Source organism: Hymenobacter psoromatis (assembly GCF_020012125.1).
Lineage (GTDB): Bacteria > Bacteroidota > Bacteroidia > Cytophagales > Hymenobacteraceae > Hymenobacter > Hymenobacter psoromatis.
In genome coordinates this window covers 3,840,194-3,955,536 of the sequence record NZ_JAIFAG010000001.1, presented here as the reverse complement: position 1 = coordinate 3,955,536, position 115,343 = coordinate 3,840,194, and the positions used below count along the sequence as shown (strand labels likewise).

The following is a 115,343-nucleotide window of genomic DNA, read 5'->3' as shown; positions in this document are numbered from 1 at the left end:
AAACAAGATGGACACGAAAAACACCGCGCCCTTCGAGTTGGCCCGCTCGTGGGGGTAGAGGCCGGGCTTCACGAAGCGCCAAATCTCCCAAAACAGGTAGGGAAAGGCCAGGCAGATGCCCACTACGAACGAGGTGCTGATGTGCATCGTCAACTGCCCGCTCATCTCGCGGTTCTGGATAATAAAATTGACCTGGTTCTCGCACGGGTCGGTGGAGCCGAAGAAATGCCCGATTTTGCAGAACGTCTGATAGGTCCAGAAATCGGAGCGCGACGGCCCCAAAATCAGGTCGTGAAACAGAAATCTTTTGGCAAAAAACGCGCACAGCGAAAAGACCACCACGGCAATTGCCGCCCGGATAATGTGCCAGCGCAACGCTTCCAGGTGGTCAATAAAAGACATCTCCGCCTCGCCCTCAGCGGCGGCGCGGTTCTGTTGAAATTTCTGAGTGGGGGAAGCCAAGGGGGAAATGAGTAATGGAAGTAATGAGCGTAACAGGAGTAAGAAGTAATGAAAGCAATTTCGTTCAAGTGGTCAGAACGTCATGGCTCTCCTTGCTCAAGCTATTCCCATTACGCCTGAAATAGGGGGTAGGCTTGCATCCACTCGTTAACTTGGTGGCGCACGCCCGCAATGCGGCTGGTGTCGGCGTGGTGGGTAAGGGCCTCGTCAATCAGCTCCACGATGCGCACCATGTCGGCTTCGACCAAGCCGCGGGTAGTTACGGCGGCCGAGCCAATGCGGATGCCGCTGGTCACGAAAGGCGACTTATCATCGAAGGGCACCATGTTCTTGTTGATGGTAATGTCGGCCTGCACCAGGGTGTTCTCGGCCAGTTTGCCGGTCAGGCCCTTCGAGCGCAGGTCAATGAGCATCAAGTGGTTGTTAGTACCACCCGAGATAATGTCGTAGCCGCGGTTGCTGAACTCGCTGGCCAGCGCCTGCGCGTTTTCCTTTACCTGATGAATGTAGCGCGTATAGCCCTCGCCCAGCGCCTCGCCGAAGGCCACGGCCTTGGCCGCAATGACGTGCTCGAGCGGCCCGCCCTGCGTGCCCGGAAATACGCCTGAGTCGAGCAGGGCCGACATGGGGCGGATTTCGCCCTTCGGCGTCTTCAGGCCAAACGGGTTGTCGAAGTCCTGCCCTAGCAGGATGAGGCCACCGCGCGGGCCGCGCAGCGTCTTGTGGGTCGTGGTGGTCACGATATGGCAATGCTCAAACGGCGAATTGAGCAAGCCTTTGGCAATGAGGCCACTGGGGTGCGAAATATCGGCCAGCAGCAGCGCGCCTACCTCATCGGCGGCGCGGCGCAGGGCAGCGTAGTTCCAGTCGCGCGAGTAGGCCGAGGCCCCGCAGATAATCATTTTGGGGCGTTCGCGGCGGGCTGTGTCAATCACCTTATTCCAATCGATGAGGCCGGTTTCCTTCTCTACCCCGTAAAAAGACGGCTGGTAAAGCTTACCCGAAAAATTGACCGGTGAGCCGTGCGTGAGGTGCCCACCGTGGCTGAGGTCGAAACCCAGAATTTTGTCGCCGGGGTTGAGGCAGGCCAGCATCACGGCCGCGTTGGCCTGCGCGCCGGAGTGGGGCTGTACGTTCACCCAGGCCGCGCCGAATAGCTCTTTGGCCCGGTCAATGGCCAGCTGCTCTACCTGGTCCACCACCTCGCAGCCGCCATAGTAGCGCTTGCCGGGCAGGCCCTCGGCGTATTTATTGGTGAGTACTGAGCCCTGCGCCGCCATTACCTGGTCCGAAACGTAGTTCTCGGAAGCAATCAGCTCCAGGCCGTGGGTCTGGCGCTGGCGCTCCTGCGCAATGAGGTCGAAAACGGCCGTATCATAGTCGGCGGTCGGGGCGAGGGTAGGGGCAGTGGCTTGCATACCCCAAAAGTACGACGGAGTGTAGGGTAAGCTTTAGCTTGCCGGGTAGCAGAATGTGCAGTAATCTTCAGCTTGCCGTTTTAGCACGAACAATTCACGTCCGGTAAGCTAAAGCTTACTCTAACCCGCTACTCCGGCAAGCCAAAGTTTACCGCACGGCGATGGGGTAGGGCTCTTCGCGGTTCTCCACCAAGTGCAGTTTCCAGCTGTCCAAGTTGAGCGCGGCCAAGTGGCGCAACTCGGGGTTGAGCCGGAACGCGCAGCCGGTGTCTAGGTCGATAGCCCCGGCTTTGGCGGCTACGGTGGCTTGCACCTCGGCCACGGGGGTAGGCACGTGGCCATGTAGCAGGCGCTTGCCCGCCAGCCGCGCGGGGTCATAGGTAAACTCTTTGCTGTAAAGCATGCTCTGCATGTCTTCGCGCATCTCGGCGGGGGGTAGGGCGAAGTTGAAGCCGGCGTGTACGAGCACAAAGTCGGGTAGTTCCAGCTGGAGGGGTAGGGCATTGAGCCAGGCCACGTACCGGCCCGGAATAGCAGCAGCCCGCGCCACCCCAAAGCTGGTCAGCGTCAATTGCCGCTCGGCTGCCAGCTTCCACATGCCGTTGGCATTGGGCTCGCCGTGGATGGTGGCCAGTAGCTCGTGCTCGTGGTTGCCACGCAGGCAGTGCACCTGGTAGCCAGCAGCTTGCAGCTGCATTAGGTAATCGAGCACGCCGGCGCTATCGGGACCCTTGTTCACGTAGTCGCCCAGCAGGTAGAGGTGGTCGGCGGGGCGCAGATGCAACTCTTCTTCTACCAGGTGGCGGAAGGTGCGCAGGCAGCCGTGCAGGTCGGTGGCGGCGAAGCGACGCATATCGAGGCGATTAATGGAGATAATATGTTTTTTGTCAACAGCTTGTAAAAACGCAAAGCCCCGACCAGTGGCCGAGGCTTTGCGTTTTGTAAGTAAGCCGGCTGGTGCTCAGGCGTAGCTGCCTTTGCCGTTGTCGGGCTTGTTGTGGCCACGATTGGGGTGCTGCACGCCAGCATCCTGGGCTTCGTCTTCGAGGCGAGTTTCGGTGGCCTCATCAAGGTCGTCGACGGGTAGGACGTCGGCCTTGGTGTGCTCGGGCATGCCAGCTTCATTCTTGCTGGTCTGCGACTGCTTATTCTGCTCCGTGTGGTGGGTTGACATAAGTAGAAGGCTATTACACTAGGTGGGAAAATGCCTGCAGCCAGGACTAATGGCGGTTGGGGTGCGTTACGGGAGCGTCTTGCGCATCTTGCTGCAATTGCTTTTCCGTTTTTTCATCGCGCTCCGCGTCATGGTCTTCGCCAGTGCCAGCGGCTTGCTTGGCTACGTTAGGGCCGCCCTGGTGCGATTCGCCCTGCTTGCTTGATTTGTGGTCTGCCATTGGAAAAGGAAATAGGAGGTGGAAAGTATAAATCGGAAAGTAGAAGACACGAGTTGCCGTGCCTCCTGCTTTCTGTTGCAATTAAAACCCTTGGTCGATAGCTGAATCTTTAGCATCGGGGTCGGTTAGTTCAGCGTTGGTATCGGTGCCAGTGATGGGGGGTAGGGGCTTGGGGGCCATTTGGCCCATGCCCACGTGCGATTCGGCATCCTCCATCTCGTCGGAGCCTTTGCGCAGGTCGTCGGCTTCGAGTTCATCTACGGGACCGCGCTGGGGGCGATGGCCATTTTCGTCGCGCTCATCGTCGGGGCTGGGTAGGTCTTGGTCAGGACGCTGATTGGCTCCCTGCTCGGCAGTACGCATATTGTCGCCGGGCTGGTAGGTACTGGCCGCGTCCGAGTTCATTGCCAGCGAGGTTTCACCATCGCCGCTGGTAGTGCCAAAGCCCTGCTTGCCATCGCGGTTGCCAAAGCCACCGCGCGCTTCCTCATTTTTGGGTGGGTCAGCATTCGGAATACGCAGGCCGGCGGCAAATTCTTCCTCGGTCGTATCGTCGTTGATAACGCGGATGGGGCGGTTGTTTGGGTCAACTGGCATGGTCAGATTAGCTAAGCAAATGGTAAAGGGGTGTACTCAGGTTTGGGCGTTTGGGTTTTTGGAAGGAGCGCAGGGTAAGCTTTAGCTTGCCGTTTTATCCTGCCACACTACGCCAATTTTCCTGTTCTGGCAAGCTAAAGCTTACCCTGCGCTCCTTCCTACCTTTGCGCCCATGCCCGAAGCCGCTGCTCTTACCCTCGTGCCTACCCCCATCGGCAACCTCGAAGACATTACGCTGCGGGCCATTCGCACACTGCGCGAGGTGGATGTAGTGCTGTGCGAGGACACCCGCACCAGCGGCCGGCTCATGCAGCATTTAGAAATAAAAAAGCCCCTGCAAGCCTACCACTTACACAATGAGCACCAGGTAGTGCCCCGCCTGCTGGAGCGCCTGGCCAAAGGCGAGCGCATGGCCCTGGTGAGCGACGCCGGCACGCCCGGTATCTCCGACCCCGGCTTTTTGCTGGTGCGCGAGTGCCTGGCCCAGGGCCTGCGCGTGGAGTGCCTACCCGGCCCCACGGCCCTGGTGCCGGCCTTACTAAAGTCAGGTTTCGGGGCCGAGCGGTTCGCCTTCGAAGGCTTTTTGCCGGTGAAAAAAGGCCGCCAGACCCGCCTGCAAGAGTTGGCCCGCGAAATGCGGACGCTCATTTTCTACGAGTCGCCGCACCGCATTGTGAAGACGCTCACGCAGCTGGCCGAGGTGTTTGGGGCCGACCGGCCAGCTAGCGTCAGCCGCGAATTGACCAAGCTGTTTGAAGAAACCCTTACTGCCTCGCTCGGCGAGCTAGCCGCCACGCTAGCCGCCCGCCCGGCCATTAAAGGCGAAATTGTACTGGTAGTAAAAGGTGCTGAATATGAGCGAATTGAGCGCAGCAAATACGCCGCCCACGACGAAGATGCCGATGACCCCGCCGATGCCGACGACGATGGTGATGCCGACAATGACCCCACCGCCTAGCTTCTGGCAGCGCCCGCTGGTACTGGGTAGCCTCAGCGCCCTGCTGCTGTGCGGTGGCTGGCCGCCCTACCCGTCGGCCGCGCCGGCGCTGCTGCTCTTCATTGGCTGGGTGCCCTACCTGCTGATGGAGCGGCAGCTCACGCTGACCGAGGCGCGCAAGGGCCGCGTATTTGCCTGCACCTACTGGCTGCTGCTGGTCTGGAACGCGCTCACTACTTGGTGGGTAAGCTTCAGTACGCTGGGCGGCGGCATCGCGGCCGTGGTGCTCAATGCCCTACTCATGTGCCTGCCGCTCATGGCCTTCCGGCAGACCAAGAAGCGGTTTGGCAATCGCCTGGGCTACCTCTCGCTGCCCATCTACTGGATTGCCTTCGAGCAGCTGCACCTGCACTGGGACCTCACCTGGCCCTGGCTCACGCTGGGCAACGGCTTTGCGGCCGCCCCGCAGTGGGTGCAGTGGTACGAATACACCGGCTTTTTGGGCGGCTCGGTGTGGGTGTGGGTAGTGAATTTACTCGTATTCTGGGCTGGGTGGGGGCCGCAGGGCGTGCCTTTTTGGGCGCTAAATGGTCCCCGCCGCTGGCGCTGGGGCGTACCGATGGCGGCTATTTGGCTGCCTATTATCGTTTCCACTACTATTGGGCGCAACTACCAGGAAAAAGGCTCTACCGCCGAGGTAGTGGTAGTGCAGCCTAACTTCGACCCCTACGTGGAGAAGTTTGAGGGCGGCACTAAGTTCATCTCCCCTAACGAGCAGCTCACCCGTTTTCTGCAATTGTCGGAGCAACACCTGACGCCCGCCACCCGGCTGATAATCTGGCCCGAAACCGCCCTAGAAGAGGCCATCTGGGAAAACACGGTGGAACGGGACCCCAAAATCCAGCGTATCCGCGTGTGGCTGGGGCAGCACCCCGGCGTGGCGCTGCTCACGGGCATCACAACCGTCGGCTCATACCCGAATAAAGAGGCGGCCAGCGCTACGGCCCGCTACCGCGACGACCTGGGCTACTACGACACCTTCAACGCGGGTGCCTACTTCGCCTCCGCCACGGCCCCCATTGCCTTCTACCACAAGTCGCGGCTGGTGCCGGGGGTCGAGAATGTGCCCCCCGTACTCACCGCCCTCGTTTCGCACATCGACTTGGGCGGCTACGTAGGTTCCTATGGTAGTCAGACCGAGCGCACCGTATTTGCCGCGCCGGCCAACGCGCCGGCCCTGCGCATCGCCCCCATCATTTGCTACGAGTCTATTTACGGGGATTTTGTGAGCGAATACATCCCCAACGGGGCCACGCTGCTGGCTCTCTTTACCAACGATGCCTGGTGGCACGACTCGCCGGGCTACCGGCAGCTGTTGCGCTACGGCAGCCTGCGCTGCATCGAAACCCGCCGCGACTTGGCCCGCGCGGCCAATACCGGCTTCACCGGCTTCATCAACCAGAAGGGTGAAATCTATCAGCAGGTGCCCGCCTGGATTGCCACCGCCAGCCGCGGCACCGTGCACCTGAACAACGAGGTGACGTTTTACGCCCGCTTCGGCGAGCTTATCGGGCGCGCCGCGCAGCTGCTGGCGGTGCTGGGGATAGTGGCCGTAGTAGGCTGGATGCTGCGCGCTCGCGTACTGAATCATTAATGTCTCAATCTAAGCGTGGATTACAGAGTCTGCGCTACTTTCTTATGACCCCCGACCTCCTACCCCTCTCGCACGCTGTGGCCGCGCTCTGCCGCCAGGCGGGTCAGTTTATCCGCCAGCAAGTGACGGATTTTGATGCCTCTAAAATTGAAAGCAAGGGCCTGCACGATATGGTTTCTTATGTGGATAAGGAGTCGGAGAAAATGCTGGTGGCGGGCCTGCAACAGCTGCTACCCACGGCCGGCTTCGTAACGGAGGAAGGCACCGTGGCCAACACCGAAGCCAGCCAGACCGAGTACCGCTGGATAATTGACCCGCTCGACGGCACCACTAATTTCATCCACGGCCTACCCTGCTTCGCAGTGAGCGTGGCCCTGGCGCGCGGCAACGAGCCAGTGCTAGGCGTGGTATATGAGGTGAGCCGCGACGAGTGCTTCCGCGCCGCGCAGGGCCACGGCGCGTTTTTGAATGAGCAGCCCATCCGCGTGAGCACCGCCGACAAGATGGATAATACGCTCATCGCCACCGGCTTGCCCTTCTACAAGTTCACCCATCTTGATGCCTACCTGCGCATCCTCACCGAGTTTATGCAGAACTCCAGGGGCCTGCGCCGCTGGGGCTCGGCGGCCACCGACCTGGCCTACGTGGCCTGCGGACGCTTCGACAGCTACTTTGAGTTCAACATCAATTCCTACGATGTGGCCGCCGGTGTCTTGCTCGTGCGCGAGGCGGGGGGTAGGGTCACGCAGTGGCTGGCCGATGGCGACCCGGTATTCAACCGCGAAGCGCTGGCTACCAATGGCTTAGTGCACGACGAGATGCAGGCCGTGCTGAAGCAGCACTGGGGTGAGGGCTTTCAGTGGTAGCCGCCTGAGCGCCGGTTGCCTCGCCTAAACTTTTCTGACGGCCGCTCAGTTTTCTTGATATCATGGAGACGCAACTGCTCATAGTCATTGCCTTGTTCGCCGCCGCGCTTTATTATTTGGGCCGGCGCGTGTACCAAACATTCGCCGCCAAGGGGCAGGCCGGCTGCGCCAAAGGCTGCGGCGGCGCGTGCGGTGCAGCCTTTGACGTAGAGGCCATGCAACGCACTATTGAGGCGCGCACAGTCAGCCGCTAATGGCGGCGCTTAAAAACTGTAGTTTTGATTAACCCCTGACTGCCCCGGCTCCGTATAGCCGGGGCGGCCTGCGTTAGGCCCCTACCCCTCACTCAGCCCCCAACACCATGCAGGACAAAGAAGAAATGACCTCGCTCGTTACCGTCGAGAAAAAGCTCAACAGCCAGGGCTACACCAACGATTTCACGGTGAAGGATGGCCGCCTGACTACAATGGACGACAACGACAATGTTCCCGCCTACACCCCCGAGGAGACGACCATTGTAGACTATTTCCGTTTCGAGGGTGAAAGTAACCCTGATGATTCCGCCATTCTTTACGCCATCGAAACCAGCGACGGGGCTAAAGGCACTATTTCTTCCGCCTATGGGGTGTATGCTAACGAGGACGTGGACCAGTTTATTCTGAAAGTAGAGTCGCTGGGTAAGAACCTGGTGAAAGGCACTAAATAGACCACAGACTCAAAAGGATTTAACGGATTACGCAAATACGTCGCTGCGCTCCTTTCCTACGTAAACGCAAGTAGGTAGTACCCTACTTGTGCGTTCTAAACCACGTAGGAAAGGAGCGTAGCGACATATCTGCGTAATCCGTTAAATCCTTTTGAGTCTGTGATTTAGCCCCACACTTTAGTGCCTTCGGTGCAATTGCGGCACATCTCAATCTGGTCGCGGCCTTGGAGCAGAGCCTGGCGGAAGCTGTGGTACTTGGAGCCGTGCCAGAGGGCGCGGAAACTCTCATGTTGCCGGTCGCCGAGGCGGTACTCAGCATCTTTGTCGAAGCAGCAGGGCACCACTTTGCCGTCCCAAGTGATGACGCACGAGTGCCACATTTTCCAGCAGCCGTTCACCAGCTTATTCTTGAGACTGAACGTGCCGTTGCCGTTGTTCGCGTAGCGTGAGTAGTAATCGATGGTTGGAATGAGTGGCGAGCCCTGCTGGTAGTCGTAAATCTGGGCGGTTTTAAACCACACATCGTCTACCCCCATCGCCTGGGCCAGCGCTTTGGCATCCTCGATTTGGTGCTCGTTGGGCCGCACTACCAAGAATTGGAAAATAATGCGCGGGGTGCTGCTTTTCAGCTTTTTGCGCCATTTTACTACGTTGCGGGTGCCGGCCAGTACCTTTTCCAGCTTGCCGCCGATGCGGTACTGCTGGTACACTTCCTGGGTGGTGCCATCGAGGGAGATGATAAGGCGGTCCAGACCGCTTTCTACCGTGCGGCGGGCGTTGTCGTCGGTTAGGAAGTGAGCGTTGGTGCTGGTGGCGGTGTAGAGGCCCTTTTTGCTGGCGTATTCCACCAAGTCCAGAAATTGCGGGTGCAGGTAAGGCTCGCCTTGGAAGTAAAAAATGAGATACCAGAGCCGGCTGGCCAGTTCGTCCATTGTCTGCTTAAACAGCTCGGCGGGGAGCATCCCGGTGGGCCGGGTAAAGGAGCGTAGGCCGCTGGGGCACTCGGGGCAGCGCAGATTGCAGCTGGTAGTGGGTTCAAAAGCCAGCGCCACGGGCAGGCCCCACGCGCGGGCCTGGCCCGTGGCCCGGCTGATAATATAGGAAGTAACTACCTGAAAAGCATTGAGCAGGCGGCCGGGCGTGGCTTTGCGGAGCAGAGAAAAACCATCGCGGAGGGTAGAGCGCATAGCATGAAGGTAGGCAGCGCCCCGCGCACTAGCAGAGTTAAAAGGTAGAAGTGCCGGGTTAAAATACGTTGAATCGGCATTTTAACCCGGCACTTCTACCTAAGTAAATCCGTGCGGAAACCGCGCCGGGCTTGCGCGGGCCTGGCCAGCTAGTCTACTTGGCCGCGCTGGCAGGGGTAGGGAGTTGCGCCACGGCCGCGCTGTAAATGCCGGCCTTGCCAAAAGACTGGTTTATCTCGTCCACAGCGGCGCGGCTGCTCAGGCGCTTGGGCTTGGGGTTGAGAATGGTGCCGTCTTCACCCAGCAGCATATAAGTAGGCACTTCCGATAAGCCGTAGGCTTTGGCCACCTCCGAGCGCAGGCCGCCCACGGCGCGCACCTGCACGCCGGGTAGCTTCTTAATGGTAACGAGTTGCCGCCAAGGCACTTCCAGCTCGTCGAGCGCTACGTTTACAAACACGATATTTTTGCCCTCGAAACGCTTCACCAAGTCTTGGGCGTAGGCTAGGTCACGCAGGCACAGGCCGTTGGTCGATTTCCAGAAGTTCAGGTACACCAGTTTGCCTTGGAAGCTGCTCAGCCGCACCGAATCGCCGGTGGCGGATACCAGCCGGAAGTCGGGGGCCTGCGACCCGATAGCGAGCGCCTGATGCTTACCGAAGTCAGTTTCGAGCGCGGGCAGAAAGTGCTTATGCAAATCAAGGGTGCGGTAGTCGGCCAGCATGGCTGCCGACTGCCGCACGTGCCCAAAGCGAAACGACTCCTGAAGAATGCGGCCCAGCGTCAGCAGCTTCATGGTGCCATTGAGGCGCTTGCTGGCCAGCGCGTAGCAGAAGGGATAGAAGTCGGGGTCGGTGCGCAGGTGCTTCTGTTGCGCAGCCATGTGGTGCACGTAATTAAGCAAAAATTCCTGAAACTGCTCGTTACCGATGGCCGACTGGTCGTTCAGTAAGCTAGGGTCGCGCAGGAAATCGTAATATCCGGTCGTCATTGCCATGCGACCTTCGGTGCTTACTACTTGCTCTCGCAAATCAGGAAATGTCAGGCGGTCATTTGCATTAGAATAGGTAATATCAGCCTTGGCATAGTTATAAAAATCGATAGTGAAAGACTGCTTAGCCGCCCGGTCTTCCAAAAAGTTACGCTCATGCTTAATACGGTAGTCCAGAAATGACACAAACGGCGCTTCGTAAAGCTGAATGTTGTCGGGAAGTACCTGAAAACCATCGTTTGACACAAATTGCTCGTCAAATTCAGTTAAGTACGAGTTGGCGTTGGCCATCTGCAAGCGGTGGCGCTGCTCATCGGTCAGGTTGCTACTGTTGCGCAAGCGCGAAGCGAAGCCAGTCGGCACGTCGTTCGGCTTGAATCTGACGGTGCCCGGCAAGTCGTCGGCCTTAAAGCGCACATCCATGTCGGTGCCGGGGTCCAGAAACAAGTCGGCTACAGCATCGCCGTATACAAGGTCCGCTTTGGTTGAGCCGTTTACGGGCACCTTAAGCCGAAACTCGCCCTTTTCATTAATCCGGGCGTAGCTAATTCGCTCATTGGAGTCGAATGGGCTGTCGTGAATTGATACCGCTACCGTATCGGAGGTTGGGCTGCTGACTCGGCCTGTCAGGACGGCAAACCCTGCTGATTGGCTGGCGGCGGTTTGGGCCTGGGTGGTTAGCGCCCCAGCGCAACTTAACCAGCAAGTTAATATATAAGTAAAATTTAATTTCATATCAGGTAGGACAAGGAACAGCTAAATCCAGTAAGCGTAATTAACCTAAAAACTTAACGTGCTTACTTATCTACTTTATCGGTAAAAGTCAATTATTGTACCGAAGATAGGGTACGCTTGTCACTACTTTGGTGCATTACCAAAGCAAAAAAGAATAGTCTCGAAAAATATGATTTCAGCCAAAGATAAAGCCCGGATAATCCTATTATCTGGGCTTTATCTTTTGTCGTTGCCTTCCTTACCCCTCTCAGCTGAATAAGCCTTGCAGCACTTCGTCGAGCCGGCTCACGGCTTGTATGCGCAGCCCGGCGCGGCCCTGGTCGGCCAGGTTTTTACCGTTGAATTGGGAGACGTACATCTCGCGGAAGCCCAATTTTTCGGCTTCGGCCAGGCGCTGGTCGAGGCGGGGCACGGCGCGCATCTCCCCGCTCAGGCCTACTTCAGCGGCCAGGCACACGTCGCCCGGAATCGGCAAATCGTTCAAACTAGATACTACCGCCGCGCACACGGCCGCATCGAGGGCCGGGTCATCGAGCCGCAGGCCACCGGCGATGTTCAGAAATACGTCGTGCTGGCCCAGGCGCAGGCCAGCGCGCTTTTCAAGCACCGCCAGCAGCATTTGCAGGCGCTTGGCGTCGAAGCCAGTGCTGCTGCGCTGCGGCGTGCCGTAGGTGGCAGGCGTCACCAGGGCCTGCACTTCTACTAATAAGGGCCGGTTGCCTTCCAGCGTGGCCCCAATGGCCATGCCGCTCAGGCTCTCGGCGCGCTGCGAAAGCAATATTTCGGACGGGTTGCTGACCTGGCGTAGTCCGCTGCCCTGCATTTCGTAAATACCTAGTTCGGAAGTGCTACCGAAGCGGTTTTTGGTGGTGCGCAGAATGCGGTAGCTCAGGTGGCGGTCGCCCTCAAACTGCAATACCGTATCTACCATGTGCTCCAATATTTTAGGGCCGGCAATGCTGCCGTCCTTCGTAATGTGGCCGATGAGCAGTACCGGCGTGCCGGTTTCCTTGGCGTATTTTAGAAACTCGGCGGTGCACTCGCGCACTTGGCTCACCGAGCCTGCGCCGCTCTCCACCAGCGTCGAGTGCATGGTCTGGATGGAGTCGATGACGAGCAGGTTGGGCTCTACCTGGTCTATTTGGCGGAAAATATTCTGGGTGTTCGTCTCTGTTAAGATGTAGCAACCGGGGTGCTGGCCGTCGGCCAAACGCTCGGCGCGCATTTTTATCTGCGCCTCACTCTCCTCGCCGCTCACGTAAAGAATACGTAGCTTCTTCATCATCAAGGCAATCTGGAGCATGAGTGTGCTCTTGCCAATGCCTGGCTCGCCGCCGATGAGCACAATGGAGCCCGGCACCAGCCCGCCGCCCAACACCCGGTTCAGCTCGCCGTCGGGTGTAATGATGCGCGGCTCTTCCTCGTGCCTGATGTCGGCCAGTGGGCGCGACTTGGCGGCCTTAGCCAAATTGCCGCCGGGCACGGTACTAGCGGGCTTCCACTGCCCGGTGGTGGTAGCGGCAGTCTCCTTCTGCACCACTTCCTCCACGTAGGTATTCCACTCGCCGCACGAGGGGCAGCGCCCAATCCACTTCGCTGACTGTGCCCCACAGTTCTGACAGAAAAAAACCGTTCTTGCCTTGGCCATTTTTTGCTAAAATAATTCGCAAAAATAAGGCTCCAACGGCTAAAAAAGTTGCATTCGCTTGGCCGCTTCCCGCCGCCCTACCCCGCTACCACCGTGCGCCGGATGCCGAGCTTCTTCATGCGAGCCTCCAGGGTTTTAGGGTTAATATCCAGGATGGTGGCCGCACCCTGCGCGCCGCTTACGCGGCCGCCGGTGTGGCGTAGCGCGGCCAGAATATGGTCGCGCTCCTGCTCGCGCAGCGTTTTGAGGGGCACCCCATCGGCCGGGGTGGGGGGGGTAGAGGCCACCTCGGCCAGCGCTGGGGTGGGGCCGGGGGGTAGGGCCAGCAGCGGCGGGCCCGCCGCAAAGCCGCCGAATTCCAGCCATGCACCCTGGCTCACGATGATGGCCTGCTCCAGCACGTGCTCCAGCTCGCGGATGTTGCCGGGCCAGGGGTAGGCGTGCAGGGCGGCCAGGTCGGCGGGGCGAATGGGGCGCGGCGGCCGCGCCAGCCGCTTGCTAAGAGTAGCCAGGTAGTGCTGCACCAAGGGCGCAATATCCTCGGGCCGCTCGCGCAGCGGGGCCAAATGCATCGGAAACACGTTGAGGCGGTAGTAGAGGTCGGCGCGGAAGCGGCCGGCGCGCACCTCGTCTTCGAGCACGCGGTTGGTGGCGGCCAGCACGCGGGCATCGGTGGTGAGCACGCGGTTGCCGCCCAGGCGCTCAAACTCCTTTTCTTGCAGCACGCGCAGCAGCTTGGCTTGCAGGTCGAGGGGTAGCTCACCCACCTCATCCAGGAAAATAGTGCCGCCATCGGCCAGCTCAAACTTGCCGATGCGCCGTTCCACGGCCCCGGTAAACGCGCCCTTTTCGTGCCCAAATAGTTCGCTCTCAATCAGCTGCGCAGGTAGGGCGGCGCAATTGAGTTTGACCAGCGCCCGGCTGTGGCGGGGCGACGCCTGGTGCAGAGCTCGCGCTACTACCTCTTTGCCAGTACCGGTTTCGCCGGTGATAAGCACCGTGGCATCGGTGCCAGCTACCTGCGCGATACGCTGCCGCAGCAGCTGTAAGGCCGGGCTGTTGCCGATAAGACCGTCGGTGGGCCGGTCGGTGTTGATTTCATCAATTAAATAGGTGCGCTCCTGCTCTACCTGCGCCTTTAGCTCCTCTATCTGCTCGAAGGCAAACAGGTTTTCGAGGGCTAGCGTAATCTGCGGCACTAGCGCCTGCACGGTACCTAGGTCGTTGGGGCCGAAGCCGGCCGGCGTGGGCGAGGCCAGCATGAGTACCGCCGCCCCATCGGGCCGCTGCCAGATGGGCACGATGAGCAGGGCCCGCACCTGGTGCGTTTCGTAGATGTAGCGCATGGCCGGGTAGCGCGTGGCCAGTGCCCGAAAGTCGTCGCCCGCGTACAGACCGGGCGTTTGCAGCAGGTCCGCTACCTGGTTGTAGAGCTGCGCTAGTTCGTTGTTGTTGTTATTGAAGCGGTTAGGGTCGAGGGCCAGCAGCGGGGCGCGCAGGTCTTCGTGAGGCCGGGTAAACTCCGCGAAACTCTCGTAGGTGCCTCGCGCCCCGGCTCGCTGCACCCGAATACCAAAGTAATAGAAGGTTACTACCTGCCCTAGCTCCTCGGCAATGGCCCGGAACAGCGGCTCGCGCTGCTTAATACTGAGAAGGGCATTCGTAATATTAAGCTGAAGCGTGCGCTGCTGTTCGCGCCGGGCAATCTCCTCAAAATCAAGCGAGTTGCGGACGGCAATGGCGACCAGCGAGGCTATTTTTTCCAGCAGTGTTTCATCGGCCGGGGTGAAAGCAGGTGGACGGGCGGCGGCCAGCATCAGGTAGCCCGTGAGGTGCCCGTTGAGCCAGAGCGGGGCCAGCGTCAGGTATTGAATACCCTGCTGGCGCAGTTGATTAAGCGCTTCAAAATCAGGATAATCACGGGCATACTCATCTAGGGTGATATATTGCACTCGCGGATTGACGAGTAGCTGCTCAATGGGTGAGCCAGCAATGGGCGTGAAATCCGCGGTGAAATCAGGAATCGGCTCGGGAATAGTGATTAAGTAATTTTTAAAGAACAAGCGTCTGTTAAGCAGGCCTTTATCAAAAACATTAATGCCGATTAAGTCGAAGGGAAAAATGAGCCGGAGTTTATTGGTGATAACCTGGAACAGCACCTCTTTGTCGCGCAACGTAGCGATGGCCTCATTGAGGTGTAGGAGTAGAGTTTCGTCTTGGCCGGAAGTAGGCATGGAGGGTAGGCTTATGTTGCATGAGACCCGAAAGTAGCCATAATGTTTCAGGTATTCCTGTTATATCAGGAAACCCTGTTTTTTAAACTTTGGTTTTTTGGAAACGAGAAGTGGTATTAATTTATAAAAAACCGTGAATGAAGGAGTTATAAATAGTAAACTCCACTATAACCTACTGGCACAACTTTCGGTAAGCAGGCGGCACACTCCTACGCCACTTGGCTTATGTTCTCTAGATATCAACTGGCTAGCTTCGCGGGGCTGACGCTTGCGGGCAGCTTGCTGGCCCGGCCCGCGCTGGCCCAGGCTCAGCCCGGCTTACCCGCTGCCAACCAGCCCATTGGGTTGCTTAGCGATTCGCTTAGCCTCGGTGGCACAGTGCAAGCGGTGCTCGACGCTAATCCGGGCGTGGCTAACCTTACCGAGCTGGCTAACGCCGCTTCCAGTCGCCTGACCCAGACGCAGGCTGGCTTCCTACCCCTGATTACGGGCTCGGCAGCTTATACGAACCTCACGCCGGTGTCGCACCTAGCCCTTGGAGGCGGGCCGGAACTAAGATTTGCACCCAGCAACCTCTTTGATGCTCACATCACGGCGCAGTATGAGCTGCTGGATTTCGGCAAGCGCGGTGCCAGTACTGACTTGTCGCGCTCGCAGGTGCAGACGGCCCAGGACAACGTTATTGTGGCGCGCCGCGACCTGGCGTTTAATGCAGCGCAGACGTATTATAATATTCTCTTTATGCGGGCCAGCATTCAGGTGCAGGACCAGCAGATAGCTTCGCTGCAAGTGCACCGCAACGAGATGGAGAAGCGGGTAGAGGCGGGCGTCAGCACGAAGTTCGATGTGACGACTACTGACGTGCGTATCACTCAAGCCCAGAGTACCAAGCTCGACCTACAAAACCAGCTCCTCAACCAGCAGGTGCAGCTGGCGCGGCTGCTACACAAGCCGCAACAGACCGACGTACCGGTAAAAGGTCGCCTCACCTATGAGCCGCAACCCGTAGACCTAACCGCCGAGCTGGCTAAAGCCGCCGAAAACAGGCCCGAGGTGAAGCTCAGCAAGGATGCTGAAAATACTGCCGAACTGCAAGCCAAGCTCATTACTCGCAGCAACATGCCTAGCTTGGGCGTGGGCGCGCAGGTGGGGGGTAAGAACGGCTATATTCTGCCTACCGGGACGATAAATGACATTCGGTTCAATACCTTGGCGCAGGCTCAGTTGTCGGTGCCCATCTACGACGGTAACCGCAACCGCAAGCAGCGCGTGGAGGCCGCCGCCAACTACCGCGCCGCCCAGGCCCGCACGGCCGACACGCAGGAACAGATTCGGTCCGATGTTCGCCAAGCCGTTAATAACATGCAGTTCAGCCAGGCCCGCTACGACAATGCCGAGCAGCAGGTAGCCCAGGCCACCGACGCCCTCACCCGCGCCGAGGGCCGCTACCGCTATGGCGTAGGCCAGAACCTGGACGTGCTCGATGCGGAAACCCAACTTTCCCTGGCCCGCCTGGCCCGCGCCCAGGCTATCTACAACTACACTTTGGGCCAGTATCAGTTGCGCCGCGCCACCGGCGAGCAGATTTGGCAATGATAGTAACTGAGTAGGTGAGTAACTGAGTAAGGTGCGCTGATTTAAAAATGCCGCTTTGCTCGTCGTATTCTCGCTTTTAAACTTACTCATTTACGCACCTACTCAGTTACTATAATGACCCTCTCGACCATCTTGTGTCCGCTGGATTTTTCGGCCGCTTCGGGAGCGCTGGTAGCGTATGCCGCGGCGCTGGCCGTGGGCACCGGAGCCGAGCTGCGCCTGCTCTACGTGCAGGAGCCGGCCACCCCGGCCCTGGCCGGCGTGGAGGCTGAGTTGTATGCGCACCGCGCCGCCGCCGAGGCGGCCGGAGCCAGCCGGGTGTTCGTGCACACACTGCACGGTGAGGCCGGGCCGGCCATCATTGCCGAAGCCCGCCGCCAGCACGCCGATATCATCGTGATTGGAGCCCACGGCCAGACTGGCCTCAGCCGCTTCCTAATGGGTAACACGGCCGAAGTGGTCGTGCGGACCGCGCCCTGCCCCACGCTGCTCGTGCGCGAATAGCTTTTTAATAAGCTGATAAGTGTAAGCTTTTCGCTTTGTAGGTATTTCTCCAACAATTCGTCTTTTATTTCTCTTTACCAAAAGCTATCAGCTTTTAAAAAAATGGCTACTGACTCCACTCTCCAAGACGCCCCTCCGACCGCCGTGGCCGAGCCGCTCGAACCCGCTAAGAAGCGCAACCCGCTGGTACTTATCATAATAGCCCTGGTGCTGCTAGCCGCCGCTTTCTATGGCTTCCGCCGCTACGAATTTGCCAAAGTTCACGAAAGCACCGACGATGCCCAGGTAGAGGGCGATGTGTACCCAATAATACCCCGCGTGTCGGGCCCGGTGCTGAAGGTGTTCGTGACGGACAACCAGACGGTGAAAAAGGGCGATACGCTCGTCACCATCGATAAGTCGGACTACCAGCAGCGCGTCAATGCTGCCCATGCCGCCCTGCTAGCTGCCCAGGCCCAGGTAACGGCCGCCCGCGCTCAGGTAGGCACGGCTCAGGCCAACGTGCGCACTGCCCAAACCACCATCGGCGTGAGCGAGGCCAACCGCGTCAAGCTCCGGCAGGACCTGGCCCGCAGCGTGAAGCTGCGCAAGGATGACATCATTCCGCAGAGCGATTACGACGCCGTGCAGGCTAACTTGAGCGCTACTAACGCCCAGCGCAGCACCGCCAACGACATGGTAACGGTGGCTCGCGAGCAGGTAACCGCCGCTCAGCAGCAGATAGTAGTGGCCCAAGCCGTGGTAAAGCAGCGCCAGTCTGACCTCGACAACACCAATCTCCAGCTCAGCTACACGACCCTGCTGGCCCCAGCCAACGGCTACGTGAGCAAGAAAAACGTGCAGCCCGGCCAGGTAGTATCGCCCGGCCAGCAATTAATGGGCCTGGTGAGTAGCGGCAAAACCTGGGTTATCGCCAACTTCAAGGAAACTCAGCTCGAAAACATGAAGGTGGGCCAGACGGCCAAGCTGGAAATAGACGCCTACCCCAACGAGGATTTTGAGGGTCACATCGAGTCGCTGTCGGCGGCAACCGGTGCGCGCTTCGCGCTCCTACCCCCTGACAATTCGACTGGTAATTTTGTGAAGGTGACTCAGCGCGTGCCCGTCAAAATCGTGCTAAATAAGGAAGACCCCGAGCATCCCCTGCGCACCGGCATGAGCGTCAACGCCATCGTTTCGGTGAAATAGCAAAACGGTGATTTAGCACTAACCTGCTAGATCACCGTTTTGCTCAGTTACCAATTTATTGTTTCAATATTACTGCCTACCAGGAATTAGTTTAACTTATTGAAACGTCATGCTGAGCTTGCCGGTGCATCTCGCTCGCATCGTTAAACGATTGATTTAGTGCTGCGAATGAGATGCTTCAGCAAGCTCAGCATGACGTTCTTTTATTAATGCAAGATAATTTTCGCGACCTACTTATTAAACTGGTTTCGCGGCGCGCTTTCATCCTGCAGGCGCACTGTTAAACTACTTCACTAAATCACTATTTCACTAAATCACCGATGGAAACCGGATTTAGAAAATGGATTATCGTTGTCACGGTGGTCCTGTGCTGTTTGCTGGAGCTGATTGATACCAGCATTGTGAACGTAGCCCTGACCCAGATGATGGGCAACCTCTCGGCCACGCAGCAAGAAGTGAGCTGGGTAGTGGCTAGTTATGCCATTGCCAACGTGATTGTGATTCCGATGACCGGCTTTTTGGGCGAGCAGTTCGGGCGCAAGAACTACTTCCTGTTTTCGGTCATCCTCTTCACCCTCTCCTCAATGGCCTGCGGGCAAAGCACCAACCTCTGGGAACTGGTCGCGTTCCGCTTTATTCAGGGCGTTGGGGGCGGAGCCCTGATGGCTACCTCACAGTCTATTCTGATAGATACCTTTCCGCCGCGGCAGCTGGCGCTGGGGCAGGCGCTGTTTGGCATGGGCGTAATTATCGGGCCCACCATCGGCCCTACGCTGGGCGGCTTCATTGTGGATAACTACGACTGGCCCTGGATTTTCTACGTCAACGTGCCGGTAGGTATTATGGCGGCCATCTTCACCATCCTGTTCATTCGCGACCCTGAACGCATCAAAAATGCCGTGAAGCGGCCGTTGGGCCAGATTGACTGGACGGGCATCGGCCTGCTAATAATGGGCGTGGGCTCGCTGCAATACGTGCTGGAGCAGGGCGAAACCAACGACTGGTTTGACGACAAAATCATTGTTCTATTCACCACGCTGTCGGTTGTTGGCATTATCGGGTTCGTTATCCGCGAACTGACGGCGAGCCAGCCTATTGTGGATTTGCGCGTCATTACCAAAAGCCGCAACCTAGCGGTAGGCGCGTTTCTTTCCTTTGTGCTAGGCTTCGGGCTCTTCGCTTCAGTGTTTGTGTTCCCGATTTTCACCCAGCGCATTCTGGGCTTCACGGCCGAGCAAACGGGCCTGATTTTGCTGCCGGGCGCGCTGATGGCCGGCTTCATGATGCCGGTTATCGGGCGGCTGGTAGGCGCGGGCGTGCCCATTAAAATATTGTTGCCGATGGGCTTTATTATCTTCTTCTTCTTCACCTTTTGGATGGGCGCGCGCATTTCGCCCACGGCTGGCGAAGGCGACTTCTTCTGGCCGCTCATCGTGCGTGGTGTTGGGCTGGGTCTCATCTTCCTGCCCATCACGATTATGAGCCTGGCGGGCTTGCAGGGCAAGGATGCCGGCCAGGCCGCCGGCCTCACCGGCATGATTCGCCAGCTCGGCGGCTCGTTTGGAGTAGCCATCGTGGGCACTTATCTGGAACGTAGCATTGACTACAACCGCGTGGCGCTGCTGCCCAACATCTCGCTCTATAACACGCAGACCGTGCAGCGCATCCAAGCCTTCACGCAGAACTTCATGGCCCAGGGCTTCCCCGCCGAGCAGGCCCGGCAGCAAGCCTACGCGGCTCTCGAAGGCACCCTCATGAAGCAGGTATCGCTGATTACCTACTCGCAGATTTTCAACGCGCTAGGTATCTTCTTCCTGATATGCGTACCGCTCATCCTCTTTGTGAAACGCACTAAAATTGCCGGCAAAGTGGACATGAACGCCGCCCACTAGCGGTAAGAAAGTAAATGAGTAGGTGAGTAAAGTAGGGGTAAGGCGCAAATAAAGCCTACCCCCACTTTACTCACCTACTCATTTACTGTCCTACTGATACTGAATGTAGAGCGGCTTGGGGTTTAGCTCAGACAGCACCTCTTTGGGGGTCATTAGGTGCGAGCCTTTGGGCTTGATGTCGTACTCATAGAAGAGCTTGAAGCCGGTGTACTGTACGGGCTGCTTCTCCACGTAGGCTTTATAGGAGTCCTTTTTGAGGGTAGGGTCACCCCAGCCGTCCATGTCCATCACGACCTGCACGCGCGGGTCGAGCTTGATATTTTTGTAGTTGGTGAGCATCCCTTGGGTGAAGCGGTGGACCATCAGAATCTTGGGCGGCAGGTGATTCTCGCTCACGATGCGGGCCAGAAAATTGATGGCGTAGTTCACGTCCTTGGCATCGTAGGTGCCGATTTTCTTGCCGGGGCGCGCCTTTTTGGTTGCCATCGCAAACTCGGGGTCAATGCCAAGGTGAATGGTCGGGTCCTTCATATACTCGGCCAGCTTGGGTAGCTCGTGCTCCAGGTCGCTGAGGCCTACCTGCACGTCCATAAACAGCAGGGCATTATGCTCTCTGGCCCAGCTGCGGGTTTCCTCAATCGTGCTTTTAGAGTTCATGAGGCGGTATTTGCCATCGGAACCCGCCGCGCCCTGCGCCGTGATGGTGACGCTGTGAATAGCCGGCATCACGGGTAGTGAGGGGTCGGCGGCCTGCCACTCAGCGATTACTTTATCAAACTTGCGAAACATCTGAGCCTTGGGCTCGCGGCCCAGAATACCCATGCCCTTCGAGCGAATGTTGCCATAGAACGCTACGATGCGGTGCCCCGGCAGAATGGCTCCCGGCAACTGCCCCGTTTTACGAGCGATGCTGTCGGCCCGCAGCGAGTCGCGCTGCAACGCTAGGCGCTTGAGCTTCACGGTATCAACGGGGGTAGGCTTGTTGGCAGTAAGAGTATCAGCCTGGCTGCCAGTAGATTCTCCTTGGCCCGACCGGTTGCAGGCCGCAAGGCCCAGGCTGGCCAGTAGCCCGAGGCCCAGCGCCCCGCGCCAAGCCGAATAAAAACGTAAACGCACTAGCAGAAGAAAAAAATGAATGCGCAAGTTACGGTGCAGGTAACGGCAGGCAAGGGGTGCCCCACACCCAAGCATCACCTTTAGCAGGTCGGTGCGCCGTGGTTCGGGCAATATCTTGCGTTTCTTTAGCCCTACCCCCTTAGTGCCCCGCAACCGCCTCATTACTGCCCTGCGCGCGCTGGCCGCGCTGGCCCGCACGCCCGCCCTGCTCACCGAAGTGCTGGCCGCCGACGTGCCCGCCTGGCGCGCCCGCGCCCTGGCCCACGCCGCCCGCTGGCCCGGCCTGGGCGGGGCCGGCCTGCCGCTGGTGCCGTTCGCGCACTTCGTGCCGGCTAGCGCGCCGGCCGCCAGCCGCACCGTCGCGCCGTTTGCCTTCGGCGATGGTGGCTCGCTACCCACCGATTTATTACTCTTGCGGGCCTTGGCCCGGCAAACTCCCGGCTGCCGCTACTTCGAAATTGGCACCTGGCGCGGCGAAAGCGCGGCCAACGTGGCCGCCGAAGCCGCCGCCGTGCATACCCTCAACCTGAGCGCCGCCGAGATGCGCGCTCTGCACTTGTCTGAGCGCTACATCAGCTTGCATGGTCACTTTTCGCGCCCGCTGCCCAACGTGACGCATCTGCACGGCAACTCCGCTACCTTCGACCTGGCCGCGCTCCGAGCCGACGCCGGGCCGTTCGACCTCATTTTCATTGACGGCGACCACCGCTACGAGGCCGTGCGCCGTGATACGGCCCGCGTGTTTGCGCACTTGGCAGGCCCCGCCACCACTGTGGTGTGGCACGATGCCAGCCGCCAGCCCGGCCAGCCGCGCTGGGAAGTGCTGGCCGGGCTCCTCGACGGCCTGCCGCCCACTTTGCTCGGCCAGCTAGTGCAGGTCGGCAACACGCTCTGCGCCCTGTATTCACCCTTACCCCTACCTACGCAGCCCGCCGACCCGCTGGCCGACCCTAGGCAGTTTGAGGTCTTGGTATCGAGCTAGAAAAGCTGACGGCTCAAAACCTAAGCTGCCGCTTATATAGCTGCACGGTATTTTCTAGGCCTAAATACAGCGCATCGGCTACCAGCGCGTGGCCGATACTAACTTCCTGCAAGCCGGGTAATTCCTGAGCAAAGTAGGCGAGGTTTTCGAGGTCTAAATCGTGGCCGGCGTTCAGGCCCAGGCCGGCGGCTACGGCGGCGCGGGCGGTGTCGCGGTAGGGCAGCACGGCCGCGGTGCGGTCGGTGGGGTAGTAGCGGGCGTAGGCCTCTGTGTAGAGCTCGATGCGGTCAGTGCCAGTGCGGGCGGCAGCATCAATCAGCGCCGGGTTGGGGTCGAGAAAGATGCTGACGCGGGCGCCGTAGCTCTGCAATTCGGCCACCACGTCGCGCAGAAAGCCTTGGTGGCTCACCACGTCCCATCCGGCATTGGAAGTGATAGCGTCGGGCGCATCGGGCACCAGCGTCACCTGCTCAGGGCGCACTTCGCGGCACAGGGCCACAAAATCGGGGGTAGGGTTGCCCTCCACGTTCAGCTCAGTCGTAACAACGCTCTTCAGATTGCGCACATCATCGTAGCGAATGTGGCGCTCGTCGGGGCGCGGGTGCACCGTGATGCCCTCAGCCCCAAAGCGCTCGATGTAGCGGGCGGCTTGCAGCAAATCGGGCCGGGCGTGCAGGCCGCGGGCATTGCGTAGGGTAGCGATTTTGTTGATGTTGACGCTTAGCTTGACCACAGATTCAAACGGATTTTAGGCGGATTTCACGGATTTTGGGGGCCGCACGGGCGGGCTGGCCGCACGGGGTACCTTTGCCGGGCAGTTGCTGGCCCGTCGCAACAACTTTTCGGGTGTACAACTACCCGGCTGGCGGTCGGGTTTAGCGCAGTTGGTCTAATCCTTTTCTTCTCTCTTTTCCTATGCCTCTCAAAGAAACCATCGACGCCGGCATCAAGCAAGCCATGCTGGCCAAAGACAAAGTGCGCCTAACCGCCCTGCGCAGCATCAAGTCGCAGATTTTGCTGGCCGAAACCGCCGAAGGAGCCAGCGCCACCGGCCTCAGCGCCGACCAAGAGCAGAAGCTGCTCATCAAGGCTGCCAAGCAGCGCCGCGATTCGGCCGCTACCTACAAGGAGCAGTTTCGCTCTGACCTCGAGGAAACTGAGCTGGCCGAACTGGCTGTCATCGAAGAGTTTTTGCCCCAGCAGCTTACCGAAGGCGAATTGGTCGAAAAGCTCGTCGGCATCATTCAGCGCACCGGGGCCAGAGGCCCGTCGGACCTGGGCAAGGTGATGGGGGTAGCCGCCCGCGAGTTGAGCGGTAAGGCCGATGGCAAGCGCATCTCCGATGCCGTAAGCCTGCTGCTCAATAATACTGATTTTTAGCGTGTCGGGTAAGCTTTGGCTTGCCGGATAGTAGGCGGCAGCCACGCGGCAAGCTACAGCTTACCCCATACCTTTTCCTTCAACCACTAATGACCGCGCTCGACCTCTTGCTGCTCCTACCCCTGGCCGTGGGCACGGTGCGGGGTTACCGGCGCGGGCTGGTACTAGAAGTGGTGTCGCTGCTGGCCTTCGTGCTGGGCGTGGTGGGCGGGCTGAGCTTGCTGAGCGCGGCCGTGCCAATAGTGCGCTCGTACTTGGGCGAGCTGTTTGGGCTGCTGCCGCTGGTGGCGTTTTTGCTGGTGCTGGCCGCTATCATGTGGGGCGTGTACCTGCTGGGCAGCTTGGTGAAGAAAGCCGTGCACCTTACCCCCCTCGGCGTGCTCGACAACCTGCTGGGCGCGGCGGCCGGCGGCCTCAAGTGGCTGCTGGGCCTGAGCCTGCTGCTCTACGGCACCGCGCTGGCTGGCGTGCCGCTGCTGGCGCCGCGCCTCACCGCCGGCTCTGTAGTGCTACCCTGGGTGCAGAAGGCTACCCCCCTGGCCCTGCACCTAGTCAGCTACGTGCTGCCTTTCGCCAAAGGATTAATGACCAGGCTGAAAGCGGCCATGTGATGTCAGTTAGCAATTAACATGCAACAGGTCGTTGGGCTGGCTCGCAATAGCGAACAATTTTGCGCAAGCTTAACGAACTGTTACATGAAAATTCTCCTCCTCGATAGCTTCGATTCCTTTACCTATACGCTGGCCGACTACCTGCGTCAGTTGGGGGCTGAGGTGCTGGTGCGCCGCAACGACGTGCCCCTGGCCGAGCTGCGGGCGCTGGAGTTTGCGGGCATCGTGCTGTCGCCGGGGCCCGGCACGCCGGCCGCGGCCGGGCAGCTGCTGGCCGTCATTGCGGAGTATCACCAGCGCCTGCCTATGCTGGGCGTGTGCCTGGGCCAGCAGGCGCTGGGTGAGTTTTTTGGGGCTACGCTGCGGCGGGCGGCCCGGCCTATGCATGGTAAAGTGGCCGATATCGAGCTGCTGGGTACGGACTCCTGGCTGGCCGGCCTACCCCGCCGCCAGGCCGTGACGCGCTACCACTCGCTGGTGCTGGATGCCAGTACGTTGCCCGCCGTGCTATGGCCGCTGGCCGTGTCGGCCGATGCGCACCGCGAGCTAATGGCCCTGCGCCACGCCACGCTGCCGCTCTACGGCGTGCAGTTTCACCCCGAAGCCCTGCTCACCACCCACGGCCTGCGCTGGCTCGCCAATTGGCTACGCTGTTGTAACATTGCCTAGTTACTAGATTAAGCCGTCTGGCATTACGAGCGAAGCGCGGCAATGCCAGACGATTTAAACTGAAAACTAGAGACCCAAAAAGTTATGGAGCTTCGCCGCCAGCAGCAGCACGGATTTGAGTACGTGGACGAGGGCCGGGGCCCGGTGCTGCTGCTGCTGCACGGGCTGTTTGGCGCGCTCAGCAACTGGGAGAAAGTAGTGGCCGAGTTCGCGCCCGACCACCGGGTGATTATTCCGGTGCTGCCCGTGTACGACGCGCCACTGCTGCAAGCCACCGTGCCGGGGCTGGCCGCCTACGTCGAGCGCTTCGTGGAGGCGCTGGCCCTACCGCCCATGCTCACGCTGCTTGGCAACTCGCTGGGCGGCCACATCGCATTGGTTTATACGTTGAACCACCCCGAGCGCGTGAGCCGGCTGGTGCTCACGGGCAGCAGCGGGTTATTTGAGGACGGCATGGGCGGCTCGTTTCCGAAGCGGGGCAATTACGATTTTGTGCGCGAGCGGGTAGGCTACACGTTTTACGACCCCGCCATCGCTACCCAGGAGCTGGTGGATGAGGTGTTTGCCGTCACCAACTCCAATGCCAAGTGCCTGCGCATGATTAGTATTGCCCGCTCGGCGCAGCACCACAACCTGGCCGGCGAGCTGCACCGCATCCGGGTGCCCGTGCTGCTGGTGTGGGGCCTGAACGACACGATTACGCCCCCGCCGGTGGCCCACGACTTTGCCCGATTGCTGCCGCACGCCGAGCTGCGCTTTCTGGACCACTGCGGCCACGCGCCCATGATGGAGCGCCCCGCCGCATTCAACCGCGACCTGAGCCGGTTTCTGCGCGGGCCAGCGGCGAGTGCTATGGCTTAATGGCAGGGGGTAGGGTCCGGCGTGGTTTTTGCGTCACGTTGGCAACCTTTCCGGGGCGTTGGGAGTCCTACCCCTGCCGGGGGAGCGGAAGCTGGGTAAGCCGTAAGTATTCGCCGTATTATTCAGAATAAAAACACCCGTGTTGCGTAAGTTTCGCTGATGCCGGCCCCGTGGCCGGCCGGCAAGTTGTTCGTTGCCTGCCTTTTAGATTGTGCCGTTATGCCCGCTCTCCTCGCCGAAGACCTGCTCAACCAGATGATTCCGCCCCTCAAGAGCACCGACACCACGGCCAAAGCCGCGCGTTGGCTCGAGGAATTTCACGTGGGCCAGCTGCCAGTGCTGGCCGGCCGCCACTACCGCGGCCTCATCACGGAGCACGACCTGGCCGACTACGAAAACCCCGATACCCAGCTGGCCGAGCTGCCCCTGGGCTACGCCGATGCGCACGTGCAGCACGACCAGCATTTTTTTCGGGTGATGGAACTGGCTATTGAGCAAAAAATCCAGCTCGTGCCCGTGCTCGACGAGCGCCACGAGTACGCTGGGGTCGTGACGGTGAGCGACGCGCTGGCGGCCTTCGGGCCGGTGCCGGGCGTGGCCGGGCAGGGTAGTATCCTGGTGCTGACGATGGCGGAGCGCGACTATTCGCTCTCGCAAATCAGCCGCTACGTGGAGGAAAACAACGCCAAGATTCTCTCGGCCCACGTAAGCGCCGATGAGCACGACCCCTACCGCATCCGCCTCACCCTGCGCCTCAATACCGATAATTTGGCCCGCATCACGGCTACGCTGGAGCGGTTTGGCTACGTAGTATCGGCGCAGTTCAGTGGCGAGGCCCCAGCCGAGGAGGGCGAGCAGGAGCGCTTCGATGGGCTGTTGCGCTACCTCAACGTGTAGCTTTACGGGGTGAAGCACCGCGGCCCGGTTTATTTTTTAGGCTTAGTAAACGTATTCTTAGGTTGGCTGCTGCTGGGCCTGCACCCGGCGGTGGCCCAAACGCCCCTACCCTCCCCTCCGCCCGATAGCCTGCGCGAGCTGAGCCAGGAGCGCCATCCGCCGCCGCTTGCTCCCGTGGTGGCTCCCACCGATACGCTGGTGCGGGTGGGCGCGTGCCCCATGCGGCGGGTGCGCATAGTAGCCATTCTGTTCGTGGGCAACAACCGCACCCGCGAGCGCACCCTGCGCGCCGAGCTGAACTTCCATGAAGGTGACTCGTTGACGGTGGCCGACCTGCCGGCCCGTCTCGAAGTTAATCGCCGCCGCCTGTTTAATCTTCAGCTTTTTCACGCGGTGCTGGCGCAGGCCAGCTGCGGCGGCACGGGCCAGCTCACGGTGCTCTTCAGCGTGCAGGAGCGCTGGTACATTCTGCCTACCCCCATCCTGTCGTTGAGCGAAGACTTCAACGTGTGGCGCACCCGCCCCGACCGCTGGCACCGCATCGATTACGGCTTGCACCTGGTAGATACCAACTTCCGGGGCCGGGCCGAGCAGCTCACGGCCAATATTCAGCTGGGCTTCAATCGTAAGTACGAGCTATTTTATGAAGCGCCGGGCTTTGGCCGCCGCCGCCGGGTAGGGCTGGGGCTGGGCATCTCGTACTACCAAAGCCGCAACCTGGACTATAACATCATTGGCGACCGCCGTCTGAGCTTACCCAGCGCGGAAGAAGATGCTTTTCCCATCCAGCGCTTTTACCTCACGGGCGGGCTGCGGCTGCGCCACACCGTGCAGCTGTCGTCGGCGTTCGATGTGTCGTACCACCGCGAGCAGGTGAGCCCGCTCATCCTGGGCCTCAACCCTGATTACTTGCTGGGCTTCCAGCAGCGCCAGTACCTGGAGGCTAGTTTCATTACTACTAATAACCAGCGCAATACCTTCGCCTACCCCCTCACGGGGCAGTTTATGTCGGGGGGGCTTACGTTTCGGCAGTTTGTGGGCAGCCCCGACCGCTCACCCGCCTACGCCACGCTGCGCGGACGCTATTCACGCTACCTCAGCCTGGGGCACCAGTTTTACTACGCCCTGGGCCTGGCCGCCCAAACCCGGCTTTTCGCCGCCCGTCTGGCCGAAGTCGATGCCCGTTCGCTGGGCTACGATGCCTTGGTGCGGGGCTACGACTTCTACATTGTGGAGGGCCGCAGCTACGGCGTGGTGCAGCAGGGCCTGAGCTGGCGCGCCTGGGCCCCGCCCCCGCTGCGCATCCCGTTCGTCAACAACCCCAAAATTAACACCCTACCCCTAGCCATCTACCTCAACGCCTTCGCTGATGCGGGCCTTACCGGCGGTGGCGTGGGCCTGCCCGCGCGCCCCAGTAACCAGCTGCCGGGCCAGCTGCAAGCCTCCGTGGGGGCCGGCGTGCATTTTGTGACGTATTATGACCGGGTATTTTGCCTGGAATTAATTCGTACCCTCACCGTATATCCCAATCTGGGCTTCTTCTTTCGCTCCACCTTTCCCATTTAAGCGCCGGGCAATTATCTTTTTTAGTATGAAAATTGCCATCTTGGGCAAGCCCTTCGACCCCGCGGCTACTCCCTTCATTCAGGGCCTATTTGATGAGCTAGCGGCCCGCCAAACCGAGATTTTGGTGGTCGAGTCGTTTCACGAATTTATTTCCTCTCGCCTGCGCCTACCCCCTGGCACCCACACCTTTCGGCGCGGCGACTCGTTGCGCGGCACACAATTTGTGCTCAGCATCGGCGGCGATGGTACGCTACTCGACACAGTTACCTACGTTGGAGCTTTGCAAATTCCTATTCTTGGCATTAACACCGGGCGGCTGGGCTTCCTAGCACCCATTAACCCCGACTATATTCCGCAGGCCATCGAAGCGTTGTTTCGCGGCCATTTCACCTTGGAAGACCGCAGCCTGCTCCGCCTCGATACCGACCCCGACGTATTTGGGCAGCTGAATTTCGCGCTGAACGAATTTAGTATTCTGAAGCGCGATACTTCCTCCATGATTGTTGTGCATACCTATATCAATGGCGAGTACTTAAATTCTTACTGGGCCGATGGGCTCGTGGTGTCAACGCCCACCGGCTCAACGGGCTACTCGCTGAGCTGCGGCGGCCCGGTGATGCTGCCGCAAACCAACAATTTTATCATTGCTCCCGTATGCCCCCACAATTTGAACGTTCGCCCGCTCATCGTATCTGACCAAAGTATCATTTCATTCGAGATAGAAGGCCGGGCCACCAACTATCTGCTCGCCCTCGACTCGCGCTCCATGCCCGTCGAGGCCAGCGTGCAGATTGCCGTCCGCCGCGAGAACTTCAACGCCCGCCTCGTTAAGCTTAATCACGTCAATTTTTTGAGCACGCTGCGTAACAAGCTTAATTGGGGCCTCGACCGCCGCAATCCGGCTACTACGCTACAATTGAAATAGAGCCGGAAATTGGACAAATGCGTCCCATAAATTTTTTTAGTTCCCTCTGACCCTTACTTTTGTATTCACTGCGAGCCACGTCCCGTTAGGTTTTCAGTCCATCAGCTTGATAATTCTCTACCCAGCGCCTTATGACTAAGATTTTCACCTATTCTACCGCCCTGCTCGCGGGGCTCGCGCTATTAGGTTCGGCGCAACGAGCGGATGCCCAGCAGTTCAGTAAGCGTAAGCAATACACTTCTATCGGAGTGAGCCTGAACGCGATGAACTACTTCGGTGACTTGAACCCAGCGACCAATTTCGCGTCGTTTCACGCCGGTGATACCCGCCCCAATATTGGAGTGAACATCACACATCGCTTCTTTCCGCGCGTTTCGGGCCGTTTCGCCGTTGCCTACGGCCGCATTACGGCCGATGACAATACGAACGCGAACCGGGACGACGCTAACGCCCGCTACCGCTACACGCGGAATATGAACTTCCGCAACGATATCTATGAAGCTTCCGCCGTGATGGTAGTAGACCTCATCGAGAACCGCAACAACTACCTTAAGCGCCCAGACTTTGTTCCTTTCCTATTCGTTGGGGTAGCGGGCTTCCACCACAGCCCACAGGGCAAGGACCAGAACGGAAACTATGTAGATTTGCAGTCCCTCAAAACGGAGGGTAAGGATTACAGCAAATTTCAGTTTTCCATTCCCTTCGGGGCCGGCGTGCGCTACCGCATCAACCGGCAGCTAGATGCGTCGTTTGAAGTTGGTTTCCGCAAAACCTTCACCGGCTACCTGGATGATGTGAGCGGTAATTATGCTAATTTATCTAACGCAACGGCTCCTGCACAATATTTTGGCGGTTATGGCGGTGGTAACGCGCCGGGTGGCATCACCAATACCTCGACTGGGGTAGCGGGGGGCTTCCTCCCCGGTGCCAAGCGTGGGCAGGGCAAGACGGACTGGTACACCGTTACCGGCTTCTCGCTCAACTATATTCTGAATCCGAAAATTAAGAACCCTAAGTTCCGCTAAGCTTTTGCCGGCTGGCTGGACGTTTTACTTACAGTTTGCCGCATGGCCGTTTTCCGGTTTTCTTCCACTCTCCCCGTCGCCCTTGGGCTGGCGGGGAGTGCCTTTTTTTGGGCTACCCCGGCCCTGGCGCAGCATACCAGCGAAATCGGTATTGGGGTAGGGGCTACGAACTACAAGGGCGAGATATCGCCACAGTTGCAGTGGCAAAACAGCCGCCCAGCCCTCACAGTATTTTACCGGCAGGATATTTCCGCGCCCATCACTGCGCGGGTGGGCTTTACGGCCGGATTTTTACGCGCCGCCGATGCCAATGTGGAGGGCGTGAACGGTGGTGTGCCGCCGCTCCAAAGTTACCGGCAACTACGTCTTTCGGGGGGGGTAGTGGAAGTGTCCGGCGTGGCGGAGTACAATTTTCTGGACTATCACCAGCGGGCCGACCAACACCGAATGCACTTCTCGCCTTACTTATTTGGTGGGGTAGCGCTCTACTACGTTAATACGACAGTACGCACCGACAATGCGGCGTTGCAGGCCGACTTCAACCGGCAGGGTGGCAAAGTAGGTATTGCCATTCCGGCCGGCGCGGGCCTCAAAGTAGCGCTTACCGAGCACTTCAACGTAGGCCTGGAGATGGGCGTGCGCAAGACGTTTACGGACCAGCTTGACCATACTGGCGACCAGACGCCACTACTAGTTAACAGCCACGACCAGGATTGGTACTACTATTCGGGCGTCAGCCTGTCGTACACCTTTTACAAAATCCTGTGCCCGCTGCCTTATAAGCACAATAAAAGACTGTTAAAGTAATAGCCTGGCGATGCTCATGGAGGATGGTGAGTGGCTGATTATCAAAGCGATGCTTGGATGAGGTAGAAGGTACGGGCGGGCGACAAAAAATATGGGTGAGGTAGGACTGCAACCCTTTGCGTAACTTGCGGGCTCTTATACGCAAACCGCAACAATGGCCGAACGGTCCGCAATTGACCTCTCTAATATTCCTGCCCACGTGGCCGTTATCATGGATGGTAACGGGCGCTGGGCAAAGCAGCGGGGCGGCCTGCGCGTGTTTGGGCACCAAAGTGCGATTACGGCGGTGCGCGACACGGTGGAGGAAGCCGCTGAACTAGGGGTGCACTACCTCACACTTTACGCTTTCTCGACCGAAAACTGGAACCGCCCGGCCTTGGAGGTAATGGCGCTCATGCAACTACTTGTGCACACTATTCGCCAGGAGACCAGTACGTTGCTGAAAAATAGCGTACGCCTGCAAGCCATTGGCGAAACGACCAGTCTGCCGGCTAACTGCCAACGCGAGCTGGCCGAGGCCACTGAGCTGACTAAGGGCGGCACTCGCATGACGCTGGTGCTGGCCCTAAGCTACAGCGGCCGCTGGGACCTAACGCAGGCTGCCCGTCGCCTAGCGGCCGACGTAGCGGCCGGGCGGCTCCAGCCGGGTGATATCACCGAAGCTACCTTACCTACCTACCTGGCAACCGCCGGTATCCCCGACCCCGAACTGCTGATTCGGACCAGCGGCGAGCAGCGCATCAGCAACTTTCTGCTTTGGCAGCTGGCTTATACCGAACTTTATATTACTCCCGTGCTGTGGCCCGATTTCCGGCGCAGCCACTTTCGTGATGCTCTATTAGCCTACCAGGGCCGGGAGCGTCGCTTTGGCAAAACCAGCGAGCAGCTGACGATATCCTGATGTTATTCCCGTTGATAATGCGTAAATACCTACGCTCTAGCCATCTATTTACCCTGCTACTGCTGCTGGCCGCGCTGGTAGCCCGGCCGGCTCACGCGCAAGAAGCGGCTACCCCTCCCGAAACCGACGAGCCGCATAAGTACGAGTTGGGTGGTATAACGGTGAGTGGAGCCCGCTCCCTGGACCCCAATACGCTAATTGGCTTGTCGGGTTTGCGAATTGGAGACATGATAAATGTGCCGGGCGATGATATTGCCAAGGCCATCCGCAAAATCTGGACGCAAGGTATCCTGGCTGATATTTCGGTGGGGGTCGCGCGCACTGAGGGCAACAAGATTTTTCTGGACTTCAACGTGCGCGAGCGGCCGCGCCTCTCCAAGTTCACCTTTGAGGGCATTCCCAAAGGGCAGGCCGACGATATCGATAAGAAAATCAAGCTCATCCGCGGCAAAGTGGTGACCGACGCGTTGCTGGCCAATACCCGCACGCAGGTGCGTAAGTTCTACACTAACAAGGGTTTTCTGGACACCAAGGTGACTATTCGCCAGGTAGCCGACTCGGCGCTTTCCAACAGCGTAGCGTTGAAGATTGACGTGGACAAGGGCCAGAAAGTACGCGTCCACGACATTGATTTTGAAGGTAATAAAGCCTTCTCGGATGGGAAGCTGGCCAAGCAGTTCAAGAAAACGAAGGCTCGTAAGCCGTATAAATTCCTGACTCCTGGTAAGTTCCAGCGCTCTGATTTTGAGGATGATAAGAGGAAGCTGGTCGAGTTTTATAACAATCAGGGCTACCGCGACGCAACGATAGTATCGGACACGATTGAGCGCGATGATAAAGGGTTGATTGTGAAGTTGAAAGTAGACGAAGGGCTAAAATATTATTTCCGCCATATCACCTGGAATGGTAACTACCTCTACGATAGCAAAACGCTGTCTTCGGTGCTGGGTATTAAGCCGGGTACGCCATACAGTAAGGAGATTTTAGATAAGCGCCTGAGCTATAATCCTACTGGCCAAGATGTTACCTCGCTATACATGAACGATGGTTACCTGTTCTTCAACATCGACCCGGTAGAAACCAAAGTCGAAGGCGACTCGATTGACATCGAGATGCGCATTTCGGAGGGCGTGCAGGCGCGCGTAAAGGACATCAACATCGCGGGCAATACCAAGACCTCGGACCACGTGCTGCGCCGCACGCTACGCACGCTACCCGGCGACAAGTTTAACCGCGAACTGCTCATCCGCTCGCAGCGCGAGATTGCGACGCTGGGCTACTTCGACCCCGAAAAAATTGGAATTAACCCCGTGCCTAACCAAGCCGATGGCACCGTAGATATCAACTACACGGTGGTGGAGAAGCCTTCGGACCAGATTACGCTCTCGGGCGGCTGGGGTGGCTACGCGGGCTTTATCGGCACGGTGGGCCTGGTATTCAATAACTTCTCGCTGCGTAAAGCCAGCGACATTCACAACTGGACGCCCGTGCCGGCCGGCGATGGCCAGCGCCTGGCCCTGAACGTACAGGCCAATGGTTTTCAATACCAAGCGTACTCATTCAGCTTCACGGAGCCTTGGCTGGGCGGGCGCAAGCCGCAGTCGCTGTCGGTGAGCCTGAATCGGAGCATCGTGCGTTACGGCAGCCGGTTTGATGCTAGCAATAACCAGTCGCTCAAAACAAATAGCATCACGGTGGGCCTGGGCCGCCAGCTGCGGGTGCCCGACGATTACTTCTCGCTCAGTAACTCGCTCTCGTACAGCCAGTATAATCTAAAAAATTACAATGTGTTTCCGGGCTTCAGCACTGGTACGGCCAATAACGTCACGTTTAATACCACGCTGGCTCGCAATAGTATCGACAACCCGACCTATACCCGGCGGGGCTCGTCGCTGAGCCTGAGCGTGAGCCTGACGCCGCCCTACTCAGTATTTAAGGGGGCGCATCCTGACGCCAATGAGTGGGTCGAGTTTCACAAGTGGATGTTCGATGCTTCATGGTTTACGCCTCTCGTAGGCAAGTTGGTACTGAACACCCGCGCGCACTTCGGCTACATCGGCACGTATAATAAGAACCGTGACCCAGGACCGTTCGAGCGCTTTAAGATGGGGGGTGCGGGCCTGGGCTACGGTGGTGGCGGCTCGTTTCTGGTGGGCACCGATTACATCGGCCTACGCGGCTATGATGACCCCAACGGGGCTTACGCCATCCCTACGGCGCAAGCCAACCAGAGCGGCGGCATTGCCTACAACAAGTACGTGGCCGAAATTCGCTACCCCGTCAGCCTCAACCCGGCCGCTACGGTCTATATCCTAAGCTTCGCGGAAGCTGGCAACGCGGTGGGTACGTACAGCCAGTATAGCCCTTACAAGCTGTATCGCTCGGCGGGCTTCGGGGCGCGCATTTTTATGTCAGCATTCGGCCTGCTGGGCTTCGACTACGGTCGGGCCTTCGATACGGTGGTGCCACCGCCTGGCACTACTACAGCGCAGGATTTCAACCACTTCCACTTCATTATCGGCCAGCAGATTCGCTAGTGCCTGGCCGACAGCTGAACGTTTTAGCTAGCTTGGGCGGTTTGCAAAAAGCCTGCCCCTGCCTGGCGGCTGATACTAACTAGCTGAGCCGATGCGTTGTGCCCGCTACCGCCGAGGCTGGTTTCGGCGGCCCATCTGCTTCTTTCTATGACCACCCACGTTGCTCGTTATCTGCTGGCACTGCTGTTGCTGGGGGCTTTCGTCCCGGCCAGGGCGCAGAAATTCGGCTACATCGACACCGAGTTCATTATGAGCAAGATGCCGGAATACGCCCAAGCCCAGACGGAGCTAAGCAAGCTGACCGAAACCTGGCAGAAAGAGATTGAAGTCCAGAAAAAAGACCTCGATAAGCTTTATCGTAACTACCAAGCGGAGGAAGTGGTGCTGACCGAGGCCATGAAAAAGAGTCGTCAGGAAGAAATTCTCAAAAAAGAGCAGGAAATAAAAGCTTACGAAAGCAAGCAGTTTGGTTACGAGGGTCAGCTTTTCAAGAAGCGCGTGGAGTTGAACAAGCCCGCGCAGGACAAGATTTTTGATGCCGTGGAGAAAGTTGTGAAACTCCGTAAATTGGACTTCATGTTTGACCGCAACGGCGACCTGACCATGCTCTACGCTAATCCTACGCACGACTACACGGAGTTTGTGCTCGAAGAACTGGGCCTAGGTAGCCCTACCCGCAACCAACCCGGCCCGAAAGGCCCAGTGAAAACGGTGATGCCGCCTAAGACGCCTACCGCCAGCACCGACCCAGCCTTCGAAACGGATTCGGGCGCGGGCGATGATGTTAAAGCGCCAGTGGACAAGGCCACAAAAGCCAAGCCGGGCCGAACGCCTTAGTATAGTTAACTTTGCACTCAGAATTTTTCAAAACCTTGACTCCCTCCGTAAAACGCGTGAAAAAACTTCACCTGACCTTCGCCACCGCATTGCTAATCGCCGGTTCATTTTTCGCTCCGAGCGCCCAGGCCCAGGCTCCCCTTAAAATTGGCTATACTAGCGTGGAATACGTGCTGAGCCAGATGCCCGAAAGTAAGCAGATTGAATCGGACCTGAAAGCTTATGGCACGCAGCTGGAAGCCCAGGTAAAGAGCAAGCAGGGCGAATACCAAACCAAGCTGGAAGCCTACCAGAAGGGCGCTTCGACGATGACTCCCGTCATCAAGGCTGATAAAGAAAAGGAACTGCAAACGCTAGGTCAGAGTATCCAGGAGTTTAGCCAGAGCGCTCAGCAGTCGATGCAGCAAAAGCAGCAAGGATTGCTGCGCCCGGTGCTGGATAAGATTCAAAAGACTATTGATGCCGTAGCCACGGACAACGGCTATACCTACATCCTGAATTCGGACTCGGGTAGCAACCCAGTGCTGCTGCACGGCCCTAAGGACGGCGACGTATCTGATATCATTTTGAAGAAAATGGGTATCACGCCGACCGCCAACGCACCGGCTGCGCCGCTCACCCAAGCGCCAAGAACTACCTCTACGGTGCCCGCTGCCCCGCAGAAGAAGCGCAAGTAAGCGCCTACCCCTCTTAAATTTGAAGAAGCCGGAGCCCCAGGTTCCGGCTTTTTTGCGTTGTTAATCTCTTCCGCTATGCTGCCTCCTTCCCCCTACCCCCCCGCCGACCCTGAGTTGGAGCCGGACGATACCGACGGGGGCGATGAGCTGTATGAGCATCATCGCATCGTGGCCGACCGCGGCCAGGAATTGTTACGCCTCGATAAATTTCTGCTCAACCGGCTGGCTAACGCCTCGCGTACCAAGATTCAGGATGCCATTCGGGCCGAGGCAGTGCAGGTGAACGGCCGCGTGACCAAGCCTAACTACCGGGTGCGGCCCGCCGATGTGATTACCATCACGCTGCCCGAGCCGCCGCGCACGGGTAAGGTTATTCCGCAGGAAATGCCTCTGGATATTTGCTACGAGGATGCCGACCTGCTGCTGGTGAACAAGCCCGCCGGGCTGGTAGTGCATCCCGCCTACGGGCACTGGGAAGGAACGCTGGTCAACGGCCTCGCCTATCACCTCGAAAACCTACCTACTGGTCGTAACGGCGAGATTCGGCCCGGCCTGGTGCACCGCATCGATAAGGATACGTCTGGCCTGCTGGTAGTGGGTAAGACGGACTGGGCTATGACGCACCTCTCGCAGCAGTTTTTTTACCATACCATCGAGCGTAGCTACCTGGCGCTGGTGTGGGGCGCGTTTGAAGAAAACGAAGGTACCGTGCGCGGGCACATCGGCCGCAGCCTGCGCGACCGCAAGGTGCAGGCGGTGTACCCTGACGGCGAACAGGGCAAGGCCGCCGTGACGCACTACCGCGTGTTGCGCCGCTATGGCCCCGTTACCCTACTGGAATGCCGCCTCGAAACCGGACGCACCCACCAGATTAGGGTCCACATGCAGCATATAGGCCACCCGCTGTTTAGCGACGCTACCTATGGGGGTGACCGCATCCGGGCGGGGCAGGCTACGGGGACGTACAAGGCTTTTGTGGAGAACTGCTTCGCGCTGCTGTCCCGCCAAGCGCTGCACGCCCGCTCACTGGGCTTCACCCACCCCTCCACGGGCGCGCACCAGTACTTTGAAGTCGAGCTGCCCGCCGATTTTGCCGCTGCGCTGGCCAAATGGGAAACCTGGGCCGAGAGCCACTAGCATCTCTACCCCCTAAACGCAGAAAGAGGCCCCGCATAAGCTGTGCAGGGCCTCTTTGTAGAAAGTCAATCCATTATTTCTTGCGAATCGGCGTCGCTTTACGAGCTGGTACACCTTTGATGATTTTCATCGCGTTGGTAGCGTCCTTGTTGGTCGGGTCGATAGCTAGCACTTTCTCGTAGTACGTTGAGGCAGTGGGCTTATCACCCTTTTGCAGGTTGTAGTACCCTAGGTAGTTATTTGCCTCAACCAAACCGCTCTTATACTTCTCGGGGTCGGTACTGGCTATCTCGATATATTTTTCGTAATAAGGCTTAGCCAGTCCTTGCTTTGAATCGGTATCCTGGTAGAAATTGGCCTGGGCCCGAGCCTGCCAAGCCGGCGCGTAAGTAGGCTTGGCCGTGGTGATGATGCCGTATACGCTATCGGCCTTCACGTACTGCTTATTGTTATTATAGGCACTAGCTAAGCGAAATTGGTCGGTGAGGTCGCCTTGCGGCGTCTTCAACTTATCGGTGTAGATTTTGATAGCCGCCGGATAATCCTTCTTCGCCATGTAGGCAGTAGCAAGGTCATTTTGCAGGTCGGCCTTCTTATCCGGGTCGGCAGTTAGCGAAATAGCCTTTTGTAGCACCGAAAGGGCTTCGTCGCTCCGGCCCGACTTCAGTAAAATCTTGGCCTGGTATGAATAGTCTTCCGGGATAATCTTATCGGCTGGCGCTATTTTCATGTACTGGTCCATTGCCGTAGTAGCGCCAGCATAATCGCTGGTTTCGTACAGGGTGTAAGCCTTTAGGCGATTCATCGTCAGGTTGTTAGGCTCCACTACCAGTACCTTGTTGATTTCCGCTAACGACTCGGGGTACTTCTTAGTCAGGTACAAGAACGAGGCGTATTCCGCATCGGTGTCAGACGACTTCTCTGCTTTAGTCTGGTACTGCTGAAAAGTCTCTAGGGCCTTCGGATACTGGCCAGCTGAGTAATACATCTCCGCCAGCTCTTTATAAGCCGGCGCATAGTTGGGGTTGAGCGCAATAGCCTTGTCCAGGTTTTCCTTCGCGCCGGCTCCGTTGCGGCTGCGCACGTTCAGCACACCCTTTTTATAGTAGGCTTCGGCGTTATTGGCATCAGCAGCGGTAGCGCGGTCAAAGCTGCTCATGGCTTCGCCGCCGCCCTGGTCCGAGTGCAGGTAGATGTCGCCACGGGCAATCATCAACTCCGGGTTGTCCTTGCCTTTGTTGGCAGCTTCAGCAGCTTTCTCGTAGGTCAGGGCGCGGGTAATGTCCTTCACATCCGACTCACCGTAGGCCTGCGCAATCATGGTCAGCACCTTGGCATCCTTATTCTTGGTGGCTTTGGCGGCGGCGTCAAACTTGGCGTCGGCTTCGGCGTTACTGCCTTTAGCGAGCAGTGCCCGGCCCTCAGCTATCATCCCAAAGGGGGTAGGACCGGCGGCCTTATTGAAGTAGTAGCTGGCCGAATCGGCAATGTCGCGCTTCTGGTAAATGCGGCCCAGCTCAAAATTGGCTTCGGGGCTAGTATTACCGCGCAAGTCGGCACGGGCCTCATTATAGCGACCCAGCTCAATGGCTTTTTGGGCGGAAGCTACGTTTTGGGCGGTGGCGGCCGTAGCGCCGGCCCCTACGGCGAGGGCGGTCAGCAGCAGCGGTTTCCAAGGCTTAAAAGGCATACGGAAGGGGAAAAAGGGTAAGGTTTTGGTGAAAGTAACGTGGGTATACTACGCGGGTCGGGCCCTGGTAGTTCACTGGCGCTTATTAGTGGTCACGATGCGGGCCTGCATATTGGCCGGCATCAGCCCCGATTTCTGAAAGATAAGCTGCCCCTTCTGCCCCGCCACGAACGAAACGAAGCCCGACCCCAGCCCCGCCCGCGCCTCGCGGCTAATAGCGTAGATATCGCGCCGCAGCGGGTATTGCTGCAGCTCGGGGTTGTCGCGCAGCAACTGCGGCGTCATCGGGGCCAGGTATACCTGAAAAGGCTGAATATAATCGCTGGGCTTGGGATTAGGGCGGGCCGTGATACTCGCCACCCGAATGCGCCGCCGGTAGTCGCGCACGGTAGGGTCGTCAAAATCCGAAATCCAGTTCACGCCCACTACCCCAATGGCTGCGGGGTGGGTAGCCACATAGTCGAGCAGCTTTGGGTTTGATTGCGCCGCGAAGGCTTTCGGACTCAGCGCCGCGCCGTGCAGCAGCGTGTCGCGCAGGAAGCGGCTGGTGCTGCTGCGGTTGGCATCAAACACCACATTGATGGCCCCTAGCTTTTTCTGGCCGCTGAGTTGGCTCCAGTTGGTGGTCTGGCCCGAGAAGATGCCGCGTAGCTGTGCCACCGTCAGCAGCGAGTCGGGATTAGAGGGGTGCAGAATAATGGCTAGACCATCGATGCCGACTTTGGTGGCGCGAGGCAGCATATTCTGCTTATCCAGCTCCTTTTTCTCGCCGGCGTTCAGCTCGCGCGACGCGACAACGACCTTCACCTTATCGTTGAGCAAATCCAAAAATACGTTGTCTTCGGGCTGGTACGTAACCTTGAGGTGGGCATCGACATAAAGCTTCTGAAACGTATCGACCTGCGATTCCAGTACCGGGGCGAAGGTTTCGTCTACGCTAATGCCGACATGTCCACTGGTGGGCGTGTCAGTAGATTCTTCGCTGGTGCCGGCCCCGCGGTTGGGATGGCAGCTGGTTAGCACGCCGGTTGCTAAGCTCAGCACAAGCAGCACCGCTTGGCTCGGTCGGAAAATAAGGTTAGTCAACGTCATCGGGGGTAGGCTTACTAAACTGAGTGCGGATAGTACGGAAGAGGCGCAGCGCACCGTAGAGCACGAAAATAATGGCCAGCCCCAGCCGGATGGTCGGGCTGAGCTGGAGCAGCGCGCCCGGCTTAGCGGGAGTCAGCCAAAGCAAAACGCCCAGCCCAATGGGTAGTACCGCCCGCACTAACGCGAAGATTCGCCCAACCGATACGGTGGGTGAACCGAGCCGATTTTTAGTGGTAGCAAGCCGGTCTTTGGTGGTAGGAACAGGCATAAAAAAGAAAAGCTGATAGAATACCGTAACCCGCCCCGGCCCCCAATTTGTTCGGAACCCGGCGCGGGCCGGGATTCAGCCTGCAAAAAAGGGCATAAAATCTGAGTTTTCTACTATCCCTACCCCTTTTACTGATATTGAAAGGTAATTGGCAGGGTGAATCGCACCGCCACTGGGTGCTGGCTTTGATAGCCGGGCGTCCAGGCGGGCATCTGACGTACCACGCGCAGAGCCTCCTCATCAAGTCCGTAGCCCAGACCCTTTAAGATAGTCACCTCCGATATTTTGCCGTCGCTACCCACCACGAAGCTCATAAATACGCGCCCGCCCACACCGGCCGCCAGCGCCGCGCCGGGGTAGCGCAGGTGGTCGCGCAAGTAGCGCAATAGCGCCGCCTGCCCGCCCGCAAATTCCGGCATCTTCTCTACAACGATAAATGGCTCGTTGGTGGCCGCCGGGGTTCCCGTGCCACCTGCCGCACCGCCGGGCGTATTAGTCAGCTCGCCCAAGTCGGTGGGGGTAGCCGGCCCGAGCGTAGCCGGCCCCACGGGGCCATCCACTACTTGGGTTGAGGTGGGGGGGGTAGGGCGCGGCTGCGGCGTATCGTCTTTGGCCACTTCGGTGGGCATGACGGGAGCCGGATGCGTCGCCGTGCGGCGGGCAGCAGGCGGAGCCGTTATGGCTAGCTTAGGTTTTTCAATAACTACTGGCTTGACCTCAACCAGAAAGGGGTCTATTGTACGCGTAGTTGCTACCATCGGTACCACTGCTGGAGCCAAGTGCCGCCAAGCGGCCCAGCTCAGTAGCAAAAGCAGGCAGCAGCCCATAGTAATGCCCCCGGCCGAAGCCAGGTTGTGCTGGTAATCTTGCCGTAGCCGGTAGGCGCCGTAGGCCTGGTTACGGCCCTCGAAGACGATTTCATCGAGGTTGTCAGTCAGAAAAGCGGAGAGCAGCGACATAGAAGGAATGGGGAAAATGAAGGGGGTAGGCGCTGGGGGCAGCCAGCTATCCGATTGATGCTACCGCCCCATTTTTTCCACATGCAGTTTTCGTATTTTCTCTAAAAAATAAAAACCTACCAACGCAAAAAGCCCCAACTGCCAGGGCAGTCGGGGCTTTCATCAACTTCTGTGACTTACTGAATTTTCAGCGTTACTGGTACCGTAAACGATACTTTCACTGCCCGGCCATTCTGCTTGCCCGGAATAAACTTAGGCAGCGCCTTGATAGAGCGGATGGTTTCGGCGTCTACCGTGCCAGTGAGGCCCTTCACGATTTTCACGTCCGATACGTCGCCGTTTTCATCTACCGTAAAGCTCGCGAATACTCGGCCTTCTACCTGGTTGCGCAGGTCTACCGCCGGGTAGCGGAAGTTTTTTTGGATGGCTGCCACAATAGCACCCATGCCGCCACCGCCAGGCAGAGCCGGCATTTGCTCCACATAGGTGTAAACCTTGTTTTCTACCACCTCCTCTACCGCCTTATTTCCCTCACCACTCAGAGCACTCAAGTCGGGGGCATCCGTGTTACCTTTTACGGTCACGGTAGCTACCGTCTTGTCCTTCAGCTCCTCCTGGTCAGGTACTTCCTCCTTCTTTACTTCCTCGTCCTTCTTGATTACCGGCGGCGTGAATTTTACCGTCGTCAGCTTGGGGGGCGGGGGTGGGGGCGCTTCGGGGGGCGGGGGTGGGGGCGGGGGCTTGGTCTCGTCCAAGGGCGGCGCATCCATCAGCACATTCTCCTTCAGATTGAGCACCTCTTTGGGCTTACGGTCTTCGAAGAACTTTGCTACGGCCGGGATAAAAACCAGCACCGTCAGCAGTATCGTGCCGATGATAAGGGCCCGCGACACATTGCGCCCGTAAGTACGGCGCAACTGAAACGCGCCATACTCCTTGTTCCGTCCCTCGAATACGATGTCATTCAGGCTGGCATTAGCCAGCTGCGCATTGTCCATCATAGCAGGTTCTGTTTTTTAATGAGTTCCACGTCTTTCTTCGGGATGTCAATCAGCGCGTACTTCTTCTGATTGGTGATGTTCATCTCATCCAGGATATCTACCATATTCTTGTACTTGGCATCCTTACCGTCCACAGAGTAAGGCTCAATCAGAATGATGGGCTCGGGCTGCTGGCGCTGGCGCTCCAGCAGCACCTTGCGGATACCGTTAGCTGAGAAGTCCGTAACCTTAATTTCGGGCACGGACACGCTCTTGTCGTTGGGCTCGTTCAGGCCGAAAAAGTAGAATACTTTGTTGTCGGGAGCCAGAATAACCGTCATGGCCTGCGAGGCCTTGATTTTAGTTTGTTCATCGTCCTTAAGGTTCTTATCCTTCACCGGCATCGTGAGCTGCATCACATTGGGCTTGGCGAAGGTGGTCGTGAGCATGAAGAACGTCAGGAGCAGGAAGGCCAAGTCAACCATCGGCGTCATGTCGATTTTAGTCGACATTTTTTTCGCCCGTTTCTTGCCTCCCTTCCCGGAGTCGCCGCCTTTTTGTTGGATTTCAGCCATGAGTTCAAACTATTTTTCGATGTAGGAAGGCTTCATTTCCAGGCTCGTAAGCAGGTTGAAGCGGTTAATATCCTTTTCCTGCAAGTCTTTGATAACAGTTTGCACTGTTTTCACGTCCGCATCACCGTCGCCCTTGATAACCAGAAAAGTAGGCTTCTGGAACAGCTTGGCGTTGGCTTTGCGAGCCTCTATCACCCAATCCATCATCTGATTATTGAGCGAGTCGTAGGGAATACCTGCTAGGGTCGGGTTCAGCGCCTTGCGCTGTTCCGTATCCTTGTCGAGGTAGCTGCCAAGTTGCGTAATCGGCACCCCAAAGTTGGGGAGCAGCGAAAACTGCTTGGATTGAGCTGGAGTAAAGGTCACGCCATACTTGGCACCTACGGCTTTCAGGGCCTCTTGCAGTATGGGAGCCTTGTCGTAGCCGAAGAAGACACGCTTTTTGGAGTCAATGGTCAGCGTCAGGATGTCGCTTTCGGGGGCGCGTAAGTCGGAAGTCGAAGACGGTGGGTCTACGACTACCGCTTCGTCGGGGCGAAACTGCGTGGTCAACATAAAGAATGTTACCAGCAGAAACGCCAGGTCCACCATCGGCGTCATATCGAGCGACGGCGAGGTGCGATGCGGTTTTACTTTAGGCATTGCCGGGGGAAGTTAAAATGACTGGGCTGGTCATGGGCGAGGGGGTAGGGAAAGGATGAAAACTCAGCGGGCCACGGGCCCGAAAGCCCGGCGTTGGGAGCCGCTCACTAAGTCTGATGCCGACCGGCTACCAATTGCACACGTACCAGTGAAAAAAAATTGGGGCGGGGACGGCGAAACGCCTCCGCCCCTCTTTTCAAGCCAGTGCTTGCGCTATTATACCTGGCGCGCGTTACCGTGCTGTGCGGCGAAGGTCTGGATGATGCTGAAGCCAGCCTCATCAATGCTATAAGTCAGCTCGTCAATCTTGCTAGTGAAGAAGTTGTAGGCCACAATGGCCAAGGCCGACGTACCGATACCAAGGGCCGTGTTGATAAGAGCTTCCGAGATACCCGTGGCCAAGGCCGTAGCGTCGGGGTTGCCGGCCTGGGCCAGTGCCGAGAACGCCTTAATCATGCCGAATACCGTGCCCAGCAGACCTACCAGCGTGGCAATAGAGGCCAGCGTGGAGATGATAACCAGGTTCTTTTCGAGCATGGGTAGCTCTAGGGCAGTGCTTTCCTCGATTTCCTTCTGGATGGCCAGCACGCGCTGGTCGGTGTTCATGTTGGTTTCGCGGCCCATTTCCTGGTATTTCTTCAGGCCGGCACGCACTACGTTGGCTACCGAGCCCTTCTGCTGGTCGCAGATGGCGATGGCCCCGGTGATGTCGTTAGAATTCAGCTTCTGACGCACGCCGCGCACGAATTCTTCGATGCTTTTATCGCCTTTAGCCTTAGCAATGGTGAGGGCGCGCTCGATAGAGAATACGATTACGCAGAGCAGCATCGTCATCAGTATCGGCACGATAACGCCCCCTTTATACACAATGCCCAGGTAGTCACCAGGCTTCGGGTTGTTTTCGGGGTTGCCGCCTAAGAAGTGGCTCGGGTCACCAAGTACAAACTTGAAAATGATAACGCTAGCGATAAAAGCGAGAACGATGACGATGACCGAAAACAGCGAGGCACCACCGCTGCTCTTGGCGGGTGCGGCCTTTGGGGCCGGCGCAGCGGGCCGAGCGCCTGGGTTTACAGCATTTTTCTGTTCCATGAGTCCAGTAAGTGTAGGAGGTGGGGGGTTGGTTGAGGGGTAAAAAAAGAAGGCTATACCAAAGGGTCGGCAAATTAAGCGATAACCGGCCAGACGAACGCAAACGGTTGTTTCGGGGCCGAATCTACGCCGAAGCCAGTAAAATCCAGACTTAGTAGAATTTTTTTTTGAAGGACTGCGGCTTGGCTGAGACACCGACCTGCCCCGTGGGGGTAGTGAATTCGCCGCCTGGATTATTCGGGAACAGCAAATGCAAGGGCATGCTCAGGTTGAGCGGGGGGGGAGGGCGGCCCCGCTGTGCTAAGCTGCCAGGGCCGACAAATCAGGAGGTTAAGCGCGAGGAATTTCGGTGCGCTTGGCCTCGTTCCAATACGCATCCATCTGGGCGAGCGTAAGGTCAGGCAGGGCTTGGCCAGCTTGACTGGCGGCGGCTTCCAGGTATTGAAAGCGACTAATAAATTTTCGGTTAGTGCGCTCCAAAGCTTCTTCCGGATTGATGCCCGCGAAGCGCGCGAAGTTGACCAGCGAGAATAATAAGTCGCCAAATTCCTGGGTGGCGCGGGCGGCCTGGGCCACGTCGGCGGGTAGCTGGCCGTGGCCGTACTCGGCTCCGAACTCGGCTAATTCTTCCTGTACCTTGAGCCAGACCTGGGCCGGGTCGTCCCAGTCGAAGCCCGCGCCGCGCGCTTTTTCTTGAATGCGCATAGCCTTCACCAGGGCGGGTAGGGAAGTGGGCACGCCGCCCAGCACGCCGCCGGTATTGCCTTTTTCCTTCAGCTTGAGCTGCTCCCAATTACGCTTTACGGCGGCCTCGTCGTCGGCGCGCACATCGCCGTAGATGTGCGGGTGGCGGTATATGAGCTTCTCGCACTGCGCGTTGAGTACATCAGCGATGTCGAACGCACCCTGCTCGGCGGCAATGCGGGCGTAAAAGATGAGGTGCAGCAGCACGTCGCCCAGTTCCTTCTTCAGGTCGGGCAGGTCGTGGCGCAGGATGGCGTCGCTCAGCTCGTAGGTCTCCTCAATAGTGAGGTGGCGCAGGCTGTCGAGGGTTTGCTTTTTATCCCAGGGGCACTCCTGGCGCAGGCGGTCGAGCACGTCGAGCAGCCGCCCGAAGGCTTCGAGCTGGGCCGGGCGGCGGTCAGGGGCAAGCAAGGGGTTTTCCATAAATTAAGTAAGCTGAAGCGTGGAAAAAAGCCGCGGCCGAATAAGGGCACCGGCGGGGGGTAGGGGTAGGGCCAGGAAGGAAAAGGCATGCCGATAGGGCAAAGCCAGCTACCCTACCGCCCGCGCCAACGGCCCAAAAACGGGCCGCCGACCGGGTGAATAGCCTACTTTTGCAAAGCTAAAGAAATATCCTGTGACCCTCATAAAATCTATTTCCGGCATTCGGGGCACCATTGGTGGCCCCGCCGGGCAGGGGCTTACCCCCCTCGACGTGGTGAAGTACGCGGCGGCCTACGGCACGTGGGCTGCCACGCAGCCAGCCGCTGGCAAGCTCATTATTATTGGCCGCGATGCCCGCCTTTCGGGTGAAATGGTGAGCCGCTTAGTGGCCGCGACCCTGCAAGGGCTGGGCTTCGACGTGCTGGACCTGGGCCTGAGCACCACGCCTACTGTGGAGATGGCTGTGCCCGCCCGGCAGGCGGCGGGTGGCATCATCCTCACCGCCTCGCACAACCCCAAGCAGTGGAATGCCCTTAAGCTGCTCGACGCGAAGGGTGAGTTTTTGTCAGCCGCGGCCGGCGAGCAGGTGCTAGCCCTGGCCGAAAGCGACAGCGTGGAATTTGCGCCGGTAACCAAGCTGGGCAAGTACACGACCGACGACACCTTTCTGGCCGAGCACATTGCCGCCATTCTGGCCCTACCCCTAGTAGACGCGGCAGCTATTAAAGCCAAAAAATTTCGCGTGGTGGTGGATGCCGTGAATAGCTGCGGTGGCTTCGCGGTGCCGCAACTGCTGGCCGCGTTAGGCGTTGAAACCATCGAAAAAATTCACTGTGAGCCCACCGGCGACTTCGCCCACAACCCCGAGCCGCTGCCCGAGCACCTGCGCGACATCGCTAAAGTGCTCGAAAAAGGCGGCTTTGACCTCGGCATCGTGGTGGACCCCGACGTGGACCGCCTGGCGCTGGTGAGCGAAAACGGCGAGATGTTTGGCGAAGAATACACCTTGGTGGCCGTGGCCGACTACGTGCTGGGCCAGCTCGGTGGCGGCAACACCGTGAGCAACCTCAGCAGCACCCGCGCCCTGCGCGACGTGACCGAGAAGCACGGCGGCACTTACACCGCCGCGGCCGTAGGCGAGGTGAACGTGGTGACGAAAATGAAGGAAACCCAGGCCGTTATCGGCGGCGAGGGCAACGGCGGCATCATCTACCCCGAGCTACACTACGGCCGCGACGCGCTGGTGGGCATTGCGCTGTTTCTGACGCACTTGGCGAAATCGGGCCTCACCATGAGCCGCCTGCGCAGCTCCTACCCCAGCTATTTCATCTCGAAGAATAAAATCGAGCTGACCCCGGAAATTGATACCGACCTGGTGCTGGTAGAGATGGAAAAGCGCTACGCCAAGCAGCCCGTCAACACGATTGATGGCGTCAAAATCGAGTTCGACAAGGAGTGGGTGCACCTGCGCAAGTCCAACACCGAGCCCATTATCCGCATCTACGCCGAGTCGGATTCCAACGCAACCGCCGACCACCTGGCCCAGAAAATCATTGCCGATATTAAGGAGATTATTTCGACGAAATAGCACGTAGGATAAGCTTTTGCTTGCCAGATGTTAAAGCCGAGCTTACTTCACAAACATTAAATCAGCGGCCCGTTAATTTTTGTGGGAGTAGAAGGGTTATTGCTTTCGCAGCCCCTTTGCTTAATCCAAACGGCAAGCTAAAGCTTACGCTATATTTATGTACGCCTACCTCGATAACGCCGCCACTACCCCCCTCGACCCTGCCGTACTGGATGCCATGCTGCCTTACCTGGCGCAGCACTACGGCAACCCCAGCTCGCTGCACGGGCCGGGCCGGCAGGTGCGAGCGGGCATCGAACAGGCGCGCAAGTCGGTGGCGCAGCTTATTAATGCTGCGCCAAGTGAAATCACGTTTACCTCGGGCGGTACGGAGGCGGACAATTATGCCATCTTCGGTAGCGTGCGCTCACTGAGATTGGCGCACGCCATCACCTCGCCCTTGGAGCACCACGCCGTGCTGCACCCGCTGCAAGTGCTGGCTAAAAGCGGCGAAACCAAGCTGAGCTACCTGCGCCACGACGCTCAGGGCCGCCTCGACCTGGCGCACCTGGAAGACCTGTTGGCCACGCAGCCGCGCACGTTCGTGAGCTTGATGCACGGCAACAACGAACTGGGTAACCTCAACGATATCAAGACTATCGGCGAAATCTGCGCCCGGTACGATGCCGTTTTTCACACCGATACGGTGCAGACGATGGGCCACTACCCCCACGACGTGCAGCAACTGCAAAACCACTTTCTGGTGGGCTCGGCGCATAAGTTTCACGGGCCCAAGGGGGTAGGGTTTTTGTACCGACGCGGCGGCGTAGCAGTGGATTCGCTCCTGCACGGCGGCGCGCAGGAACGCGGTGTGCGCTCGGGCACCGAGAACGTGTACGGCATCGTGGGCCTGGCCAAAGCGCTGGAAATCGCCTACCATGATATGGCCGCTCATCGCCAGCACGTGCAGGGCCTCAAGGACCGCCTCATTGGCCGCCTCATGGCTAGCATCGACGACGTGCGCTTCAATGGCCTCTCGGCTGAGGCCGACCAGAGCCTCTACACCGTGCTCAGCGTGAGTCTACCCCCCTCCAGCATCAGCGAGATGTTGCTTTTTAGCCTGGATATCAATAAGGTAGCGGCTTCGGGTGGCTCAGCCTGCACCAGCGGCGCGCAGCTCGGCTCGCACGTGTTGGAGGCCCTCGGGGCCGACCCCGACCGGCCCACCGTGCGCCTTTCCTTGAGCCGTCTCACCACGGCCGACGAGGTAGACTACGCCGCCGACCAGCTCGCCAAGCTTTACCAGCCGGCCAGCGCGTTGCGGTAAGTAAAAATTAAAACAAGAAAATTAGTAAAGACTGGAGTAGTATTGCGGCTACTTCTTTCTACTTCATTTTCCGCTCACCATTAAACGCTCCCCTTTTTGGCGCTGGCTGCGGCGTTATTTCGGGTTTTCGAGGGCTGAAACGCGGGGCTTTGTACTACTCCTGCTAGTGGCGTTAGCGGCCGCCGTCCTACCCCCCCTGCTGCGCCCCACCGACCCCGCCTACCTGCCCGCCGCCGACCAGCGCCAGCTCGATGCCTGGAGCCTGGACCTGGTGGCCCGCCTCGACTCGGGGCGCGCGGCCAGCGCCCGCGCCTACGCCGCGCGCTACCCCAACCGCCGCGGCGGCCCCAGCGGCGGCAGCCGCTACCCCGCCGTGCCGCAGGTGCACCTAGCCCCGTTCGACCCCAACGCCCTCACGGCCGTAGGCTGGGAGGCGCGCGGCGTGCCGCACTTCGTGGCCGGCCGCATTGTCAACTACGGGCAAAAGGCGGGTGGTTTCCGGGCCAAAAGCCAGGTGCAGCGCATCTACGGCCTGCCCGACTCGGTGTACCAGCGGCTCGCGCCGTTCATGCAGCTGCCCGAGGCGCTGCCGGCGCGCGGCGGCGCGGGCTACGCGGCGGGCGGCCGCTTCGGGGCCGGCGAGGGGGGTAGGGACTTTGAGAAAGTAGCCCGTAAGCCGGCCCACGTGCAGCCCTTCGACCTCAACCTGGCCGATACCACCCAGCTGATGCAGATAAAGGGCATCGGCCGGGGCCGGGCTAAAGGGCTGGTGAAATACCGCGCCCAGCTAGGTGGCTACGTGGGCGAAGGCCAATTGGCCGATTTTTTTATGCTGCGCGACGCGCCCGACCTCGTGGACAGCCTGCGCAAATACACGTTCGTGGCACCCGGTTTTGCGCCCCGGCCGGTGCTCGTCAACTCCGCCACGTTTGATGAGCTGTGGCCGCAGCCCTTGGTAGGCAAGCCGCTGGCGCGGCTCATCGTGGCGTTTCGCCAGCAGCACGGACCCTTCAAAACGCCCGACGACCTGCGGCAAATCAAGATTTTGAAGGAAGCCGACTTCGTTAAATTACGACCCTACATCCGCTGCGAATAGGCGCTGGTCGATTGAAACGGCCTTCGTTATTTAAAATCTTTCTAAATTGCGTGAAATTCATTCTTAGCGCCATGAAGGTTTTTTTCCGTCGCATTCATTTATACCTGGCCTTGGCGGCGGGGCTGGTTTTTTTCGTGCAATGCCTGACGGGCACGGTGCTGGTTTTTGAAGAAGAAATTACCCACGCGCTGTACGCTGAACGCTACCAGGTGGAGGTGCCGGCCGGTTGGAATCGGTTGCCGCTAGCCGAGCTGGCCAGCCAGTTTCAGCAGGCCCATCCCAAAGCCAAGGTACTTGGCTTTCAGGTATATGCTGACCCGGCGCGCACCGTGGAGCTAAGTTATCGCGAGGGTAAGGCCCGCCCCGCTGGTCTGCCTCGCGGCGAGAGAGGGGGTAGGGAGCCGCAGCCGGGCCGGGGCGAGCGCGGCAAAGGCCGCCCCGAGCGTGGCAGCACGGCCTACCTCAACCCCTACACCGGCCAGCTAATGACCTTGCAAACGGAAAAGCAGCTACCCGTCTTCAAGGTGGCTGAAGACCTGCACCGCCGCCTGCTGGCTGGCGAAGTGGGCAAAGCCCTTACGGGCCTCTCGGTCCTGTTTATGCTCGTTATTACGGCGACGGGCCTGGTGCTGTGGTGGCCCAGAACGCGGGCTCTGCTCACGGGCCGCCTGCGCGTGAAGTGGGGGGGTAGCGGTAAGCGCATTACCCACGATTTGCACGTGGTGATGGGTTTTTACTGCTCCCTGTTCTTATTCGGGCTGGCGCTTACGGGCGTCATTATGTCGTACCGCTGGGCGACGGAAAGTCTGTTTTGGCTCACCAATTCGCGGCCGACTATTGGGCTCCCTACCCCCCGCTCGGCGGCCGGCGCGCCGGGCCGCACCGTGGCCTACGACGCGGCCCTGCGCGCCGGTCAAGCTACCTACCGCACGGCTGAATTCTGGCGCGTGAGCGTGCCCAAAGACTCAACTGTGGCAATGGCCGTGAGCGCGCCCAGCTTGCTGCCGCTGCGCCACAATAGCCTCGATACGCTGTTTGTGAACCGCGCTACGGGCGCGGTATTGGGTCAGCATCTATACAGCCGCCAGGCGGCCGGCGCGCAATTGCGCCGGCTGGCTAAGCTGCTGCACACCGGCGAAATTGGGGGTGTCTGGACCAAGGCGCTGGCGCTGATGGTCACGCTGGCCAGCCTCACGTTTCCGGTCACGGGCGTGTTGTTATGGCTGCGCCGCACCCGTAAAAAGCCTCAGCGCAAGCCGGGCCGGGTGGCGGTGGCGTAGGGTGCGGGGCTTGCCTCTGCCCAGCATTGAACGGAATCGTTGTGATGGTGCGAATGCCGGGCGGGGGCAAGCCCCGCACCCTACTTCTCCGCGCCGGCTTCCAGGTTGCGGAGCTGGTCGGCGCGCCAGGCGGTGAAGGCGACCACGACCAGCGTCATGATGCCGCCAAAAACTACGCTCGGCACGGTGCCCATGAGCTTGGCGGTGGCCCCGCTCTCGAAGCTGCCAATTTCGTTGCTGGAGCCGATGAAGATATTATTCACCGCCGACACCCTACCCTTCATGTATTCGGGCGTGTAGGTGTGCACCAGCGTGGAGCGCACGATGACGGACACGGAGTCGAACACGCCCGTTAGGAACAGCAAAAACAGCGAGAGATAGAGGTTTTTGGACAGCGCGAAGGCGATGGTGGCCAGGCCGAAGCCCGCTACGGCCCACAGTAGCTTGCGCCCCGCGCCCTTTTTGAGGGGCGAAAACGTGAGCCACACGGCCATCATAACCGAGCCCACGGCCGGCGCGGCGCGCAGGTAGCCGAAGGCATCGGGGCCGCCGTGCAGGATGTTGCCGGCAAAGAAGGGCAGCAGCGCCACCGCCCCGCCAAAGAGCACGGCGAACATATCCAGCGACAGCGCGGCCAGCACGAGCTGGTTGCTGAAAATGAATTTTACCCCACTTAAAATGCTCTCGCTCAGTTTCAAGCGCTGGCCCACGATGGGGGGTAGCGCGCGCCCCGCGATGCTGATGAAAAAGCCCAGCGCCAGCGCCTCCATCACCATATCGACCCCGTAGGCAAACTCGATGCTGCGGTGCAGCAGCAGGCCGCCGATGGCCGGCCCCACCACCGCCGACGCCTGCCAGGTGGTAGAGCTCCAGGTAATGGCATTGGGCAGCAGGCCGCGCTCGGGCAGCAGCTGCGGCATGAAGGAAAATAGCGCCGGCCCCATAAAGCCCCGCGCGATGCCGCTCACGAAAATAACCAAATAGAGCGGCCACACAATGGTGGCGTTCACGGCCTCCACGTGCAGGCGGCCGCTCAGCAGCAGCGCCTGCTGCAAGGGGTGCGCCAGCCACCACAGCGTGATGGCGCACAGCACCAGCACTACTACAGCCGGCACCACAATGCGCTTGCGGCGCACCGAGTCGGCTACGTGCCCGGCGTAGAGCGAGACGGTGATGCTCGGAATAGCCTCGGCCAGCCCGATGAGGCCCAGGGCCAGCGGGTCGTTGGTGAGCTTGAAAATCTGCCAGCTCACCACTACCCCCTGAATTTGGGTGGCAATGGAAAACAGCGCGCGGGCCGTGACGTAGCGCCGGAAATCGGGCACGCGCAGGGCGGCGTAGGGGTCGTGTTTGGCAGCGGGAGGTACGCTAGCAGGCATGGGCAATAAAATGACGCGGAAAAAACAGGAACCGCCAAGGCGGGCAAAGGTAGGCTTGAGGGGTAAGGAAAAGTGGCTTATCTTGCGTGCAAGCCCGCTTTTGTCGAGCTTATCGCGCTCATGACTTCCTTTGGCCTGGATTTGCTGCACCGCCCCGACCTGCCCGCCCTCATTGCCCGGTGGCAGCGCGAAGTGACCCCCGCCGAACTGCGCGCCGGCTACGAAGCCGTGCTGGCCGCCGCCGATACCGTCGCCTGCGGCCGCTGGCTGCTCGACCTACGCCGCCGCGAGGACCTCACCGAGCCCGTTGTCAACACCTGGTTCAGCAGCGTGTTTGCGCCCGCCTTGCGCGGCCGCTACCCCGAAGCCGTGCGCCTAGCCTTTCTCATCTCGCCGCTACGCGCCCAGCAAACCGTGACGGCCATCGTCTCGGCCACCGATACTGACTGCGAAATCGCCACCTTCACCGACGAAGCCACCGCCCACGCCTGGCTAAGCCGCAGTGTAGGGTAAGCTTACCTGCTCCTTCGTCAGCGCCTCGTTCAGGCAAATGGCGGCCTTATTACCTTCGGCAGCGGCAATCAAAGCCTGTTGCTGGCCGGGCGTGGTGTCGCCGGCCGCGTAGAGACCCGGCACGCTGGTTTGCGAGTTTTTATCAACCCATACCGCGCCCTTGCCATTCAGGCGCGCCCCCAAGCTGGCGGCCAACGGGCTGCGTTGCTCCTGCGGCGGGTGCAGAAACAGGGCTTTGCGCTCCAGATAAGTGCCATCGGTAAACTCGATGCAGCGCAACCCCGTGGCCGCGCCGCCCACCAGGCCCGCCACCGGCTCCTCATGCAGGCCGATGCGGTGCTGGCGCAGGCGCTGCCGGCCGTAGGCGGTGAGGTGGCCGGGGCCATCGGTCACCACCACAATATCTTGGCTCCAATTGGTAAGCAGCAGGGCCAGGCCCACGGCCGCTTTGCCGCGGCCGTACACGGCCAGCGGCTGGTCGCGCACCTCATAGCCGTGGCAGTAGGGGCAATGCAGCACGCCCGTGCCCCACAGCTCGCGAAAGCCGGGTAGGGGCGGCAGCAGGTCCTCGACGCCCGTGGCCAGCAGCACCCGGCGGGCCGTGCCCACCCAGGCGTGGCCCTGGCTGGTAGTGCCCGCCGCCCGAAAGCCGTCGGCTATCTTGTCTAACCCCGTGATTTTTAGTTCCTGAACACTAACGGTGGGGTAAGGGGCCAGCTGCGCGTGGCCCAGCCGCAGCAGCTCGGCGGGGCGCACGCCGTCGCGGGTCAAAAAGCCATGCACGCCGCCCGAGGGCGCGTTGCGCGGCGCGCCACCATCGGCCAGCAGCACGCGGCGGCGGCAGCGCCCCAGGGTCAGGGCCGCGCTGAGGCCGGCGCTGCCCGCCCCGATTATGAGGACATCATGGTCCATAGATTACCTATAATAAAGAAGGCCTGGCTAGCCCGAACATTGCGTAGTTAAAGCAACTGGCGGCGCAAAAGTTAAGGTTGAGCTTACCCATTTGCGCCTAACGAAGCTGCCTTTTCTGGCGGGACCCTTATTTTTGAGAAGCAGCGCCCAACTAAGTAGCGCTGGCTTTCCTGTTTGCCATGCACGAGCTTTTTGCTGAAAACCAAGCCTTTCGCGCCAACGGCCGCCTCTGGGTAGAAGGCCCCGCCGACCGCTTCCTGGGCATCGGCCGGCTCGAATTATTGGAGCACATTCAGGCCACCGGCTCCATCTCGCAGGCAGCTAAGGCAATGGGCATGTCGTACAAAAAAGCCTGGGACCTAGTGAGTTCCATGAATACCCAGGCCCGGCAACCGCTGGTGGGCGCGCACGCGGGCGGCGCGCACGGCGGCGGGGCCACCCTTACCGAGGCCGGCGCGGCGGCCGTAGCCGAGTTTCGGGCCATGCAGGCGCGCTTTGCGCAGTTCCTGGCTGATGAGACAGCTCGACTGTATCAGTAACAGTGCGATTGTACTTATAAAAAAACAGGATGAAAAGCAGATAAGCATTCTGCTAAACCCAGCGTTATATTTGCCCGAACATAGCGCACCTTGTTATTTCGAACATGCTACTTTCTTTTGCCAATAGCCGGCCGCGATTTGCGCTTGGCTTGGCCCTGACTCTCGCTGGTCTCACTATGCCAAGGGTTTACGCCCAAGCACCGGCCTTGACGCAGCCGGGCACTACGCCCGCTACGCTACGCCTCGATGGGCTGGTGACGACGCCCCGCACCCTCACGGCCGCCGACCTGGCCGCCCTACCCCCCCGCGAGCAGACCACCACCGACAAGGACGGCAAAAAGCACGTGTACCGCGGCGTAGCCCTGGCCGATGTGCTATACCTGGCCGGCGCGCCGGCCGGCAAGGCCATCCACGGCCCGGTGCTGGCCGAGGCCGTGCTCGCCACCGCCGCCGATGGCTACCAGGCCGTGTTCGCGCTACCCGAAATCGACGCCGATTTCTCGCCCCAGACCATTCTGCTGGCCAGCAGCCGCGACGGCCAGCCCCTACCCCCCCACGACGGGCCCTACCAGCTCATCGTGCCCCTGGAGAAAAAGCCCGCCCGCTGGGTGCGTCAGCTCACCGGCCTGAAGGTGGTGAAGGTGCAATAAGCAAGACATCTCAAATTGGAAAGAACGTCATGCTGAGCGAAGCGAAGCATCTCGCTCGCAGCAGTAATTCCAATCGTTCAACGATGCGAGCGAGATGCTTCGCTTCGCTCAGCATGACGTTCTGGTTAAACTATATAAAATTCTTATATGAAGAAAAAGCTACGCATATTGCGCGGCTCGGTGGCGTGTGCGTCGGCCCTGGCGCTGGCCCAGCCGCTGGCCGCCCAAACCCCGAAGCTGCCCCGCCGCCCTACCCCCCTCGATACGCTGCGCACCGACCTGAACGAGGTGGTGGTGTCGGCTTCGCGGGTGGAGGAGAGTTTTTTGCAGTCGCCGGTGACGGTGGAAAAGCTCAACGCCCGCGCTATTCGGCTGTCGCCGGCCCCATCGTTTTTCGACGCTATCGAGAACCTGAAGGGCGTGCAGGTGATTACGCCCAGCATCGGCTTTAAGGTGATAAATGCGCGGGGCTTCACTAATACGACCAACGTGCGCTTTGCGCAGCTCGTGGATGGCGTGGACAACCAGGCGCCGCACATCGGCGGGCCCATTGGCAACGTGCTGGGGCCGAGCGACCTCGATATCAGCAACGTGGAGCTGGTGCCCGGCACCGCCGCCGCGCTCTACGGCCTGAACGCCATCAACGGCCTGGCCAATTTTACCACCAAAAACCCTTTTAACTCGCAGGGCCTGAGCCTGCGCCAGCAAACGGGAGTTAATCACCTCAACGACCCCAACGTGAAGACGTTTGGCGACGGCGGTTCGCCGGTGCACACTTATTCGGAAACCAGCGTGCGCTACGCAAAAGTGCTGGTGCCGGATAAGCTGGCGTTTAAAATCAACGGCACCTACCTGCGCGCCTACGACTGGATAGCCAACGACCAGACCGACATCAACCCCACCGGCAACGCGACCGTGGGCCTGTTTGGGGCCGACAACCCGGCCCAGGACCAGGTGAGCCGCTACGGCAACGAGTCGTCGGACCGCAAGAATATTACGCTGGGCGGCAAAAGCTACTCGGTGGCCCGCACCGGCTACGACGAGCGCGACCTGGTGGACTACAACGTGCGCACGCTCAAGGCCGATGTGGCGCTGCACTACCGCTTCCGGCCGGGCACGGAGCTGGCCTACACCTACCGCGTGGCGAGTTTCGACAACGTGTATCAGCGCTCGAACCGCTTCCGGCTGCAAGACTACCTGTTGCAGCAGCACGCGCTCACGTTTACGTCGCCCGTGGTGCAGGCCCGCGCCTACCTCACCCAGGAAAACACCGGTAAAAGCTACAACCTGCGCTCGATGGGCGAGAACATCGACCGTAGCTACAAGCCCGATACCCAGTGGTATAGCGACTACACCACTGCCTGGAACGCCGCCACCAAAGGTGGCGCGGGCGTGGCCGACGCCCTGCGCACGGCCCGCGGTGCCGCCGACGCCGGCCGCCTGCAACCGGGTACCGAGGCCTTCAACCAGCGACTGAGTCAGCTCCAGGATATTAACAACTGGGATGTGGGGGCCGCCCTGCGCGTGCGGGCCAACCTCGCCCACGCCGAAGCGCAGGTGAACGTGGCCGAGGCCCTGCGGCGGGGGGGTAGGGCGCTACCCGCCAACCTCGACCTGCTGGCTGGTGCCGACCACCGCACCTACATCGTGGTGCCCGATGGCAACTACTTCATCAACCCCAACCCCGGCAAAGACCCGCTCACCAGCGACCTGCTGTACTCCAAAACCGGGGGCTTTGTGCAGGCGGGTGGGCGGCTGCTGCAAGAGCGGCTGCGCCTCACGGCCACGCTGCGGGTGGATAAAAACGACTACTTCAACGTGAAATTCAACCCGCGCTTCACGGCGGTTTATTCGCCTACCCAGCGCCAGAACTTCCGCCTCAGCTACCAGAGCGGCTACCGGTTTCCGAGCTTGTTCGAAGGTTTTTCCAACGTGAACAGCGGCCAGGTGAAGCGCGTGGGCGGGCTGCGCGTCATGTCGAACGGCGTGTTTGAGAACAGCTATTTGCGCAGCAGCATCGACCGTTTCAACGCGGCCGTGACGGCTGGCATCAACGGCACGCCCGCCCAAACGCGGGCCCAGGCCGTGGCCGCCAACCAAAACCTATTGGTAAAAAACCCCTACACCTACCTGCGCCCCGAGTACATCCGCTCGCTCGAAATGGGCTACAAAGCGGCGGTAGGGCCGCAGGGCCGGCTGCTGGTTGATGTCGATTTCTATTACAATTCCTACCGCGACTTCATTGCTCAGGTAGAAGCCTACGTGCCCCAAACTACCTCCGGCGCGGTGCTGGCCACCGGCACCGACCTCAATACCATAGCTACCGCGCTGAATACCACCTCCATCCCGGCCGGCGGCACCACCACGGGCCAGGCCCGCTACCGCCTCTGGACCAACTCGCAGAGCCAGGTGTATAACTACGGGGGCTCGGCCGGCCTGCGCTACAACCTGGCCGGTGGCTACCTGGCCGGCGCCAACGCCACCTACACCCGCCTCGACCGCACCGAAAACGGCGACGGTCTCGAAGACGGCTTCAACACCCCCCAGTGGATGTATAACCTGAGCTTTGCCAATGAAAACGCTTATAAAAACGTCGGCTTTGGCCTGAATTTCCGGCACCAGGTCAGCTACTATTCCCAGACTTTTCTGGTGAATGGCAGCGTGCCGGCCTTCAGCAGCCTCGACGCGCAGCTGAGCTACTACATACCTGAGGCGCAGGTGCGCCTGAAGCTGGGGGCCAGCAACGTGCTCAATAAGTACTACGTGACATATTTGGGCGGTCCCAGCGTGGGCGGACTCTATTATCTCACGGTGAGCTACGGGCTATAGCGCGGACGCTGCGAGTCCGCGCGTTGCGCCGCCCGAAACCGATGAGCGACCAGCCGGTTTACCCGAGCAACGGGCGGACTCACAGAGTCCGCGCTATATTTTTTTATGATTACTTTCTCTCCGGCCGAGCGCCAGCGCTACCGCCGCCACCTGCAGCTGGCCGAAATCGGCGAGGCCGGGCAGGCGCGGTTGCGCCAGGCGCGGGTGCTAGTGGTGGGCGCGGGCGGCCTGGGCTGCCCCATCCTGCAGTATCTGGCCGCGGCGGGGGTAGGCACCCTCGGCCTTGCCGATGCCGACCAGGTGGAGCTGACCAACCTGCCCCGCCAGATTCTCTACGGCCCCGAAGACGTGGGCCAGCCCAAAGTAGCGGCCGCCGCCCGTGCCCTGCGTCGCCTCAATAACTTGAATACGTATGAGTTGCACTCACTGCGCGTGAGCCCGGCCAATGTGCGCGAGTTGGTGGCCGCTTACGATGTGGTAGTGGACGGCTCCGATAATTTCCCGACCCGCTACCTGCTCAACGATGCCTGCGTGAGCCTGGGCCGGCCGCTAGTGTCGGGGGCCATTTACAAGTTTGAGGGCCAAGTATCGGTGTTTAATTACGAAGGCGGACCCACGTACCGCTGCCTCTTCCCTACCCCCCCCGGCGCGGCCGAAGCGCCCGACTGCAACACCACCGGCGTGCTCAACGTGCTGCCCGGCCTCATCGGCACGGTGCAGGCTACCGAAACCTTGAAAGTGGTGCTGGGCCTGGGCGACGTGCTCAGCGGCCGCCTCTGGATGCTCGATACGCTCAGCTTCCAGAGCCGCACCCTGCGCTTCAAGCGCGACCCAGTGCGGAGCGCCATCAACCTCGATACGGCCGACCCGGCCGACTACTTCGACGCGAGTTGCGCCCCCGAAGTAGCCGCCATTAGCATCAGAGCCAGTGGGTTACAGCAGCAGTTAGCTTTGCCTACACTTCCCTTTCTGCTCGATGTGCGTGGGCCGCTGGAGTTTCAGCGGCGCCACCTGCCGGGGGCCGTGCTACTACCCCTGCCCGAGCTGGCCGCCCGTGCCGCCGAGGTGCCGCGCACCCGCCCGGTGGTGGTGTATTGCCAAAGCGGCGTGCGCAGCGCCCAGGCTGTGGCGCTGCTGCAAAGCCTAGGGTACAAAAACGTGCAAATGCTGAGCGGCGGCCTAGAGGAATGGTAACCGAGGCCAGCTTGGGATGCACGAAACGCTGTATTTCATTGAATACAGCGTATAGAAAAGCAGAGGGAATGAAAACACCGGGCGGGTGTTACGGGTACACTAGGTTCCGGCTTGGTCGATTATCTTTAAGGTCCGCATGAGTTTGCTCGCTACCCCCATCACTACCTTGCACGACGCCCACGGCCGGCCGCTGGAATACCTGCGCCTAGCCGTAACGGACCGCTGCAACCTGCGCTGCTTCTACTGTATGCCCGAAGAGGGGATAAAGTACTTACCTAAGAGCGAAGTGCTTAGCTACGAAGAAATGCTGCGCCTGGTCGAAATAATGACTGGCTTGGGCGTGCACAAGGTGCGCCTAACCGGCGGCGAGCCCTTCGTGCGCCGCGACCTAGTGCCCTTTATGGAGCGCCTGGCCGCCCTGCCCGGCCTCGACGATATTAGCCTGACTACCAACGGTGTGCTTACCGCCCCCTACGTGCCCACGCTGGCCCGACTGGGCGTGAAGGCCGTGAACCTCAGCCTCGATACGCTGGACCGCCAGCGGTTTTTTGAGATAACCCGGCGCGACGAGCTGCCGGCCGTGCTGCGCACCTTTCACGCGCTGCTCGAGGCCGGTATCCAAGTGAAAATCAATGCCGTAGTGATGAACGAACGCAACATTCAGGACCTGGTGCCGCTGGCCGAGCTAACCCGCGACCTACCCGTAGAAGTGCGCTTCATCGAGGAAATGCCCTTCAATGGCGGTAGCCACGTAGCTACGCCAGAGTCGCTACCCTGGCACCACCGCCGCATCCGGCAGCACCTGGAGGCGCACTTGGGGCCGCTCGTACCCGCCCATACTGCCGCCGGGGCTACCGCCGATGAGTACACGGTGGCCGGGCACCGGGGCCGGGTGGGCATCATTGCGGCGTATTCGCGCACCTTTTGCGGCACCTGCAATCGCCTGCGCCTCACTGCCGAAGGCGGCCTCAAAACCTGCCTCTACGACCAAGGCGGCCTCGACCTACGTGCCCTGTTGCGCGGCGGCACCACTGATGAGGGTATTGCCGAAGCCCTCAGCCAGGCCTTCTACCACCGCGCCGCCAATGGCTTCGAGGCCGAGCGCCAGCGCCCCACGCATCAGCTCAATTTTGAGAGCATGGCCACCATTGGCGGGTGAGCTTATTTCTTGTCCAATTAGAATAAAAAGAACGTCATGCTGAGCTTGCCGAAGCATCTCTGCCGCTTCATTGAACGGCCTAAATAGTGCGGTAGAGATGCTTCGGCAAGCTCAGCATGACGTTCTTTTTGTAAAGTTTTGACTAATAAATTTTAAATGAACTTGACTGTTTCTCTCTTTGGCATTGCCCGCGAAATCGTGGGGCAGTCGTCCTTGTCGTTGACCGTGCCGCCGGGGCAGTCGGCTGCCGGGCTGCTGGCCGAACTGCGCGCCACCTATCCCCCGTTGGCCGACCTGCGCAGCCTGGCCGTGGCTGTAAACAACGAGTACGCCGCCGAAGACCTGATGCTGCACGAGCGCGACGATATTGCGCTTATTCCGCCCGTGAGCGGGGGGTAGGGCTGATTTTTTTGCTATGAACGCCAACCACCACATCGCCCTCACCGACCAAGCCATCGACGTAGCGGCTGTGCTGCACGCTGCCGAGTCGGCAGAAGCCGGGGCCGTCAATGCCTTCATCGGCACGGTGCGCAACCGCAGTGAGGGCCGCCGCGTGGTGCGCCTGCACTACGAAGCCTACCCCCCAATGGCGCTCCACCAGCTCGCCCGCGTGGCCGAAATGGCCCAGGCGCAGTGGCCCATGCTGCGCCGTGTAGCCGTGACGCACCGCCACGGTACCCTCGAAATCGGCGACGTGGCCGTAGTCGTGGCCGTATCCACGCCCCACCGCGCCGACTCATTCGCCGCCTGCCAGTTCATCATCGACACGCTAAAGGAAGTCGTCCCCATCTGGAAAAAAGAGGAGTACGAAGACGGCACCGTCTGGGTCTCGGCGCACCCATAGCGGTAAGTGAGTAAGTGGGTAAAGGAACGGCCATGCTTCCTTCGTCAGCATGGCCGTTCCTTTACCCACTTACTCACTTACCAAAAAGTCCGCTTTGCCGCCGGTTTTTTCCAACAATCGAATTTCCTCAATCACGATATGGTGCGACATCGCCTTGCACATATCGTACACTGTGAGGGCGGCCACCGAGGCCCCGGTAAGGGCTTCCATCTCGATGCCGGTTTTGCCCGTAACGCGGGCCGTACACTCGATGAGAAGCGAATCGGGGGGTAGGACGGTGATGTGTACTTGGCAGTCGTCGAGCCCCAGCGGGTGGCAAAGGGGGATGAGGTCGGCCGTGCGCTTGGCAGCCATCACGCCCGCGATAATAGCTGTTTGAAACACCGGGCCCTTACGGGAAGGTAGGTCGCCAGCCTGCACCAGGGCCAGAATATCGGCCCCGAGGCGCACCCTGGCGCGGGCGCGGGCCAGGCGCGCTGTCACGGCTTTAGGGCCCACGTTGACCATCGCTGGCTGGCCGGCATCGTTAAGGTGAGTAAGTTTGGGCGCTACATCAGACATATAGAATAAGGCTCAGCGAAAGCGTAAAGTACGGACTACCGACGGCAAGGGGTGATGACCAGACATAAAAAAGCCTTCCCGCCAACTGGCGGGAAGGCTTTTTTGCATTTACAAAACCTATTCCTTCGTGAGGTGCAGCACCTGACGCAGCACGCTACCATCGGCGTAGCTACCGCTCACCAGCACCAGATAGGTGCCGGTGGCTAAGTCGGCCACGTCCAGTGGCTGGGATTGGCCACCGGCCAACGTCCACTGGCGGGTGCTGCGGCCCGTAGCATCGAGCAGGCGCACTTGGTAGATAGCCGTGGCGGGTAGCGAGCTGAGGTCGAGGCTGGTACGCGCGCCGACCGTAGGATTGGGGTAGAGAGTCAAGCGCTGGCTGCCAGCCGGCGCGAATGATACTGCCCGCACGGGCGAATAGCTGCTGGTACCGTCGGCATCAACCTGATGCAAGCGGTAGTATACTAGTGCCCCAATAGCAGCGGCATTGCGGTCGATGAAGGCGTAGGCGTGGGCCGTAGTAGTAGTACCGTAGCCGGCTACCTTATCAATAGCCACGAAGTTGGCGGCTTGGCCGGTACTGCTGCGCTCAATGGCAAAGTACGCATTGCCCACCTCGGAGGCAGTGGTCCAGGCTAACTGGGCAGTGGTGCCGGCCGCCTTGGCCGTGAAGGTAGCCAGCACCACCGGCAATGGAACTGAGCTAACCGGGATGGTATAGGTAGCGATGTTGCCCGAGCCAGCATTCTCCGTATCGGTAGCCGTGTAGGTAAAGGTTGCATTGCCCGCAAAGCCATTGGCCGCAGTATAATACAGGGCTCCCCGCTGGTTATAAGGGATTACCTGGCCCGCCGTCACCACTTGGCCATTAGGTCCGCCTACCCGCAACGTACCAGAGGTCGGTAGCGTCTGGATAGTGAACGAGGCCACTGCTGCCCCTGTGCCGGTTACGGTAGCATTTAGAGGGGCGATGCTGGTGGCCGGGGCCAGCGCCGGAATACCGGGCGAATTAGTAATATTGGCCGCCATCAGGTTTACACTACACGTGCCAAAGTATAAGTCATCTAGCCCAAAGTCATTACCGCCCGCGGCCCGGTTAATGTCGCGCACCTCGAAGGTGGCAGAGGTGCTGCTACCCGAATACCAGACACCCGAAAACTGCACGTAGGTGCCAGTAGTAGTGGGAAGGGTAGCCGATGCGGAAGTTGACTTATTGTTGATAACGAAGCCCAGAATGGCCGGGCTTTGGGGGTTGACCGACTGCGCGTAGCCCGAGTAAGAATAGTATCGGTTAGCCACTACGGTTACGGTCTGCGCGTACACCTTGCTCTGGTTGGCCGCGCCATTCACTATCATGAAATTACCGCTGCCGCCCCGGCCCTTGCCGGCGAAGCTGGGGTGGTAAGTGTTGGCGTTGACATCTACCGCGTAAGTGGTTTCGGGTATCAGGCCCCCATTACCCGCACTGCTGTTAGCGGCCGGCGATACGTAATTATAAGCCGATGTAAAGACCGTATTGCCCTGCTCAAAGCCAGGGTTTTGCAAGAGGTCCGGGCCCGTAGCGATGTTGCATACCAGTGCTGGGTCATACACGTTAATTGTTACCGTGGCCGTGTTGGAACACACGCCGCTCTGGCACACCTGATACTGAAAGCTGTCGGAACCTAAATAATTCGTGCTGGGGGTATAGGTATAGGAGCCATCTGCGTTGAGCGTAACCGTGCCGTGGCTGGGGCCGGTTCCTACCTGTGTAACCGTGAAATTAGTCGTCGCGTTGGCCGGCTGGGTATCATTGAGGAGCACGTTACCGTTCGTCGCCGTATTTTTCGGCACGTCGAGGCCGTCGTCATTAGCTACGTAAGCATTGTTGCTGTTGGTAACTGGGATGGTATAAGTGGCCGTGTTACTAGTCCCCGCAGTGCCGCCGGCCGCGTTGGTTGCGTAGAAGCTGAACACGCCCGATACCGTCGAGCCGTTTGTGGGCTGGAAGGTCAATTTATTGGTATTGGCTATCGGAATTAGTTGCCCGCCCGCCGGAATAGCGGCCCCGTTGTAGAGCAGCGTGCCGCCGGTGGCTGGAAATACCGTAAACGAAACAATGCTGTTGTTAGGGTCGCTGGCTGCCTGCGGCACGGTCAGGCCGGGGTTGAGGGCCGCCGCGGCCGAGTTAGCGGCCACGTTGACATTGGTCACGTTGAACGCCGTAGGGCCACTAACTACTGGTGCGTTGCCCGAGAACTCTGAAGTGCCAGTGCTGGTCAGCGTGGCTGTGCTGGTTAGGAGTGCGCCACTGGCCGACAGGGCCGAGCGCTGCGCCGCCGTGAGACCGGCCAGCGGAATGCTAATAGTAAAAGAATTTACATTGGTACCCGAACCCTGCGGAAAGCCATTTATGATTGGTGGCCCGTAGCTGCCCGTGCCTCCACTGCTGGCAATCACCTGGCCGCCGAGGTAAGAATTGCCCTGCCCGAAGTTGTTACCCGCGTTGGGGTTAGCGACGTTATTAGGGGAAGCGATAAATAACTCCACCGTGACGCCCACCGCCGCCAGGCCCGCCACTACCAGCGTGGTACCGTTGAGCCGGGCCGATTGTAGGATAGGGTAGTTGATAAGGCTGTTTGCCCCGGTCGTGGCCGTGCTATTCAGCGTGACGTAGGGGCCGGTACCGGCGGTATTGTTATCACCGTTTTGCTCCAGGTCAATGCCAAGCTGGCCGCTGGCGGCCTGGCCGTTAGCAGCTGGTAGCGCGCCGTTATTGTAAATGGAGTTTTGGCTGATAACCACTTTAGTAGCAGCTTGGTCAACCAAGATACCCGCGCCGTAATTATCATAAATCAGGTTCTGAGTTACCTGGTCGCCCACCCCGTAAATGCGGATACCGGGCGTCGTGTTGGGAGCCGAAGCGCTAGTACCCTTGCCATTGGCGGCCACGGTATTACCGCTCCAAATATTGCCACCCGCCGATGGGAAGGCATCGATACCCGCACCCGCGTTGTTGCTAAATAGGTTGCTGCTGATAGTGGAGGTGCTGCCACGTAAGCTAAGTCCGGCCCAAGCGCTGGAACCCGCAGCATTACTGCGAAACTCGTTGGCCGTAAGGATAGCTCCCGTCACGGCGCTATTCGTAGTGACTCCTTTTCCGATGTTGAAGCCAATCAAGTTGTTAGTAAGACTTAGGCCCGTGCCCGTTACTGCCCGGATACCGTCGGCATTCGATACTGTCGGCGGCAGCGCGAAGCTGCTGGCCGCGCTGCCCACTACGTTACCCTGCAAGCTTACTTGGTTGGCTGCGCTGCGGATGTTGGCGTCGTTGTCGCTGTCGCCTGCGGTGCCAAAGCCATAGATGGCTAGGCCCAATACCCGGTCGCCGGTCGCCGTCAGGTTCAAGCCTACGTTGATGGCCCCCGTACCAGCTAGCTGTACCTCCGGCCCGTTAAGCTGGGGTAGGATAGTCCCAGCCGTCCCGACCGACCCGCCCGTGCCTAGTGTCACATCGTTCGTATTACCGATGTTAGCGGTCTGCGTCCAACCGTTCACGGCCGTGGCCGGCCCGGTTATAGTGGGCAGGGCTGAGCTGGCGCTGATGGCCGCTACCTGCGTGGTGCTCGTGCCCCCACTCAGCAGGCTGGCCGGGCCACCCGTAGCCGAGCCATTGTTGGCAAGTAGGCCGGGGTGAACCTTGCCGTCAGACACCATAAAAATGCTGGTTTCTACCCCGGCGGGCAGCGATACCTTAATGGGATTAGCGCCCACTACTTGGTTGACGTAGTTACCACTCTGAGCTAGTGTCGCCTCGCCTCCCAAAGCATTGGCATTGGTGATAAACTGTCGAAGCGAGCCCTGCCCGGCATCGTTGGCATTTACTATTAAGTCAAAGTTAAAGCCGAAGTCTACGCCCGTTATGCCGGTGCTGCTCACCGTTATTGGGGCTATACTTTGGGCCCCGATGCTGCTTAGGCCACTGCCCACCGTGAAGGCAGCGGTCTGGTAGGTGGCGTAGCTAGCGTTGGTCGTTTGCAGGTTAGCTAAAACATTGGTGCCATTAACTGTAACAGACAGCGTCTGTACTCCTCCGGAGCTACGCTTAGCGGCCTGAAAGCGGACGGTGTAAGTACCAGCCGGTAGATTGAAGCCTTGACTCATTGAGGCAACATTTTGTAGCAAAGCTGCCCGCACACCGCTGCTTGTATTAGGTGGGGTAAAGGCACTGTTATTACTTTGAATACCCGACCCCGCATTAAATGTCCACCCGATACCGGCACCAGTGGGGGTATACTGAAAGCCGCCGGTTATCGTACCATTCTCAAAACCAGGGTTGGCAATAGGGTTCGTGCTCAGCGGTGCGCCACCTTGCAGCACTTCCACGTTATCAACGAAGGCCGTATTATCACCGTTATTATTCTGGCCGGTAAAAGTCAGATTGATGTTGCTATTAGGGCTCCCGTCGGTACCGCCCGGGTATTCGCCGCCTACCCGGTTACCATCGGCGCTGCCGTTAGTGGTGCGAAAGGTTTGCACGGGTAGCAGGCCTGCTACTGCGCCCGCCCGGGCTGAGGTAACGGTGCCGTTGACGACGCGCACTGTGTAAGAGCCGGCCGCCGCAGTTGGAAAGCTATATTGGCCGCTTGCGTCGGTCGTAGTGGTGCCCGCCAGTACACTTGTACTGGTATACAACTCCACAGTAGCGCCGGGGCGGCCCACGGCGGCCGTTTGGCCGCTGGCTGCAGCCGAGCTAGCAGCCGTGGCGTAAGGCCGGCCGGCTCCGCCTCCATAGTTGGTATCCTCAAACACGGTACCCCGGATGCCAGTACCCGGCTGCACTATCAGAGCCAGGTCGTCGAGGCTGAAGTCGTCGCCGTTTGAAGCCCCAACCAGGTCACGCAGCCGGATGGTTAGCTGAGTGCTGGCCGACCCGGTCGTCAGGGTCAGGCTAAACTGTTGCCACACCGAAGTGCTGCCGGTGGTGGTGCCGCTCGTATTGCTGAACGGCGCACCGACATCAGCAAAATTGCCACCCGTGCTGGCGCTGCTGCCGCTGGCCGACACCTGGATGCTGGCCGGGCTCACGTAGAAGTTGTTTAGCAGCCAGAACGAGAAAGTATATGATTGGTTGGCTTGCAGGCCCGTCACGGTTTGCTGCCAGCAAATGGCTGTAGCCGAGGCCGGCGAGGCCGCGTTTACCATCAGCATGTTACCGAACCCGCTGGTGTGGTCCACGTAATTATTTTGAAAGTTTGGGTTAAATAGTTTAGTACTTTTCCCTACTGTATAGTCGCCGGCTCCTGCATCATTAACTGCTACATACGTGTAGCCACTGGTGATAAAGCCAGAGTTACCCGATTCGAAACCAGGATTAGTCAACAGGTTTTGTGCCCAACTTCGCACTGATATTCCTAGTAAAGGTAATAAAAGAAGATAAAATAAGAATTTTTTCATAATAAAAAAGATGCTGGTTATTAGATTGTTAGGTAGTAGTGCAGAACGTAAGCTCAAACCTACAACTGAAATTTATTATGTACACCCTTTTGATGTTATCTAATTAAAAAGCGCTTTAATTTTTTGCCTCACTCACTGGTTTACTGACCAATATTCGCGAAGTGAACAATTATGAAATTATTCATGAAGTATAATTATTTTGATAAATTATTGACTGATAACGTAAAACGGCCTTACTCTTCTAGAGTAAGGCCGTTTAGAATTTAGCTGCTAAAGCGGAGGTAGTATTACTCTTTGATGAGGCGCAGCACCTGGCGTAGCACCGAGCCATCGGCCAGAGAGCCAGTTACCAGCACCTGATAGGTGCCGCTGGCCAGGTCATCCAGGTTCATAGGCTGGAGCTGGCCGCCGCCGATGGTCAGCGACCGTACCGAGCGGCCGGTGGCATCGAGCACCAGTACCTGGTAGCTACCCGTAGTAGGCAGTGCGCTCACGTCGAGGGTCGTGGCGTGCTGGGCCGGGTTGGGGTATAGGCTCAGGGCGATGGTCGTCACCTTGGTGAAGCTCACGGTGCGCACCGGCGAGTAGCTGGTGGCCCCGTTGAGGTCTACCTGGCGCAGGCGATAGTACACCGGGCCCTGGGCGCGGGCAGCGATACTTGCGTCGGTGTAGGTATAGGCGTGGGCTGTGGTGGTGGTGCCCTGGGCGGCTACCTCGCCGATTTTGGCGTAGGCCGTGCCGTCGAGGCTGCGCTCAATGTCAAACGAGGCGCTGTTCACTTCCGAGGCCGTGTTCCAGCTCAGCAGCGCGTCGCGGTTCTGCACGGCCTGGGCCGTGAAGGCCGTCAGCACTACTGGTAGCGGGTTGGGCTTGATAGTGAAGGTCACCGTCTGCAGGGTGAGGCCGCCGTTGGCATCAATAGTCGTGACATTGACGCTGTAGGTGTGGGCGGTCGGATTATTCATCAAACCAGTAGCACTCACATCACTCACGTAAATCTGACCGGTAGTCGGATTTAGCGAAACGCCAGCTGGCAGCGTGTTGCCAGGGTTGCTGGTAGGGCCAGTGGCAGCGAGCACCGCGCTGGCAACCCCGTTGTTAGCGCCGGGTTGCAGCGTGCCGTTGGCCTGGTAGACCGAAGCCGTACCCGCATTGTTCACCGCGCCGTTCACGTCCGTGGTGTAGGCCAGCACGTCGCCGGTCGTGTAAGCGCTAGCCTTGGGGGCCAGTACCGTGTAGGTTGCCGCTTCAGTATCCGTTTCCACCGGGATGGTATAGTTCACAGTGGGCGACATATTACCCGCCGCGTCGGTGGTCAGGTAGGTGAAGGAAGCGTTGCCAACGTAGCCGGTCGCCGCTTTGAACTTCAGCGTCTGAGCCTGCGCGTCGGTCAGCGTCTGTCCGCTGGCTACGGCTGCGTAGGTGCCACCATTATTATAATACAGCACACCCTGCGACGCATCAGGCGCAGCAGCGATGGTATACTTGGAGGTAGCGAAACTGTTCTCGGGGTCCGAAGCGGCGAGCGGCGAGATGAGCAGGCCATTAGGCAGGCCGCCCGCGTCGCTTGATTGCGGACCTTGCAGCCTGTTCACCACGGCGTAGGCCAGCGGAGCCAGGTTAGTAACCGTGGTAGTAGCCGTGGCCGAGTTATTACCCGTGTTGCTCTCGCCGGGCGAGGTCACGTTGGCCGTCAGCGTCGCGCCGCCCGTGGGCTGCGTGATGGTGAAAGTATTGGCTACCGCCCCGTTGGTCCCGGCGGCCTGGCCGGCCGGAATAGTCCAGGTAATGGTGTTACCCGACTGCATACCGCTGTTGCTGATATTAGTGGCCGTGACGCCGGTCGGCAGCGTGACCGTCTGGGTCGTGATGCCAGTCGTGAGGGAGGGGCCATTGTTGGTCGTGTTTACGGTGTAGGTCACCGGGCTGCCCACGGGGGCCGAAGCCGGGCCGCTCAGGCTCGTTACCTCATCAAACGACGGGGTAACCGTCACGCTCGTGCTCGCTACGTCGTTGGCCTGGGCCGCCGCTGTATTGGGCTCGCTGGTGTTAGAGGTCGTGGCGGCCACGGCCGTTACCGTGCCGTTGGCCGGGGCCGTTACGTTCACAGCATAGCTCACGTTACCAGCCGCGCCGCTCGCCTGGCTGGCGATGGTCGAGAAGGTAACCAAGCCCGACTGCACGTTGTAGACCGCGCCGTTGGGGAAGGTGATAAGCCCATTGCTGAGCGTGCCCGCCTGCCCGGCCACCGTGATGGTAGCGGTTGTGAGGCCCGGAGCCAGCTGCAAGGTCGGCATCACGTTCACGGCCGGGTCAGTCCCGTTGTTACCGTAGGTCGCCGTGAAGGCGATGGTTGCGCCCGGTGCGGCCGAGGTGGCCGTAGCCGTTACGGCTGCCGTGATGTCAGCTGAGGTCGTCGTCGTGGGCGCCACGCTCGTGGCAACGCTAGCCGTGTTGTTGCCCGAAGCTGGGTCGGTAGTGGCCGACGATACCGAGGCTACCCCGGTGGTCTGGCCACCGGTCGCGTTTGGCATCACGAAGGTTACGTAGTTGGTCGTCGTCGCGCCGCTGGCCTGCGCGGCCACGGTCGGGAAGGTTACCAGGCCAGTCGTGGTATTGTAGGTGGAGGCGGTAGCACCACTACCATAAGTGATAGTATTGCTGCTCAGCGTACCAGTCTGGCCACCTACCTGGAGGGTAGCGTTGGTGAAGCCAGTTGCCAGTTGCAAAGTCGTCACAGCGTTGGTCGCGGTTGCGGGGCCATTGTTGGTCGTCGTTACGGAGTAGGTAACCGCGCTGCCCACCACGGCGGTAGCCGGGCCGGCTACGGTCGTGGCCAGGTCGGCGGTGCCCGTGATGGTCGTGAGGGCCGTAGTGCTGTTATTAGCCGGGGCTGCGTCAGCAGTAGCCGAGGTCACGTTGCTGCGCACCGACAGGTTCTGCGCCGGAGCGGCGAAGGTCAGGTTGTAGACCTGTGCAGCTCCGTTCAGGTCCGTTGCGATGGTCGCGAAGGTTACCAAGCCGGTCGTTGGGTTATAGGTCGCGTTGGTCACCGGGTTGCCAATACCATCCGTGATGGTCACGGCGTTGGCCACCAGGCCGGTTGGCAGTTGCACGGTCTCTACCACATTGGTAGCCACCATCGGGCCGTTGTTGACAAAGCGCGCCGTGTAGGTAACCGGCTGGCCGGCCTGGGCCAAAGCCGGACCCGTCACCGTAGAGGCCAGGTCAGCCGTTTGCGCCAGCGTGATACCTACCGAAGCCACGTTATCGGCCGGTACGGGGTCAATGTTGGTCGTAGCTACGGCAGCCATTGCCAGTAGCTGGCCGTTGTTGCCGGTGCTGGCCGGGGCGTTGAAGGTGATGGTATTACTCACGCTCGTGCCGCTGGCCTGCGTGGTCAGGGTCGAGAAGGTTACGATGCCCGTGGTACTGTTGTAGGTGCCACTGTTGGAGATGGTTACCCCCGTGAGGCCGGGTAGCAGCTGCACCGTCTGGGTCACACCGGTAGCCGCGTTGGGGCCGTTGTTGCCCGTTACTACGGTCAGCGTTACAGGGCTGCCTATCGTGGTCGAGGCTACCGAAGAGGTGATTGTCGTGTAGGCATTGGCCGTGCCTGAGGCAGGCGCTGGTGTCAGCACCGCTACGGGCGTGCTGCTGGTAGCCCCGTTGAGGTAGGCCGTGTTGTTGGCCGTGTTCGCTTCAAAGCTCGTGGTAGATACCACGGCCGCGGGTGAGTACGCCGCGCCTGGCTGCGAGAAGCTCACCGAATTAGCTACGGTCTGGCCGCTGGGCAGGCTGCCGACGGTAGGGAACACCACCTGGCCGGGCTGCACGTTGGTATACGTTACGCCGTTCACGGTGATATTCTGAGCTGTCGAGGTTCCGTTATAGACCCCGCCGTTGCTCACGTACACGTTGGTCAGGCCCTGGGGCAGCAACACGGTTTGCACTGCGTTGGGCGAAGGGCTCGGGCCGTTGTTGGTCGTCGTCACGGCCAGCGTTACCAGGTCGCCGGGCACGGCCGAAGCCGGGCCGCTGATGGTCGTCGTCAGGTCGAAAGTCGGGGAGATGGCGATGGTCGCGCTCTTCGTGTTGTTGGCCGTCTTACCCCCTTCGTTAGTCGTCGTCGAGATGAGCGAGGTAGCCGCTACCGGGCCGTTCACCGGCGCATCGAAGGCAATACCGGAAGTAATAGAACCGCCGCTCGGGATAGAAGTAGCACCCGTGTAGGTCACTACCCCCGTCGTGGAATTGTACGAGCCACTCACGCCATTCGCTCCGTTGGGGAACGAGATGATTACCCCCGTGAGTCCGGCGGGTAGCTGCACCGTGCCCGTTACGCCATCGGCCGTTGCCGGGCCATTGTTGGTGAAGGTCACATTAAACTTGGCCGGGTTGGTAGCCGTGGCCGGGGTGCCGGCTGCTACCGGGGTCGTGTTGGCCGTTAGGGTCGTAGCTACGTCGGCTACCGGGGCTACCGTCGTCGTGAGGGTTGAGGCATCGGGGGCGGTGTTAACGCCCTGCGAAGTCGTCGTAGTCACGTTGCTCATAATAGCCAGGGTGCCCGTGGCCGTCGTGGCCGGGGTGAAGCTGAAGTTAAACGAGTTGCTGGCCCCGCTGGCCAGCGTAGTGGCGTTGCCGAAGTCGATGGTGCTGCCCGAGAGCGTAGCGCCGGCGGGTAGTACCACGTTGGTAACACCGGCGGGCAACGTCACTTTGCGGGTTACGGCCGAAGCCGCCGAAGGACCTTCGTTGGTAAACGTTGCCGTGTAGGTGCCCGTGGGCTGGCCCAGCACTACCGTGGCGGGGCCGGTCAGGGCCGTGGTCACATCGGCGGCCGCCGACACCGGGATGGTGTAGGTAGCCACGTCGTTGGAGTACTGGCCCGTGTTATCGATGGCCGAGAAGGTGAACGCAGCGTTGCCCACGAAACCGGGGGTAGGGGCAAACTTGAGCTGCGCGGCCTGGGCGGCGGTAATGACCAGGCCGGGGAAGTTGGTGGTGTTGAGCACCTGCGCCCCCACGTAGAGCACGCCCTGGGTAGCGCTGGGCAGGTTCACCATGTAGCTGGTCACCGTGCCGTCCTGGTCGGTGCCGGCCAGCGAGGGATTCAGTGTCGTCGGGCCCGCGTTGTTGGGGATAGTGGCCGCGTTGGTGTTGCTCACCGCCACCGGCGGCACGTTCGATGGACCGGCGCAGAGTACCGAGTTCGGAATGACCACGGTGCCCGTAATGCCAGGGCCCGAATATTTCAGGTTGACGTTGTCCTGGCCACCGCCCGCTCCGTAAAATATCAGGATGTTGTGCTGGCCCACCGACAAGGGAATGGCCGCGCTCGTGGTGGTACCGTTGGTGTAGCTGGGCACGTTTATAATCGCGTTCCCTAGGGTTGGGGTGAAAGTAGTGGTCTGAGGTGCCCCCGTGGCCGGGATGGCATTGCCATCAATCCAGACCTGCAGGCGGTCGTCGATGTTGGAGCTGAACGTGTAGCTACCCGCCGTGGTGATGGTGATATTACCCCGGTAGCGGGCGCTGAACAGGCTAGTAGGCGTAGGTAGGGTCGCCGTCGTAATGGGGAACGTGCCAATTCCGTTGCCAGTCCCACCGTTCCGGGTAAAGTCGATAACCTGGTTTATGCCACTGTCCGACGTTTTCGTCTGGGTATTGAAGTAGTTCAGGTTATTATTGTAATCACCCCGGTAGTAGTCTGCCGACAGGCCGCCGTAGGAGTTCGTGTTGTCATAGTACGATTTCGCACAGTTGGCTGAGGCATTGTTCACCTGAATGGTGAGCGTAGCGGCATCCGCGGCCGCGTTAGCGCCTTGGTTGGCATCCGTGGCTACGTTGGCAGTCAGGGGGTAGGAGCCGGCCGTGGCCGGAGCCGTAAAGCCGAACGAGAACGTATTGCTGGCCCCGTTAGCCAACGAAGCCGCCGTGCCGAAGTTGACGGTCGTGACGGCCGTAGCGCCGGTGCCCGTGGTTGTGAAGGTCGCGCCGGCCGGCAGGTTAGCAGCCGTCACGGTCGCGCCGGCGGGTAGCGTCACAGTCTGCGTTACGTTGCTGGCCGTGCCCGTACCGTTATTGGTGAACGTGGCCGTATAGTTGGGGTAGGAGCCCGCGGGCTGGCCAGCACTCAACGTAGTCGGGCCGGTGATGGTGGTCGTCACATCGGCCGGGCAGCTGGCCCCGCTCACGCTATTGGCCACGCCGTTGTTAATTTGGTTATTAGTGTTGCCCGTCAGGCCGGGGTTCGCACCGAAAGAAGTACCGCCGTTGGTGGTGCCGGCAGTCGCGCCCGCCGCCGCTGAAGCCGTAGCTACCGAGCCATTCGTCAGGATGACGCCGCCGCCGCCGCCGCCGCCGGGGCCGTGGGGTACGCCGCCGCCCGTATTAGTGCCCCCGGTACCGCCGTTGGCGGTGAGGGTCAGGTTAGCCAGGCCGGCCGGGGTGGTGGCCGTCAGTAGGATGGAGCCGCCGGCCCCGCCGCCACCGCTGCCGTCGTTGACCACGGTGTTGTTGGCGTTAAGGCCATTGGCCAGGATGGTGCCCGTGCCGCTCACGGTGCCCGTGCGCAGCATCACCAGGCCGCCGCCGGTCGCGCCGCTGCTGGCAAAGCCGTTGTTGGGCGTGCCTGAGCCGTCGTTGGTTGAGCCCGCGCCGCCGCCGCCGCCCAGCACCAGCCGGCTGCTGCTGGCCACCGCGAAGGCCGCGCCCGGCTCGCCGCCGATGGCCAGGTTGGTATTCCAGGTGTTGCCGCCGCGGCCGCCGCGGCCGCCGTTGGCCCCGCCAGCCCCGCCGGAGTTCTCCGCGTTGTTGGTACTGCCCAGGTTGTCGGTGCCGCCGCCGCCGGCGTTACCGGGGGCTCCGCGGCCATTGCTACCGTTAGGGTAGTCCGAGCCCGTGTTAAAGTCGTCGGTACCAGCGCTGTTTAAGATGTTGATATACTTCGGAGTGCCAGCGGTGCCTTCGCCTTTCGAGCCGTGGGCACTCGTCACCTGGTTATCCGCGCCGGAAAAAAAGCGGTAGTCGGTGCCGGTGGCCGTGGTATTACCGGACAGCTTCCGGCCCCCACCGCCGCGGAAGCCCGCGCCGCTGGCGTTGATGGTGAAGCCGGCCAGGTTGGTTTGCTTGGCCACATCGATAGCGATAATACCGCCCACGCTGCCGTTCCAGGCCGTGGGGGTAATGTTGCCGCCCAGGGTCAGGTTACCAAACTGGGGCACCCGCACCACTTGGAAGCGGCGCTGACCGGCCGTGGTGGTAGCCGCCGCGTTTACATAGCCATTTTTAAGGGTAGTAGCCAGTGTGATGGTGCCCCCGGCCGTAGCCGTGATAGCACTGTTGGCCACTACATACTCATAGGTGCCGGCCGTGAAGTTGGCATTGTTCAGGTTACCGTTGGCCCCGCCGCCAGCTACCCCGTCGCCGTAGCTATCGGTATTAGTGGCATCGATGTCAGCCCCCTGCATTTGAATAATCAGTAGCAGGTCGCCGGCGGCAATGTTGGTCGTGCCCGTGGCTGCGCCTACTGCAATGGAAGTAGCCCCGGCCGCCACCGTTTGAGTGGCCGTGCTGGGGTAGTAGGTGTTCGGGTTCGTCGTGAGGCCCGTAGGCGAGCCGTCGCGGCCAGGATTGGCGCAGGCGGCTGGTGTGCCCATCGCTCCACTGGCGTTTACCGTGATGGCATAAGTAGCCGGGCTGCTGACCTGGCCGGCATCGTCCTTTACCGTGTAGTTCAAGCTGAACGTGCCGGTAGAACCTGCCGCGGGCGTAAACGTCAGCTGGCTGGCCTGCGCGGCCGTTATCACGGTGCCGGTCGTAACCGCCGTGTTTCCGATGAATAACGTGCCCTGGGCCGCCGTCGGTACCGACGTGAACGAGTACGACTGCACCGTGCCATCTACCGTCGAACTGAGGTCATTGACGTAAGCCTGGCTCGCGGCGTTTGATACGCTGCTGGCTACGGGGTCAGCTACCGGAGCTATCCGGCAGAAGTTCAGCAGGTCGATGCCGACTGCTTGGTTTGCGGAAGTGGCACCGGCCGCTGCGTTGTTATACGTTAGGGTTAGAGTGGTAATGGGCGAAGGGAAGTACGCTATAACCGATGCGCCGTCGCGCGTGCCATTGTTAGGTTGGCCCGCGATACCCGTGGCCGTGTTACCGCTGGTGGTGAAGTAAATCTGGTTGGGGTCCACCGGACTCAGGGACGGTGTAACGCTGGCTGCGCCGTTCTTACCTGTAAATACTACTTGGTCAAGATAGTTGGTACCTGCATCAATGTCTTCAACCCGTACCGTGAAGTTGGCCACGGGGCGGGTGAAGGTGAAGGTGACTGAAGAAGTTTTAGGGCTGCCGTTGGCGTAGTTATTACTCCACTTGATAGTATTGCCCGTGGTTTGCACACCGATTAATAGCGTAGAGTTGGCCGCCGAAGCCGCATCAACAGTATAACCGCCGCTGCTAATCTGTGTAACCGACGAGCCCGCCGGAACGCTGAGCACCGCGTGGTTTTTCCAATCTTCGCCGGTAGCTCCCGTAGTTGAGAAGTCCAACGTGGCCGTGGCCACGCAGGGTGTCACGGCTTGCAGCGGAATGGTGAAAGTGGCAGCAGCGGCCGAGGTCAGGTTAGCGTCGTCCGTTATGGTGTAGCTGAACGTGGTATTGGTGCCCGTGGCTCCAGCGGCTGGGGCGAAGCGCAGGCTGGCGGCCTGGGCCGGCGTTAGGGTCCGGCCGTTGGTTACGGCCGCGTAGGTGCTGCCCGTCGAGTTGTAATAAAGCACACCCTGTGCGGCAGGCGGGATAGCCGTCACGGTGTAGTTCTTCACCGTGCCGTCCACGGTGCTGCTCAGGTTATCAATATTAACCTGCCCGGCGTTGGTCGGGATGGTAGCCGAGTTGGTTACGTTGTTAGCTACCGGGGCTAGCCGGCAAAGACTCATGCTGATAATGCCAACGGTTTGCGTGCGGTCCGTGCCAGCCGCGTAGGCTAGGACGTTTTCATAGCTCAGCACCAACTTGGTAACGGGTTGTGGAAACCTTACCGTGACGTTGCTGGCCTTTATTGAATTGGCGGGAGACGTACCCGTAAAAGCATTTTTTTTGCCCACAACGCCCGTTGGCAGGGTTGAGCCAGTGCCCACAAAAGCGTTGTAAGGGCTAGCCGCCGTTACGTCTGTATTCTTCAAATCAATCGGGTTGGTATCCGTCGCGTTCACGTACCCGTCGAAAGTCATCCGGTCGGTGAAGTTGGCCCCGCCCACGGTGCTTTGGTCGATATCGTTTACGATGATGGTCAGGTTAGAGACGGGCCGGCTGAAAGTATACGTTACCTTGGCTGCACCCGTCGCCGTCCCGTTATTTTGGGTATTTTGCTGCCACACCAGCGACTTCTGGTAGATGTTGGGGTCAGTGCCTACCGAGAAAGTATTGGCCCTGCCCCCGGCTACCGTGGTGCTGTAAGCACTAGTAGTAACGGTAGTAGCTCCCCCAACTGTTTCGGTAGTGGCCGTTCGGTCGCCGTTGGGTGCCGCGGAGTAGTCAAGCGTGCTGGTGGTCGTAGTACACGTTTGGGCCAGTGCAGTGCGTGGCGGCCCGAAGGCCGCGCAAGCAAGCAAAAGGGTGAGTAAGCGTATGATTGGTTTCATAAAGGTGAAAACAAACGTTGGACGGGGAGTAATAAGAAAAATGAAGTTGAGGGAGAAGAAGTTAAGGGGAAAACCCTGCTTCTTTTAGGCATCATAAAAGCAAGTGAAATTATCTGTAGTATCCGGCAGGCTAACCGTTATTTCGACCGGCAAATGCTTTTGCTAGTCCAAGTATGGCTACTACTATGCGTAGACATGAAATGTACTTTACGAAGTAAGGGGTATTGCAGGATTTACCAGACAAATAAAAAAAATTGTCAAATAGCGTCTATTTAAACGCTAATTCTTATGATTTTAACAAAAATGCATGCTGAGAATAGTTACAACATGAATTTAAATTATATAACTTTTTTTATAATTTTCTGGAATAAAATTTACCGTCTGCTTCTTATCATAAAAAACTTAATATTGTTTTAATTGATTTAAAATAAATGTAGAGCCGACTTTTAATGATTAAGACAAGAAAAAGTCTGCGACGAATTATCTGCTAAATGCTCATACACACAGCAAATGTACTTTGTATTGACTTGAAATAAGATAATTTGCCAATACACGTAAGGTTTTGAAAATATTTTGTCTTATTTTTTTTAAAAAGCTCATTTAAGAGTTTTTTGAGCAATTTCACTAATTTGCTACTTGTACTTTAGAAAAATAAAAGACAATCCTGCCTTCTTAAAATTATTTTATTAGATTCAAAAAACATGAAAAATTTATATTTATAAAAGGAAAATGCATATGAAAATTACCGAAATAAGAAATGCTATGTGATATGGTCTGAATCAAGTAAATTCATTTTTCAAGAAAAAATAGAACTTATCGCTGGTAATGATGATGTTCAACGCTTAACTTTAGCGAGCTATCCGAGAGGTAGGGAGCGTGGTAGGCAACTGCTTACCTGACTCACTTCAAAGCGGATAGCTAACAGATAGCTCAAGCCGAGCTGGCTGCTGCCCGCCAGTAGCGGGGCCGCTGGCACTAGCCTTACCCACCTCATTTCCCCAAGCCGATGCGCTCTTTCTTTTCTCCCTGGCTGCTAAGCGGCTTGTTAGTGGCCGCCGCGCCGGTAGTAGCCGCCACCCTTCCTACCCCCCCCGCCACCGTGCTAAGTGCTCCGGCCGCCGCCGAGCAGTTTGTGCGGGCTTGCCACACGCGCCTCGACCTTACCGCCGAACAGCGTAGCGCATTGCAAGCCTATCTGGACCAGGAAATCAACTACCTGGCCGTGCTGGCCGCTAATCACCCAGCCGCCGACGTAGCCGCCGCGCTACCCGCTGAGCGCGAGCAATTACAGCAGGTAGCCGGCCGGCTACTCTCGCCGGGACAGCTACGGCAGTTCCGCGAGCTAGAGGCTACCCCCAAGGTGCGGGCTTATCTGCACCAGATGTCGCTGGGAAATTAGGAACAGGGAATAAATAGTTAGAAGAGAACGTCATGCTGACCCTGTCGAAGCATCTCGCTCGCATTATTGGGTTTCGTCCAACGATGCGATAGAGATGCTCTGACAGGGTCAGCATGATGTTCTGTTTCAACCCTGCTCTCTTAACTCAATAACCCGCGCCCGCTGGTCTGCACTAGCTCGCGCAAAGGCTCGTTGAAGCCAGTCGCTTCGAGTAGCTCTTCCAGAGGTAGATGCAGGCGGTATTTCCAGAAGTTCTGGGGGTTGCCGGGGTCGTTGATGTACTCGTCGTGGGGGTTGGGGCGGCGCAGGTGGGTATCCATACCCAGCAGGTCTTGCAGGGGGAAGATGGCCCACATGGCCGGTGATTGCAGGTGCTGGGCCAGCACCTCGCGCACTACCCAGGGCTCGCAGTAGTAGGGGGCGAGCTGCCGCCAGTGGCCCAGCGTGGTTTCAAAAAAGCGCTGGCTGCGCACGTGGTCCTGCTCCCACCAGGCGCGTAGCACGGGCATGTCATGGCTGCCGGTGGTGACGACCGAGAGGTAGGGCGCATCGGCGGGGTGACCAAACTCTACGGCGGGGCTACTGGGCATTCGCTGAATGTTCAGGCCTAGAATGCCGAGCTGGCGCATCACGCCGGGCACCGAGGCGGGCACCATGCCCAGGTCTTCACCGCAGATGAGCATGTTGGTGGCGTAGCGCACGGCGGGCAGCTTGATGAGCCCCTGCTCGCGCCAGAACTCCTCGTGGCGGTGGTAAAAATAATCGACGTAAATATCGTCGTAGAGTCGGCGGCGGCTCTCGTCGTCGGCCAACTCGGCAAAGCTGGCGGTTTTGCTCAGCGTGATGCGCGGGTGGTAGTAATCGGGCTGGCTGGCTGGCACAAACAGCACCTCGTTCACGAAGTGGTAGAGGCCCGGCTCCACGCGCCGCAGGAAGTCGGCGCGCGCGGGCTCGGCCGCGCTTTTAAGGTTGATGTATGCCTCAATTTGCCGTTGCGTAGCCACGGCCGGTTTGAGTTGAATGGCCTCGTACTGGTCGGCCGTCATAAATTCATCGAACACGGCCTGAGCCTCGTTGCCGAAGGTGCGCTCCAGCAGGTGCCAGCGGATGTAGGGCGCGCAGAGGCGGCCGTAGTCAAACCAGCCCAGGCGGCGCTGCACCTCGTCGCGGTGCAGGGGTAGGGCCGGCGAAAAATGCCCCAGCAGGCCCTGTACCGAGCTTTCGGGCATTTCCCAGATGCGAAAAAAGCCCAGAATATGGTCGATGCGCAACGCATCGAAGTAACGAGCTAGGTGGCCCAGGCGCGCGCGCCACCACTGGTAGTCGTCGCGGGCCATGCGCTCCCAGTTGTAGGTGGGGAAGCGCCAGTTCTGGCCAGTGGTGGAAAAGTCGTCGGGCGGAGCCCCGGCCTGCTGGTCGAGATGAAACAGCTCCGGCTGGGTCCAGGCATCGACCGAGTAGCGGTAGATGCCGATGGGCAGGTCGCCCTTGAGCACTACCCCCCGGCGGCGGCCGTAGTTCACGGCCGCCCGCAATTGCTTGTCGAGGTGAAACTGGGTGAAGAAATGCAGCCCGAACTCGTCAAAGTCGGGGGCGCTCTCGGCCGTGAGCCGGGCCAGGTGGCGCGGGGTGTGAAACTCCGCGGGCCACTGGTGAAAGTCGGCCGTGCCGAAGCGCTCGCGTAGGCCTGAAAACGCCGCGTAGGGCACCAGCCAGGCCGCCTGCTCGGCCTTGAATTTTTGGAACTCGGGGTCGGCTAGGAATTTCTTCTTTTCCTGCTGGTAGAGCAGCTTGAGAAACTGCCACTTAGCGTTCATTACGGCCTCGTAGTCCATGAAGTCCTTGGCGTTCAGCTCTTCGCGCAGCCGCGCCAGCTCGGTGCGCTGGGCCTTGCCCTTCAGCTCCGCGATGCCGTCCAGGTGCAGGTAAAGCGGGTGCAGGGCGAAGACCGAGATGGCGGCGTAGGGGTAGGAGTCCACCCAGGTATGGGTGGCCGTGGTGTCGTTGATGGGGAGAATCTGGACCAGGTTCAGGCCCGTTTGCGCGGCCCAGTCCATGAGCAGCGGTAAATCGGCGAACTCGCCCACGCCCAGGCCTTTTTCGCTGCGCAGCGAAAACACGGGTAGGGCCACGCCGGCCCCGCGCCAGGGTCCGGCCGCGTAGCCGAAGCCCTCGTCGTGGAGCGCGGTGAGGGTGCCGGGCGCGGCGGTGCCGGCGGGCAGCACCCGGTCATCGCCCACTTCCAGCTCCACCACCGCCTGCCGGGCGGCATCCCAGAGGCCGTACTTATAGCGTAGCTCGGCGGCGGGGCTTTGCAACGCCAGCTCGGCCTGCCAGGTAGGGTAGGCGACATCGGACAGCAGCAGCGGCCGGGTATTATCCCAATTGCCCAGGGCGGGGTCCGAGCCCAGCACGCATACTTGCTGCGCCGAGGCCACGCGCGGGGCGGCCAGCTGAAAGCGCACAAGCGCCGCCGCGGGGTCGGCCTTCGCAGGCTGAACGCTGGGCTTGGCGGGGGGGGTAGGGGCCGGCCGCCGAAACAGCGCTTCGGTAAAAGCGGCCGTGAACAGCTCATTGTCGGCCTCGGTTGGGGCGCGCCAGTAGTCGCGCACAGCTAGCTGGCGGGTGTCGGGGGGTAGGGCCAGGGGGCGGTTGTCGCCCCACTCCCACACCACGCCGCCGCCGTCCAGCAGCAGCACGTACTTATAGGAAAGCGCGACGGGCGCGTCGGCGGGGAGGTCCAGGGAGGCACTCCAGCGGGTGGTGGCCTCGTCGTAGTGCAGGGGCAGGGCCTGGGCCAGTTGCCAGCTGCCCAGGGCGGGCAAGGAGCCCGCCAGCACCAGGCGCTGGCCGTAGGTGGTGCGGTAGGGCAGGGAAAAAGAGAGGGTCATGAACGCAAGCCAGATAAGGGCCGCAAGATACTGCCCCGGCCGCCGCAGCCGCAGCCGGCCAACGATAGGAGGGGCCGCGCCGTATGGGGAGCGCCGCCTGCGTTTCTTTGTGCCAACGCCTTGTCGCTATTCTTATTTTTCCATGCGCCTACTTCTACTAAGCACCTTGCTGAGCCTCAGCCTGAGCGCGGCCGCTGCCCGCCCGCCCGGCTACCATCCGCCCCGCCGCTACTTCACGGCCAGCAACCAACCCTATTACCGGCCGCCAGTGCGCGTGAATGCGGGCGTGAACTTGGCGTATTACAATGGTGACCTAACCAACCGTCTCAGCGACAATACCCTTAAAATGGGCCTCAACCTGGGCCTGGCCCGCGAGCTGAGCCCGCACCTGACCTTCGCTCTGGACCTGAGCTACCTGCACCTCGCGGCCAAGGACTACTACCCCTCGCGGGGCTACCGCTTCACCGATGATGCCGGGGTGCTCACGGCTCTGCTACGCTACAATATTATCGGTGACAAGCAGATGCTCATCGGCCCTTCCCACAAGGAAATGCCACTGCTCGTATTTGTGAGCGGCGGCGGGGCGGCCTTGCTCTACAAGCCCAGCCTGAGCCGCTTCGATGCCGCCCTACCCCCCGAGCCGGGTAACAGCTACCCCGCCGCGGCCCTGGCCCTGCCCGTGGGAGGCGGTCTCACGCTGCGCGCCTCGCCCTATCTGGCCTTCACCGCCGAAGCGCTCTACTACTTCACTACCACTGACTTGCTCGACGACGTGAGCCAGCGCGGCAACCCCGGCCAGCCCGACGGCTTCGCCACCGTCACGCTCAAGGCGGAGTTCAGCTTCAAGAAGGGTGCTGGTAAAGTGCTCGTTCATAATGACTAGGAGAGCGTAGGATAAGCTTTAGCTTACCCTACGCTCCTTACTTGCCCATCAAATAATCCACCGCCAGTGTGGCCAGGGTTTTTACGCCCAGCGGAAAGGCGCTTTCATCGACTTTGAAGCCGGCGGTGTGGTGGTCGGCCACGGTGGCGGGGTCGGTACCGGGCGTCATGCCGCCCAGGAAGAAGAACAGGCCGGGTACTTTTTCCTGGTAGCAGGCAAAGTCCTCGGCCCCGGTCACGGCCTTAATTTCGACTACGTTGGCCGGGCCGGCGGTTTCTTGCAGGGTCGGCAGCATGCGGGCCGTGAGGGCGGGGTCATTGAAAGTAAGGGGTACGTAGGGCTCAATGGTCACCTCGGCCGTAGCGCCGTTGGCGGCGGCAATGCCGTCGGCCGTGCGCCTGATGGCCGCCCAAATTTGCTCCTGGGTTTTGGGGCTGAACGCCCGAATAGTGCCGCTGAGTGTGGCATCGGGCGGGATAATATTGTAGCGCACACCGGCCTGCACGGTGCCTACCGTCACCACGGCGGCATCCTGGGTGAGGTCAATTTGGCGGCTCACGATGGTTTGCAGCGCCGTGATGATTTCGGCGGCCGTCACCACCGGGTCGATGCTCCCCCAGGGCTTGGCCCCGTGCGCGCCCCTACCCATCACCTTCACCGTGAAGCGGTCGGAGCTGGCCATTTCGCCCCTGGGCCGGTACCAGAGCTGCCCCACTGGGGCCGAAGCCCAGATGTGGAGTCCGAAAATGGCATCTACTTTGGGCTTATCCAGCACACCTTCCTGCACCATGAGCTTGGCCCCGCCCACTACGCCGGGCAGCGACCCCTCTTCAGCGGGCTGGAAGATGAACTTGACGGTACCGGGAAGGTCCTTGCGCACGTGGCTCAGTACCTCGGCCGCGCCCAGTAGCATGGCCACGTGGGTGTCGTGGCCGCAGGCGTGCATCACGCCCACGGGCTGGCCCAGGTAGGTAGTTTTGACGGTGCTGGCGAAGGCCAGGCCGGTGGTTTCGGTGAGGGGTAGGCCATCCATGTCGGCGCGCAGGGCCACCACGCGGCCGGGCTTGCCACCCCTCAGGATGCCCACCACGCCGGTGCGGGCCACGCCGGTTTGCACCTCCAGGCCCAGGCTTTTGAGCTGGGTAGCGATGAGCTGCGCGGTACGGGTTTCTTCGTTGCCCAGCTCGGGGTGCTCGTGAATGTCGCGCCGCCAGGCCACTACTTTAGCCTGCTCGGCGGCGGCCAATTGGGCAATGCGGGCATCGAGGGCGGCGTGCTGGGCGCGGGCGGCGGGGGTAGCCAAAACCAGGCCGGCACTCGCCAGTAAGAGGGTAGCAGTGAGTTTCATAGCTGCCAAGGTACTCCCTGGCGGGCGCGTTGGCTCCTACCCCCCGCTTTTTCTTCGGCTCGCCCGGTTTGCCTACGCCGACTGCGAGGTTGGGCTTACTTTTGTAGAACCAGCCTGGTCTGGCTTTTGTGGAGTAGTGGTTATGCGCGTGTTGCCTTTTGATTATATCTCACCAGTGGCTCCGGCCGAATGCCCGGCCCTGGCCCCGCTTGAAGCCTGGCGGCTAGGGTGGGCCCGGCCGGCGTTTCGCCACAGCTGGCTGCTGCTACTGGGGCTTATGTTTGGGGTGCTGGTGCCTGTGATACCGCATTTTTTCCTGGCTATTCAGGCGCGGCCCGGCTCCGTGCTGCCCGACCCGCTACTGGCGCTGCTACCCCGTCACGACGTGGCTACGGCGGTATTCGTGCTCATGTATGGCAGCGTGGTGGTAGGGGTAGGGTGGCTCACGCGGCATCCTGCGCTGTTTTTGCGGGGCATGTGGGCACTGCTGCTGCTGCTGCTGCTGCGCATGGCTACCATCTGGCTGCTGCCCTTGGTGCCACCCCTCGACATGCTGCCTATGCCCGACCCCTTCACGGCCAAAGTTTTTCATACTGCTGCCGGCGCGGCCATCACGAAGGACCTATTTTTTTCGGGGCACACCGCCACGGTAGCGCTGCTGGCAATGGCCGTGCGCGGCCGTTGGTGGCGGGGCGGCCTGGCCCTGGCCGCCGTGCTCGTGGGGGTGCTGGTGCTGGTGCAGCGCGTGCATTATACGTATGATGTGCTGGCGGCCCCGCTCTTTACCTGGCTGGCCTACTGGGCCGGGGGATGCATTGCGCGGCTCGCGACGGAGCAGCCCGCATACGTTGGGCAGCAACGGGAGCTAGCTGACTGATTCGGACTGGTGCCGGGCAGCAAGCGCCGTGGTGCCTGCGCCTTAACTTGCTTTTTCTTCCTGCGAAGTGGCGGCGGCTACCTGCGGCTCCAGGGGGTCGGCCAGGTCCTGGCCGTGCCAGTTGCCTCGCCAGAACCATAGCCCGGCAATGACCGAGATGAGCACGTTGGCCACCACAAACGACCACCAGATGCCCCGGAAGCCCAGCGCCGTGTGCCGCGACAGGTACCACGCCGCCGGAAACTGAAATACCCAGATGCCGGTGATAGTCAGCACCATTGCCGAAAGCGTGTTCCCTACCCCCCGGAACGCACCCGACACCGTTTGCTGCACGCCCGTGAAGCACAGGCTGAGCGAGGCGATGCGCACGAACTCGACCGCCTGCTCGCTCACTACCGCGTCGCCTTTCAGGAAGAAGCCCACCAGCGGCCGGGCCGCTACCCAAATGAGCCCGCCCAGCACCAGCAGCGTGCTAAAGCTGACGCCCAGCGCGTAGTTGGCCGTGCGCAGGGCGCGGGGCAGGTTGCGCGCGCCCACGTTCTGAGCCACCAGCGTGGAGCAAGCCAGCGAGATGCCCAGCGCCGGAATAATGGCCAGCGCGATAATGCGCGAGCCGATACCGTACGTGGCCAGCACCTCGGTGCCAAAGCCGGCGGCCAGCGTGGTGAGCACCGACAGCCCCAGCGCCCGCGCCGACAAATCGACCGACGACGGCGCGCCCAGCCGGAAAATGCGCTTCATCAATGTCCAGTCGGGCCGGTAGCCTTTGTAGCTGAGCTGAATGCCCGAGCGCCCGCGTAGTAATACCACCAGGCCCGCTATCACGCTGATTACCTGGGTGCAGAGCGTGGCCACGGCCGTGCCGGCCACGCCTAGCTGCGGGATAGGCCCCCAGCCGTAGATAAAAAATGGGTCGAGCCCGAAGTTGAGCGCCAACGTGGCTAAGTTGATGTAGAGCGGAATTTTGACTTCGCCTACCCCCCGCATGAGAGCCTGAAACATGAGGAAGCCAAAATTGAACGTGAGGCCCCAAAACAGCACCTGCTGAAACTGGTTGGCCTGCTCAAAAATATCGGGGCCCGCGCCCATCAGGTGCAGGATGTGGGGGGAGGCCAGGTGCGCGCCCACCGTGAGCACTGCCGCCAGCCCGATTTCGAGTACCAGCGCCTGCGCCGCCACGTGGTTGACCATCTTCGGGTGGCGCGCCCCAAAGTTCTGGGCCACCAGCACCGAGCCGGCCACCGAAAAACCCGACCCCAGCGCGATGAGCAGGAAATTGACTGGGAAGCTCACAGCCACCGCCGCCACGGCCTTCGCGCCCAGCTTGCCCACCCAAAAGGCATCGACCAGCTGGTAGCCGGTTTGCAGCACGTTGCCGAAAACGATGGGCCAAGCCAGCCGCAGCAGCGACTGCAGAATGGGGCCTTGAGTAAGATTGGGGCGGGCGCGGGCAGCAGTTGGGTGCATAGAAGGCAGTAGTACGGACGCGCCCACTCTGCGGCTGCCACGCGCTCCGCCCACCCAAAACCAGTGGGTCAGCCTAACTGCCAGAGTACTATTGTCAGAGCAACCTGTTACGGCTTAGTTTAAGGAAAAATTTTGTCCAAAATTCTGTCTTTCAGCTTATAAAGTTGAAACATTGGTTTGCCGCCTACCCTCCTGCAGCATAGCGTGCTGCAGCACCTAGTCGCGCGAGGGCCCACCAGCATTATCAGGCTCACCTGTCCGTGCCACTCGGGGTAGCGCTGCAAGAGCAGGTCGAATGCGCGTAGCCGCTGCGCAATGTCCTTGGTGAAAAATCATCAAAACACCATTTTTGAGGCATTTTGCTGGCTCTCCTGCCTTACATACCCCCCGCTTTTAGTCGAAGATTATCGTCCTATTACGGTGTACGAAAACCTGCTCATCCAGCACTAATCGCAGGGCGCGAGCCAGCACCACTAGGTTAGGCGCATTAGCCAGCAGCGCCAGCCCCTCGGCCTCGTGCGCGGCCCAGCTACGGCCCTCGTGCGGCGGGTAGGAGTGAAAGAGAATCCTAAACTTGCTCATTAGCTCGCCCAGTACCTCGTAGCTGCTGATGACAGCCTGAATGGTAGTATTGAGCTCGCCAAAAACGTAGCACACCAGCAGTTCGCTCAGCAGTGGTGCTCCTTGGTCACGAGCAGCATAATGTTTTCGATGCGGTTGTCAGTCAGCCTGACGTTAGCCGCGGGGGTAGGGCCGCGTGCCGCGCCGCCAGCAGGGCTGCCTCCTCAAAAGTGACCGCAAATTCGGTGCGCATGAAGAACACGCGCTCCTCGCCGGCCACAAACTCGCCATTGCGCCCAATGTTGAGGCCCTGCGCGTAGAGCACACCCCCTACCCCTGCGCTAGCGCTGCACTTCGTACTTGCGCTTGATAAAGTCGAGCATTTCGCGCACGTGCTCGTCAGTCTTACTAGCCTCAATCTTCCAGAGCGCCTCAATCAGCAGCAGTAGTAAGCGCGTTTCCTTGTCGGGCTCGGGGTAGCCGAGCTGCTCAAACGCGACTTGCAACCGCGCCGGCACCGGCCGCATAAAGCGCTCGTGCTGCTGCTGCGCCATGTCGCTGTCGGCCAGGCGATACTGAAGCTTCCAGAACGCGGGCTCTTCCAGCACCAGCTTGTAGGGCAGGTCAATAACGCTGTGGATAAAGGTGAGCGGGTCGGCTTCCAGCAGGCCCCCGCGATTGTGTTCTATAATGCGCTGGTAGCCAGTCTTTACCACAAAGTCGAGAAGCTGGTCTTTAGAGCCAAAGTGCTTGAAGATAAGCGCTTCCGAAACGCTGGCGGCCTTGGCAATCTGCTGGGTGGAGGTATTCTCAAATCCTTTATCCCCGAAGAGTTGCAGCGCCACATTGGCAATGTGTTGGCGGCGGGTAAGCATCATGGTAGGGGTGGGGTAGGGGCCGGCCAGCGGCCCCCGCAGGCAAGGGTGAGGCACAAAGTTCGGGCATAAGCGCGGTACGGCGTGGGGCCCGTCTCCTTTCTGCCTCGGCTATAGGCAGCAGTCAGGGCTATTTAAAAAGAAACCGGCCGATTTGGAATTACCAAATCGGCCGGTTGAAAAACTTCAGATTCTACCAGGCCGAGGCGGGGTAGAAATACGGAACCAGGCGGGGTGGGACGACGACTGGCAGAAACAGAGTGGATGATGAAACCAGGCGGGGTGGGACGACGACTGGCAGAACTGGAGAGTGGAAACGATACCCGCCGGGGTGGGACAACGGCCGGGCAACAACTAGAATTTGGTAAGAATACCCGCCGGGGTGGGACGACGGCTGGGCAATACAGAGTGGTAAGTGGGAAGTCAACAGCTAGCTGGGTGGCCTCGCTAGCTGATAACGAGAACAATATTACAACAAAAAAACAAAACGCGGTAAGTGTTAGCTCACCATTTTTAGGTGAGTGGACACTTACTTTCTAAAAATATTTATAAACTACTGATTTTTAACAAGATAAACCAACGTGTAAAATTATGTCATTTGCGAAAATTCTATTACTTTTGCCGTCGTCGCCCTACCTGAGTTAAGCTAAACTATAAGTCAGAATGGCTGGGACGTAAAAAAGCCACGCTCAGCTTGGAGTATGGTAGACTTTGCTAAAGGCAAATATGGTCAATCAGACGAGGAGTCTCTAGCTGCGAGCCAACTATAAATACTTCTCGTAAATGCCAGCCGCTATTTTTTCCACCACTGGCTTGGGTACCACGCTGCTGAGGCCGGCCGACACTTTATTGAGCAGGCCGGGGATTAGCTCGGCTTTACCGGCGAACAAAGCTTGCAGGCCGGCCTCGGCTACCTCAGCCGCTGTCATGGATACCTTATTAGCCACGGCTTGGAGCTCGGAGCCCATGCCGGCACGGCTGCTGAAGTCAGTGGCAGTAGCGCCGGGGCTCAGGCAGGTCACGCTGATGGCGCTGTCTTTCAGCTCGTAGCGCAGCCCCCGGCTGAAACTGAGTACGAATATCTTACTGGCTGCGTATAGCGCAAGTGAAGGCACCGCCTGATAGGCGGCCATACTGGCTACGTTCAGAATGTAGGCTTGGGGAGCGCGGTGCAGTTGCGGCAGCAGCGTGTGGGTCAGCTGCACAGGTAGGGTGAGGTTGAGCTGCAATATGGAGCTGCTCGGCCAGGCCTAGCTGCTCGAAACGACCCCACAAGCCGTAGCTCGCATTGTGTTGACGAGTACAGCCAAGCCGGCCGGAGCCTGCTGCGCAGCCCAGGCGGCTACCTCGGCGGCGGCGGTGGGCTGGGTCAGGTCTATGGCCAGCACTTGGGCCTGTCGCTAGTAGCGCGTGCGCGCCACTTGGGCTAGCGCCTAGAGCTGGTCTTCGGAGCGCGCCACCAGCAATAAGTCGTAGCCACGATGGGCCAGCCCCAAAGCCAGCTCGTAGCCAATACCGCGCAACGCTCCTGTTACCAGGGCGTAGCTCATTTCACTAAGTGCAGGAAACGTAGGTAGAAGGGGGTAGGGCTTTCGCTGCTCTTGGGCTGGTACTTGCCCCCGATGATGGGCACGTACATGACGCGTCGGCGCGACTCGGCTCCTACCAGCGGCGATTGTGCCACGCGGTGCCACATGCGACCATCGTGCACGGTTAGGTCGCCGGGCTCGGTTTCGACGGCCACTTCGTTGGGGTCGTAAAACACGTCCTTGTAGTACTTCTTGCGAAACAGCATCTTGCCCAGGCCCTGGCGGTGGGTGCCGGGTATCACGCGCAGGCCGCCGTTGGTGGCCTTGGTGCCGTCGAGGTGCAGGCCCACATTGAGCATAGGCCGAATGCGCTTGCCATAAAATACGTCGCGTAGCGAGTCGGTGTGCCAGCCCATCTGGCTGAACTCCGAGCCTTCGACGTTTACATAGTGATTGACGACCAGGCCGTCGCGCTCGTTTATGCCAACGCGGCCGCCCGGCGTTTCGAGCAGCGGAAACAGGGCTTCAAAGCGCGGGTCTTGCAGCAGCTCGTGCAACACGGGGCTGTGCTGCGAAGCGAAGGCAAAGCGCTGCACGATGGCTTGGCCATCCACATCTTTGCCGTACTTGATAGGAACGCCGTTTACCTTCTCAATGCCGTGGGCCAGCCAATCGGCCTGGATGGCCTGCGTTGCCTGGAGGTAAGCCTGCACTTGGTCGGGGGTAGCAAAGGGTCGAAAATGCAGAAATCCGTGCTTAGAGAAAAAAGCCCGCTGCTCGGCCGTCAGTTCCTGGCCGAGAGTAAAGCGCGGATAATCAGATAAAGATGCCATAGAGGGAATGAAGGCGGAGTAGCTCCCGGCCGCCCTTAGATTCGGATGAATGGGCAAAGATACGGCCGGAGCGCTTGGGCAGGCGTGAAAAAATAGAACGCACCAAGCTTGCGGCCTATAACTGGATTATGAGCGGCTAAGTTTGAATTATACGGCGGATTGGGTGGCCAACGTTTATCTTTTGGCCCTCAATGGCCCGCGCTGGTTATTGCCGGGCTGCTTTATCCTGCCTTTTCCCTGCCCCACTCATGGTTTTTACGCCTAGCCCCCTGCTCCTGAAACTACTCTATAACCGGGGCAGCCTGCACAACCTGCCCGATGGCCAGGGGGTAGCGTTCAGCATTAAAAACCGGCTCGACACGGCCCGGCTCACGGGCCTGCGGCAAGTTACGGTTGGGGACGTGGTGGTGCCGGCCACCCACATTCAGCTCGACCTGGGTGGCGGCGAGCAACGCGCTGGTACCGGATTAAGCCCTGATGGCCAAGCAGTTGAATTACCGGTGGGCCGTACCATTACGTTCGTGCTCCGCACGGCGGCGCTGGCCGCGGGAATGCATCAGCTGCGCGTCGAGTTCAACACGGATGCTTTTGGCGAGCTGTGCGTGGAGGTCGAAGATGCCATTGTGAGCCAGGACAGCCGGGTGCGCATTCCGCGCTCGGAGGAAGACGACTACGCTGCCCCGGCTATCGAGGCCCGGCAGCAGTTTGCCGAGCAGTTCGCGGGGCAGGAATTTCAGCACCTGAAAAAATATTCATTCGACCCGCACACCTTGCAGGGCAACTGCGAGCATTTTGTGGGGGTAGCGCAGGTGCCGGTGGGCCTGGCCGGCCCGCTGCTGGTGAACGGCGAGCACGCGCAGGGTGAGTTTCTGATTCCGATGGCTACTACTGAAGGCACGCTGGTGGCCAGCTACAACCGCGGCATGCAGGTGCTCAACCTGTGCGGGGGCGTCAAGTGCACCGTTATCGGCGACGCGATGCAGCGCGCCCCGGTGTTCGTGTTTGAGGATGCGCGCGGCGCGCGCGACTTCGGCCGCTGGGTGGCCGAGAGCCTCGAACTCATCCGGCCCGAGGCCGAAAGCACCTCGCGCGTGGCTAAGCTGCAATACATAGATACTTATTTGAGTAATAAATTTGCCTACTTGCGCTTCAATTTCTCGACCGGCGACGCGGCCGGCCAGAACATGGTGGGTAGAGCCACCTTTGCGGCCTGCTCCTGGATTCTGAATAACTACCAAGGCGCGCCCGTGCAGAATTTTTACCTCGAATCAAATTTTGCTACCGACAAGAAAGCCAGCCAGATAAACGTGATGCGGACCCGCGGCAAGCGCGTGGTGGCCGAGGCCGTGATAAAGCGCGACGTGCTGCTGCAACGTATGCGCGTGACGCCCGAGCAGCTGGCCTACCACGGGCAGGTGAGCAACGTGGGGGCCTTCCTGAGCGGAGCCAACAACAACGGCGCGCATTCGGCCAATGGCATCACGGCGCTCTTCATCGCTACTGGCCAGGACGTGGCCAACGTGAGCGAGTCTTCGGCCGGTGTGCTCTACTCGGAGGTGACCAAGGACGGCGATTTGTACATCAATATCACGATTCCCTCGCTCATCGTGGCCACCCACGGCGGCGGCACTGGCCTGGCCACCCAGAATGAGTGCCTGCGCATGCTGGGCTGCGTGGGCCGGGGCACGGTGTATAAGTTTGCCGAAATAGTGGCCGGCGTGGTGCTGGCCGGCGAGCTGAGCCTGGGCGCGGCCATCAGTAGCAGCGACTGGGTGAGCAGCCACGAGCAGTATGGCCGCAACCGCTAGGCCGCCGTGCGAGCGGGGGGTAGGGACGTGCCGCAATGGCCTGACAGGAAAGCGCTTGCGGGGTACTGTTCAAGCTAATAGAGGGCGTGGTAACTGCTTGCTGGCTTGATATTTGCGAAGGCTGTTTTCATAAATCCTGTCTGCTAGTGAAAGCAATACTTTTGCCCTTGCTGGCCGTGGGCCTGGCCCCGGCCGCCTGGGCCCAGGGTAGCCACGCCGCCACCGAGGCGGCCCTCTACCGCGCCGCCAACACGCCCGCCGCCGCCCGCCAGCAGCGCGCCGAATTGAGCCTGCACGCGGGCGAATTTTTGAGCAACGGAACTTACCAGGTCGGCTACCTGCGTCTGCTCGGCGGGCGGCGGGTGCTGGTGCCGGGCCTGCGCTACCACATTGGCCAGCGCGTGGTGCAGGCGCAAGACTCGCTGGAGGCCGACAGCACCCACTACTGGCCGCTGGCCGCCCTGCGCGGCTTCGACCTGGGCACCGAAGACGACGTGCCGCCCGCCGGGGCCCCGGCCGTGCGCCGCTACCGCACCCGCCTAGTGCAGGAAAGCCACCAGAGCCCGCGCCCCGAAGCTGTGGAAGTGCTAACCGCCACCGATGCCGGGCCGCTGCTGTTGGGCTGGCTTACGCAGGTGGCCAGCGGCGGCCCTATGCTGGTGGCCGGCCCCGGTGCCACCGGTACCGAGCCGTTGCGCCCTTTAGAGCTGAGCGAAGCGGCCGTGCTGCGCCTCTGCGGCAGCCGCGCCAATGACGTGCAAGCTTTCGCTGCCAGCCACCACTTGCGCTACGACCAGCCCGCCGAAGTGGCTCAGCTCCTGGACCACTACAACCGGCTGGCCGTGGCCAAATTCTAGCCGCGCGCCGCTAAACCAACGGCGGGCTCCTAGTTTCGTGGCGGCCCGGCTCAGCACCAGCTGGCTCCCCGGTGGGGGGTAGGGCCCACCGCCACCCATGCCCGCTGCCTCCGTTCCTGCGCTGAGCATCATTATCCCGACCTTCAACGAAGCCGCCGCCATTGGGCCGCTGCTGGCCCGCCTGCGCGCCGAGGCGTTCGCTACGCCCCTAGAGCTGGAGCTTATCGTGGCCGATGGCGGCAGCACCGATGCCACTGCCGCCTTGGCCGCTGCGGCGGGCGCGCGGGTGCTGGCCTGCCCCCGCCAGGGCCGCGCCGCGCAGCTCAACCAAGGTGCGGCGGACGCTAGCGGCCCGGTGCTCTACTTTCTGCACGCCGACTCCTACCCCCCGCCCGGCTTTAGCGAGGACATTTGGCGGGCGGTGGCCGCCGGGGCCGGTAGCGGCTGCTACCGCCTGGCCTTCGACCACCCGCACTGGTTTCTGCGGCTCAGCGCCTGGCTGACCCGTTTTCCGCTCACCTGGTTCCGGTTCGGCGACCAGAGTTTATTCGTGCGCAAAGCCTTGTTTGAGCAGGTTGGCGGCTACCGCGAGGCGCTGCTGGTGATGGAAGACCAGGAAATCGTGGAGCGCCTTCAGCGGGCTGCCCCATTTTGGCTGCTGCCGCGCGCGGTCGTCACCTCAGCCCGCCGGTACCTGGCCAACGGCGTGTTCCGGCTGCAAGGCATCTTCGCCCTCATCGTGCTGCTCTACCGGCTAGGCGTGCCGCAGGCGCGGCTGCGGCAGGTGTATAAAGCGCTCGTAAAAGGAGGGTAGGGTAAATTAACTTGCCGGCTGATTAACAGTGCGTTTGCAAGCCTGCGCCTTCCCCAAAAAGGTAAGCTAAAGCTTGCCCTACGCTTCTTTACCACTTGTAGGCCAACGCCAGCGCGGCCTGGGCCAGCGGCGAAATATCCTGCTTGCTTACCACCAGCGCCTGGTTGATGCGGGCGGCGGTGGGATAGGGATAAATTTTGTCGAAAAGCGCCTCTACGCCCAGCCCGGCGCTGTTGGCCAGGATTAATTCCTGCACCAGCTCGCCCGCGCCGGGTGCCAGCATGGCTCCGCCCAGCAGGCGGCGCTTGGTACCGGGTAGCCAGTTTTTTTCCACAAACAGCAGCAGCCGGCCGTAGCGGTAGTCGTCCACCACGGCGCGGTCGTCGTCGGCAAAATCAGTTTCCCAGCGCTCGTAGGCCGTGCCGCGCCGGTCCAGCTCGGCCGCGTCGAGGCCAAAGTGCGCTACCTCGGGGTCGGTGAAGGTGACCCAGGAAAAGTGGTCGTAGTCGAGCTTTTTCTTAATGGGCGAGAAGAAATTGAACAGTAGCAGCCGCATGTGCAGCTCGGCCCCGTGGCTGAATTTGAGCGAGTTGGCCGCGTCGCCGGCCGCGAAGATGGCCGGGTTCGTCGTCTGCAAATGCTCGCCGAGCACCAGGTGGCCGTGCGCGTCCAGCCCTACCCCCGCCTTTTCGAGCTGCAAGCCGTCGAACCCTACTTCACGCCCAATGGCCACGTAGGCTGCGTCGAATCCGACGGTGGTTTCGCGGCCGTCGGCGTGCCGCACCCGTGCCGTATTCGCATCCGAAAAGGCGATTATTTTGACTTCTAATTGAAAGTCAATACCTTCGTCACGTAGCCGGTTCAGCAGTACGGCGCTGATGCTGGGGTCTTCCTTCTCTAAAATCTGCTTGGCCGAGTGCACCAGCGTCACTTGCGCGCCGAGGCGCTGCATAGCCTGGGCCAGTTCCACGCCGTTGGGGCCGCCGCCCACCACCAGCAGGCGCGCCGGCAGTTGGCGCAGGTCCCAGATGCCGCGGTTGTCGTAGAGGCGTACCAGTTCCGCGCCCGGTACAGCCAGCTGTTGGGGCCGCGAGCCAGTGGCCAACACGAGGTGGCGGCCCCGGTGCACCCGGCCGTTCACTTCCACCGCCTGCGGCCCCACAAAGCAGGCCTCCCCAATTTCGACCGTTACGCCCAGGCCACGCAGGTAGTCGGGGTTTTCGTGGCGGCGAATAATTTCCTGCCGCTCCCGCACGTAGTCCATCACCCGGCCCATATCGGCCGTGCCGCTCACTTCCAGCCCAAATTGCGTGGCCTGCCGCGCCCGGTGCACCTGCCGCGCCGCATGAATGAGCGCCTTACTCGGCACGCAGCCGTGGTTGAGGCAGTCGCCGCCCACGTCGGCTGCCGTGCGGTCAATTAGCAGTACCCGCATGTTGGCTTTCGCCATGAACAAGGCCAGGCCTAAGCCCGCCGAGCCCGCGCCCAGCACAATCAGGTCAAAGTCGAAAGCGGAATCGGGCATGGAATGTGGAGTTAAGTGATGGCTGCCAGTCTATTCCGGCCGGCGTAGCAGGCGCGCCGCCAGCAGCGCGCCCACGGCCAGCAGCGAGCCGGTGGCTACTCGCCGCCAGCGCTGGGTGGCCGGCGATTCGAAGGCCCTACCCCCCGCCAGCTCGGCCGTCACGGCGTTCAGCGATTTTACCTTGGCGGCAAAGTCACCGGCCACCTTGCCGCGGATAACGGTCATCTGCTGAAGCACTTGGTTCAGTTCCTCGGGCAGGGCTTCCTCCAGCATGGCGCGCACGCGCTTGGCCACGGTGGGCGACTTGCCATTGGTGGAAATGGCGATTTTGAGCTGGCCCTTCTGCACCACCGAGGAAAGGTAGAAATCGCACAAATCGGGCGTGTCGGCCACGTTCACGAGCAGGCGGCGCTGGCGCGCGGCCGCCTTGATGCGGCGGTGCAGCAGCGGGTTGTCAGTGGCGGCAAACACGATGTCGGCCGCGTCGAGGTCGCTTTCGAGCCAGCCGCGCTGCACCAGCGTCAGGCGCGGGTGCCGGGCCGCTACCTCGCGTAGTTCGTTCAAAAACGTGAGGCTGACGATGGTAACGGCCGTTTCGGGGCTGCTGCGCAGAATGGCGGTGAGCTTTTCGAGGCCCACGTTGCCGCCGCCCACCAGCAGCACGCGCAGGGTAGAGAGCTTGAGAAAGGCTGGGAAAAGCGGGTTTTGGTCGGGCATGGCGCGAAGGTAGGGCCGCACGCGGGCGCGTGGCTACGGCTGCGGCTGGGCCGCCAGCCACTGGCTATTGGGCGTCGGCACGGCCGCAAATTCCTCCTTCGGGGCCTCGCAGGTGGGGCAGGCGTAGCCGGCCAGCGCCCCCCAAGGCGTCCCCGGCGCGATGCCCTGGGCCGGGTCGCCATCGGCCTCGTCATACACCGTGAAGCAGCGGGGGCACTGGTGCAGCGGCGGCTGGTCGGGCGCGGCGGCGGGGGTAGGCGGCGGCTCGGGCGGCGCCAGGGGGGGTAGGGCCTGCTGCTCGTAAAACTGGTCGCAGAGCTGCGCGAGGTACCAGGGCAGGTTTTCGCGGCTCACCTTTTTGCGAAAGCTGATAAAGTCCTTGCTGTTAGGGTTAAAGTCGTGGGTGTGCAGCAGCTCGTACTGCTCGGCGTGCAGGCCGGTCTGGGTGAGGCTGTCGAAGTGGCGGCGCACCACGATGGAGCCGAAAAGCCCGGTTTGGGGCTTGGTTTTGATGACGAAGCAGAGTTGGTAGGTGCGAATATCTTCCTCATTAAAATGGCGTACCAGCTCGTGCTTCAGGGCCAGGCCGGGGGCGCAGCGGTCTTCCACCTGCCAGTTTAGCTCGTTGGCGGCGTGGCGCACGTTGATGCGGTGGCGGCGCAACACGGCATCCCAGGGCGGGCGGTCGGTCAGCTCAATGCCTTTGATAAGAATTGATTTCCAGGGCGTAACGCACAGCTGACCGACGCGCGTGCGCAGGCATACCTGGCAGATATCCTTCAAAAAGGCCACCGCAAACTGCTCGTCGCGCCGGTAAATACCCAGCCACAGCTTGCTGCCGTAGCGGTTGAAGCCCTCGTAGTAGGGCAGCGTGAACTCGGGCAGCGCGAGGGGGGTAGGCACGGGCTGCGTCACGAAGCGCTGGCCGGCGCTGGCCAGGCTGTGCAGCAGCGCGCCATCGGCGGCCGGCTGGCCCGTCAGCGGCGCTTTATTGGCTAAAATTACCCGCTCCACGGCGCTGCTCAGGGCCGGAATATCCTCCGAATATACCAGCGTGGGCCAGTCGTAGCGCGCATTGGTTTGCGGCCAGCGCACCGACAAATACCAGTAGTTGGGAATGTCAGACGTGATGAAGTTGAGGTTGCCGGTGAAGAACGGCACGAACGTCTGGTGGCGGTCTATGAGGTTGATTTTCAGCCGCGGACGGTAGTCAAACAAATCCAGCAAGTCCCTGTAAACGCCTTCGCGCAGCCATGCCGAGGTGTGAAATACCTCCTCCACCACGTAGGAGCTGACGAGGTTGGGATGCGCGTCGGCATCCACTTCGGCCAAAATACCGGCCTTGCCCAGCGCGTGCAGCAGTCCGCGCCGCTGCCCGGTCGCCACCGAAAACAACAGCTGCTGGCGGTGGCCAAACTGCACGTACTCGACCTCGGCCCGCTCGGCCGCTTCCAGCAGTAGCAGCAGCTCGCCGGCCGGCACGATGCCGCCGGGCAGGTTTATCTTGACGGTGGAGAACAATGGCACTGAGTAATTTAAGGCTTGTATGAAAGACGCTTGTTATTGCGAGCGAAGCGCGGTAATGACAAGCGTCTCAACTCTCCACTTCCTGCGCCACCGCCGCCTCCAAAATCCGCTGTACTTCCGGCCGGCACGAGCCGCAGCCGGTGCCCGCGCCGGTGCGGGCGCACAGTTCCGGGAGCGAGTCGCAGCCGGCGGCGATGGCCTGGCGCAGGTTGCCGAGGCCCACGTTGTTGCAGCTGCACACCAGCCTGCCCAGCACCGGCGCGGCCGGGCGGCCGCTGCGCAGCAAGTGCAGGCGCTTGTCGCTCAGCTCGGTTTTGTTGGCAATTAAGTCGCGGAATTCCTGAAACTCGCCCTTGTCGCCGATGAGGATGGCGCCCACCAGCCGGTCTTGGTGAATGAGGCACTTCTTGTAGTAGCGCTGGGCCTTGTCGATGAAAACAATCTCTTCATAATCATTTGCATTAGGCCGCTCGGGCAGGCCGATGCTGCATAGGTCAAAGCCGTGAATCTTGATGATATTCATAAACGTGCTACCCCCGTACTGGCTGCCCACGTCGCCGCTGAGGTAGCGGGCCAGCACGGCCGCCTGCTGCTCGGCAGCGGCCGTAATGCCGTAGAGCACGCCGGCAAACTCCGCGATTTCGCCCAGCGCGAACACGCTCGGGTCGCTGGTTTGCAGGTGCGCATCGACCACTACCCCCCGCTGGCAGGCCAGGCCGCAGGCGCGGGCCAGCTCCAGGTTGGGCACCGTGCCCACGGCCAGAAGCAGGGCGTCGCAGTCGATGCGGCGGCCGCTGCGTAGCCCTACCCCCGTCAGGCGCGAGCGGCCGTAGTACAGCTCCACCTCGTCGTTGAAGTAGAGGTCGCAGCCCTGGTCGGCCATTTCTTCCTGCAGCAGCTGGCTGCCCAGCGCGTCGAGCTGGCGGTCCATAAACCGCGATGTGCGCTGGATAATCGTGATTCTGGCCCCTATTTCCCGCAGCGAAGCGGCCATTTCGAGCCCCAGCAAGCCACCGCCCACTACCACCACGTGCGGGTTTTCGGGCAGGTGACTTTTGAAATTATCGGCATCGGGGCGGCTGCGCATCGAGAAAATGCCCGGCAGCGCGGGCACGCCGCGCGGCACCGCCGCCCGGCTGCCGGTGGCCATGATAAGCACATCGTATTCAGTGCGTTCGCCACGCGAGTCGAGCACGTATTTCGCGTCCCGGTCAATGGTTTCCACGCTCACGCCGCGCCGCAGGTCGATGCGGTAGGCGGGCTCCTCGTGGTCCGGCATTTTCACCAGCTGCGCCCAGTCGTGGTGGCCGCTGATGTAGTCGGGTAGCAGCACGCGGTTGTAAAACGGCAGGTCTTCCTTGCTGAAAATGGTGATGTCGTCGTCCTGGTTCAGCTCGCGGTACGACTTCACGAAGCCGAACGCGCCCGCGCCCGCCCCGATGACCACGATGCGCTGCCGGGGCTTGCGGTACTTCACTACCTGAACCGCGCAAAACTTGAAGTCCGGCTCCTTGGAAATCGGGTCCAAAGTGCCCGAGGTCAGGTTATTAGCCCGGTTCAAATCGGAGCCCAGGCCGCGGCCCCAGTGCATGGGCAGCAGCACCACGCCCGGCCGGATGCCCTCCGAGAGCCGCGCCGCCACGCGCACGTCGCCCCGGCGCGAGGTCACGGCCACGAGGTCGCCCTCGGCCACGCCCAGGGCGGCGGCATCCTGCGGGTGGATTTCCAGAAAAGCCTGCGGAATGTGCTGCTTGAGCTTGCTCACGCGGCCCGTTTTGGTCATCGTGTGCCACTGGTCGCGGATGCGGCCGGTGGTGAGAATGAACGGGAAGTCCTCATCGGGCGCCTCGCTGCGGAAGGCCGCCGTGACGGGGTGAATAACCGCCCGCCGCGACGGCGTATAGAACTGCTGGTCAGTGAAAAGGCGCGCCGTGCCGGGCTCGGCTCGGCCCGCCCGGTAGGGCCACTGCACCGAGCCGCGCTCCTGCAAAATGCCGTAAGTCAGCCCCGAAATATCCAGCGTGGTGCCGGCCGTGAGGCGGGCGTGCTCGTCGTAGATGGCGGAGGGGGTAGGGAAGTCGAAGCCGCGAAAACCCATCTCCCGCGCAAAGCGGCAGATGATTTCGGCATCGGGCAGGGCCTCGCCGGGCGCGTCCACCACCTTGGCCAGGTGGCTGATGCGGCGCTCCGAATTGGTCATAGTGCCCTCTTTTTCGGCCCAGGCGGCGGCTGGCAAAATGACGTCGGCGTAGGCGAGGGTAGTGGGCTGATTGCTCACTTCCTGCACCACCACGAATTTGGCCTTGGCCAGCGCGGCTTCGGCCTGGCGGGCGTTGGGCAGGCTGGTCAGCGGATTGGTACACAGTATCCAGATGGCTTTGAGGCGGCCATCTTCCAGCGCCTCAAACATTTCGGTGGCCGTGAAACCGGGGGTAGCCGCCAGCGGCCCGCTGCCCCAGAACTGCTGCACCTCGACGCGGTGCGCCGGGTTGGCCAGGTTGCGGTGGGCAGGTAGGAGGTTGGAGAGGCCGCCCACCTCGCGCCCGCCCATGGCATTGGGCTGGCCGGTGAGCGAGAGCGGCCCCGCGCCCGGCCGCCCAATCTGCCCCGTGAGGAGGTGCAGGTTGAGCAGGCTCAGGTTCTTGTCCACGCCCACGGCGCTCTGGTTAAGCCCCATCGTCCACATCGACAAAAATGCCTTGGCGCTCCCGATGTAGCTCGCCGCCAGCCGGATATCCGCCTCCCCTACCCCACACACTTGCGCCGACTCGGCCAGACTGCGTTCAAACACAATGGCCTGGTAGGCCTCAAAGCCCTCGGCGTGCTGCTCGATGAAAGCCAGGTCCACGTCGCCATTCTCTATCAAGGCGCGGGCCAGGGCCTGGTTCAGCACCACGTCGGTGCCGGGAATGAGCTGCAAATGCAGGTCGGCCAGCGCGGTCGAGTCGGTGGCGCGCGGGTCGATGACGATGATTTTCGTCTCCGGATTAGCAGCTTTGTGGGCCTCCACGCGCCGCCACAAAATGGGGTGACACCAGGCGGGGTTGGCCCCGGCCACCAGCAGGCAGTCGGCCAGCTCGATGTCGTCGTAGCACACCGGCACGCTGTCTTCGCCCAGGGCCATTTTGTAGCCCACCACCGCGCTGCTCATGCACAGGCGCGAGTTGGTGTCGAGGTTGTTGCTGCCGATAAAGCCCTTCATGAGCTTATTGAGCACGTAATATTCCTCCGTGAGGTACTGCCCCGAGGCGTAGAATGCCACCGAATTGGGGCCGTACTGCGCGATAAAGGTCTTGAAAACCGCGGCCGTGCGCGCCAGCGCCTCGTCCCAGCTCACGCGCTGCAAGGGCCGGCTTTTGCTATAGCGCATCTGCGGGTACAGCAGCCGGTCCGAGCGGTCGTTCACGGTGTATTGCAGGTTTAAGCCCTTGCTGCACAGCGCGCCCCGATTGACGGGGTAGGCGGGGTTGCCCGTCACGGCCACGTCGCCGTTTTTCAGCGGCTCAATCAATACCCCGCAGCCTACCCCGCAGTAGCAGCAAATGGAGGGCAGGGCGGGGGCTTTGATGGGCATAGTCAACGAGTGCTTTTCAACTTTTTGATTCTATCTCTCTCCTCCTGTCGCCCTCCGGAGCACCTCACCCCCTAGCCCCCTCTCCAAAAAAGAGGGGGGACTAGTTTTTAGTCTTAGTAGCTAGTAATTCTATTTTTAGAACTATAGCTAGTCCCCCCTCTCTTTTGGAGAGGGGGCTAGGGGGTGAGGTGACCCAGAGGGAGACAGGGGGGTAGGGCGCAACTACGCCAGCGCCACGGCTACTTCCGGCGCGGCCTCCCTACCCACCTCCCTGGCCACCAGGCGCACCAGCAGCACCAGCGCGCCCACCACGGCCACGCCGCCGCCGATGTAGAGAAAGGCCGTACTGTAGCTGATTTCCTTGGACTTAAATAAAAAGCCGACCAGCATCGCGCCCAGGTTGCCGCCCGCGCCCACAATGCCGCTCACGCTGCCGATGGCCTGGCGGTTCACGAAGGGCACGATGGAGTAGGTGCAGCCATTGGCCATTTTCAGGAAAAGCGCGAACAGCAGCATGGCCGCGATGGCCAGCCCCAGGCTCGGGGCCAGGGAGAAGAAGGCGATGCCCAGGCCTTCGAGCACCAGCATAGCACTTAGCAGCAGCCACTTGCCCTGCATACCGTAGGCGCGGCCGGTGCGGTCGCTCACGATGCCGCCCAGGGCGCGGGCAAAAATATTCATGAAGCCGAAGGTGCCCGCCAGGAAGCCCGCCGCCACGAGCGTAGCCCCAAAGTGGTCCACGAAATACACGGCCGCCACGTTATCCACCGTGATTTCGATGCCGAAGCAGGCACCGTAGGCCAGGGCCAGCAGCCAGGTGCGGTGGTCGCGCATGGCCAGCCCGAAAGTGCCTTTGGGCTTGGTAGTGGCGTCGCGGTGAATGTCGGCGTAGTTGCCGCGGGGCGTGTCCTGGGTGTAGCGGTAGTAGAGCACGGCCATCAGCAGCAGCACCACGCCCGGCACCACCATCGCGTAGCGCCACGAGTCGGCTTTGGTGGTGAAGCCCAGGGCCACGAAGCCCGCCGCTAGCAGCGGCATCAGCATATTGGCGACGCCCGCGCCGAGGTTGCCCCAGCCGCCGGCCACCGCGTTGGCGGTGCCCACCACGTTGGGCGCAAACATCATGGACGTGTGAAACTGCGTAATCACGAACGACGCCCCAATGATGCCAATGGCCAGCCGAAACAGCAGAAAGCTCTCGTAGCTGTTGCTCAACCCAATGAGCATCACCGGAATAGAGCCGATTACCAGCAGCCAGGTATAAGCCAGGCGCGGCCCAATGGTGTCGCAAAGCTTACCCATCAGCATCCGGGCTATAATGGTAGCCGACACCGAGGCAATGACAATATTGCCCACCTGCCCCTTATCCAAATGCAGCTGCTCGCGCACCAGCGGCATGAGCGGCGCAATGCCGAACCACCCAAAAAAGCAGCAGAAAAACGTGAGCCACGTGAGGTGAAACGTGCGCATCTGCACGCCGGCCGCGGCCAGGATATGGAGCCGGCGCAGCGGCTGTTGGTCAGTCGGGGTCAGGGTCGCGTCCATGAAGTGGTTGGTTTGGTTAAAAGGGGGTAGCGTGGACTCTGTGAGTCCGCGCGTGGAGGCAATTGAACAACGGCGCAACGCGCGGACTCGCAGAGTCCGCGCTACACTCAGGACCAGCCGATAAACACGTTAGTACCCTCTACCTTAATAGGGTAGGTCTGAATGGCGCACTCGTCGCCGTTCAGGCATTCGCCCGTCAGCAGCGAAAACGTGCGCTTGTGAAACGGGCAGGCCACCTTGGGCTCGCAGGCCGCGCCGGTGCTGCCGAGCAGGCCGCGGGCCAGGGCCATCTGCTGCTTGTGGGGGCACAGGTTTTGGGTGGCGTACCACTCGCCGCGCCGGGCAAAGTGGAAGATGGCCACCTGCTCGCCCTCCACCAGCACGCAGGCCCCGCCGTCGGCGGGTACGTCGGTGGTTTTGCACACGGGCAGCCAGGTTACTTCGGTCAGGGTTTCCATGATAGTGTTGGTTAGTTGAGTTTTAGTTTGTTCTGCGCGGGGCACCTCACGAGACCCCTTTGGGGCATAGCCCCCTCTCCAAAAGAGAGGGGGAACTAGCTCTAGTTTTAACTTCAATAAGCTAGTTTTGAGAATGCTAGAGCTAAATCTAGTCCCCCCTCTTTTTTGGAGAGGGGGTTAGGGGGTGAGGTGCCCCCCCGCGGGAGCCTACCAGGCTACCACCTTCTTCTGCCCGCGCATTTCGGCAAAAGCGACGCTGGGGTCTTTCACCGTAGGCGCGTTCACGAAGTGGGTGAACTGCTTGCGCAATTCGGGGTTTTCTACCACCTCGCGCCACTCGCAGTGGTAGTGCTTGATGAGCAGCGCCATTTCGGCTTCCAGGTCGGCCGCGATGCCGAGGCTGTCGTTGATGACGACGTTTTTGAGGTAGGCCAGGCCGCCCTCCATCTTATTGAGCCACACGGCGGTGCGGGCCAGCGGGTCGGCGGTTTTGATGTAAAACATCAGGAAGCGGTCGAGGTACTGCACCAGCGTTTCCTTGTCAATATCGGTGGCCAGCAGCTGGGCGTGCTGGGGCTTCGAGCCGCCGTTGCCGCACACGTAGAGGTTCCAGCCCTTTTCGGTGGCGATGATGCCGAAGTCCTTGGCCTGCGCCTCGGCGCACTCGCGCACGCAGCCGCTCACGCCGCCCTTGAGCTTGTGGGGCGAGCGAATGCCCTTGTAGCGGTTCTCCACTTCGATGGCCAGCGACACGCTGTCGTGCAGGCCGTAGCGGCACCAGGTGCTGCCCACGCAGCTTTTCACGGTGCGCAGGCTCTTGCCATAGGCGTGCCCGCTCTCGAAGCCGGCATTGATTAGCTCCTCCCAGATGTCGGGCAAATCGCTCACGTGCGCCCCAAACATATCAATGCGCTGGCCGCCCGTAATCTTGGTATAAAGGCCGTATTTCTGCGCCACGCGCCCAATCACCATCAGCTGCTCGGGCGATACCTCGCCGCCCGCAATGCGCGGCACCACCGAGTAGCTACCCCCCTTCTGGATGTTGGCCAGGTAGCGGTCATTCGTATCCTGAATGGTATGCTGCCTGACAATCAAGTCATTCCACAAGCCGGCCAGAATACTACCTACCGCCGGCTTACACACCTCGCAGCCGTCGCCCTGGCCGAAGTGGTCAAGGGCCGCGTCATAAGTGCGCAGGTTGTTGATTTTCAGCAGGTCAAACAGCTCCTGGCGCGAGTAGTCGAAGTGCTCGCACAGCACGTTTTTGATGTAGGCACCCTGCGCCGTGAGCGTGCCGTTGAGGAGGTCTTTTACCAGGGGTAGGCAGCCGCCGCAGCCCGTGCCGGCCTTGTTGCACTGCTTCATGCCCTCCACCGTGGTCACGCCCAGCTCGGTCACGGCGGCGCAGATGGCCCCCTTGGTCACGGCCTCGCACGAGCACACCAGCGCCTCGTCGGGCAGGTTCAGCACGCCCGCGCCGCCTTCGTCCGCGCCGCCCCGCGCCCCCAGGATAAGGTCCTCGGGGTGAGGGGGTAGGGCCAGCTTGTTGACGGCCGTTTGCAGCAGCATACTATAGGCGTCGGCATCGCCAATGAGCACGCCGCCCAGCAGCTGCTTGCCGTCGGGGCTGAGGTTAATGCGCTTATACACGCCGCTGTGGGCGTCCTCAAACACAATGCTGCGGCTGTGCGGCTCCGCAATAAACGGGTCGCCGAAGCTGGCCACATCCACCCCAATCAACTTGAGCTTGCTGCTCATATCGAAGCCCGTGAAGGCCCGTGCGCCCTGCGTGAGCTGGCTGGCTACCACCTCGGCCATGTCGTAGCCGGGGGCCACGAGGCCGTAAATCATGCCGGCGTGCAGCGCGCACTCCCCGATGGCAAAAACGCGCGGGTCGCTGGTTTGCATGGTGTCGTTCACCACGATGCCGCCGCGCAGGCCCACCTCCAGGCCAGCCAGCCGGGCCAGCTCGTCGCGGGGCCGGATGCCGGCCGAAATCACCAGCATATCGACCTCCAGAATGGAGCCGTCGCCGAAGTGCAGCGCGTCAATCCGGCCCTCGCCGCCGATGTGCGACGTGGCCTTGCTGAGGTGAATGTGCAGGCCCAGCGCCTCCAGCTTGCGTTGCAGCATGGCGCTGCCGGCCGCGTCTACCTGCCGGGGCATCAGGCGCGGAGCAAATTCGATGACGTGCGTTTCGGCCACGCCCAGGTCGAGCAGGGCCTTGGCGGCTTCCAGGCCCAGCAGGCCGCCGCCCATCACGGCACCAACGCGGGCGGTGGCGGCCGCCGCTTTTATTTCCTCCAGGTCCTCAATGGTGCGGTACACCATCACGCCCGCCTTCTCCACGCCCGGAATGTCGGGCACAAAGGCCGACGAGCCGGTGGCCAGCACCAGGTAGTCGTAGGGCTGCGCGAGGCCGCTGCGGGCGTGCACCACCCGGCCGGCGCGGTCAATATCATGCACCGCGTCGCCTAGGTTCACCGTGATGTTATTATCCAGGTACCACTGATGGGGTGCCATCAGGAGGTCGTCGGCGGTTTTGCCCCCAAAATATTCGCTCAGGTGCACCCGGTCGTAAGCCACGCGGGGCTCTTCACCGAATACAACCAGCTTAAAATGAGGCGATTTAGCGAGTAGTTTCTCGCAAAATTTATAGCCAACCATGCCATTGCCGATAACGACAACGGTGGGAGTGTGCTGCGGTGCCATACTAACCAGTTAGGTAAGGTACGAAGGGAAATGGCGAAGGCGGCGGGTGGGAAGGGGGTAGGGAGAGAAGCTTTTGTAATTTCTAAAATTTACAAAAATGACCTTTTATTTTGGGGTATAATTGCGCTTATTTGACAAACTTATGTGAATCAGACCCTAAAACCTAATGGTAGTTAAAGAAAATTAATGATAATTTTTCTAAAATCACCTTAAATTTGAAGGTCAATTTATTTTTACTTTATCCGTTAGCTGCTTAGTGCGCCTTTATTGGCTGAGCTCTATTAGCGGCTGGCCGCTATCTCCCTGCCTTACCCTTCATCTTTAATGGCCCACCCTTTCGCTACGCCCGAGCTGTATGTGGTAGGGGCCGGTCCCGGCGACCCGGAGCTGCTGACGCGACAGGCATATCGCATTCTACAAACGGCCGACGTTGTGCTCTACGATAACCTCGCCAACCAGGAGCTGCTGGCCCTGGCCCCGACCGCCTGCGAGTGCATTTACGTGGGCAAAAAACCCTACGGCGAGTACACGCCCCAGGAAGTCATCCACGAGCTAATCCGCGAAAAAGCCCTGGCCGGCGGCCGCATCGTGCGCCTAAAAGGCGGCGACCCGTTCATTTTCGGTCGAGGCTTCGAGGAAATGCTGTTTGCGCGCAGCCACGGCATCGCGGCGCACTACGTGCCGGGCATTTCGAGTATGCAAGCCGTTGGCTTTGAAGATATTCCGCTCACGCATCGCGTGGTGAGCGAGGGCTTCTGGGTGCTTACGGGCACTAAAAAAGACGGCTCGCTCTCGGCCGACCTGCGCCTGGCCATGCAAAGCAACTCGACCGTCGTTATCTACATGGGCATGAAGAAGATAACCCAGATAGCCGACACCTACTGCCAGAAAGGCCGCGGCGACACGCCCGCCGCCGTAGTCATGCACGCCTCCCTACCCCACCGCAAAATGGTGGCCGGCCCCGTACGCGACCTGCCCGCCCTGGTCGCCGCCGCCGGCATCACCTACCCCGCCATCATCTTCATTGGCGACGTGGTGGGGGTAGGGCGAGGTGGTGAGTGGTGAGTAAAAGAACGTCATGCTTCCCTGCGGTCTGCATGACGTTCTTTTACTCACCCCCGCCTTACCGCTCCAGCGCCTTCGTCACCAGCGCCAGCGCCTCGGGCGAGAAGGGCAGCTGCAAAGCCAGCGTGTGGCCGCGTTCGGTCATTTTGGGCCAGGTTTTCTGCACGATTTCAATAACCTTCTCCTCAGGGTGCTGGGCGGCGAAGGGCAGGAAATAATGCTCCAGAAACACCAGGCAGATAACGTCTTCCAGCAGCTGCACGTCGGGGTCGCTCTTCAGGTTCAGCTTCTGCACCAGTTGCTGCACCCGCTCTATTCCGACGGGCGGGTAGCCGGCCTGGGTTAGTAGCTGACCCGCCCGCTCGGCGTGAAACTGCTTGAGCGTGTTGCGCCACTGGTGGTAGCCGGGACGTGTCATCGGAAAGTCGGCCCGCGGAATCTGCCAGCGCTCAAGGTGCTGGCAGCGGGCGGCCAGCCGCACGGCCTCGGGTGCGGCGGGGGCCACGCGGGCCAGGCAGGCGCTCATGCGCTGGGCATATAGTAGCTCTTTGGGCACGGGCTGGCCGTCGTCGCCGGGTTCGAGGGTGGGGTCGGCGCTGTTGGCGGCGTCGAAGAGGCGAAATGCTTCGGCTAGGTGCGGCGTGTCGGAGGTCATGCGCAGGAGTGGGGGTAGGGCACTGGTGCACGGCCGGCCCCCGGCGCGCAAGCTACGCCGTACTACCCCCGTGCCCGGCGCTAGCGCGCAGCCATGCCCGCCCCAGCGGGCAGCGGCAGGCCCTCGCGCAGCAGCGCCCGCACCTGGCGCAGTGGCAAGAATACCCACACCTCGCCCTGGGCATACGAAGCTATTTCGTAGGGCTGATAAATGAACCCTACCCCCCCCGCAGTTAGAAATACGTTGTGCGTGACGGGCATTTTCTTCACGAATAACCGCTCTTCGAGCGGCGCGCCGGGGGCCAGGCCCACCAGCGGGCGCACGGCCTGGGCCAGCAGTGCGGGCAGCTGCCGGGCGGCTTCGGGCCGAAAAATATTGGCGTAGCGCAGGCGGCGGCCGGTGCGCAGGTCATAGCTGGCGGCCGTGGTGCCGTTGGAGCCGTGCGCCCCGCCCGTGTAGACGTAGCTGAAAAACGCCAGGCTCAGCAGGCTCTGCTGCTGATACAGCACGTAGGTCTGGGCCTGCTGCTCATAGTTCAGGCTGGCGCGGAAAGAGCCCAGGTCGGCCGTGTCGGTGGGAGCCTTCACGTCGGCCGCATCCGCGCGATAATCGTTGAAAAAAGCCGCGCGCTGCTGCGCAAACAGAGCGGGCAGGGCCAGGGGGGGTAGGGTGCCGAGCGTGTCACCGCGCAGCTCGCGCCCGATGCCGGCCTGCAAAGCCTGGCGCACGGCCGCCGGCCCGCCCACCGGCTCTAGGGCTTGCAAAAAAAAGCGAGCCTGCGGCGAGCGCGCCTGCTGCGGCAAGGCCGCCAGCGAGTCGGCAAAGCAGCGCACTACGAAACTGAGGCTGCCCGCCGGCGCGGCCACTGGGCGCAGGCGCGTGGCGCGGCCACCCACGGTGCCAGCCAGGCTGCCATCGGCTTGCCGCCGCAGCCGCCAGATGGGGCCTTCGCCGCCGGGGGTAGGGCCGTGCTCCGGGGTGTAGTCGTGCAAGACGATGCTATCGGCCGGGCTGGAGCCGGCACCGCTGCCCAGCGGATAGGGGTGGCCATCGGGGCCGTAGTAGCTGCCCAAAATGGTGAGCCCGCGGTTATCGTAGTGCGGCTGCCGGGCGGTTATCAGGTGCAGCATTACACTGTCGGCCTGACCAGGCAGTTGGCCCCGAAACAAGCCGTAGCTGCTGCCCGGCGAGCTGGCCACCGGGACTTCGGCCGCCAGCGGGGGGGTAGGGGCCGGGGGGGTAGTAGTGGTGGTGGTCTGGCTGACGGGGGTGTTGCAGGCGGCCAGGCTCAGTAGGCCGGCCAGCGCATAGGCAGCATATTTCATGAAGCAAAAGACGGGTGAAACGACGCAAGCAGCGTCGGGTCAGCTAGCGATACTGCCGGAAAGTACTTCGCTATTATTCTTGAAAAACACTAAGTTGGGCCCGTTCGTGTAAAATTCGGCTTTCGTTCACCCTTCCCTTGGGGTTTGCGTAAAAAAGAGCAGCACGGGTGGCTCGCACCACGCGGTTGCTTCCTTTCTTACTTCTTTTAGCTTACGTTTTATGAATCTTATTAAAGTTGGGCAGGATGCCCACGGCAACGCTATTGTTTTAAATTACGTCGATTATGGCCAGGGCGACCCGGTGGTGCTGATTCACGGCTGGCCGCTGAGCGGGGCTTCCTGGGAATATCAGCTGGCCGAGCTGCCGCTGCACGGCGTGCGCGCCATTGCCTACGACCGCCGTGGCTTCGGCCAGTCGTCCAGGCCCTGGGATGGCTACGACTACGACACCCTGGCCGACGACCTGAAGGCCGTGCTCGACCACCTCGACCTGCAAAACGTGACCCTGGTGGGCTTCTCGATGGGCGGCGGCGAAGTGGCCCGCTACATGAGCCGCCACCAGGGCGCGCGCGTGAGCAAAGTGGTGTTCGTGAGCGCCATAGTGCCCTTCATGCTCAAAACCGATAATAACCCCTCGGGCGTGGATAAGTCCGTGTTCGACGATATGATTGAGAACCTAGGCAAAGACCGTTTCGGCTTTTTGCAAGATTTTTCCAAGAACTTCTACGGCCAGGGTGTACTATCGCACCCCGTGAGCCAAGGGGTACTTGACTCATTTGCCATGCTGGCCTTCCCAGCTTCGCCCCGCGCTACCTCGCAGTGCGTGAAGGCGTTTGGCGAAACCGACTTCCGCCAGGATATGGGCGCTATTAAAGTGCCTACCCTCTTCATCTACGGCGGCTCCGATGCCATTGTGCCACCCGCCACGGGGGCCCAAGCGGCCGCTAAGCTGGTGCCCGGTGCCCAGCTTGTAGCCTATGACGGCGAGCCCCACGGCCTGAACATCACCTCCAAAGACCGCCTCAACCGCGACCTGCTCACCTTTCTCAACGGCCAGCCCGTGCAGTCGTACTTCGACCAGGAGGAGATGAGCGGCAACATGCCCCGCCGCAACTATAATAATGCTAATGAGCCGGTAACGCGTTAGTCAACTGATTATTAACTTCTAAAAAAGCTATGCCAAAACCCGCCAAGCGGGTTTTGGCATAGCTTTTTTTGGCGATAGCCTGAGTTCTAACGGCTTATTTCTTGGCCGTTTGCAAGCTAATGGTATCCGCCTGCAAGCCGTCAGCAGTCGCCTGCACCTGCACTGTGCCCGCCGTTTCGCCGGCCTGCACAATGGCCACAAGCTGCCCCCGAAAGGCGTGCATTCGCGGCTCCTGGAAAGGCTCCAGGCAGGTAGGGTCGCCGTTGGCGATGGCGCGGAAGCGGCCCGCCCCGCTCACGGCGAAGCGCAACTGCTGGGTGGCATCGGGGCAGAGGTTGCCCTGCGCGTCCTCCACGCGGGCCGTGACGTAGGCGAGGTCTTCGCCGTCGGCGGCCAGCTTACTGTGGTCGGCCACGAGGCGGATGTGGTGCGGCGCGCCGGCCGTGCGCACTTCCTCGGTGCCGGCTTCCTTGCCCTGGGCATCGTAGGCCACTACTTTGATGGTGCCGGGCTGGTACACCACGTCGCGCCACTCCAGGCGGTAGCGGGTTTGGGGGTCGGCGGTGGTGGTTTTGGTCTGGCGGCCCTGGCTTTTGCCATTCACAAACAGCTCGGCCGAGGGCGAATTGGTGTAGCAGAATACGGGCGTGACCTGGCCTTCGCGGCCGGGCCAGGTCCAGTGCGGCAGCAGGTGCAGCGTGGGCTGTGTGGGGTTCCAGCGGGCGCGGTAGAGGTAGTAGCGGTCCTTGGGCTGGCTGGCCAGGTCAAACAATCCAAATAGCGAGCTGTGTGAGGGCCACGCCTCATCATAGGGGGTAGGCTCGCCGAGGTAGTCGGAGCCCGTCCACACGAACTCGCCGGCCACGGCCGGCAGGTCATCCTGAGCCGTAAACTCAATATCGGGAATCTGCGACCAGTTGCAGGCTTCCTGGTCGTAGGACGACGACTGGTGGTCGGGGTATTTCTGGTCCTTGGCCAGCACCACCGGAAACTTATACACCCCGCGCGAGCTGACCGTGGAGGCCGTTTCGGTGCCCAGCAAAAAGCCCTGCGGCAGCTTGGCCAGCGCCTCGGCGTAGCGCAGGGGCTTGTAGTTGAAGCCCGGCACGTCGAGCACCGCCGCGATGCCATACTTGAAGTCGTCGTCGAAGCGGTCCATGCCCATCGTTACGGGGCGGGTAGGGTCTTCGCGGTGCACAATGTCCTGCAGGCGCTTGGCAATGGCCGGGCCTTCGGGCGTGCTCTGGTCGGGCACCTCGTTGCCGATGCTCCACATAATGGCCGACGGGTGGTTGCGGTCGCGGCGTATCATGTTCACCAGGTCCTTCTCTACCCACTGGTCGAAATACTGGCTGTAGCCGTTCTTCACCTTGGGTGACTTCCACTCGTCAAACGACTCCACCATCACCAGAAAGCCCATTTCGTCGCAGAGCGTCATCAGCTCGGGCGCAGGCATGTTGTGCGAAGTCCGAATGGCATCGCAGCCCGCGTCCTTGAGCAGCACGAGCTGGTGGCGCAGCGCGGCCACGTTCACGGCCGTGCCCAGCGGCCCCAGGTCGTGGTGGTTGCACACGCCCTTGAACTTGCGCGGCTGCCCATTGAGCGAAAAGCCGGTGCCCTTCTCAAACTTGAAGGAGCGAATGCCAAACGGCGTGGTGTACACATCCTGCACCGCCGCGCCGGCCAGCAGCTTCGAGGCGGCGGTGTAGAGCGTGGGCGTTTCGGGCGACCACAGCTTGGGCGCTTTTACCTCGAAGGTTTGCGTCACTTCAGCCCCCGCGACGGGGGTAGTGGCGGTGGCCACCACGCGGCCGGCGGCATCGCGCAGCTCGGTTTGCAGCTTCAGGCCGGTGGTGCCGGCCGGCGCGGCTACCTGGGTGCGCAGCTTCACGGTGGCCGCGCCGGCCGTAATCGTGGGGGTAGTAAGGTAGGTGCCCCACACCGGCACGTGCGCGCCCTTGGTGGTGATGAGGTGCACGTTGCGATACAGGCCCGCGCCTGGGTACCAGCGCGAGGCTTCGGGGAAATTCTCCAGGCGTACGGCCAGCGTGTTGGGGCCGCTGGCGCGCAGGTAGGGCGTGACATCGACCGAGAACGAGTTGTAGCCGTAGGGCCAGAAGATGGCTTCCTTGCCATTGATGTACACGCGGGCGTTGCTCATCGCGCCATCAAAAAGCAGCACGGCGTGGCCGTTTTTACCCAGCGCCGGCACAGTCAGCGGCCGCCGGTACCAGCCTATTCCTACAAAGGGCAGCCCGCCCGTGCGGCCCGCTTTCAGCGTCGCTTCCTTCTCGTTATTCTGCTCAATTTTAACCGCTTGCAAGTCGTTGCGGCCATCAAACGGCCCCGTGATGGCCCAGTCGTGCGGAATGCGCACCGTCTGCCACTTAGCATCGTTTAGCTCGGGCTTAGTCCCGTCGGTCTGCTCGCCCTTGGTGAATTTCCAGTTGGTATTGAGCAGCGTTTCCTGGCGGCTTTGGGCGGCGGCGGGCAGGCTGGTGGCCAGTAGCAGCGCGGCGGCGAAAGGTTTGGCAAAGTGCATGGGAAGAGGAAGAAGTAGAACGAACCAACGGCGGAGCGCTGGCGGGCGGTCCGCGAAAGTTACTGCCCCGCCCGCCAGCGCTGGGCCGCTCGGCTGCGCTACCGCCGGGCGGCCCGGCGCTAGGGCTTGTTTCTCAATATTTTGCGGGCTGGGTAGCTGGCTTCACCGCGTTGCGAGGGCGATTGGCAAGGCCAGGCACGCGGTTCGGCGAGTGGCGTGGGCGCACCGGGCAGCCAAGCGCTAGCTTTACATGATGCCTGATTTTAATTCCCGAAAATCTGCTTACCTAGCGTTACTGCTCTTTTTGGGGGGGGTAGGAATGCTAGCCTGCTCTTCTCCTGATACTTCCTCGCCCCCCGCCGCCGAAGCCTACACCCAGCAGCGGATAGTGACGCCCGCCCCCACGCACCGCGGCCGGCTACTCGACCGCCACGACTCGGTGCTGGTGGCTACCCGGCCGGTGGACCTGCTCACGCTGTTCCCGCGCCCCGGCCTCGATTCGGCCAGCGCCGTGCAGCTCAACTACTTGCTGGGCTGGTCCGATAGCACCCTGGAGCGCCGGATAGCTGCCACCCTGCCCTACGCCGGGGCGCGCCCGCGCGGTCCCGTGGAGCTGGTGCTTACCCCCGCCGAGGCCGGGCGCGTGCGCCGCTACCTGGATGAGTGGCCCCAGCTAAGCCTCTCCCAGCGCACCCAGCTCATCACCTACACCGGCCGCACGGCCGCCGCCGTGCTGGGCTATACCCCGGCCAGCGCCCAGGGCTTTTTAAATCAAGCCCGGCGCTACCAGCGCGGCCGCTTCTACCGGCTGCGCACCGGCGGCCTGGAGAGCTACTATAATGGCATCCTCACCGGCCACCGGGGCTACCTGCACCCGCTGCTCGATGCGCAAGGCCGCCGCCACGGCAGCTGGGCCGCCGATACCGCCTTTCAGCAGGGCCAGGACCTGCATCTCAGCCTCGACAGCAAGCTGCAAGCCTACGCCGAAAGCCTGCTGGGCGGCCGCAAAGGCTACCTGGTGGCCCTCGACCCGCGCACCGGCGAAATCTTGTGCTCGGTATCGGCCCCCGCCTACGCGCCCGCCCTGCTCACCGACCCCGACCGGACGGGCACCCGCCGCGAGCTGCTGGAAGACGAGGATATGCCCCTGCTCAACCGCCCCGCCATGCTGGCCAACCCGCCCGGTTCGGTGTTCAAGCTCGTGAACGCCGCCATTGCCTTGCAGCTCGGGGCTATTACCTCCGGCACGGGCTTTGCCTGCGACCAGTCGCTCATCACCTGCGTGCACTATCACCGCGAGGCCCGCAACCTGACGATGGCCTTGCAGTACAGCTGCAACCCGTACTTCTACCAGGTGCTGCGCGCGGTTATCAACCGCGTGCCCGATAGCTTAGCCACCGATACCGTGGTGGCCCGCCACGCCAACCTGGCCGCCTGGCGCCGTCTGGCCAAGTCGTTTGGCCTCGATACGCTGCTGGGCGTGGACCTGCCCCGCGAAAGCCCCGGCTTTTTGCCTACCCCCGCCTACTACGACAAGGTGCGCCGCACCCGCAACTGGACGTTTCGCTCCATTTATTCGCTGAGTATCGGGCAGGGCGAGATTAACCTGACAGGTTTGCAAATGGCTAATATGGTAGCCATTATCGCCAATAAAGGTTGGTATATGACGCCCCATTTTGTGCGCAGCATCGGCAACACCGGCCAGCCGCTGCCGCGCTTCAAGGTCCGGCACTACACGCTGGTTGATAGCGCCAACTTTGCGGCTCTGCTACCCGGCATGCTGGCCGTGATGCACCGTGGCGGCACCGCCGAAGCCTCCAGCCTGGCCGACGTGGGCATTGCCGTGGCCGGCAAAACCGGCACCGTGCAGAACGACGAGGGCGACGACCATGCTACGTTCGTAGGTTTCGCCCCCGCTGACCACCCTCGCATCGCCATTGCCGTGTACCTCGAAAACGCGGGCTTCGGGGCCACCGCCGCCGCGCCCTGCGCCGCTTTGGTCATGGAGAAGTACTTGCGCGGCAGTATCTCCTCGCCCCGGCGCAAGCGCTGGGAGCGGCGGTTGCAGCACCGCCACCGTCCGTACCGGTAACTTCGTGGGGCGGCTACCTCCGCGCTACCCCTCCCCATGACTTTTCATAAATACCAAGGCACCGGCAATGACTTTATTATCCTCGACGACCGCGCCCGGCTCTTCGCCGAAACCGACCAGCCGCGCATTGCCGCGCTGTGCCACCGCCACTTTGGCATCGGGGCCGATGGCCTGATGCTGCTGCGCGAGCGGGCAGGCTATGACTTCGAGATGGTGTATTTCAACGCCGATGGCTACCCCAGTAGCATGTGCGGCAATGGCGGGCGCTGCCTGGTAGCGTTTGCTAAGTACTTGAATATCATTGAAAATAAAGCCCATTTCCTGGCTGTGGATGGTCCGCATGATGCCCGTGTGGAAGCCGACGGCACGGTGCGCCTGCGCATGATTGACGTGGCCCCGGCCCAGCCGGGGGGGGTAGGGGAGCACGATGTATTTCTGCACACTGGTTCGCCCCACCACATCCACTTTCTGGATGCAGAGGAACATCCTTCGCTAGCCGAGTTCGACGTGTATAGCCAGGGCCACGACATTCGATACGACCAAGCCTACGACCCGGCCGGCACCAACGTCAACTTTGTGGAGGTGCCCGCCGACCTCGCCCAGCCCTGGCCCGTGCGCACTTACGAACGGGGGGTAGAAAACGAAACCCTAAGCTGCGGCACCGGCGTCACGGCCGTCGCGCTCGCCGCCGCGGGCCGCGGGGCCGCCTCCCCAGTAACCCTAAGCACCCCCGGCGGCCTGCTCGAAGTAGCGTTCGAGCCGCGCCCCGATGGCGGCTTCACCAATGTGTGGCTGAGCGGGCCGGCAGTGCGCGTATTTGGCGGAGAGATTTCAGGTTTCTAATCCTTAGTTTTCTTTAGCTTCTGGTTTCTGATTATGGAGGTTCGCCGTATTGCTCTATATCATGCCAATCAGCCGCGAAGCGCTACCCCATAACTCGCAAGCCGAAGCCAGGAGCCAAAATTCCCAGGTTATTCTGCGCGCCCTGGAGCCCGACGATTTGGAATTTTTATTTCAGCTCGAAAACGACCCTGAGCTTTGGGCGGCGTCCGATGTGCTGCCAGCTCCAGTTTCGCGCCACGCGCTGCGCGAATACCTGCGCCACGCGGACGCTAGCCTGGCTGAGGTAGGCCAGATACGCCTGATTATCAGCTTGCAGGATGGCCAGGCCGTGGGTACGCTCGACTTGTTCGACTACTCCGCCCTGCACCAGCGAGCGGGAGTAGGGATTACGGTGTTACGCCGGGCACGGCGGCACGGCTACGCCCAGGCGGCGCTGGCCCAGCTGCTGCCCTACGCCCGGCTGGCGCTGCGCCTGCACCAGGTATACTGCACCGTAGCGGCTAATAATCAGGCGAGTATCAGGCTTTTCAAAAAAGCAGGTTTTCGGCGTATTGGCCTACGGCGCGAGTGGTTACGCGAAAACACAGCCCTGGGGTGGCAAAATGCGGTAGAAATGCAATTTATCCTGGAAAACTGACAGGAACCGGCTCGCCGAGGCCTTATTCTAAGCCCAGCCATATCCTTTGACAGCGGTCTTTCGTAGAAGTGCGCAAGAGCTACCAACCGGACGTTTTTACCCGGCTGCGCTACGCTCCCAAAGCCCTTTCCTGTCTTTATTTCATGCCGTTTTCTACTCCGGCGGAGGCACCTCTACGTGTGGCCGCCACCGCCCCGGCCGCGGACCAGGCCGATTCAAAACCCCTTGCTTATTCCCTGCCGGACCTGGTATGCTTTGCGCACCTACATTGGGATTTCGTGTGGCAGCGACCCCAGCATCTGCTCACGCGCTTTGCCCAGCACGGCCGGGTCTTTTACGTAGAAGACGCCTTTTATCACAACGACGACTTTGTGGAGCCGCACCTCGAAGTGAAGGAGCGCCAGCAGGGCGTGAAAGTGCTTGTGGTACACCTGCCCCAGCACCTGCGTGCCGACGAAGCCGCCGCCGACCAGGCCCAGTTTGGGGTGTTGAGTCGGTTTTT

The 115,343-nt window shown here is 60.6% G+C and carries 94 protein-coding genes (2 of these 94 running past the window's edge); 48 read left to right on the top strand and 46 right to left on the bottom strand.

Annotated elements, in window-relative coordinates; all coding sequences use genetic code 11:
• From tatC to LC531_RS16980, 6 genes are all read right to left on the bottom strand, one after another.
• Positions 1–462, bottom strand: the 5' portion of a protein-coding gene (gene tatC, locus LC531_RS17005; protein ID WP_223652381.1) for a twin-arginine translocase subunit TatC. 414 nt of this gene lie to the left of the window's left edge; only the first 462 of its 876 coding nucleotides appear in the window; the start codon lies at positions 460–462; its stop codon lies off the left edge, out of view.
• A 110-nt stretch (positions 463–572) separates the two neighbouring features.
• Positions 573–1,880, bottom strand: a complete 1,308-nt coding sequence (locus tag LC531_RS17000) for a serine hydroxymethyltransferase (RefSeq protein ID WP_223652379.1) — start codon at positions 1,878–1,880, stop codon at positions 573–575.
• Positions 1,881–2,028: 148 nt separating this feature from the next.
• Positions 2,029–2,733: a metallophosphoesterase gene (locus tag LC531_RS16995; RefSeq protein ID WP_223652378.1), complete on the bottom strand. Its 705-nt coding sequence runs from the start codon at positions 2,731–2,733 to the stop codon at positions 2,029–2,031.
• A gap of 108 nt (positions 2,734–2,841) precedes the next feature.
• Positions 2,842–3,054, bottom strand: a complete 213-nt coding sequence (locus LC531_RS16990) for a hypothetical protein (protein WP_223652377.1) — start codon at positions 3,052–3,054, stop codon at positions 2,842–2,844.
• A gap of 46 nt (positions 3,055–3,100) precedes the next feature.
• Positions 3,101–3,274 carry a hypothetical protein gene (locus tag LC531_RS16985; RefSeq protein WP_223652376.1) on the bottom strand — a complete coding sequence of 58 codons (174 nt, stop codon included), beginning with the start codon at positions 3,272–3,274 and terminating at the stop codon, positions 3,101–3,103.
• 81 nt (positions 3,275–3,355) lie between these two features.
• Positions 3,356–3,871: a hypothetical protein gene (locus tag LC531_RS16980; protein WP_223652375.1), complete on the bottom strand. Its 516-nt coding sequence runs from the start codon at positions 3,869–3,871 to the stop codon at positions 3,356–3,358.
• Positions 3,872–4,043: 172 nt separating this feature from the next.
• Between LC531_RS16980 and rsmI the strand changes: the two genes are divergently transcribed.
• From rsmI to LC531_RS16955, 5 genes are all read left to right on the top strand, one after another.
• Positions 4,044–4,829, top strand: a complete 786-nt coding sequence (gene rsmI / locus LC531_RS16975; protein ID WP_223652374.1) for a 16S rRNA (cytidine(1402)-2'-O)-methyltransferase — start codon at positions 4,044–4,046, stop codon at positions 4,827–4,829.
• Positions 4,813–6,462 (top strand): apolipoprotein N-acyltransferase, encoded by a 1,650-nt coding sequence (lnt, locus tag LC531_RS16970; protein WP_223652372.1) that lies wholly within the window; start codon positions 4,813–4,815, stop codon positions 6,460–6,462. Before rsmI ends, lnt begins: the two co-directional genes overlap by 17 nt.
• 44 nt (positions 6,463–6,506) lie before the next feature.
• Positions 6,507–7,328, top strand: coding sequence for an inositol monophosphatase family protein (locus tag LC531_RS16965; protein WP_223652370.1), 822 nt, complete (start codon positions 6,507–6,509; stop codon positions 7,326–7,328).
• Positions 7,329–7,390: 62 nt separating this feature from the next.
• Complete coding sequence (locus LC531_RS16960) at positions 7,391–7,582, top strand: FeoB-associated Cys-rich membrane protein (protein WP_223652367.1); 192 nt, start codon at positions 7,391–7,393, stop codon at positions 7,580–7,582.
• Between the two features lie 107 nt (positions 7,583–7,689).
• Complete coding sequence (locus LC531_RS16955; protein ID WP_223652365.1) at positions 7,690–8,034, top strand: hypothetical protein; 345 nt, start codon at positions 7,690–7,692, stop codon at positions 8,032–8,034.
• Between the two features lie 164 nt (positions 8,035–8,198).
• Here LC531_RS16955 and LC531_RS16950 read toward each other — a convergent pair whose 3' ends face one another.
• The 4 genes from LC531_RS16950 to LC531_RS16935 all read right to left on the bottom strand — a co-directional run bounded on the left by LC531_RS16950 (position 8,199) and on the right by LC531_RS16935 (position 14,829).
• On the bottom strand, positions 8,199–9,221 hold the full coding sequence (locus LC531_RS16950; RefSeq protein ID WP_223652363.1) for an SPASM domain-containing protein: 1,023 nt from the start codon (positions 9,219–9,221) through the stop codon (positions 8,199–8,201).
• Between the two features lie 154 nt (positions 9,222–9,375).
• Positions 9,376–10,947, bottom strand: a complete 1,572-nt coding sequence (locus LC531_RS16945; RefSeq protein ID WP_223652361.1) for a peroxiredoxin family protein — start codon at positions 10,945–10,947, stop codon at positions 9,376–9,378.
• A 247-nt stretch (positions 10,948–11,194) separates the two neighbouring features.
• On the bottom strand, positions 11,195–12,595 hold the full coding sequence (gene radA / locus LC531_RS16940) for a DNA repair protein RadA (protein ID WP_223652359.1): 1,401 nt from the start codon (positions 12,593–12,595) through the stop codon (positions 11,195–11,197).
• Between the two features lie 77 nt (positions 12,596–12,672).
• Positions 12,673–14,829: a sigma-54-dependent Fis family transcriptional regulator gene (locus LC531_RS16935; RefSeq protein WP_223652357.1), complete on the bottom strand. Its 2,157-nt coding sequence runs from the start codon at positions 14,827–14,829 to the stop codon at positions 12,673–12,675.
• 225 nt (positions 14,830–15,054) lie between these two features.
• On the opposite strand from LC531_RS16935, the gene LC531_RS16930 reads away from it, so the two are divergent.
• From LC531_RS16930 to LC531_RS16915, 4 genes are all read left to right on the top strand, one after another.
• Positions 15,055–16,425, top strand: coding sequence for a TolC family protein (locus LC531_RS16930; RefSeq protein WP_223652355.1), 1,371 nt, complete (start codon positions 15,055–15,057; stop codon positions 16,423–16,425).
• A gap of 114 nt (positions 16,426–16,539) precedes the next feature.
• Positions 16,540–16,929, top strand: coding sequence for a universal stress protein (locus LC531_RS16925; protein WP_223652353.1), 390 nt, complete (start codon positions 16,540–16,542; stop codon positions 16,927–16,929).
• Positions 16,930–17,031: 102 nt separating this feature from the next.
• The gene (locus tag LC531_RS16920) at positions 17,032–18,117 is read left to right on the top strand and encodes an HlyD family secretion protein (protein ID WP_223652351.1); all 1,086 of its coding nucleotides are present in this window, start codon (positions 17,032–17,034) and stop codon (positions 18,115–18,117) included.
• Positions 18,118–18,437: 320 nt separating this feature from the next.
• Entirely contained in the window at positions 18,438–20,009 is a 1,572-nt protein-coding gene (locus LC531_RS16915) for a DHA2 family efflux MFS transporter permease subunit (protein WP_223652349.1), read from the top strand.
• Between the two features lie 90 nt (positions 20,010–20,099).
• Here LC531_RS16915 and LC531_RS16910 read toward each other — a convergent pair whose 3' ends face one another.
• Entirely contained in the window at positions 20,100–21,125 is a 1,026-nt protein-coding gene (locus tag LC531_RS16910; RefSeq protein WP_223652347.1) for a hypothetical protein, read from the bottom strand.
• 142 nt (positions 21,126–21,267) lie between these two features.
• Here LC531_RS16910 and LC531_RS16905 point away from each other — a divergent pair, with 142 nt between their 5' ends.
• Positions 21,268–22,107: a class I SAM-dependent methyltransferase gene (locus tag LC531_RS16905; protein WP_223652345.1), complete on the top strand. Its 840-nt coding sequence runs from the start codon at positions 21,268–21,270 to the stop codon at positions 22,105–22,107.
• Positions 22,108–22,120: 13 nt separating this feature from the next.
• Here the strand turns inward: LC531_RS16905 and LC531_RS16900 are convergent, their stop codons facing one another.
• Positions 22,121–22,840, bottom strand: coding sequence for a pyridoxine 5'-phosphate synthase (locus LC531_RS16900; protein ID WP_223652344.1), 720 nt, complete (start codon positions 22,838–22,840; stop codon positions 22,121–22,123).
• Positions 22,841–23,022: 182 nt separating this feature from the next.
• Here LC531_RS16900 and LC531_RS16895 point away from each other — a divergent pair, with 182 nt between their 5' ends.
• The 14 genes from LC531_RS16895 to LC531_RS16830 all read left to right on the top strand — a co-directional run bounded on the left by LC531_RS16895 (position 23,023) and on the right by LC531_RS16830 (position 36,937).
• The gene (locus tag LC531_RS16895) at positions 23,023–23,487 is read left to right on the top strand and encodes a GatB/YqeY domain-containing protein (protein ID WP_223652341.1); all 465 of its coding nucleotides are present in this window, start codon (positions 23,023–23,025) and stop codon (positions 23,485–23,487) included.
• Positions 23,488–23,576: 89 nt separating this feature from the next.
• The gene (locus LC531_RS16890; protein ID WP_223652339.1) at positions 23,577–24,098 is read left to right on the top strand and encodes a CvpA family protein; all 522 of its coding nucleotides are present in this window, start codon (positions 23,577–23,579) and stop codon (positions 24,096–24,098) included.
• Positions 24,099–24,182: 84 nt separating this feature from the next.
• Positions 24,183–24,767, top strand: coding sequence for an anthranilate synthase component II (locus LC531_RS16885; protein ID WP_223652337.1), 585 nt, complete (start codon positions 24,183–24,185; stop codon positions 24,765–24,767).
• An 84-nt stretch (positions 24,768–24,851) separates the two neighbouring features.
• Complete coding sequence (locus tag LC531_RS16880; protein ID WP_223652336.1) at positions 24,852–25,628, top strand: alpha/beta fold hydrolase; 777 nt, start codon at positions 24,852–24,854, stop codon at positions 25,626–25,628.
• A gap of 219 nt (positions 25,629–25,847) precedes the next feature.
• Positions 25,848–26,525, top strand: a complete 678-nt coding sequence (locus tag LC531_RS16875; RefSeq protein WP_223652334.1) for a CBS domain-containing protein — start codon at positions 25,848–25,850, stop codon at positions 26,523–26,525.
• 9 nt (positions 26,526–26,534) lie between these two features.
• Positions 26,535–28,091, top strand: coding sequence for a BamA/TamA family outer membrane protein (locus LC531_RS16870; RefSeq protein ID WP_223652332.1), 1,557 nt, complete (start codon positions 26,535–26,537; stop codon positions 28,089–28,091).
• Positions 28,092–28,116: 25 nt separating this feature from the next.
• Complete coding sequence (locus LC531_RS16865; RefSeq protein WP_223652330.1) at positions 28,117–29,016, top strand: NAD kinase; 900 nt, start codon at positions 28,117–28,119, stop codon at positions 29,014–29,016.
• A 131-nt stretch (positions 29,017–29,147) separates the two neighbouring features.
• Positions 29,148–30,041 carry a DUF6089 family protein gene (locus LC531_RS16860; RefSeq protein ID WP_223652328.1) on the top strand — a complete coding sequence of 298 codons (894 nt, stop codon included), beginning with the start codon at positions 29,148–29,150 and terminating at the stop codon, positions 30,039–30,041.
• 42 nt (positions 30,042–30,083) lie between these two features.
• Complete coding sequence (gene porG, locus LC531_RS16855; RefSeq protein WP_223652325.1) at positions 30,084–30,848, top strand: type IX secretion system protein PorG; 765 nt, start codon at positions 30,084–30,086, stop codon at positions 30,846–30,848.
• A 154-nt stretch (positions 30,849–31,002) separates the two neighbouring features.
• Complete coding sequence (locus LC531_RS16850) at positions 31,003–31,749, top strand: isoprenyl transferase (protein WP_223652323.1); 747 nt, start codon at positions 31,003–31,005, stop codon at positions 31,747–31,749.
• A 17-nt stretch (positions 31,750–31,766) separates the two neighbouring features.
• The gene (gene bamA / locus LC531_RS16845) at positions 31,767–34,286 is read left to right on the top strand and encodes an outer membrane protein assembly factor BamA (protein ID WP_223652320.1); all 2,520 of its coding nucleotides are present in this window, start codon (positions 31,767–31,769) and stop codon (positions 34,284–34,286) included.
• Between the two features lie 147 nt (positions 34,287–34,433).
• On the top strand, positions 34,434–35,123 hold the full coding sequence (locus tag LC531_RS16840; RefSeq protein WP_223652318.1) for an OmpH/Skp family outer membrane protein: 690 nt from the start codon (positions 34,434–34,436) through the stop codon (positions 35,121–35,123).
• Positions 35,124–35,179: 56 nt separating this feature from the next.
• Positions 35,180–35,800, top strand: coding sequence for an OmpH/Skp family outer membrane protein (locus tag LC531_RS16835; RefSeq protein ID WP_223652316.1), 621 nt, complete (start codon positions 35,180–35,182; stop codon positions 35,798–35,800).
• 75 nt (positions 35,801–35,875) lie between these two features.
• On the top strand, positions 35,876–36,937 hold the full coding sequence (locus tag LC531_RS16830) for an RluA family pseudouridine synthase (RefSeq protein WP_223652315.1): 1,062 nt from the start codon (positions 35,876–35,878) through the stop codon (positions 36,935–36,937).
• Positions 36,938–37,010: 73 nt separating this feature from the next.
• Here LC531_RS16830 and LC531_RS16825 read toward each other — a convergent pair whose 3' ends face one another.
• From LC531_RS16825 to mazG, 9 genes are all read right to left on the bottom strand, one after another.
• On the bottom strand, positions 37,011–38,627 hold the full coding sequence (locus LC531_RS16825; protein ID WP_223652314.1) for a tetratricopeptide repeat protein: 1,617 nt from the start codon (positions 38,625–38,627) through the stop codon (positions 37,011–37,013).
• Between the two features lie 72 nt (positions 38,628–38,699).
• Positions 38,700–39,719, bottom strand: a complete 1,020-nt coding sequence (locus tag LC531_RS16820) for a PstS family phosphate ABC transporter substrate-binding protein (protein ID WP_223652313.1) — start codon at positions 39,717–39,719, stop codon at positions 38,700–38,702.
• Positions 39,706–39,987 carry a hypothetical protein gene (locus tag LC531_RS16815; protein WP_223652312.1) on the bottom strand — a complete coding sequence of 94 codons (282 nt, stop codon included), beginning with the start codon at positions 39,985–39,987 and terminating at the stop codon, positions 39,706–39,708. Before LC531_RS16815 ends, LC531_RS16820 begins: the two co-directional genes overlap by 14 nt.
• A 128-nt stretch (positions 39,988–40,115) precedes the next feature.
• Positions 40,116–40,946: an energy transducer TonB gene (locus LC531_RS16810; protein ID WP_223652311.1), complete on the bottom strand. Its 831-nt coding sequence runs from the start codon at positions 40,944–40,946 to the stop codon at positions 40,116–40,118.
• Between the two features lie 176 nt (positions 40,947–41,122).
• A complete protein-coding gene (locus LC531_RS22745; RefSeq protein ID WP_262903297.1) occupies positions 41,123–41,947 on the bottom strand; it encodes an energy transducer TonB in 825 nt (274 codons plus the stop codon).
• Positions 41,944–42,438, bottom strand: coding sequence for an ExbD/TolR family protein (locus tag LC531_RS16795; RefSeq protein WP_332874869.1), 495 nt, complete (start codon positions 42,436–42,438; stop codon positions 41,944–41,946). Before LC531_RS16795 ends, LC531_RS22745 begins: the two co-directional genes overlap by 4 nt.
• Before the next feature lie 72 nt (positions 42,439–42,510).
• On the bottom strand, positions 42,511–43,143 hold the full coding sequence (locus tag LC531_RS16790) for an ExbD/TolR family protein (RefSeq protein ID WP_223652309.1): 633 nt from the start codon (positions 43,141–43,143) through the stop codon (positions 42,511–42,513).
• Between the two features lie 216 nt (positions 43,144–43,359).
• Positions 43,360–44,235, bottom strand: a complete 876-nt coding sequence (locus LC531_RS16785; RefSeq protein ID WP_223652308.1) for a MotA/TolQ/ExbB proton channel family protein — start codon at positions 44,233–44,235, stop codon at positions 43,360–43,362.
• Positions 44,236–44,565: 330 nt separating this feature from the next.
• Positions 44,566–45,402, bottom strand: coding sequence for a nucleoside triphosphate pyrophosphohydrolase (gene mazG, locus LC531_RS16780; protein WP_223652306.1), 837 nt, complete (start codon positions 45,400–45,402; stop codon positions 44,566–44,568).
• Between the two features lie 193 nt (positions 45,403–45,595).
• On the opposite strand from mazG, the gene glmM reads away from it, so the two are divergent.
• The 4 genes from glmM to LC531_RS16760 all read left to right on the top strand — a co-directional run bounded on the left by glmM (position 45,596) and on the right by LC531_RS16760 (position 50,672).
• Entirely contained in the window at positions 45,596–46,990 is a 1,395-nt protein-coding gene (gene glmM / locus LC531_RS16775; RefSeq protein ID WP_223652303.1) for a phosphoglucosamine mutase, read from the top strand.
• 157 nt (positions 46,991–47,147) lie between these two features.
• On the top strand, positions 47,148–48,296 hold the full coding sequence (locus tag LC531_RS16770) for a cysteine desulfurase family protein (RefSeq protein WP_223652301.1): 1,149 nt from the start codon (positions 47,148–47,150) through the stop codon (positions 48,294–48,296).
• Between the two features lie 166 nt (positions 48,297–48,462).
• Entirely contained in the window at positions 48,463–49,392 is a 930-nt protein-coding gene (locus LC531_RS22930; protein WP_223652300.1) for a helix-hairpin-helix domain-containing protein, read from the top strand.
• A gap of 71 nt (positions 49,393–49,463) precedes the next feature.
• Positions 49,464–50,672 (top strand): PepSY-associated TM helix domain-containing protein, encoded by a 1,209-nt coding sequence (locus LC531_RS16760; RefSeq protein WP_223652298.1) that lies wholly within the window; start codon positions 49,464–49,466, stop codon positions 50,670–50,672.
• A gap of 80 nt (positions 50,673–50,752) precedes the next feature.
• Here LC531_RS16760 and LC531_RS16755 read toward each other — a convergent pair whose 3' ends face one another.
• Positions 50,753–52,051 carry an MFS transporter gene (locus LC531_RS16755; RefSeq protein ID WP_223652296.1) on the bottom strand — a complete coding sequence of 433 codons (1,299 nt, stop codon included), beginning with the start codon at positions 52,049–52,051 and terminating at the stop codon, positions 50,753–50,755.
• A 120-nt stretch (positions 52,052–52,171) separates the two neighbouring features.
• Between LC531_RS16755 and LC531_RS16750 the strand changes: the two genes are divergently transcribed.
• Complete coding sequence (locus tag LC531_RS16750; protein ID WP_223652294.1) at positions 52,172–52,564, top strand: STAS/SEC14 domain-containing protein; 393 nt, start codon at positions 52,172–52,174, stop codon at positions 52,562–52,564.
• Here LC531_RS16750 and LC531_RS16745 read toward each other — a convergent pair.
• Complete coding sequence (locus LC531_RS16745; RefSeq protein ID WP_223652292.1) at positions 52,544–53,476, bottom strand: NAD(P)/FAD-dependent oxidoreductase; 933 nt, start codon at positions 53,474–53,476, stop codon at positions 52,544–52,546. The two genes, LC531_RS16750 and LC531_RS16745, sit on opposite strands and share 21 nt — an antisense overlap.
• A 179-nt stretch (positions 53,477–53,655) precedes the next feature.
• On the opposite strand from LC531_RS16745, the gene LC531_RS16740 reads away from it, so the two are divergent.
• The 7 genes from LC531_RS16740 (at position 53,656) to LC531_RS16710 (ending at position 60,691) form a co-directional block, all read left to right on the top strand.
• Positions 53,656–54,015: a winged helix-turn-helix domain-containing protein gene (locus LC531_RS16740; RefSeq protein ID WP_223652290.1), complete on the top strand. Its 360-nt coding sequence runs from the start codon at positions 53,656–53,658 to the stop codon at positions 54,013–54,015.
• A 176-nt stretch (positions 54,016–54,191) separates the two neighbouring features.
• Positions 54,192–54,665, top strand: a complete 474-nt coding sequence (locus LC531_RS16735; protein WP_223652288.1) for a molybdopterin-dependent oxidoreductase — start codon at positions 54,192–54,194, stop codon at positions 54,663–54,665.
• 147 nt (positions 54,666–54,812) lie between these two features.
• Positions 54,813–57,494 carry a TonB-dependent receptor gene (locus tag LC531_RS16730; protein WP_223652286.1) on the top strand — a complete coding sequence of 894 codons (2,682 nt, stop codon included), beginning with the start codon at positions 54,813–54,815 and terminating at the stop codon, positions 57,492–57,494.
• A gap of 105 nt (positions 57,495–57,599) precedes the next feature.
• Positions 57,600–58,688, top strand: coding sequence for a molybdopterin-synthase adenylyltransferase MoeB (gene moeB / locus LC531_RS16725; protein WP_223652277.1), 1,089 nt, complete (start codon positions 57,600–57,602; stop codon positions 58,686–58,688).
• 136 nt (positions 58,689–58,824) lie between these two features.
• Positions 58,825–59,847, top strand: coding sequence for a GTP 3',8-cyclase MoaA (gene moaA, locus LC531_RS16720; protein WP_223652275.1), 1,023 nt, complete (start codon positions 58,825–58,827; stop codon positions 59,845–59,847).
• Between the two features lie 156 nt (positions 59,848–60,003).
• A complete protein-coding gene (locus tag LC531_RS16715; RefSeq protein ID WP_223652273.1) occupies positions 60,004–60,246 on the top strand; it encodes a MoaD/ThiS family protein in 243 nt (80 codons plus the stop codon).
• Positions 60,247–60,262: 16 nt separating this feature from the next.
• A complete protein-coding gene (locus LC531_RS16710) occupies positions 60,263–60,691 on the top strand; it encodes a molybdenum cofactor biosynthesis protein MoaE (RefSeq protein WP_223652271.1) in 429 nt (142 codons plus the stop codon).
• A 69-nt stretch (positions 60,692–60,760) separates the two neighbouring features.
• Here the strand turns inward: LC531_RS16710 and moaC are convergent, their stop codons facing one another.
• From moaC to LC531_RS16695, 3 genes are all read right to left on the bottom strand, one after another.
• Positions 60,761–61,252 (bottom strand): cyclic pyranopterin monophosphate synthase MoaC, encoded by a 492-nt coding sequence (gene moaC / locus LC531_RS16705; protein WP_223652269.1) that lies wholly within the window; start codon positions 61,250–61,252, stop codon positions 60,761–60,763.
• Positions 61,253–61,369: 117 nt separating this feature from the next.
• Positions 61,370–66,469 carry a beta strand repeat-containing protein gene (locus tag LC531_RS16700; RefSeq protein ID WP_223652267.1) on the bottom strand — a complete coding sequence of 1,700 codons (5,100 nt, stop codon included), beginning with the start codon at positions 66,467–66,469 and terminating at the stop codon, positions 61,370–61,372.
• Between the two features lie 506 nt (positions 66,470–66,975).
• Positions 66,976–76,335: a DUF11 domain-containing protein gene (locus tag LC531_RS16695; protein WP_223652265.1), complete on the bottom strand. Its 9,360-nt coding sequence runs from the start codon at positions 76,333–76,335 to the stop codon at positions 66,976–66,978.
• 1,006 nt (positions 76,336–77,341) lie between these two features.
• On the opposite strand from LC531_RS16695, the gene LC531_RS16690 reads away from it, so the two are divergent.
• Complete coding sequence (locus LC531_RS16690) at positions 77,342–77,734, top strand: hypothetical protein (RefSeq protein ID WP_223652263.1); 393 nt, start codon at positions 77,342–77,344, stop codon at positions 77,732–77,734.
• A gap of 140 nt (positions 77,735–77,874) precedes the next feature.
• Here LC531_RS16690 and LC531_RS16685 read toward each other — a convergent pair whose 3' ends face one another.
• On the bottom strand, positions 77,875–80,625 hold the full coding sequence (locus LC531_RS16685) for a 4-alpha-glucanotransferase (RefSeq protein WP_223652261.1): 2,751 nt from the start codon (positions 80,623–80,625) through the stop codon (positions 77,875–77,877).
• A 142-nt stretch (positions 80,626–80,767) separates the two neighbouring features.
• On the opposite strand from LC531_RS16685, the gene LC531_RS16680 reads away from it, so the two are divergent.
• Positions 80,768–81,508: a hypothetical protein gene (locus tag LC531_RS16680; RefSeq protein WP_223652258.1), complete on the top strand. Its 741-nt coding sequence runs from the start codon at positions 80,768–80,770 to the stop codon at positions 81,506–81,508.
• Between the two features lie 37 nt (positions 81,509–81,545).
• Here LC531_RS16680 and LC531_RS16675 read toward each other — a convergent pair whose 3' ends face one another.
• Complete coding sequence (locus LC531_RS16675) at positions 81,546–82,856, bottom strand: amidohydrolase (RefSeq protein ID WP_223652256.1); 1,311 nt, start codon at positions 82,854–82,856, stop codon at positions 81,546–81,548.
• A gap of 142 nt (positions 82,857–82,998) precedes the next feature.
• On the opposite strand from LC531_RS16675, the gene LC531_RS16670 reads away from it, so the two are divergent.
• Complete coding sequence (locus LC531_RS16670) at positions 82,999–83,733, top strand: phosphatase PAP2-related protein (RefSeq protein WP_223652254.1); 735 nt, start codon at positions 82,999–83,001, stop codon at positions 83,731–83,733.
• A 42-nt stretch (positions 83,734–83,775) separates the two neighbouring features.
• Here LC531_RS16670 and LC531_RS16665 read toward each other — a convergent pair whose 3' ends face one another.
• From LC531_RS16665 to LC531_RS16630, 8 genes are all read right to left on the bottom strand, one after another.
• Entirely contained in the window at positions 83,776–85,200 is a 1,425-nt protein-coding gene (locus LC531_RS16665) for an MATE family efflux transporter (RefSeq protein ID WP_223652252.1), read from the bottom strand.
• A gap of 393 nt (positions 85,201–85,593) precedes the next feature.
• On the bottom strand, positions 85,594–85,857 hold the full coding sequence (locus tag LC531_RS16660; protein ID WP_223652250.1) for a formyltetrahydrofolate deformylase: 264 nt from the start codon (positions 85,855–85,857) through the stop codon (positions 85,594–85,596).
• Positions 85,858–85,924: 67 nt separating this feature from the next.
• Positions 85,925–86,086, bottom strand: a complete 162-nt coding sequence (locus tag LC531_RS16655; RefSeq protein WP_223652248.1) for a hypothetical protein — start codon at positions 86,084–86,086, stop codon at positions 85,925–85,927.
• Between the two features lie 16 nt (positions 86,087–86,102).
• Positions 86,103–86,693, bottom strand: a complete 591-nt coding sequence (locus LC531_RS16650; protein WP_223652246.1) for a TetR/AcrR family transcriptional regulator — start codon at positions 86,691–86,693, stop codon at positions 86,103–86,105.
• 707 nt (positions 86,694–87,400) lie between these two features.
• Entirely contained in the window at positions 87,401–87,865 is a 465-nt protein-coding gene (locus LC531_RS16645) for an SDR family NAD(P)-dependent oxidoreductase (RefSeq protein WP_223652244.1), read from the bottom strand.
• Between the two features lie 21 nt (positions 87,866–87,886).
• Entirely contained in the window at positions 87,887–88,024 is a 138-nt protein-coding gene (locus tag LC531_RS16640) for a hypothetical protein (protein WP_223652242.1), read from the bottom strand.
• Between the two features lie 45 nt (positions 88,025–88,069).
• On the bottom strand, positions 88,070–88,186 hold the full coding sequence (locus tag LC531_RS16635; RefSeq protein WP_223652241.1) for an SDR family NAD(P)-dependent oxidoreductase: 117 nt from the start codon (positions 88,184–88,186) through the stop codon (positions 88,070–88,072).
• Positions 88,183–88,998: a phytanoyl-CoA dioxygenase family protein gene (locus LC531_RS16630; protein ID WP_223652239.1), complete on the bottom strand. Its 816-nt coding sequence runs from the start codon at positions 88,996–88,998 to the stop codon at positions 88,183–88,185. Before LC531_RS16630 ends, LC531_RS16635 begins: the two co-directional genes overlap by 4 nt.
• 248 nt (positions 88,999–89,246) lie before the next feature.
• Between LC531_RS16630 and LC531_RS16625 the strand changes: the two genes are divergently transcribed.
• The 3 genes from LC531_RS16625 (at position 89,247) to LC531_RS16615 (ending at position 92,477) form a co-directional block, all read left to right on the top strand.
• Positions 89,247–90,806, top strand: coding sequence for a hydroxymethylglutaryl-CoA reductase (locus tag LC531_RS16625; RefSeq protein WP_223652237.1), 1,560 nt, complete (start codon positions 89,247–89,249; stop codon positions 90,804–90,806).
• 146 nt (positions 90,807–90,952) lie between these two features.
• The gene (locus tag LC531_RS16620) at positions 90,953–91,663 is read left to right on the top strand and encodes a hypothetical protein (RefSeq protein ID WP_223652235.1); all 711 of its coding nucleotides are present in this window, start codon (positions 90,953–90,955) and stop codon (positions 91,661–91,663) included.
• A gap of 97 nt (positions 91,664–91,760) precedes the next feature.
• The gene (locus LC531_RS16615) at positions 91,761–92,477 is read left to right on the top strand and encodes a TIGR04283 family arsenosugar biosynthesis glycosyltransferase (RefSeq protein ID WP_223652233.1); all 717 of its coding nucleotides are present in this window, start codon (positions 91,761–91,763) and stop codon (positions 92,475–92,477) included.
• An 88-nt stretch (positions 92,478–92,565) separates the two neighbouring features.
• Here LC531_RS16615 and LC531_RS16610 read toward each other — a convergent pair whose 3' ends face one another.
• The 7 genes from LC531_RS16610 to nirB form a co-directional block, all read right to left on the bottom strand.
• A complete protein-coding gene (locus LC531_RS16610; RefSeq protein ID WP_223652231.1) occupies positions 92,566–94,002 on the bottom strand; it encodes a dihydrolipoyl dehydrogenase family protein in 1,437 nt (478 codons plus the stop codon).
• 30 nt (positions 94,003–94,032) lie between these two features.
• Positions 94,033–94,719, bottom strand: a complete 687-nt coding sequence (locus LC531_RS16605; RefSeq protein ID WP_223652229.1) for a precorrin-2 dehydrogenase/sirohydrochlorin ferrochelatase family protein — start codon at positions 94,717–94,719, stop codon at positions 94,033–94,035.
• 33 nt (positions 94,720–94,752) lie between these two features.
• Positions 94,753–96,240 carry a rubredoxin gene (locus tag LC531_RS16600; protein ID WP_262903296.1) on the bottom strand — a complete coding sequence of 496 codons (1,488 nt, stop codon included), beginning with the start codon at positions 96,238–96,240 and terminating at the stop codon, positions 94,753–94,755.
• Positions 96,241–96,313: 73 nt separating this feature from the next.
• Positions 96,314–99,820, bottom strand: a complete 3,507-nt coding sequence (locus tag LC531_RS16595) for a nitrate reductase (RefSeq protein WP_223652225.1) — start codon at positions 99,818–99,820, stop codon at positions 96,314–96,316.
• A 222-nt stretch (positions 99,821–100,042) separates the two neighbouring features.
• Entirely contained in the window at positions 100,043–101,365 is a 1,323-nt protein-coding gene (locus tag LC531_RS16590) for an MFS transporter (protein WP_223652223.1), read from the bottom strand.
• Positions 101,366–101,472: 107 nt separating this feature from the next.
• Positions 101,473–101,823, bottom strand: a complete 351-nt coding sequence (nirD, locus tag LC531_RS16585; RefSeq protein WP_223652221.1) for a nitrite reductase small subunit NirD — start codon at positions 101,821–101,823, stop codon at positions 101,473–101,475.
• Between the two features lie 207 nt (positions 101,824–102,030).
• The gene (gene nirB / locus LC531_RS16580; RefSeq protein WP_223652219.1) at positions 102,031–104,535 is read right to left on the bottom strand and encodes a nitrite reductase large subunit NirB; all 2,505 of its coding nucleotides are present in this window, start codon (positions 104,533–104,535) and stop codon (positions 102,031–102,033) included.
• A gap of 324 nt (positions 104,536–104,859) precedes the next feature.
• On the opposite strand from nirB, the gene cobA reads away from it, so the two are divergent.
• Positions 104,860–105,600: a uroporphyrinogen-III C-methyltransferase gene (gene cobA, locus LC531_RS16575; RefSeq protein WP_223652218.1), complete on the top strand. Its 741-nt coding sequence runs from the start codon at positions 104,860–104,862 to the stop codon at positions 105,598–105,600.
• Between the two features lie 58 nt (positions 105,601–105,658).
• Here the strand turns inward: cobA and LC531_RS16570 are convergent, their stop codons facing one another.
• Positions 105,659–106,255: a DUF4202 domain-containing protein gene (locus tag LC531_RS16570; RefSeq protein WP_223652216.1), complete on the bottom strand. Its 597-nt coding sequence runs from the start codon at positions 106,253–106,255 to the stop codon at positions 105,659–105,661.
• Positions 106,256–106,335: 80 nt separating this feature from the next.
• On the bottom strand, positions 106,336–107,580 hold the full coding sequence (locus LC531_RS16565) for a DUF3298 and DUF4163 domain-containing protein (RefSeq protein WP_223652213.1): 1,245 nt from the start codon (positions 107,578–107,580) through the stop codon (positions 106,336–106,338).
• A gap of 220 nt (positions 107,581–107,800) precedes the next feature.
• Here LC531_RS16565 and LC531_RS16560 point away from each other — a divergent pair, with 220 nt between their 5' ends.
• The gene (locus LC531_RS16560; protein WP_223652212.1) at positions 107,801–108,727 is read left to right on the top strand and encodes an alpha/beta fold hydrolase; all 927 of its coding nucleotides are present in this window, start codon (positions 107,801–107,803) and stop codon (positions 108,725–108,727) included.
• 94 nt (positions 108,728–108,821) lie between these two features.
• Here LC531_RS16560 and galB read toward each other — a convergent pair whose 3' ends face one another.
• Positions 108,822–111,269, bottom strand: coding sequence for a beta-galactosidase GalB (gene galB, locus LC531_RS16555; protein ID WP_223652210.1), 2,448 nt, complete (start codon positions 111,267–111,269; stop codon positions 108,822–108,824).
• A 319-nt stretch (positions 111,270–111,588) separates the two neighbouring features.
• On the opposite strand from galB, the gene LC531_RS16550 reads away from it, so the two are divergent.
• From LC531_RS16550 to LC531_RS16535, 4 genes are all read left to right on the top strand, one after another.
• The gene (locus tag LC531_RS16550; protein WP_223652208.1) at positions 111,589–113,361 is read left to right on the top strand and encodes a peptidoglycan D,D-transpeptidase FtsI family protein; all 1,773 of its coding nucleotides are present in this window, start codon (positions 111,589–111,591) and stop codon (positions 113,359–113,361) included.
• Between the two features lie 36 nt (positions 113,362–113,397).
• Complete coding sequence (gene dapF, locus LC531_RS16545; RefSeq protein WP_223652206.1) at positions 113,398–114,204, top strand: diaminopimelate epimerase; 807 nt, start codon at positions 113,398–113,400, stop codon at positions 114,202–114,204.
• 61 nt (positions 114,205–114,265) lie between these two features.
• Positions 114,266–114,841: a GNAT family N-acetyltransferase gene (locus LC531_RS16540; RefSeq protein ID WP_223652204.1), complete on the top strand. Its 576-nt coding sequence runs from the start codon at positions 114,266–114,268 to the stop codon at positions 114,839–114,841.
• Between the two features lie 143 nt (positions 114,842–114,984).
• Positions 114,985–115,343: the beginning of a glycosyltransferase family 1 protein gene (locus LC531_RS16535; RefSeq protein ID WP_223652202.1), read on the top strand. The gene runs 946 nt beyond the window's last position; only the first 359 of its 1,305 coding nucleotides appear in the window; the start codon lies at positions 114,985–114,987; the stop codon falls past the right edge of the window.

Coding starts and splice junctions, on each gene's coding strand:
- LC531_RS16890 (WP_223652339.1), top strand. CDS start 23,577: ATGACCGCGCTCGACCTCTTGCTGCTCCTACCCCTGGCCGTGGGCACG.
- LC531_RS16875 (WP_223652334.1), top strand. CDS start 25,848: ATGCCCGCTCTCCTCGCCGAAGACCTGCTCAACCAGATGATTCCGCCC.
- LC531_RS16950 (WP_223652363.1), bottom strand. CDS start 9,221: ATGCGCTCTACCCTCCGCGATGGTTTTTCTCTGCTCCGCAAAGCCACG.
- cobA (WP_223652218.1), top strand. CDS start 104,860: ATGGCCCACCCTTTCGCTACGCCCGAGCTGTATGTGGTAGGGGCCGGT.
- LC531_RS16865 (WP_223652330.1), top strand. CDS start 28,117: ATGAAAATTGCCATCTTGGGCAAGCCCTTCGACCCCGCGGCTACTCCC.
- LC531_RS16750 (WP_223652294.1), top strand. CDS start 52,172: ATGACTTCCTTTGGCCTGGATTTGCTGCACCGCCCCGACCTGCCCGCC.
- moaC (WP_223652269.1), bottom strand. CDS start 61,252: ATGTCTGATGTAGCGCCCAAACTTACTCACCTTAACGATGCCGGCCAG.
- LC531_RS16710 (WP_223652271.1), top strand. CDS start 60,263: ATGAACGCCAACCACCACATCGCCCTCACCGACCAAGCCATCGACGTA.
- LC531_RS16605 (WP_223652229.1), bottom strand. CDS start 94,719: ATGCCCGACCAAAACCCGCTTTTCCCAGCCTTTCTCAAGCTCTCTACC.
- LC531_RS16915 (WP_223652349.1), top strand. CDS start 18,438: ATGGAAACCGGATTTAGAAAATGGATTATCGTTGTCACGGTGGTCCTG.
- LC531_RS16735 (WP_223652288.1), top strand. CDS start 54,192: ATGCCAAGGGTTTACGCCCAAGCACCGGCCTTGACGCAGCCGGGCACT.
- LC531_RS16685 (WP_223652261.1), bottom strand. CDS start 80,625: ATGACCCTCTCTTTTTCCCTGCCCTACCGCACCACCTACGGCCAGCGC.
- LC531_RS16930 (WP_223652355.1), top strand. CDS start 15,055: ATGTTCTCTAGATATCAACTGGCTAGCTTCGCGGGGCTGACGCTTGCG.
- LC531_RS16985 (WP_223652376.1), bottom strand. CDS start 3,274: ATGGCAGACCACAAATCAAGCAAGCAGGGCGAATCGCACCAGGGCGGC.
- LC531_RS16590 (WP_223652223.1), bottom strand. CDS start 101,365: ATGGACGCGACCCTGACCCCGACTGACCAACAGCCGCTGCGCCGGCTC.
- LC531_RS16935 (WP_223652357.1), bottom strand. CDS start 14,829: ATGCCTACTTCCGGCCAAGACGAAACTCTACTCCTACACCTCAATGAG.
- LC531_RS16550 (WP_223652208.1), top strand. CDS start 111,589: ATGCTAGCCTGCTCTTCTCCTGATACTTCCTCGCCCCCCGCCGCCGAA.
- LC531_RS16565 (WP_223652213.1), bottom strand. CDS start 107,580: ATGAAATATGCTGCCTATGCGCTGGCCGGCCTACTGAGCCTGGCCGCC.
- LC531_RS16850 (WP_223652323.1), top strand. CDS start 31,003: ATGGCCGAACGGTCCGCAATTGACCTCTCTAATATTCCTGCCCACGTG.
- LC531_RS16885 (WP_223652337.1), top strand. CDS start 24,183: ATGAAAATTCTCCTCCTCGATAGCTTCGATTCCTTTACCTATACGCTG.
- LC531_RS16965 (WP_223652370.1), top strand. CDS start 6,507: ATGACCCCCGACCTCCTACCCCTCTCGCACGCTGTGGCCGCGCTCTGC.
- LC531_RS16830 (WP_223652315.1), top strand. CDS start 35,876: ATGCTGCCTCCTTCCCCCTACCCCCCCGCCGACCCTGAGTTGGAGCCG.
- moeB (WP_223652277.1), top strand. CDS start 57,600: ATGATTACTTTCTCTCCGGCCGAGCGCCAGCGCTACCGCCGCCACCTG.
- LC531_RS16610 (WP_223652231.1), bottom strand. CDS start 94,002: ATGCCCGATTCCGCTTTCGACTTTGACCTGATTGTGCTGGGCGCGGGC.
- LC531_RS16880 (WP_223652336.1), top strand. CDS start 24,852: ATGGAGCTTCGCCGCCAGCAGCAGCACGGATTTGAGTACGTGGACGAG.
- LC531_RS22745 (WP_262903297.1), bottom strand. CDS start 41,947: ATGATGGACAATGCGCAGCTGGCTAATGCCAGCCTGAATGACATCGTA.
- LC531_RS16540 (WP_223652204.1), top strand. CDS start 114,266: ATGCCAATCAGCCGCGAAGCGCTACCCCATAACTCGCAAGCCGAAGCC.
- LC531_RS16790 (WP_223652309.1), bottom strand. CDS start 43,143: ATGCCTAAAGTAAAACCGCATCGCACCTCGCCGTCGCTCGATATGACG.
- LC531_RS16990 (WP_223652377.1), bottom strand. CDS start 3,054: ATGTCAACCCACCACACGGAGCAGAATAAGCAGTCGCAGACCAGCAAG.
- LC531_RS16665 (WP_223652252.1), bottom strand. CDS start 85,200: ATGCACCCAACTGCTGCCCGCGCCCGCCCCAATCTTACTCAAGGCCCC.
- LC531_RS16635 (WP_223652241.1), bottom strand. CDS start 88,186: ATGAGCTACGCCCTGGTAACAGGAGCGTTGCGCGGTATTGGCTACGAG.
- LC531_RS16955 (WP_223652365.1), top strand. CDS start 7,690: ATGCAGGACAAAGAAGAAATGACCTCGCTCGTTACCGTCGAGAAAAAG.
- LC531_RS17000 (WP_223652379.1), bottom strand. CDS start 1,880: ATGCAAGCCACTGCCCCTACCCTCGCCCCGACCGCCGACTATGATACG.
- LC531_RS16815 (WP_223652312.1), bottom strand. CDS start 39,987: ATGCCTGTTCCTACCACCAAAGACCGGCTTGCTACCACTAAAAATCGG.
- LC531_RS16840 (WP_223652318.1), top strand. CDS start 34,434: ATGACCACCCACGTTGCTCGTTATCTGCTGGCACTGCTGTTGCTGGGG.
- LC531_RS16695 (WP_223652265.1), bottom strand. CDS start 76,335: ATGAAACCAATCATACGCTTACTCACCCTTTTGCTTGCTTGCGCGGCC.
- LC531_RS16760 (WP_223652298.1), top strand. CDS start 49,464: ATGAAGGTTTTTTTCCGTCGCATTCATTTATACCTGGCCTTGGCGGCG.
- LC531_RS16570 (WP_223652216.1), bottom strand. CDS start 106,255: ATGACCTCCGACACGCCGCACCTAGCCGAAGCATTTCGCCTCTTCGAC.
- LC531_RS16690 (WP_223652263.1), top strand. CDS start 77,342: ATGCGCTCTTTCTTTTCTCCCTGGCTGCTAAGCGGCTTGTTAGTGGCC.
- LC531_RS16995 (WP_223652378.1), bottom strand. CDS start 2,733: ATGCGTCGCTTCGCCGCCACCGACCTGCACGGCTGCCTGCGCACCTTC.
- LC531_RS16895 (WP_223652341.1), top strand. CDS start 23,023: ATGCCTCTCAAAGAAACCATCGACGCCGGCATCAAGCAAGCCATGCTG.
- mazG (WP_223652306.1), bottom strand. CDS start 45,402: ATGGAAAACCCCTTGCTTGCCCCTGACCGCCGCCCGGCCCAGCTCGAA.
- radA (WP_223652359.1), bottom strand. CDS start 12,595: ATGGCCAAGGCAAGAACGGTTTTTTTCTGTCAGAACTGTGGGGCACAG.
- LC531_RS16825 (WP_223652314.1), bottom strand. CDS start 38,627: ATGCCTTTTAAGCCTTGGAAACCGCTGCTGCTGACCGCCCTCGCCGTA.
- LC531_RS16560 (WP_223652212.1), top strand. CDS start 107,801: ATGAATCTTATTAAAGTTGGGCAGGATGCCCACGGCAACGCTATTGTT.
- rsmI (WP_223652374.1), top strand. CDS start 4,044: ATGCCCGAAGCCGCTGCTCTTACCCTCGTGCCTACCCCCATCGGCAAC.
- porG (WP_223652325.1), top strand. CDS start 30,084: ATGGCCGTTTTCCGGTTTTCTTCCACTCTCCCCGTCGCCCTTGGGCTG.
- LC531_RS16980 (WP_223652375.1), bottom strand. CDS start 3,871: ATGCCAGTTGACCCAAACAACCGCCCCATCCGCGTTATCAACGACGAT.
- LC531_RS16795 (WP_332874869.1), bottom strand. CDS start 42,438: ATGTCGACTAAAATCGACATGACGCCGATGGTTGACTTGGCCTTCCTG.
- LC531_RS16630 (WP_223652239.1), bottom strand. CDS start 88,998: ATGGCATCTTTATCTGATTATCCGCGCTTTACTCTCGGCCAGGAACTG.
- LC531_RS16675 (WP_223652256.1), bottom strand. CDS start 82,856: ATGAAACTCACTGCTACCCTCTTACTGGCGAGTGCCGGCCTGGTTTTG.
- LC531_RS16920 (WP_223652351.1), top strand. CDS start 17,032: ATGGCTACTGACTCCACTCTCCAAGACGCCCCTCCGACCGCCGTGGCC.
- LC531_RS16730 (WP_223652286.1), top strand. CDS start 54,813: ATGAAGAAAAAGCTACGCATATTGCGCGGCTCGGTGGCGTGTGCGTCG.
- nirB (WP_223652219.1), bottom strand. CDS start 104,535: ATGGCACCGCAGCACACTCCCACCGTTGTCGTTATCGGCAATGGCATG.
- LC531_RS16755 (WP_223652296.1), bottom strand. CDS start 52,051: ATGCCTGCTAGCGTACCTCCCGCTGCCAAACACGACCCCTACGCCGCC.
- LC531_RS16595 (WP_223652225.1), bottom strand. CDS start 99,820: ATGCCCATCAAAGCCCCCGCCCTGCCCTCCATTTGCTGCTACTGCGGG.
- LC531_RS16945 (WP_223652361.1), bottom strand. CDS start 10,947: ATGAAATTAAATTTTACTTATATATTAACTTGCTGGTTAAGTTGCGCT.
- bamA (WP_223652320.1), top strand. CDS start 31,767: ATGCGTAAATACCTACGCTCTAGCCATCTATTTACCCTGCTACTGCTG.
- LC531_RS16785 (WP_223652308.1), bottom strand. CDS start 44,235: ATGGAACAGAAAAATGCTGTAAACCCAGGCGCTCGGCCCGCTGCGCCG.
- dapF (WP_223652206.1), top strand. CDS start 113,398: ATGACTTTTCATAAATACCAAGGCACCGGCAATGACTTTATTATCCTC.
- LC531_RS16715 (WP_223652273.1), top strand. CDS start 60,004: ATGAACTTGACTGTTTCTCTCTTTGGCATTGCCCGCGAAATCGTGGGG.
- LC531_RS16625 (WP_223652237.1), top strand. CDS start 89,247: ATGGTTTTTACGCCTAGCCCCCTGCTCCTGAAACTACTCTATAACCGG.
- LC531_RS16615 (WP_223652233.1), top strand. CDS start 91,761: ATGCCCGCTGCCTCCGTTCCTGCGCTGAGCATCATTATCCCGACCTTC.
- moaA (WP_223652275.1), top strand. CDS start 58,825: ATGAGTTTGCTCGCTACCCCCATCACTACCTTGCACGACGCCCACGGC.
- LC531_RS16670 (WP_223652254.1), top strand. CDS start 82,999: ATGCGCGTGTTGCCTTTTGATTATATCTCACCAGTGGCTCCGGCCGAA.
- nirD (WP_223652221.1), bottom strand. CDS start 101,823: ATGGAAACCCTGACCGAAGTAACCTGGCTGCCCGTGTGCAAAACCACC.
- galB (WP_223652210.1), bottom strand. CDS start 111,269: ATGCACTTTGCCAAACCTTTCGCCGCCGCGCTGCTACTGGCCACCAGC.
- LC531_RS16770 (WP_223652301.1), top strand. CDS start 47,148: ATGTACGCCTACCTCGATAACGCCGCCACTACCCCCCTCGACCCTGCC.
- LC531_RS16820 (WP_223652313.1), bottom strand. CDS start 39,719: ATGACGTTGACTAACCTTATTTTCCGACCGAGCCAAGCGGTGCTGCTT.
- LC531_RS16860 (WP_223652328.1), top strand. CDS start 29,148: ATGACTAAGATTTTCACCTATTCTACCGCCCTGCTCGCGGGGCTCGCG.
- LC531_RS16810 (WP_223652311.1), bottom strand. CDS start 40,946: ATGTCGCTGCTCTCCGCTTTTCTGACTGACAACCTCGATGAAATCGTC.
- LC531_RS16960 (WP_223652367.1), top strand. CDS start 7,391: ATGGAGACGCAACTGCTCATAGTCATTGCCTTGTTCGCCGCCGCGCTT.
- LC531_RS16745 (WP_223652292.1), bottom strand. CDS start 53,476: ATGGACCATGATGTCCTCATAATCGGGGCGGGCAGCGCCGGCCTCAGC.
- LC531_RS16680 (WP_223652258.1), top strand. CDS start 80,768: ATGCGCCTACTTCTACTAAGCACCTTGCTGAGCCTCAGCCTGAGCGCG.
- lnt (WP_223652372.1), top strand. CDS start 4,813: ATGACCCCACCGCCTAGCTTCTGGCAGCGCCCGCTGGTACTGGGTAGC.
- LC531_RS16740 (WP_223652290.1), top strand. CDS start 53,656: ATGCACGAGCTTTTTGCTGAAAACCAAGCCTTTCGCGCCAACGGCCGC.
- LC531_RS16925 (WP_223652353.1), top strand. CDS start 16,540: ATGACCCTCTCGACCATCTTGTGTCCGCTGGATTTTTCGGCCGCTTCG.